This is a genomic window from Candidatus Uhrbacteria bacterium (assembly GCA_016187485.1).
In the GTDB taxonomy this organism is placed as follows: domain Bacteria; phylum Patescibacteriota; class Patescibacteriia; order UBA9934; family UBA10169; genus JACPJO01.
The window spans coordinates 1-96,882 of record JACPJO010000002.1 but is presented as its reverse complement, the minus strand read 5'-3'; the positions used below and the strand labels follow the sequence as shown (position 1 = coordinate 96,882).

80 protein-coding genes, 10 tRNA genes, 2 rRNA genes, 1 other RNA gene and 2 pseudogenes are annotated in these 96,882 nt (G+C 54.5%); 52 read left to right on the top strand and 43 right to left on the bottom strand.

The genetic code is table 11. The features are described from left to right. On the bottom strand, positions 1-7,978 hold a 7,978-nt coding region (locus HYW18_00905), incomplete at its 3' end, for an Ig-like domain-containing protein (protein MBI2484695.1). 259 nt (positions 7,979-8,237) lie between these two features. Between HYW18_00905 and HYW18_00900 the strand changes: the two genes are divergently transcribed. Beyond that, the gene (locus tag HYW18_00900; protein MBI2484694.1) at positions 8,238-8,717 is read left to right on the top strand and encodes an OadG family protein; all 480 of its coding nucleotides are present in this window, start codon (positions 8,238-8,240) and stop codon (positions 8,715-8,717) included. A 29-nt stretch (positions 8,718-8,746) separates the two neighbouring features. Here the strand turns inward: HYW18_00900 and HYW18_00895 are convergent, their stop codons facing one another. After that, the gene (locus HYW18_00895; protein ID MBI2484693.1) at positions 8,747-11,167 is read right to left on the bottom strand and encodes a putative metal-binding motif-containing protein; all 2,421 of its coding nucleotides are present in this window, start codon (positions 11,165-11,167) and stop codon (positions 8,747-8,749) included. Positions 11,168-11,300: 133 nt separating this feature from the next. Here HYW18_00895 and HYW18_00890 point away from each other — a divergent pair. The 3 genes from HYW18_00890 (at position 11,301) to HYW18_00880 (ending at position 13,694) form a co-directional block, all read left to right on the top strand. Continuing rightward, positions 11,301-11,377, top strand: a tRNA-Val gene (locus HYW18_00890). A 374-nt stretch (positions 11,378-11,751) separates the two neighbouring features. Continuing rightward, positions 11,752-12,285, top strand: a complete 534-nt coding sequence (locus HYW18_00885) for a hypothetical protein (GenBank protein MBI2484692.1) — start codon at positions 11,752-11,754, stop codon at positions 12,283-12,285. Positions 12,286-12,467: 182 nt separating this feature from the next. Then, on the top strand, positions 12,468-13,694 hold the full coding sequence (locus tag HYW18_00880) for a CCA tRNA nucleotidyltransferase (protein ID MBI2484691.1): 1,227 nt from the start codon (positions 12,468-12,470) through the stop codon (positions 13,692-13,694). Here the strand turns inward: HYW18_00880 and HYW18_00875 are convergent. The 5 genes from HYW18_00875 to HYW18_00855 form a co-directional block, all read right to left on the bottom strand. Further along, a complete protein-coding gene (locus HYW18_00875) occupies positions 13,654-14,049 on the bottom strand; it encodes a hypothetical protein (protein ID MBI2484690.1) in 396 nt (131 codons plus the stop codon). The genes HYW18_00880 and HYW18_00875 overlap by 41 nt on opposite strands. Continuing rightward, positions 14,046-14,213 carry a hypothetical protein gene (locus tag HYW18_00870; GenBank protein ID MBI2484689.1) on the bottom strand — a complete coding sequence of 56 codons (168 nt, stop codon included), beginning with the start codon at positions 14,211-14,213 and terminating at the stop codon, positions 14,046-14,048. Before HYW18_00870 ends, HYW18_00875 begins: the two co-directional genes overlap by 4 nt. Further along, positions 14,210-14,788 carry a guanylate kinase gene (gmk, locus tag HYW18_00865; GenBank protein MBI2484688.1) on the bottom strand — a complete coding sequence of 193 codons (579 nt, stop codon included), beginning with the start codon at positions 14,786-14,788 and terminating at the stop codon, positions 14,210-14,212. The genes HYW18_00870 and gmk overlap by 4 nt, the downstream gene beginning before the upstream one ends. Beyond that, the gene (locus HYW18_00860; GenBank protein ID MBI2484687.1) at positions 14,770-15,489 is read right to left on the bottom strand and encodes an RluA family pseudouridine synthase; all 720 of its coding nucleotides are present in this window, start codon (positions 15,487-15,489) and stop codon (positions 14,770-14,772) included. Before HYW18_00860 ends, gmk begins: the two co-directional genes overlap by 19 nt. 23 nt (positions 15,490-15,512) lie before the next feature. Then, a tRNA-Ile gene (locus HYW18_00855) sits at positions 15,513-15,587 on the bottom strand. A gap of 36 nt (positions 15,588-15,623) precedes the next feature. Here HYW18_00855 and HYW18_00850 point away from each other — a divergent pair. Both HYW18_00850 and HYW18_00845 read left to right on the top strand, forming a co-directional pair. Then, positions 15,624-16,013 (top strand): hypothetical protein, encoded by a 390-nt coding sequence (locus tag HYW18_00850; protein MBI2484686.1) that lies wholly within the window; start codon positions 15,624-15,626, stop codon positions 16,011-16,013. An 85-nt stretch (positions 16,014-16,098) separates the two neighbouring features. Next, positions 16,099-16,566, top strand: a complete 468-nt coding sequence (locus HYW18_00845) for a 50S ribosomal protein L19 (protein MBI2484685.1) — start codon at positions 16,099-16,101, stop codon at positions 16,564-16,566. Positions 16,567-16,589: 23 nt separating this feature from the next. Here HYW18_00845 and HYW18_00840 read toward each other — a convergent pair whose 3' ends face one another. The 4 genes from HYW18_00840 to HYW18_00825 form a co-directional block, all read right to left on the bottom strand. Then, positions 16,590-18,305: a hypothetical protein gene (locus tag HYW18_00840; GenBank protein MBI2484684.1), complete on the bottom strand. Its 1,716-nt coding sequence runs from the start codon at positions 18,303-18,305 to the stop codon at positions 16,590-16,592. A gap of 74 nt (positions 18,306-18,379) precedes the next feature. Then, positions 18,380-21,244 (bottom strand): excinuclease ABC subunit UvrA, encoded by a 2,865-nt coding sequence (uvrA, locus tag HYW18_00835; GenBank protein MBI2484683.1) that lies wholly within the window; start codon positions 21,242-21,244, stop codon positions 18,380-18,382. An 81-nt stretch (positions 21,245-21,325) separates the two neighbouring features. Next, positions 21,326-22,657 (bottom strand): hypothetical protein, encoded by a 1,332-nt coding sequence (locus HYW18_00830; GenBank protein MBI2484682.1) that lies wholly within the window; start codon positions 22,655-22,657, stop codon positions 21,326-21,328. Further along, positions 22,654-23,391 (bottom strand): DsbA family protein, encoded by a 738-nt coding sequence (locus tag HYW18_00825; GenBank protein MBI2484681.1) that lies wholly within the window; start codon positions 23,389-23,391, stop codon positions 22,654-22,656. The genes HYW18_00830 and HYW18_00825 overlap by 4 nt, the downstream gene beginning before the upstream one ends. A gap of 166 nt (positions 23,392-23,557) precedes the next feature. On the opposite strand from HYW18_00825, the gene secG reads away from it, so the two are divergent. The 9 genes from secG (at position 23,558) to HYW18_00780 (ending at position 33,142) form a co-directional block, all read left to right on the top strand. After that, the gene (gene secG, locus HYW18_00820; GenBank protein MBI2484680.1) at positions 23,558-23,779 is read left to right on the top strand and encodes a preprotein translocase subunit SecG; all 222 of its coding nucleotides are present in this window, start codon (positions 23,558-23,560) and stop codon (positions 23,777-23,779) included. Positions 23,780-23,795: 16 nt separating this feature from the next. Continuing rightward, the gene (locus tag HYW18_00815) at positions 23,796-25,604 is read left to right on the top strand and encodes a peptide ABC transporter substrate-binding protein (protein ID MBI2484679.1); all 1,809 of its coding nucleotides are present in this window, start codon (positions 23,796-23,798) and stop codon (positions 25,602-25,604) included. A gap of 163 nt (positions 25,605-25,767) precedes the next feature. Further along, positions 25,768-25,854, top strand: a tRNA-Leu gene (locus tag HYW18_00810). Between the two features lie 193 nt (positions 25,855-26,047). Then, complete coding sequence (locus tag HYW18_00805) at positions 26,048-27,874, top strand: ribonuclease J (GenBank protein ID MBI2484678.1); 1,827 nt, start codon at positions 26,048-26,050, stop codon at positions 27,872-27,874. A 54-nt stretch (positions 27,875-27,928) separates the two neighbouring features. After that, positions 27,929-28,909 carry a tryptophan--tRNA ligase gene (gene trpS / locus HYW18_00800; GenBank protein ID MBI2484677.1) on the top strand — a complete coding sequence of 327 codons (981 nt, stop codon included), beginning with the start codon at positions 27,929-27,931 and terminating at the stop codon, positions 28,907-28,909. Between the two features lie 49 nt (positions 28,910-28,958). Next, an RNA gene (rnpB, locus tag HYW18_00795) (RNase P RNA component class A) lies at positions 28,959-29,443 on the top strand. Between the two features lie 46 nt (positions 29,444-29,489). Then, positions 29,490-30,920, top strand: a complete 1,431-nt coding sequence (locus HYW18_00790; protein MBI2484676.1) for a sugar transferase — start codon at positions 29,490-29,492, stop codon at positions 30,918-30,920. 6 nt (positions 30,921-30,926) lie between these two features. Further along, positions 30,927-32,030, top strand: coding sequence for a glycosyltransferase (locus tag HYW18_00785; GenBank protein MBI2484675.1), 1,104 nt, complete (start codon positions 30,927-30,929; stop codon positions 32,028-32,030). Beyond that, positions 32,027-33,142 (top strand): glycosyltransferase family 4 protein, encoded by a 1,116-nt coding sequence (locus HYW18_00780; GenBank protein ID MBI2484674.1) that lies wholly within the window; start codon positions 32,027-32,029, stop codon positions 33,140-33,142. Before HYW18_00785 ends, HYW18_00780 begins: the two co-directional genes overlap by 4 nt. Here HYW18_00780 and HYW18_00775 read toward each other — a convergent pair. Continuing rightward, positions 33,112-34,314: an LCP family protein gene (locus HYW18_00775; GenBank protein MBI2484673.1), complete on the bottom strand. Its 1,203-nt coding sequence runs from the start codon at positions 34,312-34,314 to the stop codon at positions 33,112-33,114. The genes HYW18_00780 and HYW18_00775 overlap by 31 nt on opposite strands. Before the next feature lie 48 nt (positions 34,315-34,362). Beyond that, the gene (locus HYW18_00770) at positions 34,363-36,096 is read right to left on the bottom strand and encodes a hypothetical protein (protein MBI2484672.1); all 1,734 of its coding nucleotides are present in this window, start codon (positions 36,094-36,096) and stop codon (positions 34,363-34,365) included. Between the two features lie 159 nt (positions 36,097-36,255). Between HYW18_00770 and HYW18_00765 the strand changes: the two genes are divergently transcribed. From HYW18_00765 to HYW18_00750, 4 genes are read left to right on the top strand one after another with little or no spacing between them, the layout of a single operon-like run. After that, positions 36,256-37,008 (top strand): hypothetical protein, encoded by a 753-nt coding sequence (locus HYW18_00765; GenBank protein ID MBI2484671.1) that lies wholly within the window; start codon positions 36,256-36,258, stop codon positions 37,006-37,008. A 44-nt stretch (positions 37,009-37,052) separates the two neighbouring features. Next, a complete protein-coding gene (locus HYW18_00760) occupies positions 37,053-38,174 on the top strand; it encodes a glycosyltransferase family 4 protein (protein ID MBI2484670.1) in 1,122 nt (373 codons plus the stop codon). Between the two features lie 58 nt (positions 38,175-38,232). After that, complete coding sequence (locus tag HYW18_00755; GenBank protein MBI2484669.1) at positions 38,233-40,638, top strand: DUF4012 domain-containing protein; 2,406 nt, start codon at positions 38,233-38,235, stop codon at positions 40,636-40,638. A 3-nt stretch (positions 40,639-40,641) separates the two neighbouring features. After that, positions 40,642-42,480: a hypothetical protein gene (locus HYW18_00750; protein ID MBI2484668.1), complete on the top strand. Its 1,839-nt coding sequence runs from the start codon at positions 40,642-40,644 to the stop codon at positions 42,478-42,480. A gap of 11 nt (positions 42,481-42,491) precedes the next feature. Here HYW18_00750 and HYW18_00745 read toward each other — a convergent pair whose 3' ends face one another. Then, the gene (locus HYW18_00745) at positions 42,492-42,851 is read right to left on the bottom strand and encodes a hypothetical protein (GenBank protein ID MBI2484667.1); all 360 of its coding nucleotides are present in this window, start codon (positions 42,849-42,851) and stop codon (positions 42,492-42,494) included. Between the two features lie 47 nt (positions 42,852-42,898). Between HYW18_00745 and HYW18_00740 the strand changes: the two genes are divergently transcribed. After that, positions 42,899-42,975, top strand: a tRNA-Arg gene (locus HYW18_00740). A 4-nt stretch (positions 42,976-42,979) separates the two neighbouring features. On the opposite strand, the gene HYW18_00735 is transcribed toward HYW18_00740, so the two are convergent. Genes HYW18_00735 through HYW18_00715 form a run of 5 tightly spaced genes read right to left on the bottom strand, consistent with a single transcriptional unit; the run spans position 42,980 to position 48,846 of the window. Beyond that, positions 42,980-43,894: a peptidoglycan bridge formation glycyltransferase FemA/FemB family protein gene (locus HYW18_00735; GenBank protein MBI2484666.1), complete on the bottom strand. Its 915-nt coding sequence runs from the start codon at positions 43,892-43,894 to the stop codon at positions 42,980-42,982. Between the two features lies 1 nt (position 43,895). Beyond that, a complete protein-coding gene (gene ruvA / locus HYW18_00730) occupies positions 43,896-44,441 on the bottom strand; it encodes a Holliday junction branch migration protein RuvA (protein ID MBI2484665.1) in 546 nt (181 codons plus the stop codon). Then, positions 44,438-45,085, bottom strand: coding sequence for a hypothetical protein (locus HYW18_00725; protein ID MBI2484664.1), 648 nt, complete (start codon positions 45,083-45,085; stop codon positions 44,438-44,440). The genes ruvA and HYW18_00725 overlap by 4 nt, the downstream gene beginning before the upstream one ends. Then, on the bottom strand, positions 45,051-45,929 hold the full coding sequence (locus HYW18_00720) for a hypothetical protein (protein MBI2484663.1): 879 nt from the start codon (positions 45,927-45,929) through the stop codon (positions 45,051-45,053). Before HYW18_00720 ends, HYW18_00725 begins: the two co-directional genes overlap by 35 nt. Before the next feature lie 4 nt (positions 45,930-45,933). Next, positions 45,934-48,846, bottom strand: a complete 2,913-nt coding sequence (locus HYW18_00715) for an isoleucine--tRNA ligase (GenBank protein MBI2484662.1) — start codon at positions 48,844-48,846, stop codon at positions 45,934-45,936. A gap of 41 nt (positions 48,847-48,887) precedes the next feature. Here HYW18_00715 and HYW18_00710 point away from each other — a divergent pair, with 41 nt between their 5' ends. The 10 genes from HYW18_00710 to HYW18_00665 all read left to right on the top strand — a co-directional run bounded on the left by HYW18_00710 (position 48,888) and on the right by HYW18_00665 (position 56,649). After that, complete coding sequence (locus tag HYW18_00710) at positions 48,888-49,328, top strand: RpiB/LacA/LacB family sugar-phosphate isomerase (GenBank protein MBI2484661.1); 441 nt, start codon at positions 48,888-48,890, stop codon at positions 49,326-49,328. Next, positions 49,325-49,993, top strand: a complete 669-nt coding sequence (locus HYW18_00705; GenBank protein ID MBI2484660.1) for a hypothetical protein — start codon at positions 49,325-49,327, stop codon at positions 49,991-49,993. Before HYW18_00710 ends, HYW18_00705 begins: the two co-directional genes overlap by 4 nt. Before the next feature lie 16 nt (positions 49,994-50,009). Continuing rightward, positions 50,010-50,819: a cupredoxin domain-containing protein gene (locus tag HYW18_00700; protein MBI2484659.1), complete on the top strand. Its 810-nt coding sequence runs from the start codon at positions 50,010-50,012 to the stop codon at positions 50,817-50,819. A gap of 97 nt (positions 50,820-50,916) precedes the next feature. After that, entirely contained in the window at positions 50,917-51,780 is an 864-nt protein-coding gene (locus HYW18_00695) for a transketolase (GenBank protein ID MBI2484658.1), read from the top strand. A 3-nt stretch (positions 51,781-51,783) separates the two neighbouring features. Beyond that, entirely contained in the window at positions 51,784-52,770 is a 987-nt protein-coding gene (locus HYW18_00690; GenBank protein MBI2484657.1) for a transketolase family protein, read from the top strand. Further along, positions 52,767-53,738, top strand: coding sequence for a carbohydrate kinase family protein (locus HYW18_00685; GenBank protein ID MBI2484656.1), 972 nt, complete (start codon positions 52,767-52,769; stop codon positions 53,736-53,738). The genes HYW18_00690 and HYW18_00685 overlap by 4 nt, the downstream gene beginning before the upstream one ends. Continuing rightward, complete coding sequence (locus tag HYW18_00680; protein ID MBI2484655.1) at positions 53,735-54,559, top strand: DUF2090 domain-containing protein; 825 nt, start codon at positions 53,735-53,737, stop codon at positions 54,557-54,559. Before HYW18_00685 ends, HYW18_00680 begins: the two co-directional genes overlap by 4 nt. Next, complete coding sequence (locus tag HYW18_00675; GenBank protein ID MBI2484654.1) at positions 54,556-55,542, top strand: carbohydrate kinase family protein; 987 nt, start codon at positions 54,556-54,558, stop codon at positions 55,540-55,542. The genes HYW18_00680 and HYW18_00675 overlap by 4 nt, the downstream gene beginning before the upstream one ends. Then, on the top strand, positions 55,539-56,528 hold the full coding sequence (locus HYW18_00670; GenBank protein MBI2484653.1) for a D-glycerate dehydrogenase: 990 nt from the start codon (positions 55,539-55,541) through the stop codon (positions 56,526-56,528). Before HYW18_00675 ends, HYW18_00670 begins: the two co-directional genes overlap by 4 nt. 45 nt (positions 56,529-56,573) lie before the next feature. Next, a tRNA-Ala gene (locus HYW18_00665) sits at positions 56,574-56,649 on the top strand. Between the two features lie 257 nt (positions 56,650-56,906). On the opposite strand, the gene HYW18_00660 is transcribed toward HYW18_00665, so the two are convergent. Continuing rightward, positions 56,907-57,677, bottom strand: coding sequence for an NTP transferase domain-containing protein (locus tag HYW18_00660; protein ID MBI2484652.1), 771 nt, complete (start codon positions 57,675-57,677; stop codon positions 56,907-56,909). An 85-nt stretch (positions 57,678-57,762) separates the two neighbouring features. Between HYW18_00660 and HYW18_00655 the strand changes: the two genes are divergently transcribed. Next, entirely contained in the window at positions 57,763-58,479 is a 717-nt protein-coding gene (locus HYW18_00655; protein MBI2484651.1) for a cupin domain-containing protein, read from the top strand. Positions 58,480-58,525: 46 nt separating this feature from the next. Here HYW18_00655 and rrf read toward each other — a convergent pair. The 5 genes from rrf to HYW18_00630 form a co-directional block, all read right to left on the bottom strand. Next, positions 58,526-58,632 (bottom strand): 5S ribosomal RNA (rrf, locus tag HYW18_00650). 38 nt (positions 58,633-58,670) lie between these two features. Next, positions 58,671-63,454 (bottom strand): 23S ribosomal RNA (locus HYW18_00645). Between the two features lie 559 nt (positions 63,455-64,013). Next, entirely contained in the window at positions 64,014-64,610 is a 597-nt protein-coding gene (locus HYW18_00640) for an alpha/beta fold hydrolase (GenBank protein ID MBI2484650.1), read from the bottom strand. A gap of 43 nt (positions 64,611-64,653) precedes the next feature. Beyond that, on the bottom strand, positions 64,654-65,016 hold the full coding sequence (locus HYW18_00635; GenBank protein MBI2484649.1) for a hypothetical protein: 363 nt from the start codon (positions 65,014-65,016) through the stop codon (positions 64,654-64,656). Between the two features lie 33 nt (positions 65,017-65,049). Beyond that, positions 65,050-65,134 (bottom strand) — tRNA-Leu (locus HYW18_00630). A 127-nt stretch (positions 65,135-65,261) separates the two neighbouring features. On the opposite strand from HYW18_00630, the gene HYW18_00625 reads away from it, so the two are divergent. Continuing rightward, complete coding sequence (locus HYW18_00625; GenBank protein ID MBI2484648.1) at positions 65,262-67,349, top strand: lamin tail domain-containing protein; 2,088 nt, start codon at positions 65,262-65,264, stop codon at positions 67,347-67,349. Positions 67,350-67,544: 195 nt separating this feature from the next. On the opposite strand, the gene HYW18_00620 is transcribed toward HYW18_00625, so the two are convergent. Further along, positions 67,545-67,619, bottom strand: a tRNA-Gly gene (locus HYW18_00620). Positions 67,620-67,708: 89 nt separating this feature from the next. On the opposite strand from HYW18_00620, the gene HYW18_00615 reads away from it, so the two are divergent. The 4 genes from HYW18_00615 to HYW18_00600 all read left to right on the top strand — a co-directional run bounded on the left by HYW18_00615 (position 67,709) and on the right by HYW18_00600 (position 69,711). Further along, positions 67,709-67,793 (top strand) — tRNA-Leu (locus tag HYW18_00615). Positions 67,794-67,842: 49 nt separating this feature from the next. Further along, positions 67,843-68,883, top strand: coding sequence for a Holliday junction branch migration DNA helicase RuvB (gene ruvB, locus HYW18_00610; GenBank protein MBI2484647.1), 1,041 nt, complete (start codon positions 67,843-67,845; stop codon positions 68,881-68,883). Beyond that, on the top strand, positions 68,880-69,152 hold the full coding sequence (locus HYW18_00605) for a hypothetical protein (protein MBI2484646.1): 273 nt from the start codon (positions 68,880-68,882) through the stop codon (positions 69,150-69,152). Before ruvB ends, HYW18_00605 begins: the two co-directional genes overlap by 4 nt. Before the next feature lies 1 nt (position 69,153). After that, positions 69,154-69,711: a PH domain-containing protein gene (locus HYW18_00600; protein MBI2484645.1), complete on the top strand. Its 558-nt coding sequence runs from the start codon at positions 69,154-69,156 to the stop codon at positions 69,709-69,711. 162 nt (positions 69,712-69,873) lie between these two features. Here HYW18_00600 and HYW18_00595 read toward each other — a convergent pair whose 3' ends face one another. After that, positions 69,874-71,679, bottom strand: coding sequence for a hypothetical protein (locus HYW18_00595; GenBank protein MBI2484644.1), 1,806 nt, complete (start codon positions 71,677-71,679; stop codon positions 69,874-69,876). 62 nt (positions 71,680-71,741) lie between these two features. On the opposite strand from HYW18_00595, the gene HYW18_00590 reads away from it, so the two are divergent. From HYW18_00590 to HYW18_00580, 3 genes are read left to right on the top strand one after another with little or no spacing between them, the layout of a single operon-like run. Further along, positions 71,742-73,160, top strand: a complete 1,419-nt coding sequence (locus HYW18_00590) for a flippase (protein MBI2484643.1) — start codon at positions 71,742-71,744, stop codon at positions 73,158-73,160. A gap of 1 nt (position 73,161) precedes the next feature. Continuing rightward, positions 73,162-74,388 carry an O-antigen ligase family protein gene (locus HYW18_00585; protein ID MBI2484642.1) on the top strand — a complete coding sequence of 409 codons (1,227 nt, stop codon included), beginning with the start codon at positions 73,162-73,164 and terminating at the stop codon, positions 74,386-74,388. Continuing rightward, complete coding sequence (locus HYW18_00580; protein MBI2484641.1) at positions 74,385-74,948, top strand: nucleotidyltransferase family protein; 564 nt, start codon at positions 74,385-74,387, stop codon at positions 74,946-74,948. Before HYW18_00585 ends, HYW18_00580 begins: the two co-directional genes overlap by 4 nt. On the opposite strand, the gene HYW18_00575 is transcribed toward HYW18_00580, so the two are convergent. The 4 genes from HYW18_00575 to HYW18_00560 are packed head-to-tail and all read right to left on the bottom strand — an operon-like array spanning position 74,945 to position 77,765. Then, positions 74,945-75,967 carry a hypothetical protein gene (locus HYW18_00575; GenBank protein MBI2484640.1) on the bottom strand — a complete coding sequence of 341 codons (1,023 nt, stop codon included), beginning with the start codon at positions 75,965-75,967 and terminating at the stop codon, positions 74,945-74,947. The two genes, HYW18_00580 and HYW18_00575, sit on opposite strands and share 4 nt — an antisense overlap. Before the next feature lie 2 nt (positions 75,968-75,969). Then, positions 75,970-76,587, bottom strand: a complete 618-nt coding sequence (locus HYW18_00570; GenBank protein MBI2484639.1) for a hypothetical protein — start codon at positions 76,585-76,587, stop codon at positions 75,970-75,972. Next, a complete protein-coding gene (locus HYW18_00565; GenBank protein MBI2484638.1) occupies positions 76,574-77,023 on the bottom strand; it encodes a hypothetical protein in 450 nt (149 codons plus the stop codon). The genes HYW18_00570 and HYW18_00565 overlap by 14 nt, the downstream gene beginning before the upstream one ends. 13 nt (positions 77,024-77,036) lie before the next feature. Continuing rightward, complete coding sequence (locus HYW18_00560) at positions 77,037-77,765, bottom strand: hypothetical protein (GenBank protein ID MBI2484637.1); 729 nt, start codon at positions 77,763-77,765, stop codon at positions 77,037-77,039. 65 nt (positions 77,766-77,830) lie between these two features. Here HYW18_00560 and HYW18_00555 point away from each other — a divergent pair. After that, positions 77,831-77,920: transfer RNA gene (locus HYW18_00555), tRNA-Ser, on the top strand. A gap of 4 nt (positions 77,921-77,924) precedes the next feature. Here HYW18_00555 and HYW18_00550 read toward each other — a convergent pair. Further along, complete coding sequence (locus HYW18_00550) at positions 77,925-78,977, bottom strand: Fic family protein (GenBank protein MBI2484636.1); 1,053 nt, start codon at positions 78,975-78,977, stop codon at positions 77,925-77,927. A 158-nt stretch (positions 78,978-79,135) separates the two neighbouring features. Between HYW18_00550 and HYW18_00545 the strand changes: the two genes are divergently transcribed. From HYW18_00545 to HYW18_00500, 10 genes are read left to right on the top strand one after another with little or no spacing between them, the layout of a single operon-like run. Then, positions 79,136-80,053, top strand: coding sequence for a hypothetical protein (locus tag HYW18_00545; GenBank protein ID MBI2484635.1), 918 nt, complete (start codon positions 79,136-79,138; stop codon positions 80,051-80,053). Between the two features lie 7 nt (positions 80,054-80,060). Beyond that, complete coding sequence (locus tag HYW18_00540) at positions 80,061-80,822, top strand: ZIP family metal transporter (protein MBI2484634.1); 762 nt, start codon at positions 80,061-80,063, stop codon at positions 80,820-80,822. 2 nt (positions 80,823-80,824) lie between these two features. Beyond that, complete coding sequence (locus HYW18_00535) at positions 80,825-81,925, top strand: YibE/F family protein (GenBank protein ID MBI2484633.1); 1,101 nt, start codon at positions 80,825-80,827, stop codon at positions 81,923-81,925. Between the two features lie 44 nt (positions 81,926-81,969). After that, on the top strand, positions 81,970-82,836 hold the full coding sequence (locus HYW18_00530; GenBank protein MBI2484632.1) for a UTP--glucose-1-phosphate uridylyltransferase: 867 nt from the start codon (positions 81,970-81,972) through the stop codon (positions 82,834-82,836). Next, the gene (locus HYW18_00525) at positions 82,833-84,215 is read left to right on the top strand and encodes an extracellular solute-binding protein (protein MBI2484631.1); all 1,383 of its coding nucleotides are present in this window, start codon (positions 82,833-82,835) and stop codon (positions 84,213-84,215) included. Before HYW18_00530 ends, HYW18_00525 begins: the two co-directional genes overlap by 4 nt. Beyond that, positions 84,212-84,883, top strand: a complete 672-nt coding sequence (locus HYW18_00520) for a hypothetical protein (protein ID MBI2484630.1) — start codon at positions 84,212-84,214, stop codon at positions 84,881-84,883. Before HYW18_00525 ends, HYW18_00520 begins: the two co-directional genes overlap by 4 nt. 10 nt (positions 84,884-84,893) lie before the next feature. Continuing rightward, positions 84,894-85,295 carry a hypothetical protein gene (locus tag HYW18_00515; protein MBI2484629.1) on the top strand — a complete coding sequence of 134 codons (402 nt, stop codon included), beginning with the start codon at positions 84,894-84,896 and terminating at the stop codon, positions 85,293-85,295. A 57-nt stretch (positions 85,296-85,352) separates the two neighbouring features. Then, positions 85,353-85,829: a hypothetical protein gene (locus tag HYW18_00510; protein ID MBI2484628.1), complete on the top strand. Its 477-nt coding sequence runs from the start codon at positions 85,353-85,355 to the stop codon at positions 85,827-85,829. A gap of 18 nt (positions 85,830-85,847) precedes the next feature. Next, positions 85,848-86,165: a hypothetical protein gene (locus tag HYW18_00505; protein ID MBI2484627.1), complete on the top strand. Its 318-nt coding sequence runs from the start codon at positions 85,848-85,850 to the stop codon at positions 86,163-86,165. Positions 86,166-86,171: 6 nt separating this feature from the next. Next, positions 86,172-86,570, top strand: coding sequence for a hypothetical protein (locus tag HYW18_00500; GenBank protein ID MBI2484626.1), 399 nt, complete (start codon positions 86,172-86,174; stop codon positions 86,568-86,570). A gap of 166 nt (positions 86,571-86,736) precedes the next feature. On the opposite strand, the gene HYW18_00495 is transcribed toward HYW18_00500, so the two are convergent. From HYW18_00495 to HYW18_00455, 9 genes are all read right to left on the bottom strand, one after another. Next, positions 86,737-87,501, bottom strand: a complete 765-nt coding sequence (locus HYW18_00495; GenBank protein MBI2484625.1) for a hypothetical protein — start codon at positions 87,499-87,501, stop codon at positions 86,737-86,739. Next, positions 87,489-88,211: a hypothetical protein gene (locus HYW18_00490; protein ID MBI2484624.1), complete on the bottom strand. Its 723-nt coding sequence runs from the start codon at positions 88,209-88,211 to the stop codon at positions 87,489-87,491. The genes HYW18_00495 and HYW18_00490 overlap by 13 nt, the downstream gene beginning before the upstream one ends. A gap of 276 nt (positions 88,212-88,487) precedes the next feature. Continuing rightward, positions 88,488-90,851 (bottom strand): hypothetical protein, encoded by a 2,364-nt coding sequence (locus HYW18_00485; GenBank protein ID MBI2484623.1) that lies wholly within the window; start codon positions 90,849-90,851, stop codon positions 88,488-88,490. Positions 90,852-91,018: 167 nt separating this feature from the next. After that, positions 91,019-92,170, bottom strand: a complete 1,152-nt coding sequence (locus HYW18_00480) for an NAD(P)/FAD-dependent oxidoreductase (GenBank protein ID MBI2484622.1) — start codon at positions 92,168-92,170, stop codon at positions 91,019-91,021. After that, complete coding sequence (locus HYW18_00475) at positions 92,167-92,433, bottom strand: ferredoxin (GenBank protein ID MBI2484621.1); 267 nt, start codon at positions 92,431-92,433, stop codon at positions 92,167-92,169. Before HYW18_00475 ends, HYW18_00480 begins: the two co-directional genes overlap by 4 nt. Then, positions 92,430-93,077 (bottom strand): iron-sulfur cluster assembly scaffold protein, encoded by a 648-nt coding sequence (locus HYW18_00470; GenBank protein ID MBI2484620.1) that lies wholly within the window; start codon positions 93,075-93,077, stop codon positions 92,430-92,432. The genes HYW18_00475 and HYW18_00470 overlap by 4 nt, the downstream gene beginning before the upstream one ends. Further along, on the bottom strand, positions 93,074-94,270 hold the full coding sequence (locus HYW18_00465; protein ID MBI2484619.1) for an aminotransferase class V-fold PLP-dependent enzyme: 1,197 nt from the start codon (positions 94,268-94,270) through the stop codon (positions 93,074-93,076). Before HYW18_00465 ends, HYW18_00470 begins: the two co-directional genes overlap by 4 nt. Positions 94,271-94,307: 37 nt before the next feature. Further along, on the bottom strand, positions 94,308-94,496 hold the full coding sequence (locus HYW18_00460; GenBank protein MBI2484618.1) for a YHS domain-containing protein: 189 nt from the start codon (positions 94,494-94,496) through the stop codon (positions 94,308-94,310). Next, positions 94,493-95,029, bottom strand: coding sequence for a VIT1/CCC1 transporter family protein (locus tag HYW18_00455; protein ID MBI2484617.1), 537 nt, complete (start codon positions 95,027-95,029; stop codon positions 94,493-94,495). Before HYW18_00455 ends, HYW18_00460 begins: the two co-directional genes overlap by 4 nt. 66 nt (positions 95,030-95,095) lie before the next feature. Here HYW18_00455 and HYW18_00450 point away from each other — a divergent pair. Continuing rightward, positions 95,096-95,170, top strand: a tRNA-Cys gene (locus HYW18_00450). A 511-nt stretch (positions 95,171-95,681) separates the two neighbouring features. Here the strand turns inward: HYW18_00450 and HYW18_00445 are convergent. Together HYW18_00445 and HYW18_00440 are read right to left on the bottom strand one after the other, a co-directional pair. Continuing rightward, positions 95,682-95,837: pseudogene (locus HYW18_00445) on the bottom strand (hypothetical protein). Positions 95,838-95,909: 72 nt separating this feature from the next. Beyond that, positions 95,910-96,335 (bottom strand): annotated as a pseudogene (locus HYW18_00440) (recombinase family protein). Here HYW18_00440 and HYW18_00435 point away from each other — a divergent pair. Beyond that, positions 96,312-96,882: hypothetical protein (locus tag HYW18_00435; protein MBI2484616.1), on the top strand; the 571-nt coding region annotated here is incomplete at its 3' end. The pseudogene HYW18_00440 and the gene HYW18_00435 sit on opposite strands and share 24 nt — an antisense overlap.

Sequence of the window (96,882 nt, the reverse complement as noted above, 5' to 3'; positions counted from 1 at the left end):
CCGCAATGATGAAGTTGGAGTCCGAGGTGTCGGTGGCCAGGGTGGCTCCACCGGCGTCACGGCCGACGATCTTCACACGGGCCTGAGAGGTTGCCGTGTTGGGCACGCTCCAGGTGTGGGAGCCGTCGTTGGCGGTGCCAGCCGCAATGAGGCCATAGTTGGCGCCCCCGTCAACCGAGTAGTATAGGTTGATGTTATTGAGAGATCCCGTTGAGCTCCACGTAATCGTATGCGTGCCGCCACCCGTGAGCGTTTGTCCGCCGTTGGGCGAAGTCACCGTCACCGAGTTGCTCACGACCGTGACGGTCGAAGCGCCTCCACCACCTCCCCCGCCACCCGAAGAGGACGGGTTGAGAGTGGTGAACGTATATGGCTCCGTCGCCACCGTTGCTGCCGTGTTATAAGTGTTACCTGCTGGGTCAACCACGCCAGTCGTCACCGTCACTGTTACCGTGGCACCAGAGCTGAAGTTGCCACTTGTCTGTGACACGGTGATCACACCAGCGGAGCTCTCCGTAAGCGTAATGGTCGGTGAGCCAGTTCCTGTAGCCGTGATATTTCCCGATGTGGTAGACGATGCCGCCAAGTCTTCCGAGAAGGTAAGGGTGAAATTCGCAGAGGCAGGGATGAGCTGGCCACTGTTTGCTGGACTGGCGCTCATGAGAATCGGGTCGGCATTGTCTACAGCAGTTACCGTATGGTCCTGGGTTGCAACGGTAAGTGCGTCGGCATCGCGAATACATCCAGCCCCTGAAGCACAGACACGCACGGTTGGAGTACTCCCCGTATCCGCACTGCTTGCTTCCGTGAGAGTAAGGGTTACAACTCCGGCTGATGTCTCACTTGCAGCAGAAACGGTATAGCTCGGAGAAGCCACGGTGAAATCTGCCGTCCCTACACCTGAACCTGTAAGATCTTCAGAGAATGTTACGGTGATTTGGTCAATCATCCCGTCAAGGTCTGTATCTGCCGTCTGGGTGCTCGCGGTAATCATGTTCGGGCCCGCATCATCCACAACAGATTCGGAATCGTCAGGATTGGCTGTCTGATTTGTTCCATCTGTCCATTGAGTCGTAATGCCATTGACGGCAGTAGAACCAGCAGCTGTGTTTATGGTTGACTGACCAACAACACTGGTGAGGGTAACTGTATTGCTGGAGCCTGCCGGATCACTGATCGTTGCAGACGTTACCGTTTGCCCGTCTGGTAACGTAATCGTACCGAGATCGGCCAGTACCGGTGCAGCTCCGTCATCTGTATCTAGGTTCTCTGACCAGCCAATAGCGATAGTGTCAATAAGACCGTTATTGTTGGTTTCACGAATCGTCACCGTATCAATCACCGGCGCGGCATCGTCTTCAACATCGGCTGTCGAGACTGTATGGAGAGCGGCATAGGTATTGCCTGCCGCATCTGCGAAGACAAAGGTGCTGGCCGCAAATCCGATAGTGAACGTTGTGGAGTTTGTATCAACAGCTGTCGATTCTGCGGCTGCCGTCAAATCATCCACATCAAGCGTTACGGTACTTGTGTTGGAGGTAATCTGATCTGTCGTTGAGTCCGTGCCAAAGCTCAACCCCGTAAAGTCCCCAACCGTCTCAACCACATCGCTTGGTTCAAAGTTTGAGGTCCCCGCATCCATGGTTTCTGTCCACGTGATGACAGCCTGATCAATTTGTCCATCGAGATCCTCATCTTGGTACGCCACATTGCTAATGATCGGCGCTGCTTCGTCCGTCATATCGGCAGCAAGAATCGTTACCGACGTCTCTGTGTTTGGTGAAGCAATGTTGTCTACAAGCGAATAGCTTCCTGTTGTTTCTACAAGGAATGTAGCGCTATTCGTATCTTCGGCAGTTGCTTCCGTGGTGGCATCCACATCAATCGATGTTAGACCATCACTTGAGATCAAGTCTGTCGAGCTCGCACCAAATGCCAGAGCCGTAAAGTCCCCTGCGGTATTCACAGCCAAGTTAGAGTTGGAGAAGGTACTTGATACATCCAACGGCTCAGAGAACGAAATTCTTACACGATCAATCTGACCATCCGCATCCGTATCGCGATAGGAAGCATCTACAATTTGCGGTGCCGCACCGTCCGTGCCGGTTACTGTTTCCGTGTTTGCCATCTCCAGGTTTCCTGCGGCTGTCTCATCAATTTGGCCGGTGCCTGCAACAGCATACGTCGGACTAATGGTTGCCGCCGTAGCGTCGTTGAAGTCTACGCCAACTGTAAGCGTAAGGGTTTCTGTATTCGTCGCGGCGTAAGAGCCTGCCGTCACCGTAACCACCCCACTGCTGGAAGCAAGGGTAACAAAGCTATCTGTGCCACCGTCTGTGACATCAACAGGTTCAGAGAATGTGAGAACAAGTCGATCCACGGTTCCGTCGCTGTTGTTGTCCCCTGTCACTGCCGAGATAAACGCCGGTCGCGCGTTGTCCGTTACGGCTTGCGAGTCGGCTCCAGAAGTATTGCCGACAGCAAAGTCTTGGATAAGAGCCGCGCCCGCCGTGTATGTTCCCGTGGCATCTGTGTCTCCGCTTGCCGCCTCGGTAATACCTACGTAGTTCGTGTTGTCATCCGCCGTATCTGATACGGAAGTCGGTGTAGCAAGCGAACCGGAGAGTACCAATCCGCCAGAAATCGAATCTTGAGCTGCGGCGAAATCCGAATCATCCACCGTCTCAGTCCATACCGTTGAGAGCATGTCCACTTTCCCATCTGAATCATCATCCATCGTAGACATGCTGACAATCACCGGTCCAGCTCCGTCTGTTACGGTGAAGGACGAAAGAATGATGTCATTGCCTGCACTATCAATAATCGAATTGGCTGTTCCTGCGTCCGTGTAACTGATAACAGGATCTATCTCTCCACCGGTGAGATTCGGCTCGGCGGCCCAGGGTAGCTGCAAAGTGGCTGTACTGATAGTACAAGAGCCTGACGGGTCAGAAGCGAGAGTTATCGTCCCGGCCGTGTTAAACGACCAGTCAGCAGCTTCAATCGCGGTACAGGTATAGGAGGCCTCTGTTGTAAGTAAGATGTCCAGGCGGTCAATCTGCCCGTCCACGCTCGTAACATCCTCATATGTCCCCGAAAGTGCCACCGGTCCGGCGGCATCGCTAAGCGTGAGGGACGAGATATTTTCGAGCACATTTCCGGATCCATCCACTATGGAATCCGCTGTTCCAGATGCACGGTTGTATGCAACCGTTGGCGGAGTCGTACCACCTGTTTCGTTTGTATCCGCAGAGACGGTAAGTGTGAGCGTGACGGTCGAGATTGCGCCAGCCGTATCATCCGTCATGCCGATATCTCCCGCGGTAATCGTCCAGTCCGCATCCTCATACGTACCCGCCGCGACGGATTCAGAGAAGGTAATCGCCGCACGGTCAACGGATCCATTGTTTCCGTTGTCTGTGAATTGAGCCGAGAGCGCAACCGGCTTAGCGGCGTCCGTTCCCGTCATGGTCTCCCCCGTCAATACTTCGATGGAGTCTCCCTCACCAACAATCTGGTGAACCGTCGCGCCGTTTACCGTATAGGTGGGGTTGATCGTCACGTCCGTACCTTCCGTGGTTGTGAGGCCAGAGACAAGAAGCGTGAGTTGGTTGCCGGATTCCACATAGGCAGAGTTGCCAATCGTGGCTGTCCCCTCGCTGGCCGTAAGACCGATGTCCGAGAAACCGTCACCTGCAACACCGTCTGTTACGTTGATGGCTTCAGAGAATGTCAGCACCAAGCGGTCCACATCCCCGTCGCCGTCGTTGTCGCCCGAGGCAGCACCCGTGAAGGCCGGCGCGGCTGTGTCATCTGCCACTTCTGCTTCCGAGACCGTCAAGTTTGACGGTGCAGCAGAATCATCAAGCGTTCCTGCCGTGTAGGTAATCGTCGGTGTGCCATCCGTCGCGAATGTTGTGTTATCAATGACGAGGTAGTAGAGCGTATCGTTTGCCGTAGCTCCAGAGTCACCGCTTGAAACCGTGCCACCGTTTGAGAGCGTGAAGTTTCCAAGCGTAACCGAGGCATCGCTGATGCTCTCCGAGAAGAGCATCTCAAGAGCATCCAGGCGTCCATTTGCCGCGGCCCCCGTCATGGCTCCATCTGTTCCTGCCGTGTATCCGTCTAGCGTATCAGCATCAAGCATTACTGGTGGAGCACCATCAACGGCTGATCCTGCCGCTTCTTCATCATCCATTTCAACAGGCGTCACGGCATTGTCTCGAATCGTCGAGACGCCATCCTGTTCATAGTTAATGGTTGAAGTGATGGACGTGCTGCTGGCTGTACAGTTCGAGAGCGTGAGGTCCATCGTTGTTGTGTCGTCGCTGGCACTCAAGTCTTGGTTTGAAATTGTGCAGCTGTTCTGAAGGCCCTCAAAAGCGTCAAACCCGTCTCCCGCACCACCATTGTCAACGGTGTCAATGGATTCCGAGAAAACAAGCTCGAGCTGGTCGACCGTTCCGTCGCTATTGGTGTCGTCAGTCGTGGCGGTAAGAATCGCCGGCGGTGCGCCGTCAAGACCTGTTGACACTGTTTCGTTGTCGTCCATCTCAACCGTAGCATTGTCGATAATGCTCGTGTTGGCATCGCCAGAGTTGTAAGAGAGCTCAACCAAGATTGCCGTGTTGCTCGCTGTACAACTTGCAACGGTGAGAACAGAGGATGTCACGTTGCTTGCTGTTTCGTCTTGATTACTGATGGCACAGGAATCCGTGAGACCATCAAAGCCTGGGAAACCGTCCGCAGCAGCATTGGTGTCTACAATGTCTACTTGTTCGGAGTAGGCCACCGTGAGCTGATCAACGGTACCGTCTCCGGAAGTGTCGTCGGTCGTGATAGAGAGGATTGCCGGCGGAGCGCCGTCGATACCCGTAACCGTTTCTCCATTGTCTGCCTCCACCGGTGTGACGGCATTATCCTGGATCTGGCCAGACGCCGAGGCATAGGTCGGATCAACAGTGATAGACGTATCATTTGAGGTACAGCTTGCAACAGTGATTGTCGAACTTGTGGCATTGTTCGCCGCATAGTCCGCATTAGCCGCCACACAGCTGTCCGAGAACGTCACGCCTGGGAAAGCATCGGCACCAGAACCATCCGTGATGTCTACAGCTTCGGAGTAAACGATGGTGATCTGGTCCACGTTGCCGTTTCCATCCGTGTCATCGGAGGTCGACGAGATAAAGGCGGGCGGAGCGTTATCTATACCTGTCACTGTCTCTCCGTTGTCCATCTCCACCGGAGTTGCTGCGTTGTCTTGGATCTGCCCAGAGGCGGCCGCATAGGTGGGATCAACCGTGATAGATGTGTCGTTTGATGTACAGCTGGAAACAGTAATCGTGCTGCTTGTGGCGTTATTTGCCGCATAATCTGCATTGGCCGCAACACAGCTGTCCGAGAACGTGACACCTGGAAACGCATCCCCGGCGGCACCATCTGTGATGTCTACTTGCTCGGAGTACACCAGAATAATCTGGTCCACGTTGCCGTTCCCATTCGTGTCATCAGAGGTCGACGAGAGAATCGCCGGCGGAGCCCCATCAATACCTGTAGCGATCGTCTCATCATCATCCATCTGCACGGAAGCATTGTCGATAATGCTTGTTGTTGCATCGCCTGCATTGTAGGCAAGCTCTACGAGGATGGACGTGTCGCTCGCCGTACAGCTTGCAACAGTGAGAACCGAAGATGTCGTATTACTCGCCGTCTCATCTTGGTTGCTGATGGCACAGGAGTCCGTGAGGCCATCGAAGCCGCCAAAGCCGTCTGTGCCTGTTCCTGTATCCACAATATCAACTTGTTCGGAGTAGGCCACGGTAAGTTGATCCACTGTACCGTCTCCGGAGGTGTCATCTGTGGTGATGGAAAGAATGGCTGGGGGAGCACCATCGGTACCGGTCGCTACCGTTTCGTTATCATCCATCTCAACGGAGGCATTATCAATAATGCTTGTGTTGGCGTCGCCGGAGTTGTACGAAAGTTCTACTAATATGGACGTATCGCTCGCCGTACAGCTTCCTACCGTAAGTACTGAAGACGTAACATTGCTTGCCGTTTCATCTTGGTTGCTGATGGCACAGGAGTCCGTAACGCCGTCAAAACCAGGGAAACCGTCTGCACCAGCGTTGGTGTCCACAATATCCACCTGTTCCGAGTAGGCCACGGTCAGTTGATCCACTGTACCGTCTCCGGAGGTGTCATCGGTCGTGATAGAAAGAATCGCAGGCGGGGCACCGTCAACCTCTGAACCAGATGCTTCCTCATCATCCATCTCGTTTGCAGACGCAGACTCATCAAGAATAGTGTTCGTACCATCCTGTTCGTAATTGATCGTTGTGGTAATAGAGGTATCGCTAGCTGTACAGCCGGAAACGGTAATGGCGATGGAGGATACACTGTTGGAAGCCAAGTCTTGGTTGGCAATCGTACAGCTATTCTCGAGTCCCTCAAGACCATTAAAGCCGTCTCCCGCGTTCCCATCAGCAATATCAACGGTCTCGGAGAAGGCGAGCGTGACGCGATTTACGGTACCATCGCCATCCGTATCGTCCGTGGTTGAACTAAGGATGGCCGGCGGAGCGTTATCACGTTCATTCGTTGTCGTCTCTTCATCCTCCATTTCAATTGGACTTGCAGCATTATCAAAGATCGTCGAAGCGCCATCCTGTTCATAGTTAATCGTTGTGGTGATGGCTGTATCGCCCGCAGTACAGCTAGACACTGTAATATCCATGGACTCTGTATCGTCGCTAGCGCTAAGATCTTGGTTGGCAATCGCACAACTATTTTCCAGACCCTCCAACGCATTAAACCCGTCTACAGCACCACCAGAGTCAACGGTATCAATGGGCTCGGAGAATGTTAGCGTCACCCGATCCACCGTGCCGTTGCCATCCGTATCATCTGTCGCGACACCCACAATGGCAGGCGCAGCCCCATCTGTTGAAGCTACTGCGGCGCCTGTCGCGTGTAAGTTTCCGTTTGATGTAGTAATGCTACTTGATGTCGTTTCACGGACGCGGCCAACAGTGAGATCTGAAAGTGTCGTGTTTGCCGTCACTTGTACAGTCGGGATCGCATCCGTATCGAAGTTTGGGGATGTTTGCTCTGTCACTGTTACACGAATAGTAAGGTCACCCGACGTACTCCCCGTCCCGACTGACTCGCCGGAGTAACCAGCAACGTCAATCGTCAAACCGGAGAAATCATCATTCAACCCGCTCGACTGCGCATCTGTAAACACGACATCCACCGCATCGATAAATCCATCATCATCGGCATCAACAGTCGTTCGGCTTGAGACAGTCGGAGCCGTCGGGTCAAAGATAAGGTTCGTTGTGTCTGCAACCTCTGCACCATTCGTGCTTGCGTCGCTAAACACGAGGTCACCGTTGTCTACTTTGACATCAAAGTCATCCCCGGCATCCGTGTCAGCGTCATCGGCACCAGATCGAATGACAATATAAAAGTCATCGCCGCTGTTTGCCCCCGTGTCATTCGCGGGGAGCGATGCGGTGACGTTTACACGCACTTCACCAGCGCCGTTGTCTTCCAGTGCAGATGAACTCACAATGCTATCTGTGGAATCAAACTGGCCAGATGAGCTTCCGTCGTCAACATAGAGCGCAACACCTGAGGCCTCATTCACACCAGAAGCCAGAGCAGCAAGATCAGTAGCGTAGGTAAACTCGCCACCGCCTGCATCATCAACAGAGACATCTACGTAATCAATAGACTCTCCCGCGCTTCCAACTACATCAATCCCGACCACCGGAACTTGCAGTGAACTTGCCACGATACCGCGGTTCGCTGTCGTAATAAGCGGATCCACCGTGAGGCCAGAGATCGCCGCTCTTGAAAACAGCGTCGTCTGGGTCACAAGGGACACCGTGGCGGCAAGCACGACGGCCGTAACCGTCGTAAGCGCCAGCCATCCTCCCTTCCCGTAAAGTACTGATTTAACGTATTGACTCATAATTCACATGTTCTCGAACTCGCTATACGCGTATATGAGCGACTTCGATTTTAAAATTACTTAACAAAAGGCCGCCGTATCGACTTACGACGTAAAATACACTGAATAGACTGCATTCGTTAGATGCATAGGTACCTATGTTGTATGGAGGGAGTATAGCACGACCCTAAAAAACACGTGAGTTTCGACTGTGGAAATCTGTGGAAAACAGGTTTTTGTTTTGCCACATGTGTCTTCCTGTAATACACTCTTTCTCAATATGACACGACCAACGCCCCAAGTAATTTTCCGCCTCATCCTTATTTGTCTTGCTGTTTTGATCATCATATTCAACTTCACTATCTGGAAGCCCGAACCGAAACCAGCCCAAAAGGCCCCCTTCCCTCCCCCGGCCCCAGAGAACTACCAGTCGTTGTACCACCCAAGTGAGATTATATTGAAGCATTTGTGGCAAGCTGATAAGAAGCAACATTATCTGGAAGGTTCTATCCCTATCGATGGCACGTGCATTGATCGACATGTGACATCAAAAGTAAGTGAAGATAAGAATGAAATCCTCCTTTTCTTCGATACAACGCCAGGGAAATCAGATGAATGTGCCAGATTGCTTCCGACTATGAATTGGCGTGTGTGGGTGGGGGGTAACGAAAACGCAACATTCAAAGCCCAATTCAACTGGAATGATGTTCCCGTGACCATTATTGAGATAGAAAACGAAACAACCGGGGAAGCCGGTTGAGTAGAGAAGAACGATCACGCAGATGCGAGTCAGGGGGCGGGGTACGCTACGACCGCATCGAGCGAGAGACCGGCCGTGTCCGGCAGGCTCCCAAACCAGATGATGAGCGTGCGTTCGCTGTCTGGCACTGGCGTGGCCACGAAGCAGAAGGCGTAGGCCTGCCAACCTGCCTCAATCTCGAGGGAAATGGGGGAAAGAGGATTGATTCCGCCATTCACCGAGTAGTCGCCTGCAGAAGCAATCGCCACGTGGATGGGGAGATTTGCATCGCCCGTTCCCGTAATGTTCGCGCCAAAGGCGAGCATCATCTGACCCGTGGGAAGAGTGAAGTCCACCCCAATAGCTTCGTCTTCGATAGCTCCAGCGACCGGATTCCACACACTAAGCGACCGGCTGCTGTTGAACCCCCACGTGGGGTCCCAGTACGGGGGCTCGGCATCTTCCGTTGGCCCTCCCGTCGTCACCTCAAACCACCCATCCACGTTGGTCTCGAAGGCAAAGTTGGTGATGGCGTTGGATGCCGTCATGTTGGGCACACAGCCAGCGTAGCAGGTATTCGTGTCCTCGAAGTCCACGAGATCGTTGCAGTTGTTGTCGAGGAGGTCCCCGCAGACTTCCGCATGAGTAGGGCTGATGGCCGTGTTCGCGTCGTTACAGTCCCCATCGCAGACCATCTGTCCATCATTATCACCATCAACTTCCTCAACTCCCGCCAGACCGTCGCAGTCGTTGTCCTCCCCGTCGCAGATTTCCGGAGCATCCGGATTGAAGGCGGGGTCGGACGGATCGCAGTCCCCGCCACAGGACGTCCACCCGTCCGCATCCTGATCGAAGCCCTCATCCGTGAACGCATCACAGTCGTCGTTGATGCCGTTGCACGTTTCTGTGGCATTGGGACGTACGAACGGATTGAGGTCGTCGCAGTCCCCGGCACAGGCGGAAAACCCGTCATTATCAAGGTTCGTGTCAGGATCTCCGACATCCACAAGAGTGTCGCAGTCGTTGTCCACGCCGTCGCAGATCTCGGGATTACCCGGGAAGCGGACGGCGCTTGCGTCGTCGCACTCCTCGCAGGCAAGCCAGCCGTCCGCGTCGGTGTCCACTTCGTCGGCAGGGACTCCATCCAGGCAGTCGTTGTCTACACCATCGCAGACTTCGGCGTTGCTAGTGAAGCGATCGGCGTCGGTGTCGGCGCAGTCGCCAGAGCACGTATCCTGACCGTCCAGATCGAGATCATCGAGGTTGAAGTCGGCCGTAGAGTCGTCGCACTCTTCACACGCAAGCCAGCCGTCCGCGTCGGTGTCCACTTCGTCTGCGTTAGCGCTTCCATCGCAGTCGTTGTCTACACTGTCGCAGACTTCGGCATTGCCAGGATAGCGGTCCGCGTTGCCGTCGTCACAGTCACCGGGACTAAATCCGTTGCTGCAAACAGTGGCGTTGCTGCAGTACCCATCTCCATCGGCATCGAGATGCTCCGAAAGGAGAACAAGGCCGTTGCAGTCCTCGTCCACAGCGTTGCCAATGATGTCGGTGCCGCCCGGATGAGCCGCCGGGTTGGTATCGTCGCAATCGAGGTCGCACTCCGTGAAGCCGTCCTGGTCGTTGTCCGTTTCGTTGTCCGACGGCACGCCGTCGCAATCCTCGTCCGCTCCGCCACAGGTTTCCTCATTACCGGGGTACCGGTTGGGGTTGGCGTCGTCGCAGTCAACGCAGGCGCGGGCGCCATCGGCGTCGAAATCTGCTTCAAGAGGATCCACCGTCCCGTTGCAGTCGTTGTCCACACCGTCGCAGACTTCAAGGTTGCCCAGCTTACGCAAGGCACTGCCGTCGTCACAGTCACCGGCACACGTGGTCTGCCCGTCCGTGTCGGCATCGATCGTGTTGAGCCCAGCATTGCCGTCGTCACAGTCCCCCTCGCAGAGGGTGGCGCCATCGCTGTCGCCATCAAGTTCATCAGAAGGCGTCGTCCCGTCGCAGTCGTTGTCCAGACGGTCGCAGAGTTCGGCGGCGCCCGGATATCGCGTCGCGTCGGCGTCGTCGCAATCGCCGCAGGCAAGCGCGTCGTCACCATCGCCGTCCGTCTCGTCCGCTGGGGTCAGCTCGTTGCAATCGTTGTCGAGCCCGTCGCAGACCTCGGGCGCATCGTCGTAGATCGTCACGTCGGCATCGTTGCAGTCACCGGCACACATGGTCTGCCCGTCCGCATCAACATCGAACAGCTCATCGAGCCGGCCGTTGCCGTCGTTGTCGAGCCCGTCGCAAAGCTCCGGCGCGCCGGGATAGATCGTCGGCGCTGCATCGTTCCAGTCGCAGGGCGGGATGGGACGCAGGGCGAACCCTCCCACGAACGACTGGCAGGCATCTGCTCCGTCACCGTCACCGTCTACGGGCTTCTGGCAGGCGGAGAGAACAAGGGCAAGCACGCACACCAAAGATCGAGCAAAAGGCATCGGGATTCTCCTCATCTGTTCGGTCGCAAGGACCGAAGTAGTTGTGAAAGGCCGGTTTTGCGACTTTAGGGGAAATCTTTACAATCGTCAATCGTGCTGGTACGATCGGCGCGTTCGTTTGAAAAATATAAAGGGGCGGCTAGCTCAGTTGGTTAGAGCGTCACATTGACATTGTGAAGGTCACAAGTTCGACTCTTGTGCCGCCCACCATTCGACTCGCTTTGCTCGCTCATGCTTCGATAAACTCAGTATGACCCTGAGCTCGTCGATGGGTCATGTTCTTCGACCGCGAGAAGCAAAGCTCGTCGAATAGATTGAGTAAAGTCTGTACGTTTGTCGAGTGCATGAAGTCGAGAGGTAAAGGATTCTCCGTCCAAGCGGGGTGTTTTTTATTTTTGCTCAAGCAGGATTTTGTGTTTCTGCTCAACACGTAAAGATGTTTTGGTCTCTGCTCAACACGTGAAGATGTTTCGGTCTCTGCTCAACACGTGAAGGAATACCTGATATAGTTTCTTCAATTGTATTCGAACCTCACACAAGGGCCGATCGGCCCTTGTGTGAGGTTCGATCGAATCTACGCAAATATGCTCTCACGGCTCTATCACCTGAAAGATCGGTCGGAGACCGCACGAATACTTTCTGAACTCTCTCACTTGGGAGAAGCTTACTTTTTGTTGATGAGCCGACAAGGGCGGCGCACACTCAACTACTACGGTTACGACGGACTACATATTGCCCATGCCCGGGCAAAAAGAAAGGCTCGACAGCAAGCATTAGACCGGCTTCGCCGATTACGATTTATCAAAACACGGCGTGCCGCTAAAAAATATGAGGTGGCCATTACAGAAAAGGGGTGGCAAGAAATTTTCCGGCTCCGCGTCTTCGATGCCGACCTCCTCCCGGAAGAAAAAATGTGTATGGTGGTATTTGATATTCCAGAGTCGCACCGATCTCTCCGAAAGCTTCTGCGTGGTTTCCTTGAATCTGCCGGATTCATGCCAATACAAAGAAGCGTGTGGATTTCCCCTTTTGACGCCGCAGAACCCATCACAGACCTCTTTCGAAAATCCCGTCACGCACGGTGGATCCGAGTATTTACCGTAGAAGAACACTGTTAGCAAAACTTCATGCAAGGGCCGATCGGCACTTGTGTGAGGTAATCATGAAAATCTACCAATGGGGAATAATAATGATAACCGAACGAGGATACTAGTGATAAACCAATGGAAATAATGATGATAGCCCCAGGAGTGTGCACGTAAATCTTTTCCCATAAATAGGTAAGTGCGTTTCGAAAATTGTGCCCCTACAACATCCCAATAATCACTGTCTGTTCCCTTTCAAGCACCTCACGGCGCTCGTGTGGGTTGATGAGCTTCTCAAACATTACCCCTCTGCGAACGTGTATGTCGTAGGTGGTGCGGTACGTGATGCCTTGCGGGGCGTCCCCCTTCACGACCTCGATCTTGTCGTCACCGGCGTTTTGATGAAGGATCTCGCGGAGTGGCTCCAATCGCACGGCATCGTAAAGTTAGAGGGCTCCCGTTTTGGCGTGTTCGGGTTCATTCCCTACGCCAACCCGCGTAATCCGAAAATAGAAATCGCCCTGCCGCGCACAGAAATCTCCACACAACAAGACGGCGGCTACAAAAATTTTTCCGTGCAAAGCGATCCGTTCCTTCCCATTGAGGAAGATCTGCGTAGACGTGACTTTACCGTCAACGCGATGGCATGGGAATGGCGTACCGAGACATTGATTGACCCGTGCGGCGGGGAACAAGACCTCAAGGCACGCATCATTCGTGCCGTAGGCGACCCCCTCGCACGACTCAAGGAAGATTCCACGCGTATCCTGCGCGCCATCCGCTTTGCTTGCGCGCTTTCTGCAACCATCGAACCCAAAACGTGGCACGCTATCGAGACGCTCGCTCCACGCTTGGCCCACACCGACTCCCACGGCCGTCCCCTTGTCGCGCACCAGATGGTCGGGCAAGAATTGCTCCGGATGTTTGTCGCAGACCCTCCGCGCGCCTACGAACTACTAACCTTCGCTCACGTGAATAAAGTCCTCTGGGACGGCCTTCCTCTGGCAGTACCTAAAACCTCTGTCACGGACCCTACGCTCATCTTTGCCCTCTGCGGAAAGGACACCGATCCTCCCCGCTATGACGCGTGGTTGAAACACTGGCGCCTCGCCGTCAACCGAAAAGCGATTCGTGTCGCTCTTCTTGTCCATCAACACGGCCTGCAGAAATTTTCTTCCGCCGAGATCGAACGCACATTCCTCCCCCATCGCGCCCTCCTCGTCCCCTTTCTTCAAGAAACAAAAAACGCTCGCGCGGCCGAGCGGCTCCTTTCTGTTTTCCGCGCTTCTGCTCTGCCTCCTATCCTCACAGGTGATGATCTCCTGGCACAAGGGTTTTCCCCCGGCCCGGAATTCCGCCGTCTGCTCGATACGGTGCGAAGTGCGGAGCTTGATGGGAGACCTATTCCTTCTCTTCATCAACTCCTGGCAAAAGAATCTTGAGTGACGAAAGTCCCATGGCAAGCCACCCAAGTACGATGACGGCAAGCGCACCAGCCAGAAAACTCATGGTAAGTGAGACAAGACTGCACCCGAAGAATCCCACAAATCCTTCGAGGTTTGATTGAGCGAGGGAAATGCATTCACGCGAGGATTCGTTGGCCCATCGGAGACCGAAATACGCGGCGCCGAATGCCGAGGCTGCAGTAAAAAGCGTAAAGAGGCACGAGAACCGCGCCTTCTTTAAACGTCCAAGCCGAAAGACGGACATGACGGCAAAAAACGCCCCGCCAAGCACCCAATAGAACAAAAACCACAGCACGGCAAGGATGAGAAGATACGAAAGGTCACTTGTCATAGCTGTGACCGGAACACCACGTAGGAGAGAATGACCACGAAAATCCCAACGGCAAGAACAGGAATGGAACCCATCAACACTTCCCGATCATGATGCTTCACGCCATAGACTAAAAAGATCGTGGCAAATATCGTAATGGCGACACCGATGGACATGTAGATCATAACGCACGGTCATTATACATGATTCCAGAGATGGCTTCGACCGCTTCTGCCATCTTGCCCTCCGTGTTTTGGATGCGATGCGAGCAAAACGATGCGTGGGAGCGATCAAACGCCAGAGCGCGCGCACGCCGCTCGATTACCTCTTCGGTATCCGTCTCTCGTCCCTTGAGTCGCCCCAAGATTTCTTCATCTGGCGCATCAAGAAAAAATGACACGGCTCCCCGCCCGCTCTCCATAATCGTCTTCGCTCCTTGCGGATCAAGCACCAACAGCACGTCATGACCTTCTCCTAATGTTCGCTCCACGTCGGCAATCGTTTGCCCGTATAAATGCCCATAGACGTCCGCCCATTCAAGCATCTCGCCCACTGCAACCATACGCTCAAATTCAGATCGTGAAACAAAGTGATAGTCCCTCCCGTCCACTTCTCCCGGGCGAGAGCTGCGCGTCGTGTATGTAATCACTCGGCGCAGACGCTCTTCGCGAGCCAAAAGCTCGCGAGCCACGCTCGTTTTCCCCACTCCAGATGGTCCTGTCAACACAAAGAGGGTGCCTTTCATACTTTGTGGAGAGATTGCAAAATGGCCTCAAGTTCTTTGGGGAGTTCCGCATGGAATGTTTTGCGCAAACCAGAGGGAAGGTCGATGGAGAGTTCTTCTGCATGGAGAAAAAGATGGTCTGTTTCTATGGGGCGAATATGCCGCATATGTCCGCGTCGGTACAGTTTGTCGCCCACAACCGGGTGTCCAAGAGCCAGCATGTGCGAGCGAATTTGATGCGTGCGGCCTGTATGAATCTGGATGCGTAGAAGTGTTGCCGTGGCATACCGTGCCATGACCTCATACTCCGTATGCGCTTCGCGCCCCAGAGAAGCATCTTTGGGAAGAGCTGCCATGCGTCCCGTCTTTTTGGATCGCGACAGGCGGAAATGAATATCTCCTACATCTTTGGAAACCTTCCCATACACCAGCACGTTGTAAAATTTTTCCACCGTTCGTGTTTTAAATTGCTCTTTGAGATGCGTGAAGGCCGCTTGTGTTTTTGCAACGACAAGAATCCCGGAGGCCTCTTTATCAAGTCGGTGCACAATACCCGGACGGAGATCCGGCCGGTCCCCCACCGTACGCAGGGAAGGAAACTTCTCCGCTAGCAGATCCGCAACGTTTGGCATTGTGTCATCCTCGTGTATGCGGTGGACTAAAAGACCGGCCGGCTTGTTCACGACAACAATATCGGCATCTTCATACAGAATCTGGAGATTGATTTTTCTGTTCATGCAGAGTAGATTTCAGGGCATCTTGGTAGGCCCGGCTGGGATCGAACCAGCGACCGTCGAGGTATAAGCTCGATGCTCTACCGCTGAGCTACGGGCCTGCGAATGAGTCGTACTATAGTATATCCAATTTTTTTATGAAACCATCTCTCCTTGAGTGGATTCTGCGTGTCGCCGTGGCGGGAGAATTCCTGGGTCATGGCATGTTCGGCCTTCTGGGTAAAGAGGCATGGAACGGCTGGGTGTCTCAAATCCTCGGTACGAGTATCGAGACGTCAGCACAGATCGTCACCTATGTGGGCGCTCTGGACGTCCTTATTGCCATCCTGGTTCTCTTCTATCCCATCCGTCTGGCCCTCCTCTGGGCAGCCGCCTGGGGATTCTGGACGGCGCTTTTGCGCCCCATCGTGGGCGAGCCGGTGTGGGATTTCGTGGAACGGTGGGCAAATTGGGGCGCGCCTCTCGCCCTTACCCTCTTGCAGGGTTGGCCGAAAAATTGGCGCGGCTGGTTGACAATTCGCGGCTGATTTCTTACACTCCTCGCACTTTATAACCGACGATCACTGATCCGCCGCAGGAACGGAACGTGATCCTCTCGTAAATTTTCTGTCTATGACAGACGAAGGACAAGACCCACAGACGGAGGTTGAGACCCCCGTTCAGGCGCCGACGGAAGCCCAAGAGGAAGAGACACCGGCCGAGCCCGTAGTCGTGGAAGAAGTGAAGCGTGATCGTTTGCACCGCGATCTGCGCCCCGGCATGATTATCCGCGTGCACGAAAAAATCAAAGACGTCACTCCCTCCGGCGAAGAGCGTGTCCGTGTCCAGGTGTTTGAAGGGACCGTCGTCGCACTTGGCGGATCCGGTATCGGTCGCACCATGACAGTGCGTAAAGTCAGCAAAGGGTATGGGGTGGAGAAAATTTACCCCCTTGCGGTTCCTACAATAGAAAAAGTCGAGATACTCAAAACCATGAAGGTCCGGCGCGCAAAACTTTCCTTCCTGCGTCCGCGCCTTAAGGAAGGACGCCCGACTTCTCGTCTCAAGCGCGCCTTGCGTGAACGAAAAAAGAGCCTCTAAGGCCCTTTTTTCTTTTTCCGTTTTTAGATCAGGTCAATATCGAGAGCGTCATCAATGGTGCGGCCCTGTTGGTAGGAAACCATCGCCGCGGTATCAATTTCTTTGACGTCCTTGTTCCACGAGGATCCAAACACGGCATCGGCAACCGTCTCGTTCACGATCCAGTGGGCCTTATTGTCCCGGCCGACCACATACAGACGCGCGTCATCTTTTGCTTTTACTTTTGTGCCCGGCGCAAATTGTGCCGTGCCGCGATCACGCAAGTATGCAAGTCGTGTCGCAGAGATCGTCTTTACCGTGTCCATAGAGTCAAACCACGTACGATAGACATCCTCATTCGTGAAGGTCCAGCGATTCACGCCATCGGTCAGAAACACCGTCGGATTGTTCTCCACTTTCACGGCCTCCATCTTTCCCGTTGTGCTTACGCCTGGATCTGTCGAGAGCGTTGCTTCGTAGATCGCTCCGTCCACGCCGCGCCAATAGACATGGCGCTCATCAGAAAGGGCCGCATCCGTTCCCACGCCCATCGAAATGGACTCGTCGGGGTTCTTTGTAGAGCCAAAACGAACTGTTCCCGCCTCGTCCACACCCACCATCGCCACTTTGAAGCGATCCGTCGGCATGTAATCAAGAAGCGTGCTCACTCCATCTTTGAGACGATAGACCATTCCCATGCCCTCGGGCGTGGCAAAGTACACATCTGTCCCAACGACACGCGGCGCGCGCGGACCAATAGTGCCCACACGGATCGTGCCGAACTGTTCATTGGAAACGGTAAGCTCATTATCATTGTTGATCCACACCATGTTGTCACCAGAAATAGTGACGGCATCGCTTGCCGGACGGTACCACGACATCTGCTCGCCAAGCGCCGTTGTCTGGAATGTATCCACGACCCCGTTCGTCGAAGAAAGGCTGCGCGTGTACATGCGGAAGTATTCGACCGAACCATCTGGACGGAAGTGTCCGCCTACAAGGTCCTCATGCGCCGGCGTCCATGTGCCGATGATACGGTTGGCTTCGCCATTCAAATATTCCGAGGTGATTTTGGTAAGCCAAAGTTGTTTCTCCCCAGAGGCAAACGACATCTTCGTGAGAATACGGTTGTTGGCAAGATCCACGTCGAGAAGTTCCTCGTGCTGAGCGTTGAAGCGCTGTGTAACATTCACCACATCGCCGCGCGCACGATCATAGCGGAACACCCCAGCGTTCTTGAAGGTATTTCCGCCAGAAATGAACGTAGGATTCAGGAAAATCTCTCCGTCCGCCACACGAACTTTCATGGTTTCCACATTGCCGAGGAAAAAGTTCCCGGCGATTTTTACTTTTTGTCCGCTGGCAAGATCCAGTTCAATCACATCCCAACGACCCGTGTCCGAAGGCACCGGCACCGCCCACACAACACGCCCGCCGTTCGCATTAAACTCTGCAAGCGAAAGCGCGCTCTTGGGCACGTTAGGCACGCGGATGGCCGAGCCGTTGCGAAGAATATAGGCATCGCGTTCATCGCAGGCAGCACTCACACAACTGGAAGCAACAGTCTGTACAACCACATTGTCACCCAAGTTGAGGGGACCTTCCACAATGCGCGGGAGATCCAAACGCTCCACGCGGTGTGTTCCACGATCCCATACATCCGTGGCAGTTAAAACCTGCCAAGTGGGGTTATCTGCACGACCAATGCCCGCGGGCAGCAAGATGGCCACAAGAATAACGGCGAGAAATGTCTTTTTCATAAGAGGGGAAAATAGCAAAATTAGGGCTTTTTGTCAATGGCTACTATAGAAGCCTAAAGAAAAAATAGCTATCCTTAGCTATTTTTCCGCTTCTTTGAGAAAAGCTCTTTGAGATATTGTCCCGTCTTGCTCTCCCGCATCTTCGCCACGTCTCTCGGTGTTCCGGTAGCAATAATTTCCCCCCCTTTTGCCCCCCCTTCGGGCCCCATATCGACCACCCAGTCAGAAGAAGCGATCACGTCCAAGTTGTGTTCAATAAGAAGCACGGTGTTCCCCTTCTCCACCAGCATGTGAAGGATGCCCAGCAGACGTTTGATGTCCTCGAAGTGCAGTCCTGTCGTCGGCTCGTCTAAAATATAGAGCGTGCGCCCCGTGGCCCGGCGGGAAAGTTCCGTAGAGAGCTTAACGCGCTGCGCCTCCCCGCCCGATAGGGTCGTAGCCGGTTGTCCCAGCTTCAAGTACCCAAGTCCCACACGGTGCAGCACATCAAGTTTTTCAAAAATGGCCTCTTTGTCGGCAAAGAATCGCCGCGCCTCCTCCACCGTCATGTCCAGAACGTCTGCAATATTTTTCTGCTTGTAGTGAATCTCAAGCGCCTCTTCGTTATATCGGCGCCCGTGACACTCTGTACACTCCACATAGACGTCCGGCATGAATTGCATTTCGATGCGGCGCATGCCGTCTCCTCCGCAGGCCTCGCACCGCCCGCCTCCTTTCACGTTAAAACTGAACTTCCCTGCATCAAAATTGCGGATTTTTGCTTCCGGCACTTCCGTGAACAAGTCACGAATCGCGGTAAACACGGTCGTATACGTTGCGGGATTCGAGCGCGGCGTGCGTCCAATGGGAGATTGATCTACCATAACAACCTTATCAATGTGTTCAACGCCGCGAAGCGCCTTATGCTCTCCCGGTTCTTCCTTTGCTCGATAGAACTTCTGCGAAAGAGCGTTGCCGAGAATATCTAAAATAAGCGTGGACTTTCCGGAACCGGAAACCCCCGTGACGCACGTGAGCGTGCCAAGCGGAATCGAAACGGTAATATTTTGAAGGTTGTGCGCCGTGGCGCCTTCGATGGTAATTTTTTTACGATTTCCTGCTCGATAGCGCTTGGGGAATCCGACGGTCTTTTTTCCCGCAAGATATTGGCCGGTCAGCGATTCTTTCTTGCGTTTAATCTCTGCCGACGTTCCTTTCGCGACAATCTCGCCGCCGTATTCTCCGGCACCGGGACCCACATCAATAATATGATCTGCCGCACGCATCATGGCCGCATCATGCTCCACGACCAGAACAGTGTTCCCTGCATCGCGTAGCGTCTTCATCGTCTCTATGAGCGCATCGTTATCACGAGGGTGGAGCCCGATAGACGGCTCGTCCAAAATATAAATGATCCCGGAAAGCGACGCCGAGAGCTGGGTCGCTAGCCGCATGCGTTGAGACTCTCCGCCCGAAAGGGAAATCGCCGAACGATCGAGCGTAAGATAGCCCAGACCCACTTGGTTCATGTGGCGCAAACGTTCGAGTACATCTTTCTGCACAGTTTCAAAAATCTGCTTTTGGTCTTTCGAAAAAACTTTTGCTGAAGGGGAAGCTCCCGCCAGAGCAGACGGCTTTTCAAAAAACAGCTTGAGGTCCTCTAGAGGGAGTCCAACAAGGTCCCCGATAGAATACCCAAGTACACGCACGGCAAGCATTTCGGGCTTCAAGCGCTTGCCGTCACAGGCGCCACAGATCATCGTGCGCATGTAACTTTCAAGCTCGTGGCGCACATAATCTGATTCGGTGGTCCGATACTTTTCTTCAAGCTGCACTAAAATACCGGGAAAGGTGACCGACGCTCCGTCCAAATTATAGGTTTCCTCTCCGGTCCCTCTCCAGACAAGCTCCATCGTCTTGCGAGGAATTTTCACGACCGGCATGTGCGTAGAAAACCCGTGCCGCTCCCCGACCTGTTCCAATAAACGCACATGGCTCGTTTGATTTCCCGCAATGCGTGTCCAGGGTTTGATCGCCCCTTCGGCAAAGGTAAGACGACGGTTGGGAATAACAAGATCTTCCTCAAGAACTAACTTAATACCAAGCCCCATGCACGAGGCGCATGCACCAGAGGGCGAATTAAAACTGAAAAGACGCGGCTCGGGTTTCGGGAGATTGAGTCCACACGAAGGGCAGGCAAGCGCTTGCGATAAGAGAGTTTCATCCCCCGTTTCGTTATCAACAAGAAGAACAAGGCCATTGCCGTACTCCAGAGCGCGCTTCAGAACATCGCGAACACGCTCCGGCGCAGGGACGTCTTCCGGAGAAAACACGGCGACAACAGCTTCGATGGTGTGCGGCTTCTTTTTGTCTTTACGAATGGCAACAAGTTCATCGAGATCCGTCAAAAACCCGTCATAGCGCGCTTGTGCAAATCCTGCCGCTTGCGCCGCCACAAGCACCTGTTTGTGTTCGCCGGGCATCGAGCGCACGAGTGGAGCCAGCACGAGAACCTCGTGCGTGCCAAGCAAGGACTGCGTACGCACCGCCATGGCCGCAAGAGTCTGCTCTTCCACCGGTACACGGCAGACAGGACAGAACGATTCGCCTGCACGCGCAAAGAGCACGCGCAAATAATCATAGATCTCGGTCACGGTCCCCACCGTGGAACGCGGGTTGTGCGAAGATGACTTCTGGTCAATCGCTACCGTGGGCGAAAGACCCGTGATCTCGTCTACGTCCGGCCGATCCTGCATTTCTAAAAACTGGCGCGCATAGCTGGAGAGCGACTCCATATAGCGGCGCTGGCCCTCCGCGTGGATCGTATCAAACGCAAGAGATGACTTCCCCGACCCCGACAAGCCCGTAAGAACCGTAAGCGTCTTTTTGGGAATATCCACGGAAACATTTTTGAGATTGTGCACACGCGCGCCACGGACGCGCAGATACTCTTGGGCCATGTAACAAGGAAAACAAAAGGCAAACGAAAATCGCCCGCAACGATAACAAACAATTTTCTTTCTGGCAAGAGCCGGTCCCTCTCAGGGATTTGTGACGCACGAAACATCATTCCCTGTCACGCGCACGCCACAGCGTTTTCCTTCCGCCGCAAGGTTGCACGGATCGTCTGTGCACACACCGGCAAGCGGTTCTCCCTCGCGCCCCGTTTTTTCTGAAAGGCCCTCAAGGTCAGCGGCAATAGTAACGGCTGTATGCGTAGACACCACCTGTTCTACCACAGAATTGTACGGGACGAGGTCTCCGTAATCTTCGCAGTCTTCAATGGCGTTGCAGTCGAGCGTCAAACTTCCGCAATACCCGTCCGGAAACTTCTCCTCGGGAGCGGCGGGGACATAGAGGCAAAGTTCTCGGCTTCCCGATCCTCCGGCGAGTTGCGATAAACCGCTGCACAACGAGGGAGAGGCAAGCACTCCCGGTGTTGCCGTCTGGCCAGCCGTAATATCCGCGCATGTCATGCACGAGCCGGTCTCTTCGGTCGTATCGATCGCACAGGTCTCCCCCGCTGCCGTCATGGATGCTTGCGTACACGCGCGGAAAAAACACGATGTCTCCTCTGAAAGCTGCGCGCCGTCGGGTCCTTTCGTTACCGATCCTTTTCTGCCACAAGACAGCCCGCTGAAAAATTGGCTCCCGTTTACCTCCACGTGGTATTTGGCATTCTGGTACGCCTCGCATGACTGGTTCCCGTCTGCGACGATGAGCGGGCGGATTTTCGGCAAAGACGGTAAGCGCAAGGATAACGTTTGCGGATTTACCGTGAGCAATAAGAGATAGCTTGAAAGAAGAATGACAAAACCGATGATGGCGTTTTTCATGCGATCCTTCGCTTCTTTTACGTTCCCGCTCCCGCCCGCCAGCATATATTGTATGCCGCCTGCCATGAGCATGATGACAGCAAAGACAGCTGCAGCGCCTATAAGCCAGCGATACACGGTCGCGGTGTACCCGCCAATCCCATAAACAAACGTCTTGTCCCCAAAATGCACGCTAAGAGGAATCGGTTCGGGATAGGGAAAACAGTAACGGAATCCGGGCATGCATTCGGTTGGCTGTGTATCATCAAAAATTCCCGACGGATTCCCCGTCGCCGCATTGGTTTGTGTGCACTCTTGCGCAGACCAACAGCGTAGGTTCTCCAAAGGAGAAATGTCTTCCTCCGCAACACAACCCAAGTACCTCTGGTTGATGCTCTTGCAGAGGTTCAAACACTCCGTTTCATCCGGACGATACACGCCATACTCAATAGCGCCCGCGGTCGACCCGCACCAACACCGGCAAGTCCCTGCCGGATCCGCCGCCTGCACGGGCAGGGCGAAGGAGAGAAAGAAAAGCAGAGAGATGAGCGCTCTCATACCTTAAGAAAAGTGTCTATGAGCGAACGAAGAATCTCGAGGGGGATGGCTCCTTCCACACGGCGCCCATTGAAAAAGAATGTGGGTGTTCCCACGACGCCCGCCGCCACACCTTCCGCGTAATCTTTTTCCACTTCCTGGCGGTAGCGCCCACTGGCAAGACAACGATCAAATGCTCCGACATCCATCCCTACCGCCTGTGCATACGAACGGAGCGCCGCGCGAGAAAGGTCCTCTTGGTGTTGGTAGAGTGCGTCGTGATAGACCCAGAACTTATCCTGCTCGTTGGCACATTGTCCTGCCTGCGCCGCTAAAAACGCGTCGGGATGAATCTCGGTGATCGGAAAATCGCGATAGATATAGCGGATGTTCTCGCCGTAGGTAAGTGCAAGGGCGCGCATGGATGACGAGGCCTTGCGCGAGTACGGGCAGCCAAAGTCGGCAAACTCCACAATAGTGAGCCGTGCGTCCTTGCCCCCAAGCATGGGGTCATCGTCGTCCTCCACGCTATACACTTCATCTGCGGGAGTGGAACGGATCGCTGCCGCCAGCGCGGGCGAGCGTGTGAGCTCGGCGGACGCGCCGAAAGAACGCTGTTGGTCGTCGCCTTTGCGAATCTGGCTGTAAAAAACGACGACGCGAAGCACAAACAATCCCGCAAGCAAAAGCAAGATGCCCGTCACGACAATCGGGAGCCAGCGCTTGGAATCCTCCATGTGGTACCATGGTATCATATGGAGGATCGCGCGACACGACGCATGGAAGAACACACCAAGCGCCGCGACACGAAACGCACCCCGCGCATGCGCGTGTCTGGCCGCGGCATGAAACGTTTTGCCGGACGTAAAACTGCAACAGCGCGTTGACGTAAAGCTCTGTTTGCATTAGCATGGAGCCACTATGATTTCGACTATCCTGTGGATTTCCCAAGCGATTCTCGCCGTCTTGCTCGTTGCCGCCGTCTTGCTTCAGCCCAAGAGCGCGGGCCTGGGCGCCGCCTTTGGCGGTGAAGATGTCGTGGCGCATGAGCGTCGCGGCGCAGAAAAGCGCTTACACCAAATAACCATTGCTCTTGCTATCCTGTTTTTCGGTGTTGCTCTGGCACAGATTCTCCTCTCATAAAGCGTGCCCCTCACGTGTGAACTTCCCTCCGTTGTTTCCTCGTGACAGAAAGACGCCGGATCTCACGGCGGAGCACGTCTATCGCGTTGCGCGCAAAGGAACGGTGCCTTCCCTTTCCCAGTGGCGACAACTTCCACGCCTCCTCTCGCCAGGCGAGCGGTTTTTGGTGCGGCTCGCAAGTGCGGGTGCCATCTTTTCCTTCTTGTTGCTCATTGGCGTATACATTCTCACCCACCAAGTCTCTCTTCCCGCCGTTGGCGGCGACTATACAGAAGGACTTGTAGGCGAGCCGCAGTTTTTAAATCCCCTCTACGCTTCGGCAAGCGCCGTGGACGCGGACCTCACGCGCTTGTTATTCCGCGGCCTGTTCATTTTCGATTCTGCCTCGGGCCTCATTGGTGACCTCGCAAAAAGTTACACGGTGGAAGAAGACGGTAAGGCCTACGTGGTTAATTTACGCGAGAATACTCTCTGGCACGACGGAGAGGCCCTGAACGCGCAAGATGTTGTCTTCACATTCCAGGCCATAGCAAACCCGGAATACTTGAGCCCCCTCTCTGTTACATTTCGAAGCGTAAAAGTAGAGGCGGTAGACGACCTCACCGTTCGGTTCACCCTCTCCGAACCGTTCGCTCCTTTTTTGAGCACGCTTACCGTAGGAATCTTGCCTGCGCACATTTGGGAGGGAATACTGCCGCGCCGCGCAAGCCTCGTGAATTTGAACACCCAACCGGTCGGGAATGGACCGTATCGGTTTGAGAAATTTACAAAGGATCAGAACGGGTCCATCCGCAGTTATACGCTCCAGCGTTTTCCGGCGTTCTACGGAAATCGTCCGTCCCTTGAACGCATCACCTTTAAATTTTACGACAACCTGAATGCGCTCGTCAGCGCGCTTGAAGGCCGGCAGGTCGAGGGTGCCGCATTTCTTCCGCAAGAAAGCGCGCGGAAACTTGACGGACGCGCTATTCGCCTTCTCCGCCCTACCATCCCCCAGCAGATTAATATCTTCTTCAACCAAACAACACAACCCGCGCTCAAAGAACTCGCTGTTCGACAAGCTCTTGATCTTGCCGTGAACCGCAAGGCAATCGTAGAGAATGTGTACGGAGGATTCGCGAAGGCGCTCAGCGGCCCCATCGTTGCCGACACGTTTCTCCCCGCAAGCACTCCCACAGAGCAAAATCTCGAAGAGGCACGAACAAAGTTGGACACGGCAAAGTGGGCGGTTGATGAAACGACTGGCGTGCGTGCAAAAAATATAGATGAAGACGCAGAAGCCGAGTTGCTGGAAATCGAGCTTGTGTATCCGGACACCGCGGATTTCGCAACACTTGCCGCCCTCCTCAAAGACCTATGGCAAGAGATCGGCGTGCGTGTAACCATACGCGCCGTCCAACCGGCAGAACTTGGGAGCGCCGTCATTAAACCACGCGCCTACCAGATGCTTTTGACGGGTATCCTCTACGGCGTGGATCCCGACCCATTCCCCTTCTGGCATTCCTCGCAAGCCGCTGACCCAGGAGTGAACCTACCCGGCTACGCGAATCGCAAGGTGGACGATGCGCTTGAAACAGCCCGAGCAAGTTCGGATGCCCAAAAACGCACCGAAGCCTACACCATTGTGGAAACATCCATCAAAGAAGACCTGCCGGCCTTGTTTTTGGTACAACCGGACTACCTCTACGCTACTGCGGCAAAGATCAAAGGAAATGACCTCCCGCGCATCACGACTCCGGCCGACCGCTTTAATCGCGTCGAAGGATGGTTCGTGCGAACAAAACGCGTGTTCAGACCAGGTTTATTGACAAAAAACGGCTTTTAACGTACCATAGTCTTGTTGATGCTCTCACGAGCACCCTTTGTGGAGAGAAAAATGCACGAGGAGGACGTACGCCGAAATAAAAAGAGGATACGAAAGCTTTTAAAATAGATGAGATGTCTCGGCGCGCGCCGACAGATCGCTATTTTAAGAGCTTTCGTAATGAGCGGATGTGGCGGAATTGGTATACGCGCGGGCCTCAGAAGCCCGTGCCAGCAATGGCTTGAGAGTTCGAGTCTCTCCATCCGCACCACCGAGCTTAGCTCGGTTGGTCCCCGTCAGAGCAAAGCTCAGCTTTGCTTAAACCAACAAGCGCAAAGCTAAGCGAGGGGAGACCAGCTAAGCTGGTCCGGGCGCTTCAAGATACCTTTTGCTTTCTCTTGTGTCCGTCACAAGCGCAGACAAAAGTCATTCGTGAGTTTCATGAAACTTGAGTCTATTCTTTTATGATGCAACCGCATTCATCTCATCCATCTTCACACAACCGTCGAGGGCGACCGCAGGGACGGCCTTCATTCAAGCCGCGCCGGGGCGGCCGTACGTTCATCGAGGCCCCGCGATCGGCGCCGTCCGTGCCTCAAACCAAGGCACCCACTGACCGTCTGCGCATCGCCGTACTCGGCGGATGCGAGGAGGTCGGCCGTAACTGCACCATGTTCGAGTACGGAAACGACATCGTTCTGGTAGACATGGGCCTTCAATTCCCCGAGGAAGACATGCCGGGCGTGGACTATATCATTCCCAACATGTCCTACCTCAAAGGGAAGGAAAAAAACATCCGTGGCGTCATCATCACGCATGGCCACTACGACCACATCGGCGCTATTCCGCACACAATCCCTGGCGTAGGAAATCCTCCTATCTACGGACTACCCATCACACTTGGCATTATCAAAAAACGCCAGCTTGATTTTAAGACGCCGCCCTTGAAACTTCACCAAATCAAGATCGGAGAGCCCATCCAGCTTGGGGCTATCCGCGTGTCGCTCTTCCACATCAACCACAACATCCCTGACTCTGCCGGCGTGCTCTTGGAAACCCCGGCCGGCAACGTGTGCCACACCGGCGACTGGACATTTGATTTCCACCCCGTGGGGACCGCGCCCGCCGACTTTCAGCGCATTGCCGAAATCGGCAAGGCAGGCGTGCTTTGTCTGATGGGAGACTCCACAAACGCGTCCGTACCGGGACACCAAGTGAGCGAGCGGGAAATCGGCGCTACCCTGGAGCACCTCATTGAAAAGGCGCCGGGGCGGCTCATCATCGGGACGTTTGCCTCGCTTCTCTCGCGTGTGAAACAAATCATCGAGATCGCGGAAAAGCAGGGTAAGAAAGTGGCGCTCGACGGCTACTCCATGAAAACAAACGTGGAGATCGCTAAAGAGTTGGGCTACATCAAAGCATCCATGAAGACCTTCATCCCTATTGAACAGGTAGATGACTACCCCAAAGAAAAAATCGTTGTGGTGTGTACCGGCGCGCAGGGAGAGCGCAATGCCGCCCTTATGCGCATCGCCAACGATGAGCATCGGAGTGTACGCATCATTCCGGGCGATACGGTGGTCTTCTCTTCGTCCGTCATTCCGGGAAATGAGCGCTCGGTTCAGCGTCTCAAAGATGTTCTCTATCGTAAGCGAGCACGTGTTGTGCACTACGCCATGATGGATGTGCACGCTGGCGGTCATGCACACAAAGAAGACATCAAGCTCATGCTCTCTCTCTTCAAACCGAAATACTATATTCCGATTGAGGGGAACCACTTCTTGCTCCGCGAGAACGCCGAAGTGGCGTACTCGCTTGGCTGGCCCGAGGAACGAGTCTTTGTGGTGGACAACGGCCAAGTAGCCGAATTCCAGAAATCACAGAAACCGGGCGAGCTTGGAGAAGGACGGCTCACGGAAGAACGTCTGCCTGCCGACTACGTCTTTGTAGACGGGCTTGGCGTGGGCGACGTTTCGCAGGTGGTGCTCCGCGACCGACAAGTGCTTGCCGAAGACGGCATGGTCATTGTGATCACGCAGATTGCTTCAAAGACCGGCAAGCTTGTAGGATCGCCGGACATCATCAGCCGTGGGTTTATCTTCATGAAGGATCAGAAACGATTTGTGGATGATCTGCGTGATAAAGTGCGCACCATCGTGAACAACCATGCCGCACCGAATGCTGCAGACTTCGAGCATGTGAAGAATACCCTGCGTAATGATTTGGGCACGTTCATCTTCCAGCATACCGAACGCCGGCCCATGATTTTGCCCGTGATCATTGAGGTATAAAAGGGAAACAAAAGCGAGGTTTGAAACCTCGCTTTGTGTTATACTCCTGTTCGTATGCCACGCTCTCTTTCGGCCATCCAGCCCACCGGTATCGTGCATATCGGGAATTATATTGGCGCGATTTCGCAATTCGTGAAGCTTCAGCACGAGACGGAAGCTTTCTATTTTTTGGTGGACTACCATGCCATGACGGTTCCATTTGAGCCGCGTGAACTCCACGACCACTTACTGAATGCCACGGCCATCTATCTGGCTGCAGGTCTCGATCCCAAGAAAGCCACCATCTTCCAGCAGTCCCAAGTGCACGAGCACACAGAGCTGGGATGGATTTTGATGTGCCTCACCAGACTGGGCGAGGCGGAGCGCATGACACAGTTTAAAGATAAGGGGAAGAACACTTCCGCGTCCGTCGGCCTCCTTTCCTACCCTATGCTTATGGCGGCCGACATTCTCCTCTACGATACCGACTATGTGCCCGTGGGCGAGGACCAAAAACAGCACGTGGAGCTTGCGCGCGACCTGGCGGAACGGTTCAACAAAATGTTCGGAGAAACATTCGCCATGCCCACTCCGCTCATCAAAAAAACCGGCGCGCGGATTATGGGGCTTGATGACCCAACCACGAAAATGTCCAAATCCGCAGGGAGTCCAAAAAACTACATCGCCCTCACAGACGATGAAGGCACTGTGCGCAAAAAGATCGCCGCCGCCGTCACAGACTCGGAAGGGACCATCGACTTCGCGCCGGCAAAGCGGCCCGGAGTAAGCAACCTGGTTACCATCATGGCCGAAATTACCGGCATGACGCCAAAAGAGGTTGTGCAGTCGTTTGACGGCAAAGGGTATAAAGAATTCAAAGGGACTCTGGCCGATACGCTCGTGGAATTCCTGCAACCCATTCGCGAAAAATATCTTGCTCTGCGGGCTGACCCCGCGCATCTGGTGGGCGTGCTCCGCGACGGCTCCGCCCGCGCAAAGGAACTGGCAGAAAAAAAGATGGGAGCGGTGCGTGAAGTGCTCGGCATCCGATTGTAATCTTGTGAGGTATGGACAAAGTCTCTAAAGTGTAGTATCTTCTGCCACGCCAGGAAACGCGGTGACTGCTCCTGTTAAAAGCGGGAGAGGAAAGTCCGAACACCCTACCCTTTCGCAAGAGAGGAAGACAAGAAAAGCCGCTAACGGCGGCCAGAGGAAATCTGGAATCGAGGAGCTGTCCGGCAAAGCCGGATCCGGCTTTGCCGGAGAGATTGCTCTTCGGGCTCAGAGAGAACTCTAGGGAAAGTGTCACAGAGACAATACTACCCCACGTCGCTCCTCACGGAGCTATGTAGGGGGAAACGTGAAAAGTTTCGCGATGTCCTTCGGGGCTACGCGATTCGCCCTGCGGTGACGCAGAGGTGTGGTAAACCCTTTTCGGTGCAAGAGCAAATTTGGTCGCTCGCGTGCATGGTTCGCAAGGATCATGCGGAGCTGTTCAGCAATGAGCAGTCAAGATAGATAGTCACCTCTCCTAACGCTCTGCAAAGAGTGATGGGAGAACAGAATTCGGCTTATACGTTTCCCGGCCCCAGGCCTCGCTTCATGCGGGGCCTTGCGGTATCATAAGCACCATCATATGAAACGCCCGGATTTGTTTTTTACGGCTCTCCTCGTGCCCATGGATGCCCTGGCTATTTTTGCCGGCGCGCTCGCGGCTTATCATGTACGCCTTCTCCCCTTCTTTACCGAGTGGCGACCAGTCATTTTCGACCTTACCCTCGAACGCTACAGCCAGCTTGCACTCCCCGCTGTAGTGCTGTGGGTTATTATTTTTGCCTTCGCTGGAGCTTACCGCACCTCTCGCCGACGTCTTGCGGAAGATGTACAAACAACTCTGTTTGCGAGCGCCTCTGCAATGGCCGTCATCTTCGCCCTTCTCTTTTTTACCCTCGAGGCATTTGAATCCCGATTCATTATTTTGGTCGGCTGGGGCTTAGCCGTCACCCTCGTGTGGACGGAGCGCCTGCTGATCCGTGGCATACAAAATTCCCTTCTCTTTTTGGGGATCGGCATGCGGCGCGCCGTTCTCATCGGTAACGGAGAGACGGGCGAAGTGCTTCGTCAGACATTTGAGACACGGCGCCGCTATGGTATCCGTGTTGTAGGAACGTTTGACGCATTTGGAGACGAAACGGAGAAAACGCTGATGCAGTTGGCCCGCCGTAGCGCCATCGACGAGATTATTTTGACGGACCCCAACGCAAGCCGCGAGACGCTGTCCCGCCTGCGGAGTTTTTCCGACGTAGAACATCTCGACCTCCGCTACTCCGCTGACTTGTTCACCGTAGGCTCGCTCCGTGTGGACGCATCCACCATTGCGGGTGTCCCTCTTATGACCGTGAAGAAAACGCCTCTGGATGGATGGGGGGCTATTTACAAACGCGGGTTCGATATCCTGCTGGCTCTCGTGCTCGTCATCCTTTTCTCTCCCACCCTGCTGTTCATCACGATCTGCATTCTTTTTGAAAGTGGGCGGCCCATCCTCTTCAAAAACGAGCGCGTGGGAGAAGGTGGGCGGCGGTTCCTCACCTTCAAATTTCGCTCCATGCGAGCCGAGTACAGCATCGGATCGCAGAAAGGCCTCGGCAATCAAGCGCGTGCCGAGAAGATGGAGGAGGAACTTATCCGCAAACAAAACATGAAGCATGGGCCCGTCTATAAAATCGCCAACGATCCACGCGTCACCCCTTTTGGACAAAAGATCCGCAAATACTCTTTGGATGAACTGCCACAACTGTTCAACATACTCTCCGGCTCCATGAGCCTGGTGGGGCCGCGGCCACACCAGCCACGCGAGGTGGACAAGTACCTTCCGCATCACCGCAAGGTCCACACCATCCGTCCGGGAATGACGGGGCTGGCGCAAATCAGTGGTCGCTCCGATCTTGATTTCGAAGAAGAAATGCGCTTAGATACGTTCTACATGGAGCATTGGTCCCCGTGGCTTGACCTCAAAATTCTCATGAAAACTCCCTTCGTCGTCATCTTTCGCAAGGGAGCCTACTAATTTCACATGCGCCTCGCGCTTGTCCACGATCACCTCAACCAGCTGGGAGGAGCCGAAGAGGTCTTACATGTCTTGCATAAGATGTGGCCCGCGGCCCCTCTTTTTGTGCTGATCTTTGATAGAAAAAAGATGGGCGGGTGGTTCGACCATGCCGACGTGCGCCTGTCCTTTCTATCACATCTGCCCTTTGCCCATCGACTCTTCCAATGGTATCTCCCCCTCATGCCCGCAGCCACGGAACATTACCCGCTCGCAAATTTTGATGTCGTTGTTTCCAGTTCCAGCGCCTTTGCCAAAGGCATCATCACAAAACCGCACACACTACATATCTGTTATTGCCACACACCCACTCGCTATCTATGGAGCGATAGCCGAGAGTATGTATCTGAACTGCGTGTGCCATTTGTCATCAAGTGGTGCTTGCCACCCCTCCTTTCCCTTCTGCGCCTGTGGGACCGAGCGGCGGCGGAGCGCGTAGATATTTTTGTAGCAAATTCACAAACAGTGGCGGGCCGCATTAAAAAATACTACGGGCGCGAGAGCACTGTCATACACCCCCCCGTAGATGTTTCCCGATTTTCTGTTTCAAAGGGTGAGAAGGACTACTTCCTCACTGGCGGACGGCTTGTGGCATACAAACGTTTCGATGTCGTTGTGGACGCATGTACGCGCACAGGATTTCCACTCAAAGTCTTCGGCACCGGCCCTGTAGAGGCAGAGCTCCGACGCCGAGCCGGACCGTCCGTGGAGTTCCTCGGGCGCGTAAGCAACGAGGAGCAGGCACGGCTGTACCAGGGAGCGCGCGCATTCATCCATCCGCAAGAAGAAGACTTCGGTATCACGCCCGTAGAAGCGATGGCCTCTGGCTGTCCCGTCATTGCATTTCGGCGGGGCGGAGCTGTCGAGACGATACGCGAGGGAGTGACGGGGACATTTTTCGACGAGCAAACGTGGGAGCGGCTTGCAAGCACTATCATTGAATTCCACGAAGATGTCTTTGACCCAGAGACGGTTCGTGCGCACGCTCTGCAATACTCTAAAGAAACATTCGAACGCGAGTTTCGCGCGCTTGTGGAAGAGGCACACCAACGGCACGCACGCACACTATGAAAATCGCCGTGGACGGACGACACCTGGCAGAGAAAAACCCGACGGGAGTGTGTCGAGCCACGCTCTCCCTTCTTACAGAGCTTTGTCTTGTAGCAAAAGAGGGTGACGAAATTGAGATCGTGACCACCGGATCCGCGCACACGCGTGCCGCGGCCGCACAAGTCATCAAACAACTCCCCCGCCCCGTCATCCACACGCACCGCCTCATCCCCAACAGACTTCTGCACGCAGGCATCCTTCTTGGTCGTCGCCCTCTTTTTGAGTCCCTTTGCCAATCACCACCTGACGTCATCTGGCTTCCCAATCTGCACTTTTTTTCCACTAAACGCCCCTACGTGTTGAGCGTTCACGACGTGTCGTTTCTGCTTCACGCCCCGTGGTTTTCAAAAAAAGACCGCCTGTGGCACACGCTGGTCGGCCCATGTCGTCTGATGCGGCAGGCCCGTGTCGTCATCGTCCCAAGTAGAACAACAGCACACGACGTAGCGGCCCTGGTTCCAAAGACCGAGGGACATACTCGTGTAGCCCTTCACGGCATAGATGCTCGGTTTACAAGCGAAAAATCTCCAAGAGATTCTGGTATCCGTTCTAAGTATCACCTCCCTATCCTATACGTCCTTCATGTGGGCACATGGGAGGTGCGAAAAAATATTCCGGGGCTTCTCGCCGCGCTTTCTCTGCTCCCCCATGTTCACCTTGTTTCTGTCGGATCAAAGGCCGCGCGGCACATGGTTCCTGAAAGTCTCCGGTCACGTGTGCATATCCTCGGATACGTGCCAGAAGATGACCTGCCGGCTCTCTACCGAAACGCCGCGGCTCTCGTGTTCCCCTCCTTTTACGAAGGCTTTGGCCTACCCATCCTTGAGGCCTTTGCCTATGGTGTCCCAGTTGTCACAAGCGCCGTCTCCGCGACCCGCGAGGTGGCAGGACACGCAGCGCTTCTTGTGGATCCGAAACGCGCAGACCATATCGCGGCGGCCGTACGGGAACTCTTGCGCGACGAGGCGCTTGGGAGTCAGCTTGTCTCTGCCGGGTATGCGCGCGTTTCTTTATTCGCGTGGGAGAAAGCGGCAGCGACTCTTTACGGCGCACTCGCAGACGCCTCTGCATAAGGAGTGGTCGCCGCAAGGAGACGCGTAAGTTCTTCTTTTGCATATTCCACACGATACTCTTTCCCTTCCTCTTCCATTTCCAGCAGATAGTCCGCCAGCACATCAAGACGCTCTTCGTCTCCCACAAGCGGAAGATACGCGCGCAAAAACTCGGCATGAAGTTCGTCGCGGAGAGCTTCGTCGTCTATGCTAAGCCAGAGATGCTCGGCGAGGGCGCGGCGCACAAACGCTGGATCATGTATGTGACTCCGCAAAAAGGAGACGACCTTCTCTTGCACCTCCTCGCTTGTCGCTCCGGTGAATGTGGCCCCGTGCAGAAGTGGGCGGATCGGCTCCATCCACTGGGCAAGTTCTGCCTCTGCGCGCGCCGGATCAAATGGGATATCGGCCACAGGGTACGCGGGTATCATGTACAGACGTACACGGTCCTCGTGTTGCGCCGTGTCCATGCGCCCAACGGTTTCTGCCAACACGCGCGCCTGTGCAAACGTCATGTCCGTTTTTACCGTACGATAGAGAAGATACTGAAGCGGGGTAGCGGCCTTGTCATCCAACAACTTTTCAAAACGAGCAAGGGAGTCCTTAAGAAAAACGGAGTGGTTGTGCGCACGTTGCGGCTCCCCCACCGGAAAACTCTGGCGGTGGCGCAACCACGCGAGCGTGTCCGAGGCAGGAAGCCCAAGCGTGCGGAAAATGTGCAGCGCGCCGGAAAAGTTTACAAGCACGACATAGTCTGCCGTGCGGCCAAGAAGTTTTTCAATTTGTGAAATCCCGTACTCGACGCCGCCGATAGCACAGGCGTTCGACAGATAATAATCCGTGGCGGCATAGGTGCCGGACGGAAGAGGCGAATATGTGCCGCGCGGGACGGCAGTAATATCTATCGTGGCGTTGGTAGAATCAATTTCGATGAATTGGATGACGTCGCAGTGTCCCACCGTCTGGTCTACTCGCGCGTCAAGGCCAAGCAAGAGAACGCGGAGAACCGGGCGGTCTTCAAAAGGGTTTTCCTCCTTCCCCCACGCCTCGCGACGCTGAGAAACAAACGCCTCTGCGCGCTCCATTGCTCGCTTCTCTCTCCCCTTTATCACAGAGGAAGCATGCCCCGCGGAAGCGACAACGAGGACAACAGCGACACAGACCCCACAGGTGCTTTGCATTTTGCGCGTCATATTTTGGGACTACCCCATGCATAAGGAGACGCGCCAATGGGAGAACTGTTACGCGGAAAGAGTGTCTTGGTAACATGCGCGGCAATATATAGTGCGTGAAGGAAATGTTTTATTCTTCGTGACGAGAATATTCCGTGAGCATTTGGCGCAGATGGTGTCCTCAAATACACCTGAATTTGCGCGAAAGCTAAGATCGCGCACACGAGCAATAAAGTGATCACGAGGCGGACCGATCTTCATCGCGCGATAAAACTCCACCTCTGGTTTAAGGAAAGTAAAACGTCGATCGAGAGACTCGTCAAAAAAGAGCTTGCCGGAAAGCGCCTCCACCGAGGGATCGGAAATGCTGTCGGGAATATCACCCACCGGTAAAAGGACAATCGAGGGGTCTCCACTTGCCCCTGCAGATTCAGGCGCATACTCTAATGCACCAAGTTGCCGCCCCGCTACCTCATCTGCCAAAAGAAAGAGCGCAGCGCCGGAATCCAAAAAGCGCGTAGGCGAAAGAGTGGCGGGAAGAAATTCCCCGTATTCGCGTCGCTCAAGCATCCCGCACTTTATCTCATCGAGCAACCGATAATACTCCTCTTCCGTACATGGCGTATTGAAGATGTGAAACTTCTTGCGGTTAAGCCCCACGCATCCAAAACAGTTCTCGCAATCGTAACAATGCATGGAGTATTCCACGCGTTGGCAATTTACGACAAGATAACTGAAGAGACAGTTCGCGCTTCGCGACCCCGTTGAACAACCCCAGCAGTTGTTCGTTCCGTAGAAAAGCCCGACGTCGAATGCATTTTGGAATGTTTCATGAAACATGTACGCGCACCAAAGCTGGTCACGGCACCCATAATTGTTGTTATAGCAAAAATGGCAGTTGGTGACTTCCTGTAAATACTCTCCAGAGCTTTGTTCCGCTTTCTCGTTGAAGTTCTCGGGCCAGATTCCTTGTGTCCGTATCAACTCCAGAAACTCTGTTTTGTACGCCTCAAGCCGCACGCGGGAAGACAGGTCCACTTCGGCTATACGTTTTTCATACTCCTGCCGCGAAAGCTGCTCATTCTTCCAAACATATTTTGCCCGTCGTTTGTTCGTCGCCATAAAACAATGCTCGCAGTCTCGACAATCAAAAAGAAATGCGCTGCTCATACAATCACGCGACTCTTGCACAAACCGACATTGGTAAAGACGCTCGGCGTGTACCACATTGTAGGAGCCGACAATCTTTCCTGACTGATAAACTTCTGCAGAATCTTCCGTGTCGAGCGCATTCATCCCAAAAAAGGAATTCTTCGATCGACAAGCGTTCATGAAATAACTGTTTTGGTCCCCCATGGAGATTGTAGAGATGGAGTTTTCTGGCGGTACCGCATTGCGAAACGCCATAAAGGGGATCTCTCGGGACAGCTCTTGGAGCACACGAAAAACAGAGGTGTCCGAATGAATAGGTCGTCGAAGAGAAGAAAAGTCCTGCTGAAGCCACTCCTCGTCTGGGAGAATCTTCACACCACTCGCCGGATGCGTGGAGCTCACAAGCGTCCTCCCATCTTTCGCGCTTTTATTGTTCCACCACTGGTAGCCCACAAAAAAGGCCGTGAGCATACGCAGACGTGCGAGTGGGCTTACATCCGACGGCGGTACACGAAAATGCCGGCACCATTCAATTTCTTCCTGGGTAAGCTCCCAAGTCTCTCCTGTTTTCTTACACACTCTGGTGCCTGGCACCAATTTTTTTAACAGTTCCTCAATCCTCTCATCAAAGTTTGGTGTTTTGGACTTCATACAAGTGCCGATCGTACCTTAGGTGAGGCAAAAGTGGAAGTATATTTCCGACATATGTAAGTTCCTATATGTAGGAAAATTGCATTTATAAGTACTTCCATGCAATAATGGTCGTCGGAAAGTTCCGACGAAAGTGTGTAAGTCTCGTTTGTTCCACTCATGTCACTCAAAGAAACCCTCGGAGAAATTGGTTTGCCAAAGACAAAAGGGGAAATTTATCTCGCTTTGCTTCGTGTTGGCGCAGGGACAGCAGAGCGCATCGGTCGCGAAGTAGGCCTCCCCCGGACAACCGCCCATGAAGTTCTCCAACAACTGGTTGTCATGGGTCTAGCAAGTTACAGCACAATCGGGCGCCGCCGAACCTATCGCGCAGAAAAGCCCACACGTTTAGAAGCCATGCTTCGAGAGAAACAAGAGAAAGCCGCGCGCGCTCTTCCGGAACTTCTCTCCCTATTCCGTACGACCTCCGACCAACCACGCATACGGCTCTACGAAGGGGCCGCTGGAGTAAAGACCGTCTTTGAGGACACGCTCAACAACACGAGCCGGCAACTCTGCGCTATTCTCTCCGTCGCTGATATCGATCTTCTCGCTGGCCAAGATTGGTTCGCAGACTACACCACTCGACGTATTACTTCTGGGAAACGCCTCCATGTCATCCGTTCTGAGGCAACGGAAGTCGGCGCCAAGTACCCTTCAAGCATTAAGGAGAACCGCGAGGTGCATATTGCGCCAGGGAAAATGACGTTCCACCTCACTATGTACCTCTACGACAACAAGGTCGCCTACATGGGAACCACGGAGGAGCCCTTCGGGATGATTGTTGAGTCCCATCGGCTCTTTGAGCTGCAGAAAAACCTTTTTGACGTGCTCTGGCAGACCACGCGTGTCCTGCCCCCCGTTGACCGATAATCTTATCCCCATGTTATCCACCAAATTCGGTGTAAAATGTCGCTATGAAGATCGGGATTGATGCTCGGTTTTACGGGCCAAATGTGGGGGGTGGGGGGCTTGGACGTTACGTTGCCGAGCTTCTCGATCGTTTGGATGCCCAAAAGGCTCCTCACACCTTCGTGGTCTTTCTCAACGAAGAGGGTTTTCGCCTGTTTAAACCAAAGGGGCGCCACATGCACAAACGGGTGGTGCCCGTGCGTTGGTACACATTTGCTGAACAGATCCGCATGCCCGCCATCATAGACCGGGAGTGTTGCGACCTCGTGCATATTCCTCATTGGAATGTTCCACTCTGTCTCCGGACGCCGTTCGTCGTCACCATCCACGACCTTATCTTGATGGAAGAGCGTCGCTCGGCGCGCGCCGCGAGTCTCTTGCCGCCCGGACTCTTTGAAGTAAAACGAATGGGGTATCGCGCCGTCCTTCACCACGCTCTTTGGAAAAGCCGGCGCGTGATCGCGGTATCCGACTTCACTCGCGCGCGCATCATGGCGCATTTCCCTAAACTCCCGCCGGAAAAGATCTCCGTTATCCACGAAGGAGCACCCGGGGAGGCAACAGGAGGAGCGGGAAACCGCCGCGTAGCCGGCCCGTACTTCCTCTACGTAGGCAATGCCTATCCGCACAAGAATCTGGAGTCTCTCCTGCACGCTTTCTCCTTCTTTGTGAAAGCCCACCCCGAAGTGAAGCTTGTCCTGGCAGGAAAAACCAATGTGTTTTACGAAAGGCTGCGCAAAGAGTTGGAAGAAATTGCCATTCCCTCTTCCTCTGTCGTCTTTACAGGATTCGTCTCCGATGAAGACCTCGCCGACCTTTACCGTTTTGCCACAGCTTGCCTCTTCCCTTCCCGTCACGAGGGGTTCGGTCTCCCGCCACTTGAAGCCATGTCGCACGGCACACCGGTGGCCGCTTCCTCCACGAGCGCCTTCCCGGAGATTCTCGGCGACGCCGCCCTCTTCTTTGACCCAGATGACCTAGAGGCAATGGTGCGCATCATGGAAAAACTCCTGCAAGATCAGGCGCTTCGGCAGGAACTCATTCAAAAGGGTCGCCAACAAAAGAAACATTATTCGTGGGATACGATGGCAGAGCGCACACGGCGCTTGTATGAAGAAAGCCTCTAAAAAAACTCAACCCCGCCGGCGCTTATCCGCACAATCGCGGAAACAACAAGCGGCGTTTGTGTTTGATCAAGCACTTCCTCTATCTTTACGCACAGAAAGTCTTTCCCCCACGACATCTTCACCCGTCTCTCATACTCTCCCCCTTGCACAAACCGCTTCCCCCGCTCCCTCTTTGCACGTCCTCAATCTGCGGCCCACCGAGGAGTTCACCCATCTCCCCACAACAGAGCGCGCATCGGCTCCGGAAGAGATCCTTCCCACTTTTGAAGAATTTGTCGCTTCGCTTTCGGTCTCCATGAAGGAAGAAGAGGAACTCCCGATTCTCTTCCCCGTGAAGGAGGAAGATGTGGCGGCGCAGTTGGCCGAAGATGACGTAAACCTGGGAAAGAAGTCCGCGCGCTCATGGCCTACGTTCTCTCTCCCCGCCCTGCCGCACATCGCCTGGCGGAATCCCGTTCCACAAAGCGCCCAGAGGGCGTGGAGTAGCTCTTCCCCGCTCGCACGCGGGGTAGCAAGCTTTGTTATCCTCTCGTTTGCTTTTGTTCTCCCTCTTCAGGCCACGAGCACCATTTCGTCTGTCTCTACCTCGCGAAAAAATATGCTGACGGAGGGCGCCGAAGCGCTTGCCCTTCTTGAAAGCGCGGCAAAGGAAACCTCACGCGTGGATTTTTCCGCAGCCAAAGAAACATTTACAAAAGCCAGCGTATCGCTTGGGGAAGCGTGGGATACACTCGAGCATTTGGGGAGCGGTGTGCGCGCACTCGCCGTTTTTCTGCCACGAGAGGGTGCGCGACTGCGAAGCGCCGAGGCGGTGCTTGCGATGGGCAAAGCTCTCACGAAAGCCGCTGCCCTTTTAAGCGAGGGGGTAGAAACAAGCTCAACGTCGGTAGATCAAAATCTTTCCACAAAAATTTCTCTCTTGGAACGCTATATCTCCTCGGCCATGCCATTCCTCGAAGATGCCGTGGAGGCAAGCACACGCGTGGAGCACGAGGCTATCCCACAAGACCGGCAAGAGCAATTCTTGGCGCTCCGGGAGTCCTTACCTCGTATTCAAAAAACACTCCGGACTTTCCTGGATACCACGGAGATTTTGCATGAAGTACTTGGCACGCACACTGCCAAACGATACCTGGTCGTTTTCCAAAATCAGACAGAGCTGCGCCCCACGGGCGGGTTTATTGGGTCGTTTGCAGACATGGAAGTCTCCGCTGGAGAAATCACGGCGCTCTCCATCCCCGGCGGCGGATCCTATGCTCTCCAGGGTGTCCTCACCGAGTATGTCGCCGCTCCCCCTCCTCTGCAACTGGTGAACGCGCGTTGGGAATTCCAAGATGCGAACTGGTTCCCTGATTTTCCCGCATCAGCGAAAAAACTTCTCTGGTTCGATGCCAACTCTGGTGGAGCGACAAAGGATGGCGTCCTTGCCATAAACGCCTCTTTCGTTGCCGACCTTTTGGAAATACTCGGGCCCATTTCCATTCCTGCTTATGGAAAGATCTTGTCGGCAGAGAACTTCATTACGGAGACGCAAATGCTCGTAGAAAATGACGCCGCGCGTGCAAGCGGAAATCCCAAACAGTTCTTGGCAGACCTGGCCCCGCTCCTTCTTGCGCGTCTGCAAACATTGGATGGACCAACGTTCCTTGACGCACTCACTCTCTTACAAACAGGGGTAGCGCAGAAGGATGTCCAGATGTATTTCACTGACCCTGCGGAGCAAGAAGCCGCACGCGCGTTTGGCGTGACAGGAGAGTTGCGCCGCACAAACGGCGACTACCTTCTTGTGGCAGAGGCAAACATTGGAGGAGAAAAAACCGATGCCGTGATAGACGAGACAGTAGAGGTAGATTCCACGATCTCTCCTGCAGGGGTTGTGCGCAATACCGTCACCGTTGTGCGCACACACCACGGAATTCCCGGCGCGCGTTTCACCGGAGCCAATAACGTGACGTTCGTGCGCCTGTACGTCCCGCGCGGTGCCACGCTTATTGACACCGATGGCGCAACGCCCCCCAAAGAGAGCGCGTTCGAGATTGCTGATCTCCCCCTTGCCACCGATGCCGATCTCGCCTTCACCGAGGAAACCAGCGCCAGAGACCCGCGCACAGGCACATGGGTAAGTGAGGAGTTCGGAAAGACGGTTTTTGGAGACTGGATCCAAACACGGCCGGGAACAACATCGCAAATCTCCTTCACCTACGAGCTTCCCTGGCGCGTTCCCCTCACTCGTCCCACAGGAGCCTTCACGGCTGTTCTTGATCGTCTGGGGTTTGAGAAACCGACAGCGCATACTCTCACGGTTGATACGCAATCGGGTACGGTCGGACGCACCACACGCGTACGTCTTACTCCCCCTGCCAACCTCCCCACTCTCTGGAGTTCCCACCCGCTTACCGATGGCGTGATCAAGGCAGACATAGAAAACCGGTCCCCTGGGTTTGTCGGCGTCCTTTTTGAGTAGCCTATGAAACTCCCTCCACGCCACCCCATGCACGGGCGACTGCGTTTGCGACGCCGGCAGGAAGCGGTGACCCGCGATCTCGATCGAATTTATCGTGAGGATGGAGAGTTGCCAGATTTTCAGAGGCTGCGCGAACCGACACGTTCGTGGCGAAGTCGTGCCTGGGCGGTTTCGGGCATCGTCTTCCTGCTTGCCGCAGTCACGTGGGGAGGACTCATGTTGTTTGGTGCTCTTTCCCAAGAATCCGCTGGCGAACCGGTGGTTTTTGCCTTGAATAGTGAACCCCCCGTGACGGTTGGTGTTCCCACGCGTTTAGTCCTCACCTACCAAAACACGGGCGATGTGTCGCTCGCCTCGCTCTCCGTCCGCGTGCATCTGCCAAAGACGTTTTTTCTCGATCACGCATCTCCCGAACAAGATGAGACAGGACTGTTCCCGCTGGGATCGCTCTCCCGCGGTTCGGACGGCGCTGTTGAACTCTTCGGGACATTCTTCACATCTGTACCAAGCACCGAGCGCATCCAGATCGTCGCATCCTATCGCCCCGCAAACTTCAATGCCGAATTCGATCTCATTAAAAATTTCAACGTGGAGCTCCAGGAGAGCGCCCTCTCTCTTGCCAGGGAGGACGTGGAGCGTGCATCAGCCGGAGAAACCATCACCCTTTCTTATAATTTACTGAACGCGTCTGACACGGCGACCGAAGATCTGTGTGTACAGCCGCTCCTCCCCGGTAGTTTCGTCGTGCAAAGCAGCGAGCCGCCCCTTAAAGGAGGCATGTGGGATATTGGGCGTTCGGAAGCACACAGCAAAGCGACCTTTCGCGTGCAGGGAAGTTTTGCCAGCAACGCCAAAAGCGAAGAAGAAATTGGGAGCGAGCTTTCAAAGAAGGCAGAGGACGGAACCTACGTAAATCTCTCGCGAGAGCGTTCCTCGATTGCTGTTGATGCCGGCGCCGCCTACGGAAATATTATTGTAAACGGCTCTGCAAAAGACCAGAGTCTACCTGCAGGCACAGCGCTCCGTGTCTCTCTGCCCTGGAAACACACAGGAAGCAAACCCATAAAGAATTTTGCCGTCGCTCTTACGCTGTCGGGGACACGGACAGTTCCCGTCCTGTGGTCGTCAGAGGACACCAACTTGGCTGACGGCGTACGTGAGAGCAATGTTGTGCGTTGGGGGCAGAATGAGCGCGAGGCATTCGACCTTGTGGCGCCCGGCGCCGAGGGAGTGATTGACCTCGTCCTCGCCACCCCCGAAGAACTCAACCCGGCACGATTTTCAGAGGTGCTCCACATAATGGTGTCCCTGTCGGGAATCGTCGAGAGCAAGCCGCTCACCCTACAAGTCGCCCCCCTTACGATCCGCTTCTTCGGTCCTCTCTCCCTTCTTGCCTCTGCGCGCTACTACGATGCGGACGGCGGCCCACTTGGCACAGGCCCTCTTCCACCGACCGTGGGCCAAACAACACGCTATGCCATTGATTGGGCTTTAGAAAAACCAACGGAATCGCTCACAGAGATCGTGGGAAAGACGGTGCTTCCTGCGGGCGTGACGTTCGTGAACGGGGGGGATGCCTCTCTGGGCGCTGTGACGTTCGACACGGCTTCACGCGAGGTTCGGTGGAGTATTCCTTCACTCACGGACAGCGCGCAGACACGATTCTTTGTGGAAGTGACGCCAACAGAGAATCAAGCTGGATCTATTCTTCCGCTTTCCGAACAGGCCACCGTGACAGCAAAAAACACCGACGGCACTACGTTGCGTGCAGAGGCCGCCGGACTGACGACTCGCTTGGATGACGACTCTTTCGCCACCGATGACGGAAAAGTAACCCTCTAGTTGCCTGTGTGTTATTCGGTCACTTTTGGAAACTCAACGCCATAACGTTTTTGCGCATCTTCACGTGCAAGTTTCCACCCTTCCATGAGTCCGTCGAGCGCCCGTTGCGTCTCCTTTAATTGACCAAGAAGTTTAAGGTAGTAGCGCCCGAGTTCGATTTCCATGTGGGCATGGCGCTCTTTGCCTGCGCGATCCCCCCTTGTCCGCGCCTCTTCATAGGCTTCCTTTGCACCATCGAGCGCCGCTTTCACGCGGCCGAGGTCTCCTAATAGTTTGTCGTACGAGTTATTTACCGCCTCTACAGATTCCCCGAGAGGGACCACGACGTCTGCCCGTGCAGCCTCCGGGGAAGGAAAAGATTCGCGCGCCATAGGGTGATTGACTGATTAATTGCTCCTAGCATACCATACGGCCGCATGCGCCCGTAGCTCAGCTGGATAGAGCGCTTCCCTCCGAAGGAAGAGGTCACACGTTCGAATCGTGTCGGGCGCACCAGGGATTATAAAAAACGGCGCAGTGCACGCAAAAAAGTATACGCCTTATAGGACCAAGGGGACCTGTAATAATCAAACGTCCCCGGATACGAAATTTCTTTACCAGAAAAGCCGCGCTTGAAACGTGTGATGCCCGCCCAGGCGGGTTTTGTGTTTGAGACGCCCCAAAAATCGTAGCAGGTTAATCCAGCGTCTTTCGCCTCTTTGATCTCTTGCCAATGCAAAAGATACGGCGCCATTACCTCGCGATGGAGAGAAGAAGAGGCACCGTGAAGATATGTGCGCGTACCATACGCGTCCACCATGAGGTGCGCCGCCAATAGTTGGCCCTCAGAGAAGACCCCGATCAGCTTTGCAGAAAGTGTTTCCAGAAAATGTTGGTAATGTGCCTTTGCGTGAAGGCGGAAATGATCGCGTCGAGCTGTTTCTTCAAAAACTTTCCACGCCACGTCAAACTCCGAAGACACGAGAGCGCGCACAACGGCACCCTTGCGCTGTGCAAGCCGGATGTTGTAGCGCGTCTTTGGGTGCATGGCGGCAAGAAGATCGTCTTCCGATTTTGTAAGATCAAGAACGAGCGTCTCCTTTGGGTTCACATCCACGGTTCGTGTTGCCCACGAGTAGTCTCCATCCTTCGTCGGTTCAAAACGAATAAAGAGAGCCTCCGGAAAAAACTCCCAAAGAGCAAGAAGCGCTTCTTGATACGAAACGCCATCGGCAAGAAGAGGGCCTCGCGGCACAAAAAGATAGGAACCCATCGGCGTATGTTGTTTCTCGACAACGGCAACTCCCACGAGCCGTTCTCCGTCAAGGAACTCAACGCGATTTTCTCTCTCGTAGAAAAACGCACCGCTTGTGGGGGCGTGCGCCAGAACAAAGGTTTCCCACTGACCGGCATCTGAAACAGGACGGACACGCATATTACTGACGCGCAAGCTGTTTGAGCGCTGCGCGTACCTGTTCCTCGGCCGAACCGGAAAGCCCCTCGAGCGCCCGTACCGCATCTGCACGCTTGTACCCAAGTCCAAGTAAAGCATCGAGTGCGTCCACATCTACCACCGGCCCCGCAGGCGCGTCCATAAGCACCCCCTTCAACTCCAAGATGATTTTCTGCGCTGTCTTTGTGCCGACACCATGAATGTGGGTGAGGAACGCAATGTTGCCTTTCATAATATGCGCACGCACCACGCCCACATGGTCAGCAAAAACGATCTTTTGCGCGCTCCTCGGCCCCACTCCACTGATGCCGATCAACTTCCAAAAAAGCTCGAGAGCCTCAAGCGTCAGAAACGCAAAAAGTTCATGCGCATCATCGCGCACGACTTCGTGCGTGTAGAGGGTCATCTCTCCGCCAAACTGCGCCACGGAAACCGCAGGTATTTCCAACCGATACGCTACCGCGCCAACCTCAAACAACACATAATCCCCTCCTCGATGCACAACGGTTCCCCGCAGACGTCCGATCATACGGCGGCCATCATAGCACGAGCCCCATCCACGGCGCGAAGGAGTGTTTCGCGAGCGGGAAGAGGAACATCCGGAAGCTCTGCCCTCTCCCCTTTGGCAAAAGCCTGGATTTCTTTCAGCTGTTGCCCAAGACCCGGGCCTGGTTTTATGGCAAGCAGCCGGCCAAGAGCCACCCCATCAAGCCCGTGAGCGTGAAACGCGTCCTGCCACCGGCGCGCGAGTACCGCCACGCGTCTCTTTTGTGCCGCATCTCGATACTCTGGGTGCGCCTCGTTCTCCGCGTACAGCATGTGTTCAATAACATGTGCCGGAGAGAGTTCCCACACAAGCGCCTCCAAAATCCGCATGGTGGAGAGAACAGGGTGTCTGTGTGTGGCAACGACGTGTTCAATGCGCTCATAGGCCACCGCATCCCGTCGCTGATCGAAGAGCCGCTCTGCGTCATCAAGCAGACACACCAAGTCCACCACCAGCGGATCCATTCCCTTTGTGTCAGGATGGGAGAGCACGTGTTTGCGCGTCGGCTGGCCAAGAGTTGCCGCGGCGCGGACTTTTTCCAATAGCTCCGCATAGGCCGTGCGCACCTCGTCGATTTCGGCCCACTCCGCTTCAAATCCCCGCATCATGGGTTTTTCGCGTGTCATACAAAAATGTTTTCACGTCCGAGAGCGTGCAGGACACTTTCTCGGTATCGTTATCGTACCCCCAATTACGATCTGTCCCAAACGTAAACCCGCCAAAGTGGTGAAAGAGGTCAAGCGCATGATCCGTTTCTTGCACGTACAAACGTTTACCGCCGCGCTCCGAAATGATCATGGGGGTTGGGCGCCAAAATTCCATGGCCGCCAGGCGCGAGACGTTCGAACGGATCTGCGCGATGGGGTCGAGACTTGTCACAATAAGAAAATCTCCAAACGTCTCCCGCTGTTCCCATGCTCCCTTCGCCATCTCTTTGTTGTGCGGTGCGACTTCCGCGGCGCCAACACGCAAAGCAATCTCATCTTTGAAGACAAGAAACTTCTCCATATCTTCGCGCGAAAATCCTGCGTCAAACAGGGCCCATATGTACCCTGCATCCCATAGACCGACCGCGCGTACAAAACGCGGCACATATCCAAAACGGTCCAGTTGCTCATCCGTCACGTCAAATAAACGAAGAAATTGCTCAAGCGAGCTTGGGAGCGGCGTCCCGTCTAGCGCATGCGCACGATCAAGGTCGGTGTAATTGTGGTGATCAATAATAACAAGGTGGCGGCCGAGTCGGCGGATTTCCCCCTCCGTCTTCAATCCCGGCATTTCGACAACAACAACCGTATCGGCAGAAGACTTTTTGATAAACGCGCACACGCCCGGCTCTTTTTCAAGACGGGCACCATGAGGTTGAGACGAACGATAGACCTGCATGCCAAGTCGTTCCCCGATCTCGGCGATCAAGTAGGCCTCTTCATCGTTTGGGGGAACAATAAGAAGTGTCCGTGCGGGATTCATGTGCTTATGATACCTCAAGACCGATCCGAAGTGCCTCCCCAACATCAAAGGTCTCCATTCCTTCGACTTCACGCACCTCGAGAGCATCTGCGTGTGTGGCCTTGAGGATCATTTCTCTGTGCGTGGATAACGCATGCGGAAGAATCTGGGCGTTGGGATCTGGCAAAATAGACAAAACGATCTGCTCGGCTACCGTGAGCCCCTTTTGTTTGCGCATATCATTCACCCGCCGGATCACTTCGCGCGCTATGCCTTCAGAGATGAGCTCGGGCGTGAGAGTGGTGTCGAGCTCGGCTGCCAGTTGCCCGTTGCCGGGTTCCTGTTTCACTTCTTTCACGTTCACTTCGTCCGCAATGATCTCAAGAAGTTCATCTGATAATTCGCCCGCAGACGTTACAGTAAGCTTCGCCAACGGCTGGCGGACGGGGATTTTCGCCGCAGCACGACGCTCAAGCGCAATTGTGACAATGTTTCGGACAAGATGCATCCCCTGGAGTACCTCCACACGAGATACGCCATCACTCGAGACTGTTGGCCAGTCCTCTAAATGCACGCTCTCCTTCTCCCCACCCAAATCTCGATACAGCTTCTCGGCAATGAACGGGGTAAATGGTGCCAGGAGTTTGGAGAGTTCGAGGAGCACATGACGAAGCGTCCCCATCGCCGCCTGTTTGTCGGCTTTGTTGTCACTCTTGAACCGCTCACGCGAGCGACGAACGTACCAGGTCGAGAGATCGTCGATAAACTCCCGGATGAGCCGGCACGAAAGAGGCGTGTCGTAGGCATCGAGAGCAACCGTGAGAACCGCGGCGAGCTCATCAAGCCGCGCCAAAATCCACCGGTCAAGCACATATACAACACTCGGTGTCGTTTTTGACAACACCGAGTGTTGTACCTGGTACTGCTTATAAAACTGCGCGCAGTTCCAAAAGAGATTCAAAACCTTCTTTACCACCTCATCCACTTCGCGATCGGAGAAAAAGAGGTTGTCCGCTTTCATGACGACCGAACTCATGAGGTAAAACCGTAACGCATCCGCGCCGAACTTGTCCAAGATGATGTCGGGGTCGGTGTAGTTCTTTTTGGACTTTGAGAGTTTCTCACCTTTTTCGTTCAGAATCGTACCGGTCGTCACGACATTTTCAAACGGCGCACGGTCAAAGAGGATCGTGCTCATGACATACGACACATAGAACCACGCGCGCGTTTGCGCAATGTATTCCGCTACGAATTGCGCGGGGTAACGTTGTTTGAACAGTTCGTTGTTCTCAAACGGCGCGTGAAGCTCCGCAAACGGCATGGAAGCAGACTCCACCCAACAATCAATCACCTCGGGGATGCGCCTCATCTCCCCGCCGCAGTCGCATGAAAGAACGACCTCGTCGATGAAAGGTTTGTGCAGATCAAGATTCTCAAGTCTCACCCCCGATCCATACACCGCGTCGAAGTTTTTCGCTTTTGTTCGAAGTTCCTCAACCGAACCGATGCACGTCATATGTAACACGTCCTTTTCACATTTCCAAATCGGAATCGGCGTGGCCCAATAACGGTTACGTGAGATGTTCCAGTCCGGCGCGTTCTCGAGTCCATGCAAAAACCGCCCATGCTTCAAGTGTTCAGGATACCAGTGGATGTCCTCGTTCAACTCGAGCATTCGCTGTTTGATTTTTTGGATATTGATAAACCACGCCGGAATCGCGTTGTAAAAAAGTGGGGTAGAGCAACGCCAGCAGTGCGGATAGCTATGTGTGTTCTGCTCTTTTTTGAAGAGCAGCCCGCGCGCAGCAAGATCATCTTTGATCACCTTTTCTGCTTTTTTGAAATACTGCCCACGAATAAGCTCCGGCGCTTCTTCATTAAAATGTCCCTGTGCATCCAATAGCGGCACAACGGGCAAGTCGCGATCGAGTCCAAGTTTGTAGTCGTCTTCACCGTAAACTACGGCCGTGTGTACGATGCCTGTACCCTCGTCGGTTGTCACAAAATCCGCCGTTGTCACGTAGTGAGATTTCCTCCCCGTCGCCGCAAGCGCTGGAACCTCAAAAAGCGGCTCGTATTCAACCCCATCCAAATCGGTGCCTAGCACCGTTTTACTGAGTATTTCGGTACCTGGCACCAAATTGCTGAATGTTTTTGCAAAAATGAGATGTTCCCTGGACTGCACAGCGACAGCATATTCAATATCCTTCCCCACCGCGAGCGCCACATTTCCAGGCAGCGTCCACGGCGTCGTCGTCCATGCCAAAAGATACGTATTCTTCGGCAGGCCGTGTGACGCCGGGTCCTTCACCTTAAACTTCACATACACCGACTCTTCCGTAACATCTTTGTAACTGTTATCCATCGCAACTTCAAAATTCGAAATTGGCGTTTCGCAACGCGGACAATAGAGAAGCACTTTGCGTCCTTCGTACAACAACCCTTTCTCCCAAATCTGTTTTACTCCCCACCACACCGACTCCATATAGGGAGTATCCATGGTCTTGTACGCATGCTCGAAATCCACCCATCGACCGATTCGTCGTACGGTGCGCCCCCATTCGGTTGCATACTTCAACACGCACTCACGGCATGTGCGATTAAATTGCTCCACGCCTTTTTCTTCGATCTGCTTCTTGCCGGAAATCTCCATCTGCCCCTCAACGATATTTTCAATGGGAAGGCCGTGGCAATCCCATCCCCACACGCGACGGACATGATAGCCTTGCATGGTTTTGTAACGCGGAATAACGTCTTTGATCGTCGAGGCGAGAATGTGCCCGTAGTGAGGAAGGCCGGTTGCAAATGGCGGTCCATCGTAAAAGACAAACTCCCCGTGCGGAGCATTCTTTTCAAGCGTCTTTTTGAAGATTTCTTGTTTCTCCCAAAACTTGAGAACTTCTTCTTCCATCTCGGGAAATGGCCGTTTTTGATCCATAGAATGAGGGTATGCTAACACAATGCTATAATGGCGTCATTATGGAACAAACGCGAATCTACCTCGGGGCCGACCATGCGGGTTGGGAGTTAAAAGAGGCCATAAAAGAACACCTTGCGACGGAGCATTATGAGGTCGTGGATCTCGGCAACGCTCACCTTGTTCCCGACGACGATTATCCCGATTTTGCCCGGCCGACCGCCCTGCGCGCCGCCACGGACGCAGGGAGTAAAGGCATCGTGATTTGCGGGAGCGGGCAAGGGTCATGCATGGCTGCCAATAAAGTAGCCGGTGTGCGCGCTGGCATTGGCTACACAAAAGACGCGGCACGGATCATGCGTGAAGACAACGACGCGAATGTCTTGTGTCTCGCCGGCCGCGTTCTCTCCAAAGAGGAGGCCATCGCCATTGTCACAATGTTTTTGCAAACTCCCTTCTCCAACGCCCCGCGACATGCGCGCCGCATCGCCAAAATGGTATGACCGAGATCCTTCCTGCCATTCTTGCCGAATCCAAAGAGCAGTTTGTCACACAGCTCCGTGCCGTGGAGGCCTACGCATCTGTGGTGCACGTAGACGTGTTGGACGGCACACTCTTCCCCCACATGAGTTGGGCCGACGCGCGCGCCGTAGGATCACTCGATACGTCTGTACAGTTTGAACTGCACCTCATGGTGGAAAATCCGCTTGCCGTCGCACGCACATGGAAAGAAGAGGTAACCGGGCTCTCGCGCGTGATCTTCCACGCCGAACTCGATCGCCAGCACGAGCCTATCATCGAAGCGATTCATGGCATGCATCTTGATGCCGGCCTCGCCTTGAATCCAGAAACGCCCGTCGAGGAAGCGCACCACGCCATTCATCTTCTGGACGAACTCCTTCTCATGACCGTCCACCCAGGCGCTTCGGGACAAGGAATCGGCGACCCCGCGCACGGGATTCACGAAGATGATCTCTTGGCGAAAGTCGTGGAAATTCACCGGCGCTATCCCGACATCTTGCTTGGCGCCGACGGGGGGGTAACAGCCCAAAATATCCTCCGCTTCCTTCAGGCCGGAATCACCCGTTTTTGCGCGAGCTCAAGCATTTTTGCAGGGAGAAATCCACATACGGCGCTAGAAGAGATGAGAAAGGCGCTTGGAATGTGATATACTTTTCCTACTTATGACTATCTCTATGAAATCTCTCCTCGTGCGCGTATTCGCGTTCTTTGCGAGTATCTCGTTGCTCCTCCCTGCCGTCCCGGTGCGCGCCGCTTCTACGATTAGCCTAAGCCAACTTCAATCGGGCATGCTCATTCGCGGCACATCTCGTTCTGCCGTCTATTACTACGGGGCAGATGGTTTCCGTTACGTGTTCGTAAATGATAAGACGTACTTTACCTGGTACAACAACTTCAACGACGTGAACTGGCTCACGGATGCCGATCTCGGCACTATTCAGATCGGCGGAAACGTCACGTACCGTCCGGGCAGCCGTATGATCAAGATTGATACGGACCCGAAAGTCTACGCCATCGGCCGGGGAGGTTCCTTACACTGGGTCTCTACCGAAGCCGTTGCGATTGCTTTGTTTGGAAGCACCTGGAATAAGCAGATTGATGACGTGCCGGATGGCTTCTTCTCGAACTACACGCGCAGCAGTGATGTCACAGACTCTTCCCAATACAACACGGCGAGCGTAAAGGCGTCGGTCCCGGACATCAATACGGATAAAGACTTGAAAGCGCCCGTTGTCATGAACATTAGTGCAGGCGGTTACACTCCTATCCTTGCGACTATCCAGGCAGGCCGGACCGTTCGCTTCACCAATTTGGACACGGTCAATCACACCGTGACATCCGACGACCTTTCCTGGGGATCGGGAACCATGAGTGCGGGAATCGTCTTCTCAAGGACATTCAAGACCCCGGGAACGTACACATTCTTTGACAGCTACCATCCGCAATTTACGGGAACGATTATTGTCCAATAGAAGTTGCAGAGTGCCACGTTGCAAAGTTACTGCGTGGGAAGATACGGAGACGGGGCACGCACCCCGTCTTTGTTGTTTCTGCTATACTATCCGTGCTATGCCCTCTCCTTTGCACGACCGCAAAATCAAAGAGTTGGAGGTCCGCGCCAATGACATGCGCCAGGACCTCATCAAGATGCTTCTGCGCGCAAAGTCCGGGCACTCGGCCGGCCCGCTTGGCATGGCGGACATTTTCGCGGCGCTGTATTTTCACGTGTTAAGCCACCGCCCCAAGCAACCTGCATGGAAGGACCGCGACCGACTTATCCTCTCAAACGGCCATATTTGTCCTATCCGCTATGTTGCAATGAGCCACGCAGGATATTTTCCAAAGAAAGAACTCGCCACCCTCCGACAACTCGGCACACGGCTGCAAGGACACCCCGAACGTGAGAGGCTCCCCGGCGCGGAGACAACTTCGGGACCGCTTGGAGAAGGCATCGCGCAAGCAGCCGGCATGGCCTACGCGGCCCGCATGGACGGCGCTTCCTGGCATACATACTGCGTGATGGGAGACGGCGAGCTTGAGGAAGGGATTTGCTGGGAGTCGTTTCTTTTCATTGGAAAATACGCCCTCTCTAACCTCACAGTGATCGTGGACCGCAACAACATTCAGATTGATGGGTTCACAGAGGACGTGTCGCGCCTCGAACCGTTACGGGACAAATTTGAAGCGTTCAATTTTCATGTTATGGAAATAGACGGACATAATGTGGAGGAGTTCGTGGACGCATGTGACGAGGCAAAGTCCGTATACAAAAAGCCGAGTGTGATTATTGCCCACACGATTCCAGGAAAGGGCGTAGATTTTATGGAGGGGAAGCCCGAGTGGCATGGGAAACCGCCGAATGCGGCCGAGGCGCGCCAAGCTCTTGGAGAACTGCGCACGCTTGGAGGGAAAATATCATCCGAGCACGAGTAGCATATGATCCGCCCATCGGCAAAACTTATTTCGGATCTTTTTGGCAAGCCGGAGGAAAGGGCCACCCGTGTTGGATATGGCGAGGGGCTTGTGGAAGCGGGGCAAATGGACGAGCGTGTCGTTGTGCTCTGCTGTGACCTCACGGAGTCCACCAAAAGTGATGCATTCCAGAGAGTGTTTCCCGATCGATTCGTGGAAATGGGAATCTGCGAGCAGGCTATGGCAGGAGTCGCGGCGGGCATGGCTCTGGCAGGCAAAGTACCGTTTATCTCAAGCTACGCTGCCTTTTCCCCCGGACGGAATTGGGAACAAATCCGCACGACGATCGCCCTCGGAAATACGAATGTAAAGATTGCAGGAGCGCACGCAGGGGTCTCGGTAGGACCGGACGGCGCCACGCATCAGGCACTGGAAGACATCGCCACCATGCGTGTTATGCCAAACATGGTTGTGATTGTCCCTTGTGATGCAGAAGAGGCGCGTAAAGCAACCGTAGCGGCGGCCACGCACACGGGACCCGTGTATCTTCGGTTCGCCCGCGCCGCAAGTCCCCTGTTCACCACGAAAAAGACCCCCTTCCATATTGGTCGGGCAGAAGTGTACCGAGAGGGGAACGATATTGCCATCATCGCCGCCGGACCTATTCTCTATGAGGCCTTAAAGGCTGCGCGGGATCTGGCAAAAAGGAATATTGAAGCGCGCGTCATCAACTGCCACACCGTAAAGCCCCTCGATGAAAAAACAATCTTGAAGGCCGCAAAAGAGTGTGGCGCTGTTGTCACCTGTGAAGAAGCACAGATTGCTGGGGGTCTCGGCGGCGCAGTGGCGGAACTCCTGACGGCGACATGTCCCGTGCCTATCGAGCGCATCGGGATGCGCGATTGCTATGGGGAGTCAGGAGAACCGCAAGAACTCTTTGTTCGGTTCGGCCTCACGGCCCGCGATATTGCCCGCGCCGCCTCGCGCGCCGCACAGCGGAAACACCTATGACAGACATTCTCACCATCGGAGACACAAAAATGGACGTGTTTATTGATCTGGGGAAGAAGGCACGCATCGCCTGTGACATTGACCGCCCGCGCTGCATGCTCTCCATGAAATTCGGCGAGAAAATCCCCGTGGATTCGGCAGTAAGCATGGTTGCAGGAAGCGCAGTCAATGTTGCCATCGGTGGGCGACGGCTCGGTCTGAAAACAGCCGCGATGAGCGTAACGGGAGACGACGGAACCGCAATGCTTGCAAAAGAACTCCTCCGCCGTGAACGCGTAGAGACAACGTTCCTCAAAAAGGAGGACGGAACAAAAAGCAGCTTCTCCGCTGTTCTTAACTTTGAAGGTGAAAGCACCATCCTTGCCGTCCACGAACCACACACCTATATTCTTCCGCGGCGCCTCGGGTGTCGCTTTGTTTTCGTAAGCGAGCTTGGAATCTCCTACGAGCCACTTTTCCGCGAACTTGCAAGACGCGCAAAGAAGGGGGAGTTCCGTCTCGGAGTGAATCCGGGAGCTGTCCAGCTTGAAAAACTCCACCCTTCGCTTTATACACTCCTCCGCGCTGCTGATGTTCTTGTCGTAAACGCCGCGGAGGCTCAACGTCTTGCCCTTCACGAGACAGACCATGTGCCCTCTCTTCTCCATAAACTTCAGTCTCTGGGGCCGCGAACGGTTTTGGTAACTGACGGAGCGCGCGGTGCTTATGGTGTCTCAAATGGAGAAATCCTTTTTGCCCCCGCCGCACGAGCGAAGCGCGTGGAGACAACGGGGGCGGGCGACGCCTTCACAAGCGGGTTTTTGGCTGGTTATTTGCGCGGTCTTGGACTTGCAAAGAGTATGACCTATGGCATTTTCAACTCTGCCTCTGTTGTGGAACATGTCGGTCCGCAGGCAGGGCTTTTATCACGGGCCCGCTTGTCCAAACGCATCACCGCTTCTCCTTCCTACACTCCCACATCCGTATGAACCGCATTTTCATTCTCCCGTTCGATCATCGGTCAGGGTTCGACCACGAACTTCTTGGATTCCCCTATCCACCAGAGAATACCGCACAGAAAAAACGCGTGCAGCACATGAAGCGTGTCGTCTATGAGGGGTTTCTTCGCGTCTATAAAGCGTCTCCACACAAAGAATCATTGTTCCTTCTCGTCGATGAGGAGTTCGGCACGCCGATCCTCAAAGATGCAAAGCGGCGGTGCATCCCTTTTGCCCTTACGATCGAAAAAAGCGGGCAAGAAGAATTCGATTTCGCTCACGGACAAACATTTGGCAAACATCTTCTTTCTTGGAAACCGGCCTACGCGAAAGCTCTTGTGCGCTATAATGTTCGCGACGACAACGGGCGGCAGTTGGCGCGCCTCAAGCGACTCTCGACATTTTGCCGAACACATCACATTCCCTTTCTCTTCGAGCTTCTTCTTACAGGCACGGGTTCACGGATTTCTCAAATGCAGCGTGCGCTACGAGAGATCACGAGGGCGGGCGTGCAGGTAGACCTTTGGAAAGTGGAAGGGCTTGGGACACCACAAGAATGGCGCCGCGTGCACGCACTGACCGGTACGGCAGACATCGTCGTCTTGGGGCGAGCAGGAAGTACCGCGGAAGTCCGACAATGGCTCAAAACGGCAGCCAAAAGTGGCGTGGTAAACGGCTTCGCTGTCGGCCGCACTATTTTCTTCCCTCCCCTGAAGCGCTATCGTGATAAAAAGATTTCCCGTGCAGAAGCTGTTACTAAGATCGCGCGGGCGTTCCAGCAATATATTGACTCTTTTTCTGCATGGCTATGATCTACGATGTCGTTACCATTGGCGCGGCCACACGGGATGTATTTCTCGTATCAGACGCCTTTCAAGTATTTAAGAGCAAGCGCTTCTCCACAGGGCTCGGCGAATGCGTGGCGCTCGGTTCGAAGGTGGACGTACAAAAAATTTTTCTTTCAAGCGGCGGCGGGGCGACCAATGCAGCGGTGACGTTCTCCCGACTTGGATTTAAAACAGCGTGCGTGGCGCGCGTGGGGGAAGATACGGTGGGACGAGACGTGACGGATGAGCTTGCCGCCTACGGCATCGAAACGAAACACCTGATCCGCGTTGCGAATGAACCGACAGCATACTCGACCCTCCTTACGACAAACGACGGCGAACGGACAGTCCTTGTATTTCGCGGCGCCTCGAAAACCTTCACGCCAAAAGACATAGATGGAGATATTTTTAAGAAGACACGGTGGGTCTATCTCACCTCTCTTGGGGGAAACATCACGCTTGGCAAGCGTATTATTGACGCGTGCCGGAAGGCAGGGGTCCATGTGGCATGGAATCCTGGAGCACAGGAAATTCGTGAAAGCGCAAAAGACATTCGCGAGCTTCTAAAGCGTGATGTGAGTGTGTTCAATGTGAATCGAGAAGAGGCTGCGGCTCTTACTGGAGCTCCGCGGGAAAACATTCTGAAGCTTTTTGAAGGTCTCTCACCGGAGAATCACCGCGTGCGCATCATCACCGACGGAGAAAACGGCGCCTATCTGTGCAACGGTGGATCGTGCTATCACAGCGGCACGAGCGGAAAACCAAGCATCTCGCGCACAGGCGCAGGCGACGCATTTGGAAGTGGCGTCGTAGCCTGCCTCATGATGGAGCATGGCATCTACACGGCTCTGCAGGTGGGCACCTTGAATGCCGAGAGCGTGATCCAATCGCTTGGTGCCAAACAAGGAATTTTGAAAAAGTTTCCAAGCAATAAATTGCTGGCTACCATCCCTGTCACTACACTATGAAACCTCTCCGTGTTTTTCTCACACGTCCCGTCCCCGACGAAGGTATCCGTCTGTTGAAGAAGGACCCGCGCATTTCGCTTTCCGTCTATCCGCACGATCGTGTCATCTCCAGGATTGAGCTCCTTCGCTCCATCAAAAAAGCCGATATGGTATGGACGATGCTTACCGATCGCGTGGATGATGAGTTCTTCGTTACCGGATCACAGGTGAAGTTCGTCGCAAACTACGCAATCGGGTTTGATAACATTGACCTTGCATCGGCAAAGAAGCATGGCGTGTCCGTGGCAAACGCCCCCGCGGAGGAAATCGCTGAATCCGTTGCGGAGCACACCATCGCGCTTATGTTTGCCCTGGCGCGCCGCATTGTTGAATCCGATATGTTCACGCGTGCTGGAAAGTATCACGGATGGGGACCGAACCTCTTGCTTGGCACAGACCTTATAGGAAAGACCGTAGGGATCATCGGCGCCGGACGTATTGGCGGCATGGTGGCACGGAGGCTACGTGATGGATTCGGTCTCAAGATTCTCTACCACAACCCCACACGCGATCGCCGTTTTGAAAAAGAGCACGGGGCTTTGTATCGCCCCCTCCCGCGCCTACTTAAGGAATCTGATTTTGTCACTCTTCACGTTCCGCTTCTCCCTTCTACACGCCATCTTATCTCCACACCTGAACTTAAAATGATGAAGGGGGCGGCGTTTCTCATCAACACGGCGCGCGGGCCCGTGGTAGACGAGCTGGCACTTACAAAAGCGCTGGCAAAAAAGGAGATCGCGGGGGCAGGGCTTGATGTGTATGAGTGCGAGCCGTTTATTGATTGCAACCCCCACGACCGGCTCGATCTCCGGCGCATGAAGAATGTGGTGCTTACTCCTCACACAGCCAGCGCCTCGCGGGAAGCACGCCAAGCCATGAGCCGTGAAAGTGCAAAAAACATCCTTGCGTTCGTACACGGAAAAAAAATTCCACACTTGGTGCAGTGATTGACAGCGCACGTCGTCATTGATACGATGCCGCCGCTTTCCTCGGGGCCACTAGCTCAGTTGGTAGAGCACCACATTTGCAATGTGGGGGTCAGCGGTTCGAATCCGCTGTGGTCCACCAAAAAAAATTAAGTTATCCACACGTTGGATAATTTTTTTTCCCAAACACGCTACAATGTATACACTCGAGCAAGAATTTATCTTGCGAGAAATCTAAAAAGAAAGGAGGTGACAAAAACATTATGGCAAAAAAGAAAGCACGTAAGGTTGCAAAGCGCAAACCAGCAGCGAAGAAGCGCAAGGCTGCAAAGCGCCGCGCCTAGTCAAGAAAAAATCTCCACGAAATGCTCGCGGAGATTTTTATTTTTTGCCTATGGCTCACGGGAGGCGTCTCTCCAGCTGTTGGGCAACAACTTCTGCCACGTCTCGCTCTTCGAGTTTATTGATCCCAATGCATTCTTCAATAGGAATCTGGTACGTCCGCACGGGCAGTCCCTCCGAAACCGCCATAGCAATCACATCTGTCAAATAATACTCTTCCTGAGCGTTTTTATTTTGCACGTTCTCGATATGATTCCATAGCCATTCGGCGTCAAACACATAGAAGCCCGCATTGATCTCACGTATACGAAGCTCTTCTTCCGTTGCGTCCTTCGCCTCACGGATCGCATGAATCAGCCCGTCCTCATCACGCATAATCCGCCCGAGTTGCTGGAAAATTCTCTGCCACCCCGTATAACTCTCAACCACCCCAACCGCGGCCATGATAGGGCAAGGTTTTTTTATGTGGTACTCCACAATTTTGCGAATGGCGCGCGCACTGATGAACGGGACATCCCCGTACATGACAACGAGCCGTTTGGCGCCTGCAAGCGCGTCCTTTGCTGCGAGAACAGCGTGCGCTGTCCCAAGTTGTTTGGCTTGAAGAGTGCAGTGGCCTCGTGCTCCAACAAACGTACAAATTTCTTCTAATCCCGGTCCATAGACGACAACAGGGGGGCCGTCTACCTCCGCGCTCTCGACAGCCTCTAAGAGCCACGCAAGCATAGGTCTGCCTTGAATGGGTACCAGGACTTTGGGTATTTCGAGCCCCATTCTTTTTCCTTTCCCAGCTGCCAAGATAACAATTTTTGTATCTTCAAATGCCATAAACCGCTCCATAGTAGCCCAGCAAAAGTGATCTGACAAGAATGCCATCCTTGACAAACTCTCCCCACGCCCTACGATGGATAGTATGGATGAACAAACTCTCCCACTTGGAATGATGCCGCAAGAACTCTGGCCAAAGATTGGCGAGCAGGGGCATGGAGTTGTGCGATGGAGAGAGACCGACACGTACGAGCTGCTCCTCCATGCGCACGCGAGGCCGGGGTACATCCCCCTCCACATCCATCAAGCTGACCGCTTTTATCTTGTGGTGAAGGGGACGCTCACGGTCATTAGTCAGAAGTCTTGCGTCACTCTGGAACCTGGAGCAAGTGTCATCATCCGTGCCGGACAGTCGCACGGATTTATGATGCCCGAAGAGGTGGTACGCTACATCACGATCAGTATGGGACCGGGGCACGCGGCACCGAATCTCCTGCCTGCACATATTCAAAAAATCTTCGCGTCCATGGCACATGATCCATCAACGCTCCGCACATTTACGCACACACATCAGTGGAACGATCCTTATTCCGAGATCGAGCACCATACCATTGAATGGGTACGCTCCTCTCTGCTTGCCCCCGTGCCATCTCCCTTTGTCTTTGAGCAACGTGAACTTCAGACATTCCCTATGCGCGGGTGGCAGGTAGGCGAGCACACATGGATTATCAAAGTTCGCCATCGTGCCGTTTCTCTTACCTACGAGGAACCAGAGGGGGTTCCTCGTTTGCGTGTACGAGAGGTTTTTGCCTTCAGTCCCGGCCTCGATCGTAAGGACCCGCGCATCACCATACTTAAATAAAACACCCCGACGGTTTTTCATCGAGGTGTTTGTATCAAGCCCATTGTTCTGGCGACGACCTACTCTCGCCATGTGACTACCATCGGCCCGGACAGGCTTAACGGCCGTGTTCGAGATGGGAACGGGTGTGGCCCTGCCGGAAATGTCACCAGAACAATGCGCTCAATACAAAGTGATCTTTACAGGTAGTGGGTGAAGAGCTGGACCGATTAGTACCGCTCGGCTTCACGTGTTACCACGCTTCTACCTGCGGCCTATCAACCTCCTCGTCTCGGAGGGGTCTCATACGAAGGCTTATCTTGGGATCAGCTTCGCGCTTAGATGCTTTCAGCGCTTATCCGAACCGAACGTTGCTACCCGGCAATGCCCTTGGCAGAACAACCGGTACACAAGAGGTTCGTCCATTCCGGTCCTCTCGTACTAGGAATGGGTTCCCTCAACCTTCAACGCTCATAGTAGATAGGAGACCGACAATATGTTACTTCCACAATTGTGGAGGAACACAATTTCTTGTGTTCTCTGCATGTCGCCATGCAGTTCGGACTATATCTTTTCCGCAAATGGCGGAATTCGACATATAGTCTCTGAGGGTTTTACATCGCTTGTATTTTTTTCCGTCGATACCGACCGCCACCATTCATCTGGTATGCGATCTCGAAAATCTTTTTTACTCCGTTGGTGTTCCGGTGTTCCCCCTTTTCCATCAGCTGTACAACTCTCGCAAACAGTTGAAAGTCTTTTACTTTCTCCGTCTGGAGGTTATGCCGCTGAAAGAAAGGGATGATTTTCTTTAGAAGATCTCCGCGATCCCGTACAACATATACGTACGTCAAATCGGAAGAACTTGTTCTATGGTTTGGTTTTACATACCCACAACGAAAGAAGTCCACAAGCCTATCAAGAACTTGGCGACTGCTTATACGTTGGGAGACGTGGAATTCTGGGATGATTTTCCATCCCGTCTTCATGTGTGCATCTTTATAGAGCGCCACATGAAAGCTTCCTTCCCCATCCACAAAACCACTGATATACCACGGTTGAAGACGATGTAATCTTCCCTGCTGATTGCCTGCACTCAACACATTTTCACGTGCCATATTTAATAAGCATAGCACGTAGTGTGAGATTCTTTGAGCCTCTACTCCTGTTGAGACTCATTCAGGGTTTCCAGCATATAGTCGAATTTATAGACAGCGCGGTTTTGTCCACTGTCTCACGACGTTCTGAACCCAGCTCGCGTACCGCTTTAATTGGCGAACAGCCAAACCCTTGGGAGCTTCTTCACCCCCAGGATGCGATGAGCCGACATCGAGGTGCCAAACCAGGCCGTCGCTGTGGACGCTTGGGCCTGATCAGCCTGTTATCCCCGGAGTAGCTTTTATCCGTTGAGCTTCCGCCGTCCTATGTCGTACGGTCGGATCACTAACTTCCGCTTTCGCGACTGCGCGACGTGTCAGTCTTGCAGTAAAGCTGGCTTGTGGGTTTGCCCTTTCAGCGCGATTTCCATCCGCGCTAAGCCAACCTTTGTAAACGCCTCCGTTACTTTTTGGGAGGCTACCGCCCCAGTCAAACTACCCACCAGATACTGTCCTTCGAACCGGATTCACGGTCCGAAGTTAGACTTCAAATAACGCAAGGGTGGTGTCTCATTGGCGCCGAAGCTCCCACCTACGCTCAACATGCGAAATCTGAAACCAATACCAAGTTGTAGTAAAGCTTCACGGGGTCTTTTCGTCTAACTACGAGTAAGGAGCATCTTCACTCCTCTTGCAATTTCGCCGAGTTGATCGTTGAGACAGTCGTCAAGTCGTTATGCCATTCGTGCAGGTCGGAACTCCAATGTTAGTCATCATGTTGCCATGATGTTCAGACTATACCTTCATCTTCCCACCACCTTTAGGAGATCTTCTTTCGTATAACGCCTCGCCCCAAAATTGTTCATTTGATAGGCGACATCAATGATCTGTCTAATACCAGACGAACATCGATGGTGTTGCGTGTGCATGAGGTAACAAATATCTCGAAACGTTTCAAAGTCTTTCTGCTTCAACGTTCTGAGAGGATACTGCTCGAAGTGCGGAATAATCTTCCAAAGAAGATCTCCCAGACTTCTCACTTCATATTTGTATGTATCATCATGGATGTTGTAACGGATCGTGCCACACCCGAAGTATGTCTTGATGTGCTCTAGCACATTTATACTTCTCTTGTGTTGGCTGATGGTGAAACTTGGCCTCGCTTCAATTCCCATCGTCATCTTTTGACGAACAGAAAAGGAAACGAGAAAGCTCCCTTCACCATCGACGAATCCAGATACATACCATGGATTAATCTCCATAGGTTGGTCTTATCAGGAAGAGCCAGCGTGTTGTCCCGCACCTGCGGAACCTCCCCTTTCGGGTCAGTCGTTACGGGGCCCCACCTTTAGCGGGGCTTCCCACGGGATTTCCTCATTGAGGATTCCCCGTTATGAGCTGGATTGCTTGTATCATGTTACCACGATACTCGGGCAAGTTCTCTCCGACCACAGAGGAACATGGTTCACCCGACAAGGAATTTCGCTTTCCGTTTCCTTTGGACGGAGGACTATATCTTCACCCTGATTGCACCAGGGGCACGGCGTTTAGTCTCTGAGGGGTCCCCGCCACGGAGGACTTCCCTGCTGATCCCAGTTGGCAACTGGTTCCCAGCAAATAGCCATGTTTGGACCAACTCTACATTACTGTAGAGTGAGGCAGCACTTCATTTGTTTACCCACTCACCGTAATCGTCCCAGTCCTTCTCCGTACTTTCGCTAAATTTAGCCAAAATACGGAAAACCTTAGGACGATTATAGTTATCGCCGGCGTTCATCCGCGCTTCAGTCGAAGGCTGCCGCCCTTGCGGGCATGACCCCCTTCCTTAACGTTCGGACACTGGCCAGGCATCAGCCCCTATACTTCACCTTACGGTTTTGCAGGGACCTGTGTTTTTGGTAAACAGTCGCTTGACGTCTTTCGCTGCGGGTCGCTCCCTCCCGGGAGCAACCAGGCCTTATCCCGAAGTTACGGCCGCTTTTTTGCCTAGTTCCTTAACGATCATTCTCTCGTACGCCTTGGCACATTCATGCCCACCCACCTGTGTCGGTTTCCGGTACGGGTTCGTTTACGTTAACCCTAGAGGCTTTTCTTGGTTCCGCTTCCCCTCCTCTCCCTCGGTGTAACCCGAGATTGCGACAACCCCGGAGCTTGCGGCTTGCGGATTTTCCTACAAGCCACTCCAGAGTTCCTGACGTCATAGCCATAGGACGCAGGAAGGTACACGGAACGTCCCCCCATCAGAACGTAAACGAAGTGCTGGAATATTAACCAGCTGTGCATCGACTACCCCTTTCGGGCTCGCCTTAGCTCCCGACTCACCCACAGACGATTTGCGTAGCTGTGGAAACCTTGGGTTTGCGGCGGACGGGGTTCTCACCCGTCTTTTTGCTACTTATGCCAACATTCTCTCTTCGTGCCGCTCCACCACACCTCGCAGTATGGCTTCAGCGCTGACACGAATGCTCTCCTACCACGTCCCGCCAAAGGCGGGACATCCTCAACTTCGGTACACCGTTTAGCCCCGATTCATTTTTGGCGCAAGAAAACTTGATCAGTGAGCTGTTACGCTTTCTTTAAAGGATGGCTGCTTCTAAGCCAACCTCCTGACTGTATAAGTCTTCTCACCACCTTTTACACTTAACGATGATTTTGGGACCTTAGTTTGAGATCTGGGCTGTTTCCCTTTCGACGTATGGAGCTTCGCCCCCATCGTCTGACTGCCGGGATCATCTGCTGGTATTCGGAGTTTGGTTAGGACACCTACCCGAAGGCGGTTGTCCCATTCAGTGCTCTACCCCCAACAGACTGTAACCGACGCTAGCCCTAAAGCTATCTCGGAGAGAACCAGCTATTACCGAGTTCGATTGGAATTTCTCCGCTAACCACAACTCGTCTCCGTGTTTTGCACAGCACGTGAGTTCGGGCCTCCATCCCGCTTTCGCGGGACTTCACCCTGGTCATGGTTAGGTCACCCGGTTTCGGGTCGTGTGCATGCCACCTTCTAGCCATGTTCAAGAATGAGAAACTCATCCTTGAACATTGCTAGAGACGCACGTTAATGCTTGCTTTCACTCTGGCTTCATCCCGGAGGACTTAACCGGCGACATGCAGCACACTCGTTGGCTCATTCTTCAATAGGAACACCGTCATCCCTCTTCACCTTGCGGCTACGGAGGGACTCCGATTCCTTGTAAGCAGATGGTTTCAGAAACTATTTCATTCCCCTTCCGGGGTTCTTTTCAGCTTTCCCTCGCGGTACTTGTTCACTATCGATCCATAGACGTATTTAGTCTTAGCACATAGTCGCGCTAGGTTCCCACAAGATTTCTCGTGTCTCGTGGTACTTAAGAATGCGCACCACACGTCGTGTTGATATTTTGGATACGGGACGTTCGCCCTCTTTGGTTCTGCGTTCCAGCAGATTCTCCTATAACACAACGATCATGTCGCCTTTCAAGGGAAAGACGCGCGCGCATCTTGCAACCCTCCGTGGACAACGGCCCTTGCCTTTCACGCCAAACGGATGAATATCAATGATACCCACTTTGTTCAACGCTTCATCCACGAAGTTTAGACTGTTCCCCGTTCGCTCGCCACTACTAGGGGAATGTTCTCGTTGTTGTATACGAAAGCTCCCAATGGAGAACCTTCGTATACACAACGAGCTATCTTTTTCTTTTCCTCTGGCTACTGAGATGTTTCACTTCACCAGGTAACCTCCCAACACCTATGTATTCAGTGTTGGATGATCTGACTTCTTCAGACCGGGTTTCCCCATTCGGAGATCTCCGGATCAAAGGTTGCTTGCCACCTCCCCGAAGCTTATCGCAGGCTGCTACGTCCTTCATCGGCGTCTATGGTCGAGCCATCCACCATCTGCCCTTATGCTCTTCACCCACTATCTGTATAGATCTGGCATGTAAAAATTCCTCATCTACGGCGTTATGGGGCCCCGTCAGCTCGTCGTCGTACAAAAAGTACGACTCCGACGCTGACTCCCCATGCCTTGTAGTTGAGGCTTTTTCCATGCCATCGCCACACGCATTTCTGCGTGCGACATTGTTTGTATTGGTGTGTAAATTGTGAAGGTTCCGTCTGGCCTTCACGCCAGAGCACTGATTCGATGCCCGGAGCAATGCTCTGTAGTGAAACAAAATTCCCGCGAATCGCGGGAACATCAGACGCACCCTAAGAGGGGGTTTATGGCGTGTGATGTTTCCGCAACGATTGTTCTACGATGTAGTTCATGTTGGGTTCACCACGCGCTTCCCTCCGTCCCTCCATCTCATCTCCACGTTCCGGGGACACAGAAGCCGTGTATAAAGCGGAGGTATCTTATCGTAGGCCCTTCTCCCTGTCAATAGCCTCCTCGCCGCTTTCTATCCTCAACCTTTCCACAACCAGTCTATGCGAAAGTCAAGCTCATTTTATGAAGGAAATCCTTAAAAAACGGGCCTAGAGTCCGGCAAGTTCGTCGGGAAGGCTCTGCCCTGGCGCAAATTCGAGCGCCTGCTTCGCGACATCAGAAATAAGATCGAGGAGCACCGGGTACTCTGTGTCCATGTAGTGTCCGTTACCGTTCGCGTCCACGAGCTGCGCTTTCAATGCCTCTGCCCACTTCTTCGCGTGATCGAACGGCACAAGGTTGTCATCGGGCGAATGGACGACAAAGAATTCCGAGGCCTTCCACGGCACGACGTCAAAGTCCAGATCTGTCATGAAAAGTGTTTGAAGTTCTGGCGTCTTTACCTGCCAGGGCGCCCCCACAAGAATGCACGCGCGCGGCCGACCTTTCAGTTCCACATATTCCAAGTACCGAAGAGCGAGCACCGCACCAAGCGAGTGCCCAAGCAAAATATCTTCGTGGTCCAACATACCGATCTTCTCGTGCAGAATCTCCATGAGCGGAAGGATCTCGAGCGGCTCGCCGGAGTGCAGAGGAAGTTCGGGAACCCGTACGCTAAACCCGCGGGCCTCAAGCTCGCGCTTGAGCCACGGGTGAAAATTCGATGCGGGAGTGGCATTCATGCCATGAACGAGAGTGACGCGCATAATGGCCCGATCCTATCAGGAAGCTCCCGTGGTGACAATCACTCTACGCTGCCTCTTCTTGACTTGGCGGAGTAATAAACTCCACTCTAAATGCCCGCAACGCATCAAGCAGGGACTCTTCAACTTGGGTCCGCACGCTTTTTGTGAGTGTCTTCCCGGCCTCCATCACAAGCGGACGAATTTTTTCAGCCAACTCCGGGTCCCCCATAGGAGCTTCCTGCTCTTCAAGAAGCCTTTGAAGTTCCGGCAGGACTTCTGTGTAGAGACGCGCACGTACCGTGATGCGCTCGCGGTTTTTCACACGCTTATTGAGATCGGAAACAGCGGCTCCGATCCGGTTGGTGAGCTCGAGTTCTGTGGGTAAGGTTACTTTTACCTCAACGGGACGATGTAGTCCTTCATGCATAGAGAGAAGAATTTTAATCACGAAGGTGATTTGTGGTGCCGAGGAGAGGATTCGAACCCCCACGGGTTGCCCCACCAGCTCCTAAGGCTGGCGCGTCTACCAATTTCGCCACCTCGGCTAAAAGTTATGCACAAAAAGCATCCTAACAGTCATTGACTTTTTTCTCAATTTGTGGTGGAATGATCATAACAAATATCTCCCTCGTTGGGGAGATATTTTGTTTGGCGCGCCATAAACTTATTCCTATGTTCTTACGTCACTTTGCACGGTTGGTTGGGTGTGCCCTCTCGGCTGCGGCGACATTTGTCGCCTTTCCTGCACATGCGGAAATCGCACCAGAACGTCCGGTGATCATCCGACAAACCACCAGCGTGGAAATAACAATTCCGGAAGGGACACTCGACCCCACGACACTTATTCGTCTTATTGAACAACTCTATGGCCCCACACGCTACACGCAAACGCCCGATGCCACGATCATCACCCTCCCCGCAGTTGCGGCGTTACCAATGGATCCTTCACCTCCTGCGGACTCCTCCGGATCTGCTGTCGAGATACCCGTCGCGGACCCTCTTCCTCGAAGCGATGACTCTCCCGCCGCACCTGATCCCCTAGGGGCGCCCGCCTCGACAGAGATGCAGACAACCGTTTCCGCAGAAGAGCCGCCGCTCCTCGTCGCTCCGGGGTCGCTGCGCATAAACGAGATTCTTCCCAACCCTATTGAAGGAGAAACCGAGTGGGTGGAGATCTACAATCCTTACAACAATCTTATCCTCACGCGAGGAATGTATCTGACCGACGCCAGTAATAAGCGCGTGGAGTTTCCCGATGTCATGGTCGGCTTTGACCAGTATGCACTCGTCGAGGTGCCCGGCAGCATCCTCAACAATTCTGGCGACCGCGTCGTCCTTCACGCCGCAAACGGCGATGTGATTGATAGCGCTGCGTACAGCGGCACATTCCAAAAAGGCGAGACGGCCGGATGGAGCGTCGATGGGTGGAAGAAAACAAGCGCGGCAAGCCCGCGCCTTCCAAATACATTCCCTCCCCCGCCACCCCCGCGCGAACCAGAGGTCGCCTCAACTCCTGCGCTTGTGATTCCAGAAATTACTGGATCGCCCCCTCCCCCCTCCGAGATTAGCCTTACACAAGCCAGCATCCCCGAGACGCCCCTCGCCGTTACTCTGCGTCTTGGAGAACTCTATCCCCGTCCACACGGCGCCGACGAGGAAGAAGAATACGTCACCATCGTGAATACGGGAGATGCACCAGCAGAGCTTTACGGCTGGTCGCTTGCAGACGCAGGAGGCAAAGTATGGAAAGCGGAGGGTACACACGTAGTTGCCGCACATGCAGAAGTGCAGCTTCCGCGTCCCCTCACCAAGATCACCCTCAACAACGACACGGACACGATCACTCTTGTACACCCAAACGGCATACCCATTGACTCCGTGACCTATAAAGATGCGCCAAAGGGTGGCCGCTACCGCAAAGAGGGTGAGACGTGGCGGTGGCAAGGGCAAATGGCGGCACTCGCTCCGTCCGGAGAGGCTCCAAGCCCCCCTCCTCTTGAGATTCCCCCCGTCTCTCTCACCCCCACTCCCGATACGCCAGAAATAGCCGTCGCATCTTCAGTAAAGGTAAAGAAAAGTTCGACATCGCGCACGGAGATCATCGAAGCGATTGTGTCCGCTCTGCCCGGGGCATTCTCCACGCAACAATTCTATGTGCAAAACCCGGATACACAGGTCTACATGCAGAAAGCAGACTTTCCAGAGCTTGCGCTCGGCGACCGTGTGCGGATGCAAGGAACTTTTGGCGAGGCCTACGGACAGAAACGATTCAAGGTGAGTGCGCGCGAGCACATCACCATTCTCGGACACGAAGAGCCCCCCGTGGCAACAGTGCTTCCGCTTGGTGAGATCGGCGACAAGCATGTGGGCGCGCTTCTTAAAACGGAAGGAGAAGTTGTCGAGGCCGCCTCGGAACGCGTGCGTCTGCAAGAAGGAACACATGAGCTAATCGTCTCGGCGAAACGTCCCACCGGCATAAACTTCACCTCGTTGAGCCCCGGCGAAAAGGTCACCATTACAGGGATTCTCGTCCTCTCAAACGGGACACGCCAGCTCTTGCCACGTACACAAGAGGACATCGTCCTGGAACAACCCGCAGAGGAACCAGCCGCTTCGGGCCTCGTCTTGGCCGTGCGTGAACCGCCACGATGGCTGTGGAGTTTTGCCGTCTTTACCTTCGGCATGCTTCTTCTCCTCGGTTGGTTTCTCCGTTCGCGTAGATTAAAACACCTTACTCTCCAAACATCGTATGGAAACTAAGAAAGACTATTCTGGAGCAAAGTGGTACAAGGAGATCACGATCGCTTTCCAATCGCTGGCCAATACCCTCGAGGTTGAACCGCAAGCCGTGAGTGAACTACAGGCTATCAGCAGGCCATAGTCCGCAAAAAACCCGAAACGCAAAAAGACTCCAGCCATGGAGTCTTTTTGATCGAGGAACATGTGAAAACGAGATGGAGCGGCAGACCGGGATCGAACCGGCGACCTTCTCCTTGGCAAGGAGACGTTCTACCACTGAACTACTGCCGCAAAACGAGACGAATATAACACGCGAGGCCACGACTCGCAAGAGTGGACAGTTCAACTTTTCCACGGTACGCTTTTGTGGCCTTTTACATGCTACGGTGGTGGAATTGGTATACACGAGGGACTTAAACTCCCTTGCCGCAAGGATTGAGGGTTCGAATCCCTCCCGTAGCACCACAGTATTGAAATTGACGTACATCACAGGAGCTGGGAAAATGGCCACACTATGCTCGAGCGGACAGAAGAACAACTCGCCTCTCCAGTCACTCCACAAAATACAAATAACGAGGAGCGGTCGTTTGAAATGCGTTTGCGTCCAGAGACCCTTGAAGAGTTCGTTGGACAAGAAGAGCTGAAGGAAAATCTGCATATCTTCCTTGAAGCGGCGAAGGCACGGCAAGAGCCTCTGGAGCACGTGCTTCTCTACGGCAATCCTGGATTAGGAAAAACGACCCTCGCCCACGTCCTTGCGAGAGAAATGGGCGCCAACATCCGCATTACAAGCGGGCCAGCGCTTGAGCGCGTGGGCGATTTGGCTGCTATCCTTTCCAATCTCGGTCCGGGCGACATCCTTTTCATTGACGAAATCCACCGCCTTAACAAAATGATCGAAGAAGTCCTCTACCCCGCAATGGAAGATTTTGTGCTTGATCTCGTGGTGGGAAAGGGACCGACGGCGCGCACTCTCCGGTTGAACCTTGAGCCGTTCACGCTTATCGGCGCCACCACGCGCCTCTCCTTGCTTTCAAGCCCCATGCGTGATCGTTTCGGCGCCACCTATCACCTCAACTTTTACACTCCGGCAGAGCTTGAGCGCATCGTGCACCAAAGCGCAGCGAAAATGAGCATCCCTATGGAACACGAGGCGGCATCGGTCATTGCATCACGCGCACGCCGCACCCCGCGCGTCGCAAATCGTCTGCTGAAGCGCGCACGCGACTTTGCCGAAGTCCGCGGAAGCGGCACCGTCACGGCAGAGAGCGCGCTTGCAGCGCTCGAGATGCTCGCGATTGATCCACTTGGCCTGGACGCCGCAGACCGGCACATTTTACATACGCTCGTGGAGAAGTTCGGCGGCGGCCCTGTGGGTCTTTCCACTCTCGCTGCCGCCACTCAAGAAGAAACGGACACACTTGAAGACGTACATGAACCATTTTTACTCCAGCTTGGATTCCTGGAACGCTCCGCACGCGGCCGCAAAGCCACCCCTCGAGCGTACGAACATCTCGGTCTTCCCTGTCCCGCAGTTTCCCCCTCCCTCTTATGACATTCCCTCTCTGGTACGTGCTCATTCCCTTTGGAGTCTTCCTGTTTTTCTTTCTCCTTGTCTGTCTGTTCAATACCTATCACTTGATCCGCTATGCCGACGGGGGTGCCCTTCCTTTCCTTGTCTTAAGTGTGTACCTCGCAGGAACGGTTCTTTTGCTCGGCGGCGGATTTCTCATTTTGGAGCCGCTTGATTGGATGCAAGCCACGACCATCTCCCCCGACTCCCTTCCCAATTTCTTCGAACTTCCTCCGGCGACGCTAAAATAATATGGCCCACGCAATAGTCACAAAACTCGAGCCGGGCGAAACGGTCGTTCTGATCCGTCGCGCACATTGGATCGTCCCCTTGAAAATCATTCTCACCGCCCTCGTGCTTTTTGCCGTGCCGCTTGGCGTTTATCAACTCATTGTTTTTGCTGCCCCCGCTCTCCTAGATCACACGGTCGCCCGGCCGATTCTCCTCCTCCTTACGGTGACCTATACTCTTGCCGTGTGGCTGTTTTCTTTCACAGATTTTATTGATTACTTTTTGGATGTCTGGATTCTGACCAGCGGCCGCGTGCTGAACATTGAGCAACACGGCTTGTTCCGCCGCACCGCGTCCGAACTCAACCTCTCTTCTATCCAAGATGTCACCGCCGAAACCAAAGGCATCCTGCAAACATTTTTCAAGTTTGGCGACGTATTCGTACAGACGGCCGCCGAACATGAACGCTTCCACATGAAACAGATCGCGCGTCCAGACGAAATGAAGATGAAAATTATGGAACTCTCGGAAAAAGACCGTATCCACGAGCAGGGGGTTGGCACACCGGCAAAGGCGTGATACAGTCTGGCCCACACAACAACCCTCTATGAACAGCGCCATGCGAGCTCGCATTCGTCATGCGAATAAAAATACCAAGATCGGCAAGAAAATCACCATCCGCCGGAAGTACCGTCACTTGGTCAAAAAGTAAAGAAAAAGGTGCCTGGCACCTTTTTTGTTTTACCACTCGCGACGGAAGTCTATGCCCGTGTAGTAGCTCTTCATGATTTCCTTCCACCCCAACCCCTGACGTGCCTGGCAGGCTGCGCCGGTTGCACTCATGCCCACCCCGTGTCCGCGTAAACTCTTTCCTTCATCGCACGCAACAGGAACAGAAACAAGGTACGGGAGGGCGCCACGCCACACCTCACTCCAACTGCGCGTGCGCCCGTCGGAACTGGCGAAATAGGTCGTAAGCGCCGTCTGACCATCGTGCGTCACCACCACGCCCGCCGTCGCTTGTACTGCCGCCACAAACTGCGGCATGCGCGCCTCACTTCCATAACCCTTGTAGACTTGGTCACGGTACGCATCCACCATGAATCCCTCTGCCGTATATTTTGTTTTGCGCTCCGACTGGTAATAGGCGTAACTTCTCGCGGCCGTCGCAATAGCTTTTTGATATTCGATGGGCGACGCGTTAGACGTTTCGGCAAGGCCACGCAAATACATTTCTATAGGGAGTTCGTTAACGACCCAGATGCGATCTTTTTTTGTGTTATGACGAATCTCTAAAATATTCCGGAACTGGTTATCCGCAAACTCGGTGCCCCGTGTCGCACGGCGATCAAAATTGGTGATTGTCAGAACGGCATTTGGCACATCGGGAATAAAGCGCAGTGGCGTGGGAGAGGACTGGAGTCCGTCTCCGGCATCAAAGAAATACTGCCCATCTTTGTAGAGAGCGACGACTTCCCCTGCGCGCGGCACACTCCCTAACCGCACCCCCGTCTCGTCTCCGACCGAGAGCATTTCGCAATCGCACCGCAAGACAACCTTATTCTGTGTTTCCTCGTCCACCAACAGCACCCCCACACGCAGAGTGGGTTCGACGATTTTATCCATACGATCGAGAATCCCATCCTTAATGGGGGAGGAGATAACCTCGCCAGCGTCTGTCGTAACTTCCACCGGAATGGTTATCTCTCCGCCGATCACTTCCGTGCCGTCTGCGGTGTATCGGAAGGTCACAAGGTGTTCGCCGGCAGTTCGCGGCGTAAGAAAAGCAAACGAGATGACATCGGTCGCCCCGGGCGGCACGGTCCCCTCGTTTTGAACAGCCGCGCGGGAGGCACTCACCCACGCGGGATGCGCAAACGCCATCGAGGCTGCCGGTACATCTATCGCTCGCTTTTGCCACGTCTTCGTTCCTGTATTTTTGATGCCAACGGTGTAGAGAATCGAGCGGCCACCCTTCGTCACCACACGGTCGGCGCTGCGCACGACAATCTCGGCCGTGTACCCTTCCGCACCTACCGTCTCTGCATCAACATCCTGCCCGCTCTCCTCACCTCCAAAATCCAAGAGGGCAGCAGTCGGTTCTGTCACCACAATGGTAAGTGTGACTTTCCCACCGGGAATCCATGTGACTTCTTCAGCGGCAAGTTGAAAACTCTCCGTATATGCTCCGGGCATCCCTGGCGCCGCGAGCTCAAACGTGACGGTCCCCTCTTCGCCAACTGCTATAGATGCTTGGCCGACACGCTTCACCTGTGCGGGAGCCAGCCAGGTGCCAGGGTCGAAAATACTTTTGCGGTAATTGGGCTCCACCGTGTAAAGTGACACGTACCCCGCCCCATCATTCTTCCATACTTTTGTGCCGATATTGCGAAACGCGAACGTCACCTCTTTGCGCTCCCCTGCCTCAAATGTCAGTTGATTTTTACTTGGTACGCCTGTCGCAAGCGCCTCATATCCTTTCCGCGGCGCCGCCGAAACAACAGAGGGGAGAAGAAGGAGAAAAAAAATGAAACCCATCAATCTCATAAGAGCTCCAGTGTAACAAAAATTGACCGATCCCCCAACTTCCACGACAATACGCGGTATCTATGACCGCCATGGCTTCTATTGCGAAAAACTATGCTGTGCAGTTCGGCGGGCGAGTAGTGGGTGTTCTGCTCGGACTCGTTACCCTGGCCCTCATGACACGTGCGCTTGGCGACGCTGGATATGGAGAATTCACCACCGCTACGACCTACTTGCAGATGGTGGCCATTGTCGTGGACGCTGGGCTTACGCTTACATTTCTCCAACTCCTCTCCCAAGATGACGTAGACGAGAGTCGGCTGGCGCGCGCATTTTTTGGTTTGCGTCTTGCCCTTGGTGTTGTCTTGCTTGGCACGGCGGCAGGACTTGCTTTTCTCACTCCTTACCCGCCGGCTATTCAGTGGGCAATCGCGGTAGGCTCGTTAAGCTACCTCGCCCTCTCAGCTTCGGGGATGCTTACAGGGATTTTCCAAAAGCATTTGGAGATGAAGCGCGCGGTGCGTGCAGAGATGATCGGTCGCCTCTGCACCCTGGCCCTTGTGTGGTACGTCGCCGCTGCCGAGTTTGGCGTCGTGGCCATGATGGCGGCCACGACCGTGGGGAACGTGGTTCAGCTCCTCGCAACCCTGCGCGAGGCGCGTCCGTTTGTCTCTCTGCTCCCCACGGTAGACCTCTCCATATGGCGCACAGCTCTTCGTCAGTCGTGGCCGATCGGCGTGTCTATTTTCTTCAATCTTCTGTATCTTAAAAGCGACATCATCATTCTTGGATTTTATTTCCCGCAATCAGAGGTGGGAATCTATGGTGCCGGCTACCGATTTGTGGATGTGTTCACGGCACTTCCCGTCATGTACATGGGGCTTGTGCTGCCGCAGATGGCTTCGGCATGGGCGAATAAACAGAGAGAGATTTTTCAGACCTTCTTTCAGCGAACGTTTGATGTCTTCGCTCTTTTTGTCCTCCCGCTCGTCGTCGGCACGCCGTTTGTGGCAAACGCCCTCATGCGCCTTATTGCTGGGGAAGAGTTTGCACGCTCCGGCCCCATTCTTTCTCTTCTCATGCTGGCTCTTATCCCCATATTCTTTGGGGCATTGAGCGGACATGCGGTGGTCGCCATCCATAAGCAGCGCGCGGTCATCGGGTGGTACGCGCTCACCGCCGTCTTTGCTCTTGCCGGCTACTTCCTTCTTATTCCGCGCTTCGGCCTCCCCGCCGCCGCACTCATGACGGTAGCAAGCGAACTCATGATTAACCTGCTTACCACAATGGTGGTGCTCCGCACTTCACACACGCGCCTCTCACTCCATTTTGCAGGAGTTGCTCTTGGCGCAAGTGCCATTATGGCTCTCGTGCTTTGGGCTCTTCCCTCCCTTTCCCTTTTCCCAACGGTGTTTATCGGCACCACGCTCTATGTAGCCGCCGTTATGGCTTTGGGCGGTGTGCGTCCGGCAATGGTCCGCGAACTTCTTTTTAGCACCTAGTATGATCGCGTTTGGTTTTATTGCCACCGTGCTCTTTGGTGTATTGGCATGGAGAGACTTGAAGACGACCCTTCTCTTTCTTGTCGCCGCCGCGCCTATCTACCTGTGGCGTTTTGATGTTCTTGGCATCCCAACCACCATGCTTGAAGTGTGGGTATGGATATTTTTTGCAGCATGGGTCATTCGCTCACTCAAAGAGAAACCCTGGCGTCTTGCTCGTTGTACACCAAGTGCGTTCCTATCTCTTCGACTCCCCATTACTGTAATTCTTGCGGCAGGTATTCTCTCCCTTTTCATCGCCCCGGATTTTTTTGCGGCATTGGGAATTCTGAAAGCGTACTTCGTGGAGCCACTTATTCTTTTTGTCGCCCTCGTCTCCATCCTGAAACGCGACGACCTTCCGCGTCTTTTGGCTGCACTCGCGGGAAGTGTCCTGGTCCTATCCCTCGGAGGACTCGCGCAAACTTTTACAGGGCTTGGAATTCCCGCCCCGTGGGACATTGAGGGACGCATCACGAGCGTCTTTGCGTATCCCAACGCGCTCGGACTTTTCGTGGCACCCATCATAAGCGCCTTGTTGGTGTTTGGTAGAAAGCCGCGTGCGTTTTTTGTGTGGGCCATCGCTTTTGGCATCAACGCCATTGTGGCGGCAGAGACCGAAGCTGCATTGGTGGCTATTCCGGCCTCACTCGTTCTTGTTGCCTTTCTTTCGCAAAAGAAATCTCTACGCACGGGCGTCCTTGCCATAGGCGTGGCATTCCTCCTTGCCGTGCTTCTGTCTTCCTCCATTAAAGACAAGGTGACTCTGCGTGATTGGTCTGGAGAAGTGCGGCGATCGCAATGGAGTGAAACGTGGATCATGCTCACAGACGAGCCCGTGCAGTTTATTTTCGGTGCCGGTCTGTCGGGCTATCCCAGAGCGATAGAGCCGTACCATAAAGACACGCGATTCGAAATCTTCCAATACCCACACAATATTTTCCTAAACATCTGGGTAGAGCTTGGGCTCCTGGGGCTCCTGGGATTTCTCCTCCTTGCGTACACCCTCGCAAAAATCGTCTGGCGGCACCGGCAGGATCGGTTCGTCCTTGCGGGAACCGCGGCGTTACTTACCATGTTTGTTCACGGTCTTGTCGATGTGCCGTACTTTAAAAACGATCTGGCCATCCTCACATGGAGTTTCGTCGCCGTCATCATTCTCGCGACACACAAACCAGAAACGGTATGAGTGATCTTCCGTCAAAACTCGTAGAGATCATTCGGCACGAACCGCGTCTCATTGGCGCGCTTCAAATTGTGCGTGACCTCCATCTTCCCGACTGGTACATTGCGGCTGGCGCCATTCGCAACACCGTGTGGGACGTCCTCCACGGCTACACGCACCGTACACCACTTAACGATGTGGACGTGGTGTACTTCGAGACACGCGATGATGCTCTTGCGCACGATCTCTCCCTTTGGGAGAAGCTCCAAGAACGAGATGGCACCTACACGTGGAACGTGTTCAACCAGGCGCGCGCGCACGAAAAGTTTCCTCTCTACCCGACCCACGGACCGACCTCGATATTCATGTCTTACTGGAGTGAGACGCCCACTTGTGTCGGCGTCCGGCTGGAGCCAGATGACACGCTCACGATCTCCGCGCCTCACGGCCTGGAAGACCTCTTTCATTTGCGCGTCCGCCCTGTTCCCCCTCCCTTTCAAGACATGGAGCTTTACCGTCGCCGCACAACAGCAAAACGATGGCAGGAAACATGGCCGCACCTGCAGATTGATAAAGATGTTTAACGCGCGAGTTTCTTTTTGAAATAATCCACCCACGGAATGGCGTTTGGATTCACGCCGTTTAACTTCACAAGGGCAAACGAACAGAGACTCCCGAACTGGAGCAGGACAAGCGCCTCGGCAAGAGGTGTCTTGGCAGAGATGGGGACGGTCACGCAGGGAATATGTTGGCGGCGCATGACTTCTTGCGTCACACTCATGCGGCGCGCAATGCTACCTTGATAGAATGTCGAGGCGAAGAAGACCGCCACAAGATCGCGGACGGCGCGGGGATGCGTGAGTCCTTCCATTAAGTGGTGGTTGAGCTCGGGAATGGTGTCTTCGACAGCAAACTGCTTTGCATTCTCGTGTATCTGGTTGCGTGTTGCACGCAAGACGCCACGCAGATGCTCCGCCCCGATAAGAAGAGGGATGCGGCCGTGCAGTTTTTTGGCGAGTGCCGTTGCCCCCTTCTCAAAATTTCCTTTTGCCATCTGACGTTGCAGCTCTCGAACGGCTTCCATAACTTCCCTCGTGGAAACTTTCACGTATCCAAGCCGGGAAAGAATCCCAAGTCCGGCAAAAAAAGTAATCCCCACTCCCATGCGCGGCTGGAGGGATACATTCGTCTGGCGATCATCAAAAATGTAGGCGGGAATATTCTTTTGTCTTGCAAACGCCGCGAGCTCCGCTCCCTTTGCAACAATGACAAGTTTGCATCCACGCTTGTGCGCCTCTTTAGCCATGCGCACGACCTCCTCGGTGCTCCCACTATAGGAAACGGCGACCACGAGCGTCTTTGCATTCGCCCATGCGGGAAGATTCCCGGCCGAAGCTATAACAACAGGGGTGCGAAGACGATCCGCGCCCCACGCAAGGACAATCTCTGCGCCAAATGCCGAGCCGCCGGTCCCGACGAGGGCAACATTTGTGCATGTACGATACGATGCGGGGAAAACGACGCGTCGCGATTCCTGCCATCCCTGAAGACACTGTGTGGGAAGGGCGAGGATGGACGCGCGAGAGCGTTCAAGGTCGGTCATAATTATGTATCAGAATGTGTTGTGTGAATTTGATCCAGAAGGCGCTGCTCATCCGCGCGTGAACCTGTAAACGCCCAGTCTTCCTCATTCGTGAGCCGATCGCAAAACGTGTAGTACTCGTCGCCCGTCTTCCATAATACAACACCGAGTGTCGTCGCGAGTGTTTCAAGAAGCTTTTGTTCTTTTTCCAGGTCGTTTTTGTTTTCAACCATCTTTTCAAACTCCACATACGCAAGCCCGCTCTGCCCTTTGGCGAGCGTCACGTCAATGCCATCAACCACGTAGTGCGTTTGAAAACGCGTCCCTACTTTCACCAGTGAAAAGTCCATCGCCGCAAAAATTTTGGCAAAGCCGACCATTTGGTCAAGACTCACCTTTTCGCACACCTCCGTACGATCGTGCGCATGAAACGCGCCGATCTTTGCCACAACCTCGGCTTCTCCGTTTGTGATGCGGCAGCGCACATCCACTTTTTTCTCCCCCATTTTCCCAAAACACATCACACTCGTGCGCCGCTTCTCCATCGGTGTCGTTCCCGCATCCACCGCCGCCTTATCCAACCGCGCCTTTAATGCATCGTAGTTCGTCGTACACTCTCCTCGGAGTTCAAGTTCGATCATAGGTATGCTCGTTCTTTAACCATTCGCCTAACGCTCCCACGTCCGGAAATATCTTATCAAAGATAGCGTATAGTGTTTCTGTTTTCTGCAGTGTGCCGACGGCGTAGCATTTTTTACCCATCCCGTAAGCGATTCCTGCTTCAATGTGCCCAGAAATTCCTGCGGGGAGCACCAAGACAAAAGTGCGGGATTCCTTTTCTGCCTGTAAGTCTGTGTGAAAAACTTTGCGGACAAATTCATGGTCCTGCGGAAGTGATTCTAGTTTTTGCATGATCGTCTCAATGTCGCCGTCCATCGTAAATTCCACTGTCCCTCCTTCGTAGAAGTTCTCGATAAAACAATAGGCAGATCTCCCATGCCGGCGGATCAAATCGAGCGCTTCTTTGACGGCTTCCCTATTGCGCCACCGTCCCGCCACATAAAAGTCATAGGCCATAGTGTTCCCTGTATTACCGATCTACGTCGTAGGCGACTTGAATATTGCCGCCTTTCGTCTTAATTTTACGAATTGCCATGTGTCCGATCTCGGAAAGGCGCCCAACGTGCGTGCCGCCGCAAGGCACAGCAAAATCGCCGTAGAAAACCACGCGCGTGGGCTTGCCTTCAGGAATGTAGTCGGGCACAAAGTGGCAGACCTCATGAAGTTTATCCTTTTCCATGAACTGTAGGGTGGTTTTTCTATCCTCTGCAATCACCTTGTTGCACACCGCTTCAAGATCGGCTTTCAATTTTTCCTTATCTGCATTTTCTACATCACCGGCATACTCCACATACGGGCCGTCGGGGAAGTGGTACCCCTTTCCAGGAATCCATTTGAGTCCAAGCGATGTGACGCCTAAATCCACCACGTGCCCGGCAGAGTGTAGCCGGCTGTGCAATTGTCGGCGATCCTTTTGCACCGTACAGGCGACTTCTTGCCCTGCGGCGAAAGTCCCGTGTTCAAATTTTCCGATATGCCGCACAATGCCGTCCACAAACCGCACCTCTTCCACAAGAAACGTGGCGCCGTTCGACTGCATGACTCCCTGATCGTAAGGTTGTCCGCCGCCTTGAGGGTAGAAGATGGTCGCTTCAAGCACGATGACGTCCCTCTCGCCGTCCTTTTCCACAGACACAACCTTAGCGGTATTCTCCAAGACATCGCTGTGTTCAAGGTAGAGAAGTTTTGTGGAGTCCATAAGCTACATGCTTATCGTTGACTTCGGAATATCCACACGTTACACTCGTCCCCACGACCAAGCAAGGAGAGGTGGCAGAGTGGTCGAACGCGCATGACTCGAAATCATGTATATCCGCAAGGGTATCGAGGGTTCGAATCCCTCCCTCTCCGCCAAGCTTTACACTTTCCGATATCGCGTCGTGCGGCCCTGTCCGATACGCTCGATCTTTTTCAGCCTTAGCAAGACATCGATCGCCTGCGAGACAGTCGGGCGCGCGACTCCAGTCGCTTTGGCGATATCTCCCGCCGTTGCTTCATCCGCCGTTTCAAGATACCGCCACACGGCGAGCTGTTTAGGGGAGAGGATTTTCTCAATGTTTTCGTGCGACAGTAACTCAATAGCCTGTCGCGCCTGTTCAAGCGAGATAGTCAAAAAGAACTCAAGCCAGGGTTCGATATCTTCGTACTCACTTGCCAACGTCAACTGGCTCTTGCGTAGAGCTACGTAATACTCCGCCTTGCTGTCCTCGACGAGCTTTTCGTGGGAGACGTACGGCACGTAGGCGTATCCCGCTTTCAGCAACAGGAGGTTTGTGAGAATGCGCGAGAGACGGCCGTTCCCGTCCTGGAACGGGTGGATCGCAAGAAAGGTCAGCAGAAAGTTTCCGATGATGAGCAGTGGGTGATATTCGCTTTCATCCAGCGCAGAGATCGTCCATTCGACGAGCTCCTGCATCTGCTTGGGCGTGAGGAAAGCAGGAGTCGTCTTGAATACGACGCCAAGTGACTTGCCTGACTCCTCGAACATCTCAACGTTGTTTTCTGTCTTTTTATACTCGCCTCGGTGGCGCTCGTCCTTATCGACGTATTTAAGGAGTTCTTTGTGCGAGTGCTTGATCATGCTCTCGTTAAACGGAATTTGTTTCCAGACATCGAAAACCGTGGAAAGCAATTCAAAGTATCCCTGCACTTCTTGCTTGTCGCGATCCTTAAATTTTTGTACGGAAATCCCGCGTATGATCTTTTCCACATCTTCGTCTGACAGTGTCGCTCCTTCAATGCGCGTCGAAGCCGCCGATGAAGTCACTAAAACAGAACGCTTCAGTCGACCAAGCGCTTGAGGATTAAGCTTTGCCCCACCGATCCATTGACCCTTAAGATGATCAATCTGATTGATAAGCGACCAAATGCGTTGCGAAACATGCGCAATGCGTTTCTCTCTCTTTTCCATAAATCTCGTAAGTTAACTATATGAGATTGTATATGATTACCACCCACCGAGCAAGTGGTGGCATACCAAGCCTAAATACCCCTGCTAATGTTAGCCAAAATGATGGGCACATCCGTTTTCGGTTTTTTGAGGGATCCTTGTGTTAGAATGTATGTGCTATGTTTTCCCGTGAACTTCTCCTCGACCTGCGCTGGCTTTTCGAGGGCTGGGGCATTTCTCCTAACGACTGGTACGTAACAGGCGAGGCCGCCATGCACGTATGGGGCTACCCCATCACCATGCGCGAGGGCCAGATGGATATTCTCGTATGCCGATCGGCATGGCCGTGGCCGCGCTCTCTCGAGCAAGTCTCCCTTCTCCCCGACACAGACACAGAGGGAGATCGGGCTCTCCAACATTTTGTGGAGAAGCATGGCATGCATTTAGACATTCATCCGCTTCCGCACGTCGGCCTCTCAGCAGAAGATCGCTTGGCACACACCGACTGGTATCCAGACCCCTCGCACGTGCGTGCCCTCTTGCCGTGGGCAGGAGTTTTGCACCGAAAACTTATCGTGGAATTTTACGAGAGTGATCCCACCACAGGGCTCGCGGCGTTCGACCAGAAAAAATTTCTGCGGTGGAACAAATTTGTAGAGGAGGTTGAGGGAATCGCTCAGACAAAGAGCGATACAAAAACGATTGAGACGTGCCAGATGGTGTATCCGGCCATTGCGCGGGCTATTGCATTTTTTGACAAAGGAGCCGAAGAGATCGGTGGGGCGACAGAGGAACTTCGCGGAAGCGGCGCATTTCCCGGCCTTGTAACAGGGGAGGCTGTCCTTTGGAAAAACGATACGGACGTTGAAGGAAAAATCGTGATTCTCGATCAAGCTCTTCCTTCCCATATTACAGCCCTACGCACGGCACGCGGTATCGTCACAAATCAGGGCGGCCTTTTAAGCCATGCCGCCACCATTGCACGCGAGTTTGGCATCCCCACCGTTATCGGCACCCGCCGCGCGACCAGCATTATTTCTGACGGAGATATTGTGGAACTTGATGGCGAGACAGGCATCGTGCGCCTCTGCACTTAATAACACTATGACCCTCTTATACATCCTTACGGCGAGTATCGTCTCCGGTCTCGTGGCGCTCCTTCTTGCCTTCGCCATTCTTAAGGGCCGGTTGTGGTCGCATGACCGCTCGCATCTATTTTTGAGCTTTGCCGCCGGCACACTCCTCGCTCTTTCGTTCCTGGACCTCATCCCCGAAGCCTTCGAGTCGTTGGAAGAACTACGCGGAGGGGATGTCGTAGAGAGTGCTGCTCTTTACGTCCTTTTGGGTTTTCTCCTCTTTTACACCATTGAAAAATTCATCCTCTGGTACCACTGTCACCATGAACACTGCGAAGTTCACACCTCTAAGTCCATGATCCTGATCGGCGACACCCTTCACAATTTTCTCGACGGCATCGCCCTCGCCACCGCGTTCCTTGTCAGTCCCGCCGTGGGAGTTGTCACCACCATTGCTATCTTCTCGCATGAGATTCCGCAGGAGGTCGCTGACTTTAGCATCCTGCTCGCGAGCGGCATGAAAGGGAGTCGCGCGCTTTTGGCAAACGCGCTCTCCTCGCTTGCGAGTATCGCGGGCGCCCTTGCCACCTACACGTTCGCCACACGCCTTGAGATGGCCGTCCCCGTCCTCACAGCGCTTACCGCTGGCGGTTTCATCTACATCGCCGCCGCCGACATCATCCCCGAAATCCATCACGAACGCGGGCGCGCGCGTCTTGTCCGCCAATTCATCGCCTTCCTTGTGGGCGTCGGCCTCCTTGTTTTCCTCACAAGCCAGTTCGCTCACTAGGTATGCGCCAAACTCTCCTTGCGGCTGTTCTTCTCCTTGCGGTATTTTTTCCCGTTATCGCTATGGCAGAGGAAACTCCCACCCCCCCTGATGAATACATGAAAGGACGGGTTGAATCCGTCATGGGACCGCTCGAAACAGATTACCCATTCCCCACGGAGTCCATCCTACAAATACGCGTCACGGTGGAGGGATTGCCCGCCCCCGTGGAAGCCGAATATGCGGAAAACCCCTTGTCCTCATTCGATGATTTACAACCGGGGGATCGCGTGGTGATCGTGAAAACCTCCGCCTTCGCCGGAGAACCACGTTACATTATTCAGGACTTTTATCGTCTTCCTTCCCTTTTCCTCTTGACACTTCTGTTCGTATTTCTCGCTGTGTGCATCGCGCGATGGCGCGCGGTCACGGCACTTGCTGGTCTTTTTTGTTCTCTGCTCATCCTTGTGTATTTCACCGTACCCTCTATCGCAAACGGCGCCAGTCCGTTTTTGGTCGCCACCGTAAGCGCCTTCGTGATCGCCACTGTGTCTATTACCGTCGCGCACGGATTTTCCCGCCAAACACTCGTTGCTCTGGCAAGCACCTTGCTTACCCTCGCCGCTGCGGTAGGTTTCTCTGTCCTCGCCGTTTCTCTTTCGCGTATGCTCGGGTACGGAAGCGAGGATGCCTTCTCGCTCCAGTTCTCCAGTACCACATTCCAAAACCTGCGCGGTCTCTTGTTGGCTGGAATGATTATCGGCACGCTTGGGGTGCTCGACGACGTCACCACGACACAGACCGCGGCTATAAAAGAGTTCGCCGATGGAGGTCGTGAAACGCGCTCATCGCTCATACGAAAAGGAATTGCTGTCGGTAAAGAGCACGTAGCCTCCCTTATCAATACCCTGGCTCTTGCCTATGTCGGAGCATCGCTCCCCCTCATTCTCCTGTTTTCCTTAAACAGCGACATGATGCCAAAATGGGCCATCCTTAATAGCGAAGTTATCTCGGAAGAAATTGTGCGCACGCTCGTGGGCAGCGGCGCTCTTGTCCTTGCTGTTCCGCTCTCCACACTGCTCGCAGCTATCTATTACAGCCGCCGGTCCCGCGCAAGTGTATAACAGGGGAGGCGCAACACGCGCTCTTTTGTTATACTTGGGTCACTATGTCCGCGATTCGCAAACTGATTATCCCCGTGGCTGGATACGGCACACGGTTTCTTCCGGCCACAAAGGCCATGCCAAAGGAAATGCTCCCCATCATTGATAAGCCGACGATCCAGTACGTGGTGGAGGAAGCCGTCGCAAGCGGGATTACCGACATCATCCTGGTGACGGGTGCATCCAAACGCGCCGTCGAAGACCATTTTGACTATAACTACGATCTCCAGAATTGGCTCAAGAAACAAGGCAAAGAAGAACTGCGCGAGCGTATGAAGGAGATCGCCGACATGGCGAACTTCACCTACGTGCGGCAGAAAGGACCATACGGCAATGGCACGCCGGTCCTCAACTGCCGACATCTGATTGGCGACGAGCCATTCGCCGTTGCATGGGGAGATGAGTTTTTTTCAAGTCGCGTGCCGCGGCTCAAGCAACTCATGGACACCTACGAGAGACACCCGGGCATCGTGCTCACGGGGCTCAAGGTCGGGGACGAAGGGAAGCGCCGTTTTGCCATTGTGGATCCGGTAGCCGAGGTGCAGAAGAACGTTTGGGAGATTCGTGGGCTCGTGGAAAAACCCGGACCGGAAAAAGCACGATCGAACATCGCCGCTCTTGGCGGATACATTCTCCCGCCGGACATTTTCGAGGCGTTGCAACACACCAAAGTTGGCAAGAACGGAGAGCTTTGGCTGGTGGACGCCATCATTGCGCTTGCCAAGCACCATCCGATGTACGTCAAAATCGTCGAGGGTGTCTATCGCGATACGGGCACAAAAGAAGAGTGGCTTAAGACGAACATTGCCCTTGCTATGGAATCTAAAGAATTCCGTCACACGCTCAAACCGTTCCTCAAGACCCTCCTATGAAACGCGTCCTTCTCTTCGTTCTCCTTCTGCTCATCCTCCCCGGCCTCGGCTGTCGAGGCGGTTCGAAGGCTGCACGCGAGGCGCTCCTTACTCCCGTAAAACTCACTTGGTGGGGCGTGTTTGAAGATGGAACAAATTACCGGAAAGTCATCGCAGACTACACCACGATCCACCCAAATATCTCTATAAGCTACCGCCGATTTCGGTCGGAAGAGTATGAAGCGGCGCTCGTGCGCGCCTTCGCCGAGGGACGCGGTCCGGATATTTTTTCGGTACACAGCACCTGGCTCCCCAAGTACCAATCGCTGGCACAACCCATGCCACCAAGCGTGAAAGTCGTCTACCTCGAAGAGCAGGGGCGTCTGAAGAAAGAGATTGTCCCTGTTGTTCGCGAGGAGTCCACTCCTTCCATCCGCCAGTTGCGTGACCAGTTTGTTGAGGTGGTGGTGGACGACGTCGTCCGTCCGTATCAGTCCAAGCCCGGCGGATCTGCAGAGAATCGCATTTGGGCCCTGCCGTTTTTCGTGGATACAATGGCCCTCTATTACAACCGTGATTTGTTGAATACCGCCGGTATCGCCGAACCGCCCGAGGACTGGAGAACGTTCCAAGAAGACGTGAAAGCCCTCACACGCATCAATGCGGAAGGAGTTATCCTCCAATCGGGGGCAGGAATCGGCACAGGAGAAAATGTGGAGCGGTCGACGGACTTGCTCGCCGCCATCATGATGCAAAACGGCACAGAGATGCGCAGCCGCAGTACTGGCCAAGCGGCCTTTGCAAATGTGCCGCCCGGAGCATCCAACCAAGATATTCCCGCGCTCGATGCTCTGCGTTTCTACACCGACTTTGCCAACCCACTCAAGGAAGTCTACACGTGGAATGACAAGCGCCCATCGTCATTTGAAGCTTTCGCCAATGGCACGAGCGCGTTCTTCTTTGGCTACAGCTATCACGCCGCGCAAATCCGCGGGCGCAACCCCAAACTCGATGTTGCCGTAACAGAGCTTCCACAAATCGAGGGTGGGCGCGTCGTAAACGTGGCCAACTACTGGGTGGAGACGGTGGCGAAGAGCAGCAAGCAAGCTGACGCGGCATGGAGTTTCCTGGCTTTTGCCACGGGTAAGGATCACGTGACATCGTACCTCGAAAGCGCCAAGCGGCCGACGGCGCTACGTTCCCTGATTGAGACGCAGTTGGAAAGTGAGACGCTTGCCCCGTTCGCAAGCCAAGTGCTCACGGCGCAAAGCTGGTATCGCGGGCGCGATGTAAAGTCCGCCGAGGAAGCGCTTGTGGATCTCCTCGAGGATGCTCTCACGGCCGAAGATCCTTACGCGGAGCTCCGCATCGCGCAGAATAAAGTCAACCAGACACTATGAAGCGCCTCCTTGCCGTCACGATGTTCGTCTTCCTGTTCCCCATCCTCGCGCAGGCGGCCGAGGCCCCGCGTTGCAGCACCTACGGCGCTGACGTGGTTGGCCCCTTCATGAAGGATACCTGCCGCGTGTGCTACGACGAGGGCGTCTGCACGCTCGCAGATGTTATGGTTGTGCTCGGAAACGTCGCGCAATTTATTTTCGGTATCGTGGGATCTCTGGCGCTCCTATTGTTTGTTGTCGGCGGTATCTACTGGCTCACTTCTCGCGGAGAAAAAGAAGGAATACAAAAGGGGCGTCAATACTTCTGGGCAGCAACCGTGGGGCTTGTCATTTCTTTCTCCGCGTATCTTATTTTGAACACCGTTGTAAACGTGCTGACTTCTGGCGCGCCGGGGAGTGCGCCGGGAGGCATCGCTTGTGACGGCACAAACAACGGCGTGGTCTGCGGGGAAAACAGTGAGTGTTACGCGGGCCAGTGCCAAGATCTGTGCGCCATTACTAATTTGCAGGCGCGTGAGACCGATCCGCTCGCAGGCTACTCTTGCGTTGATCCGGCAGCATATGCATCCTTCCCCGGCGCCTGCGTGCCAAACCGGTGCGGCGAGGACACAACTGTTTCTTGCTGTGACGCAAATTACCTTCAGCTCTTTGCCCCCTCGGCCCCCTAATCACACACCTATGAAACGTTTCTTCTTTTTTCTCGCCCTTGCTCCTCTCCTCTTCCCTGTTGGTGTCCGGGCCATCACCACTCCTCCGCCTGCCGCGGAGAGCGTGAACGTCTCGGGCGCCACAGCGGCGGCCGCGGCCGAAGCTTCTCTGCCCGATCCGCTTGGCGTCACCGACGTGCGCGTGCTGGTGGGTCGCCTCATCAAGGCCATTCTCGGCATCAGCGGCATGCTAGCACTCCTCATGTTTGTGTGGGGCGGTCTCGTGTGGATGACCTCGCAAGGAGAGAAGGAGAAGATCGCCAAAGGCCAGAAAACCCTCGCGTGGGCGGTCATTGGGCTTGCCGTGCTCTTTACGGCGTACGCAGGGGTCAACTGGGTCGTGGGCGCTCTTACCGAGACGACCGGTGGATAGTTTTTTGACAAGTCATGTTATAATTTAAGCAACTTTTTCGTTTTTACTCTTTATCTTATGTCCACGTCTCTTTCATTAAAACGCATCATGGGGTACGGGCTTGGGGCGCTTGTGGCCCTCACCCTCATTGCTCCGACAGCCTTTGCCGTAGGAGAGGAAGATACCTTCTCCACAAGTGAGGACTCGCCAATCACGGCTTCCGAACTTCTGGAAGTAGATGACACGGGCCGCACCTTTGGCCAAGTGGCCGGCCTCGGTCAGCAAGACCTCCGCTACACGATTGCCCGCATTGTGCGCGCTATCATTACGTTCCTCGGTGTCGTGGCCGTCGTCATCATTCTCTGGGGTGGATTCAAGTGGATGACCTCCGGCGGCGCCGACGAGAAGGTGAAGGACGCGCGCAAACTTATTGTCATGGGTATCGTGGGACTCGCCATTGTGCTCTCCGCCTACGCCATTGCTAACTTCGTGATCACCTCACTTGTCACGGCAACATCCGGCGGTCCATCAGCGACCACTCCGTCTGGCTTCTAGCCATCTTGCTCGCTCCTTATGCTCCTTGCGATTGACACAGGACTTTCTCAAACGGGAGCAGCAGCAGGCTATGTGACGGCAGAGACAACTGCATCGGTTCCGGTGATCGTCGGGGTAGCCATAAAAGTGGCGCTCGGAGCTATCGGTGTGGCATTCATCCTGTTCCTTATCTACGGGGGAATTCTGTGGATGCTCGCGGCCGGCGACGTGGATAAGGTGAAGAAGGCGCGCTCGCTCATGATCAATTCCACATTGGCTGTCGTCGTGATCGTTGCGTCTTACGCTCTGGCAACATTCATCATTGATTCCCTTCTTACAACTATTACAACTTCTTAATCACGTATGTCTATCAAAAAAATTACACAGGGCGTGGCGGGCGCCATTGGCGGATCCCTTGCGTGGGTAAGCGTGGCGTTTGCGGTGCCAACCGGGCTTTCCGGTTCCAGCACGCAGCTTGATACGATCGGACAGAACGCGGGTTTGAGCGACGCCCAAGCAAGTGACTTGCCCACACTCATTGGAAATATCGTGAACGTCGTTCTCGGTGTCTTGGGAATCGTCTTCGTGATCCTTGTCGTCTACGGCGGCATCCAGTATATGCTGGCACAAGGGGATCCGAAGAAGGTGGAGCATGGCGTGGCTATTATTCGCCAGGCTATCATCGGACTTGTCATCACGGTGGCGGCGTATGCAATCTCGAACTTCGTGATTGACGCACTCATCACGGCAACGACAACGTAGTGGACGGGACGTGACTTCGACAAACAAACAACCCCTCCTTTGGTGAAAGGAGGGGTTGTTTTATCTCACCAAGCGACATGCGTACATGCGCATATCGATTCGTGGGATGTAGAGATGGGAGCGCGGGCAGCGCTTCGACCATCTCTACGAAGAGAGGGTGCCGTCCCTAGCCGGGACAGCTGTGATTGCCGATCGTGTAGGTCTTGTCTGACCCCACGATGCCCTGTGTGAGCGTCTGCAGAGAGGGGGTGGTGGCCAGACGGAACCCGTCGGTTCCCTGGCGAACCTCGACGCACGAGAAGTTGATCTCGCCGTCTTCGGTGGGGATGCTCACGTACTCGGCCGGGGCCAAGTACACCCCGCGCCCGAGCGGGTCCACGATGGACTGGCCGCCCCGGTGAAGGTAGGCGTCCACGTGGCCGAAGCGCACGAGGACCCAGCCTTCGGAAACGTTCGCCACCTTCCAGCAGTCGTCGCAGTTGGACCACTCGAGACCCGGGTTCCCGAACAGGTTCGGGATCTTCACGCGGCCGTTGATGACGCCGGTGTGCCGGTACCAGGTGGGATCCACATGCGGGGCCGAGATGTGGGACGGCGGGACGACAGCCGTCGTGGGCGACTCCGGCTGGAGGGCCGGGGCCGGCTCACGTGCGGCGACCGCTTCGAGCGTCTCGCTCTTGGCCTTCGCCGCGGCCAGCTCCTCACGGAGCTTGGCGTTCTCCTTCTTGGCCGCTTCCGCCTCGTTGTGCGCCCAGGTCTCGGCCTGGCGCATGGCCGCGAGCTCGAGCTCGGCCTCGGTCGTGTCGTCGTCCCCCGTGGAGAGCAGGTCGCTCTCCTCTGCCGCCAGGGGGGCGGGGTTGAAGGTGGTAGCGAACAGGACAGCCGCGATGGCGGCCACGGTGCTGATCGTCTTCATCGTCAGTCCTTCCATCCGCCCGACCGCTTGTCGACGCCCTGCAGGATGATCTGCTTGGCCTCGCTCGCGGACTTGGGCTCGTTGGTGGTGGTGTGTTCTTCGACCTTGTCCTTGCTGTCGTTCTTCTGTCCGACCTGCGCCTTCTTGGCCGTCTCGATGCGGGTCTGCAGGCTCCGGATCTCGGTCTCGATCGCCTGGCGATTGGCCTCGTCACCGGCCGAAATGGCCGCCGCGAGCGCCCGCTGGCTTTCGAACAGTTGCCCCGAGAGCTGAGTCACACTGCCCTGGAGCTCGCCGATCTGGTTGCCCAGAATCAGCAGCTGGCCCTGGGCGTGCGCCCGGTCCCGGGCGTTGCGAACTTCTTGCGAGAGGGCCGTGGCCTCGATACCGACCAACACGCTCTCCTGCATGTCCCACACGGTGGTGGTCATGTAGGTACGGGCGTAGCTGGCGCTCGGGTCGGGCTGACCTGCGTAGTAGATCGGGGCGTTGCCCACGAAGTACCCAGCGGGGCCCGTGAGGTTCACCGCGCCGCGGGAGGCGATGCGGATGCCCTCGGGCGTAGCCGGATCGGCGCAGACGCGCGTGTAGGAGCCGGGGCCGGTGCGGATCACAGAGATCTTCGAATCGGGGCACGGATCCGCCACGGCCTCCTGGGCCATGACGGAGTTGAGGTTGAAGAACATGGCCACGAGGGCCACCAGGATCACGATTCGCTTTTCCATCGTTCGTTTCCTTCCTTCTTGTCCAACACGGAGTGTCGGACGTTTTGTTTGTCGCACTTGTCACTCCAAACCCGCTGACAACACGGGGGGTTGTCACAAAAACAGGTCTGGAATGACAAGCTCTTTCAAAGAACGAACGTGCAAATTTACCAGAAAATCAGACTTTTGTCAAGGAATACTGCTTAAATTAGCCAATTCGAAAGCCAGGCGGTGAGGCCTGGCTGTCCTCCTTCGCCCTTGCGAGCTATGGAGGATGAGAAAGAAGGAACGTGGCTGTCAGTTGCTCGTGGGCAGAAGGCGTGCCTGTACGTACCCGCTCGGCAGAACTTCGACCTCGATCCCCTCGACGCTCGGCCGATCCAGATCCTTGTTCAGGACCCGCACCTGCTTGGTCTTGGAGTTGATGGTGTAGTTCGTGCCGGATGGGCAGCGTGCCTGGCGCACCGCCGGGTCTTCTGGGCAGGGGAAGAGATCGTCGAGCCGCACCATCTGGGTCGCCGGCTCAATCGCTCCCCACCACTCCCCATGGATGGTCTGTCCCTCGAGCGGGTAGGCGTGCTGTGTGTCTGGCGTTGCGTGCAGGAGTCCCGAGAAGATGCTCGTCTGGCTGAAGGCGAGTCCCTTGTACGGCTTGGGTGTCTGGCCGTCCATGGTGTGGATGATCCCATCAGGGCTCACCATCACCTTCAACTCGCCCATCACCTCTTCTCGGTCTCCAATCTCCATGCCGTTCTGGTAGATCTGTCCCTGTCGTAGTTCGAGCGCCCCCTCCTTGAACGTGCCGGCTCGCGGCACGATTCCCATGAAGGTGAGGATCACGATGGGCGTGACGCCCACCAGGAGACCCAGGGCGGGCTTGGCCTCGAAGGCGGAGAGAACCTTCCCCGTCGTCGAGTCCTTGCGGATCGCCGCCGCCTTCAGGAGCTCGCTCGAATTCTTTGTTGCGATCGTGTGCCAGCCGCTCGCCCCCGCCCAGCAGAAGAGGATGAACGTCCCCACGCGCAGTCCGAGCGCGAGGGTGCTCGATTCGATTCCCTTCTCGACCGCCACCGAACCCACGCCGATCCCCACGCCGAAGAGCAGGGCAACCAGCGTGTAGGAGGCGATCTTGAGGAGCGGCCAGTGGTTGTCGTAGTCGCGCAGTTCGTCCCGAGGTGGCAGCTCGATGCTCAACTCGTGCAGCAGTGCCTGCGCGGTGCGCAGGCTCATCCCGAGGATCGCCTCGCCCCCGCGCCACACGAGGTGGAGCAGGAGGAGGAAGAGGATGAGCGGAGCGCAGAATCCGAGCGAGGCGAGGTAGAGCCCGATCCGCATGCCGTAGCCGAGGAAGTACTTGGTCATCTCGTCGCCCTTGAAGGGCATGTAGGTGAGGAACGTGGCTGCGAGGTAGCAGAGCATGCCCGCCGCGAAGATCCACGCGCAGGTCTTGAACTTCCTCGTCCAGCGCCGGACCTCGGGATCCGTGGCCACCTGTCCCAGGCTACGGAGTCCCCGGCGCAGGTAGTCGGGGGCGTTCTTCGCCGCTTCGGCCACCTCGTGCAGGTGGTTGTGGGCCTCCTGCAGAGCGGCGGTGTCGTAGCTCGCGTAGCCGCCGGCCAGCATGATGGCCGTGAAGGCGGCGTGGAGGTCCACCGTGTCGGTTGCAGAGTCGTATGCCGCGATGACGAGGCGGATGAGCCCCGCATCGGCGCAGTTGCGCTCCTGTTCGATCATATCTTCGACGATGCGGTTGCGCCCCTCGAGCCAGCCGATCCGGTCCCATTCCTCCCACAGTGCCCGCGCCCGAGCCTGTTCGGACGTATCGGGCGTGTTGGGGTCTTGGGGGCCGGGACGGTGTCCCTCGGGCTTGTGCAGATCCATCGCCTGCATGGCGGCCTTGTGCAGGGCACCGGTGACGCTGTTGTGGGCCTTCTGATTGTCCCACCGCTCGGTCATGAGCTGGGTGAAGACCGTTCCCTTCGGCGCTGTGGGGGTGGTCACCGCGAGGTGAGCGAAGTGCTTCCCACAGAACGTGTACCCGCCAGCGATCGCTTCGTCGTAGGTCGTCTCGCCCACCTGGTAGGGGACGGGACGCGTGTCCACGTCGATCTGTCGCGGAGCGCCACCCGGGCCGCCCATCTGCACGTGCGTGTGCTTGTCCTTGCTGTCGTAGACCTTCTTCTGGTCGGCCAGGAGCCCATCGCACCCGGCGTGGCACACGAACGTCGTGCTGCCGGCCGTGAGCGTTTCGAGCTTCTCGTCCTCTTCGGGCATGGTCTGGGCCGCGGCGCCGGTGAGGATCTCCCCCCACTTGGCCTTGAGCTCGTCATCGCGGTTCTGGCGAGCTAGATCGCGCAACTCCTCGACGAGCTCGCGCGGGGCGTGCGCCACAGCGCGCGTGAGCACGGTCTTGAAGTGCCGTGCCCGGCCCTGGCCTACGCTCGCAGCGAACTTGTCGGTGATGAAGTGCTCGATGAGCTTCGTGCCGAAGAGCGCGGGGCCCGAGATGGCGGTGAGCACCGCCTTCAGGGTTCCCACGTCCTCGCCCGCGAGCGTCTTGAGAAGCTTCATGGTGGGGGGAGCCCCACGCACGCCGATCCAGTGGGCGCCCTCGGAGATGACGTAGTCGAGCCCTGCCTTCTGAACGAACGGATATGCCATGACGTGACCTCTTGTTCAAGACCCGTGGCTGTTGGGTCCGCTTGTACATTGTACCGGAGCCACCGGTACCGTGTTGTCCATTGGGAAATGCCGAATTCTGCGCCAAAGGCGCAGACCCTCTGCCAGAGGCAGAGAAGACTGTTTTTTAGCAAAAAAACGGGGCTTCGTCAAGCCCCGATGGTGTCCGTGATTTCTTTGCGGTCTCTGTTCCCTCCCACAAGCGTCGCTCCCACGAGCTTTTCTCCATCGTAAAAACGCTGAACGACATACCCGTCCCCCGCTCGCCCCGTAACCTCTACGCGTGTGGCAAGCCCCCGCCGTGTATCGCCAATGAAAATAATGTCTGCGTCATAAATTTTTGTTGCATAGCTCGTGACCAGACGAAACTCGGTGCGTTCCCCCGCCATCGTTTTTCCCACCGCACGCCCCTGCATCAGTGCCGCTGTCCAATTCCCGGAAAGCGTCTGCCGTCCAGTAAAAGGATCTTCATACTCGCAAATATCTCCTGCAGCAAATACCCCCGGAGCGCTTGTCTCTAAAAAACGATTCGTCACAACTCCTGCCGAGGTTTTCACCCCACCCTTTTCAATCCAACGCAGATCACGTGCAAGCCCCACCCCAATCCCCAGCATATTTACCTCACAGGGGGCTCCGGTCGTGTGCGCCACAACTTTTTCTTCCTTCACTTCCATATCTGCAAGCGTCGTCCCAGGCCATACCTCCACATGATGCTCCAATAATTTTGCGTGAATGAGCCGCCCGCTTTCCTGGTCAAGCACCTGTGACCAGAACCACGGCCCACGGTGAAAGCAGGTAACAGACACGTCGACCGCATCAAAGATATTGAGAAACTCGCAGGCAATAAACCCTCCGCCGTACACGGCAGCACGGTCATTTGTCTCACGCTCACCGAGTAACTGACAGAGATGGTCGGCATCATCAAGCGTCTGCAAATAGCACACACCGCGCGCATCTCCGTTGATACATCGCGGCTCGCCACCCGTGGTAAGAAGAAGTTTGTCGTAGGGAATTTCCCGCGCGCTCTCCAGTTCCACGTGATTGTTCCTGGCATCAAACGAAACCACCCGTTCTCCGCGTAGATATTCAATGCGCTGTTGTCTATACCACGCATCCGTTTTCAAAAAGACCCGCTCGCGCGGAATTTTTCCCTTCACATAGTGCGGCAAAAGCACGCGGGAATAGAGTGCATGCTGCTCGTCCCCGATGAGAACGATCTCTCCGTCTGGGTCGCGCTTGCGAATTTCCTCGGCCGCCGTGGTTCCTGCAATGCCTGCCCCCACGATCACATAGCGCATCATACGTCGGGGAATACCTTTGTCCCGTCTTCCTTAAAAATAGAAATCGCAAGCGTGGGGCACGATTGGGCGCCAAGCAAAATATTTTCGTACTCCTCTTCATTCACCTCAAGCGTACGCTCAAACGTGCGTCCACCCGGTTCCGTCCCATGATCAAGCACGACGGCGAGATTTTCGTCATTTAGTTGAAACGTCTCGGGCGCAATCGTGACGCACGACGCTGCCCCAATGCATAAATCTCGGTCCACCACCACACGAATCTTCATACAGTGCCAAAATATTTTTCCTTGTAGAATCGAATGAGTTCCTCTACGGCGGGTAAAACTTCCGGGTTGCCGATACCGACTTTCGTCTTCGCCTGCACCGCCTCAATCGTTGCGGCTCCTTCCAGCACGGCCTCCTCGATGTCTTTATCGGTCACGTGCGCCTGTGGGTCAATCACCCGCGCGGACTCGGCCACGATCTTATCAAATTGCTCCGTTTGGCGGTAGTAGTCGTTGATCGCGTCGCGCAGCGCTTTGTCGCAGAGCACGGAACAGTGAAACTTACGCGGAGGCAGTCCCCCAAGCCGCGCCATGATGTCCTGCGGACGAAGTTTGCGTGCCGCGGTAAGCGTCATGCCATCATCCTCCGTCACCATCACCGAGGCCATAGAGGTTGACGCAATGGCCGAGCCACACCCAAAAGTCTTCCAACGAAACGTCTGGATGCGCTCCGTTGCGGGATCCACCTGCATCCATACTTGGAGCTCGTCGCCGCAGGCGGGAGATCCCACTTTTCCGCGCGCGTTAAAACTTCCCGCCTCTGGCTCCCCATCCAAAAAGTTACGTGGGTGGAAAAAGTGGTCCTTCACGATATCGGAATAAAACCAGCTCGTCTTTTTGTCATGGCTTGTCACGTCTCCGCTCATACGTGTGTGGCAACTTTTGGTTTCCAATATTTATCGTCTACGAAGACCGGCGAGATCGCCCGAAGTTTTTTTACAAGTGGTGGGAGCACTTCCATCACGTAGTCTACATCGTCTTGTGTCGTGCTTCGCCCAAGCGAAAAGCGAATCGAGCCGTGTGCCACTTCGAAGGGCACCCCAAGTGAGAGAATAACATGGCTTGGATCAAGCGACGCGCTCGTGCATGCCGAACCGGTGGAGACAAAAATACCTGCCGCATCGAGATAGAGAACAAGAGCCTCCCCCTCAATGTCCATAAAGGAAATATTGAGGTTGTTTGGGAGACGCAACATGGGGTGTCCGTTCAACCGTGTTTTTGGGATTTCGCGAAGAATCCTCTCTGCAAGTCTATCGCGCAAAGCGCCTTGCCGCTCGTTCTCTTTTCCCACCGTCTCTTGAGCAATCTCAAGCGCGCACGCAAGCCCCACGGCCCCGGCAACATGCTCGGTGCCGCCACGCAATCCCCGCTCTTGCGCACCCCCAAACTGGAGCGGCGTGACCTTGAGCCCACGTTTTATATAGAGCGCTCCGATACCTTTTGGCCCATAGATTTTTGAGCCGTTAATCGTGAGCAAATCCACATGCAACTTTTCCACACCAAGTGGAAGTGCCCCAGCTGCCTGACACGCATCCGTGTGGAGGGCGACCTTGTCGGGAAGTTCTCGACCTATTTCGGCGATAGGTTGGATTGTGCCAATCTCGTTGTTTGCGTACATGATCGAGACGAGTGTCGTCTCTGGTCGCAGGGCGCGGACAACATCTTCCGCATCTACCAATCCCTCGGAACTTACCGCAACCCGTGTGACGTTAAACCCCTCCTTCTTTTCCAGGTGCGCCACCGCCTCGAGCACCGCCTGATGTTCAAACGTTGTTGTGACGACATGTTTCCCTTCACCCGCGTGTGCCCTAGCATACCCCAACACGGCTAAGTTGTCCGACTCTGTGCCACCGGAGGTAAACAAAATCTCATCCGCCCGCGCACCAAGAATCGCGGCGACACGTTCGCGCGCCTCTTCAAGCGCATCTTTCACCACCTTCCCCTTCATGTGAAAGCTCGACGGGTTTCCGTAGGACTCCTTGAGAAATGGCAACATCACCTCGAGCACTCGAGGATCCATCGGGGTCGCCGCCGCATGATCCAAATACACGTCCCTCATAGCGAGGTTGTAGTGAACCAAGTTTTCCGAGCTTTGTCTACTCCTCGGCTTCTTCAGGTTTGTAGAGAAACTTCACCGGATCGTCGTAAAATTCTTTCATGCATTTCGCGCTGCAAAATCGGTAATCGCGGTCGCTGTAGTGCACAGAGAAATCCGTCCCCTCGGGAAGGGCGAAAAGACACACACGGCACGTTGTTGGTTCCTCTTCTGGGCGGTGGATGGTCATAGAGAGAGAAGGTGAAGGGAAGTAAGAAGCCGGGCAACGGCATACCCAAGCGCAATGGCGATACCGCCAACCAGAACCATTTCAAGAACGCTTTTCCAGAGCGAGCGTTTCGTGTATCGCACGCTCCACACACCAAGAAGGAGGAGGGAAAGAAGCGTGAGGCCGATGGAAACGGACGCGAGGGGCTGCCATCTGTCCTCGTCCCCTGCAAAGATATAGGGGAGAATAGGAACGAAGCCCGCAACGATATACGAGATCCCCATTATACCGGCTCCAAGCACCGGGTGGAGGAGGTCGCCCTCGCCCTCGGCATGGACAACGGCGCCGGCCACCTTGCTTGAGAGGTAGCTCCCCGCTGCCATCGAAAAGGCTTCGGCCACTATAAGAACCGTCCCTGCAAAGACAACGAGAGGTGGGTAGGTAAATCCTGCCGCCATGCCGGTGACAGCGCCAACGGTAGAAACCAGGCTGTCCTCCAGACCAAAAACAATTTCGCGGATATAGGAACGTGCAAGAGGGACGTGATGCCGCATACCGAATTTAGTATAACCGCTTTCTTTGCTTTTGTCGTTGTGTTTGATAAGATCGCCGTACATTTCGGCCTGGTAGCCAAGTGGTAAGGCGGGGGTCTGCAAAACCCCTACGCGGCGGTCCGATTCCGCCCCAGGCCTCCAGAATCAAACTTTTTTCAAATTTCCCGACCATTTCGCTGGCGGCACGAAGTGCCGCCCAAGCATTTCCCCCAGACAAATCCTCTCCGCTCGGCGCGCAGAGGCGCGCCTCGCGGTTGGCCAAAACGAGGTTCGACCCAAAGATTTCTTTGGCGGCAACCTTTTTGCCAAAAAGGTTGCCCTCCCGTGCGATTTTAGGCAAGTTCCTTGCCTCTTTTATCCATTCCGACATCGGTTCGATCCAGCCAGTCCTCTTTTGTTCAAGAGTGGTGGTATTTTCTTCCAGCGACTTTTTCGTGGAAAGCAGTTTAGCTTTTTCCTCGCGGTAAATATCGCGGTCTATATCCTGCTCCAAATAGCCGTCTAAAAGTCGCTGGAGTTTGGTTTGAATATCTACAACTCTATCTCTGTTTTCTTGAACAAAAGCGGCAGAAGATTGGGCGGTTTCCATTTTGTCTTTTTCCAGCATTTTCAAAAGGTCTTCCGCCCAATCTTCTCTCAAAGAAAATTTTTGAAGCAGAGAGGAAATTTGTTTGTCCAGTTTTTCTTGGCGAATACAAGGTTCTTTGCACTTCATCAGTTTGTTTTTCCGCGTGCAGTGGTAATAGGTGTAGTAATGCTCGTTGCCATTCTTTTGTCGCTTAACCTTGTATTCGCCAGTTATGCCCATGCCGCAAGTGCCGCATTTGAGCAAACCACAAAACACTTGAGGTTCGTTCTTGGTTTTGTGGTGTGGTCTGCCTCTCTGTTTCAAAATTTCCTGAACTTGGTCAAAAATTTTCTTTGAGATGACCGGCTGGTGTTTGCCCTCGTGAACTTCGCCAGCATACCGGAACAGCCCGACATAGAACGGATTGGAAAGGATAAAAGAAATTCTGTCTCGTTTCAGATTTTTGTTGCCGCGCGAAGTAATACCCTGTTGCGCCAAAAAGTTGGAAATATCTTCCAAGCGAGAATTATTTTCAGCGTAAAGATCAAACGCTTTGCGAATGAGTGAGGCGCGCTTTTTATCCACAACCACGCTTTTATTACGCGAATCGTTGAGATAGCCAATCGGCGCCAAACTTGGATATTCTCCGCGCCTCACTTTTTGGCGCAACCCTCTTTTTGTATTTTCGGCAAGCGAATCAATGTAGTATTTGCTTTGCCCAAAAACAATATTGAGCATGAACTTACCTTGTGGCGTATTCTCGAACCACAGCGTTGGAAATTTCAACGCCGCAAGACGCCCGCAATCCAAAAGGTAAATGATACGCCCGCCGTCCACAGAATTGCGCGCCAACCTATCCGCGTGCCAAGCCAAAATTCCGTCTGCCTCACCGTCCTCAATCTTTTTCAACATTTCCCCAAATATCGGACGGCCCGGAATTTTGGCGCTCTGCTTTTCAATAAAGACATCAACGATATTCAAATTTTCTTGTTTCGCAAAGGCGCGCAATTCTGCAATTTGGTCATCAATCGAACGCACTTGTTTATCTTCCACATCGGTGGACTTGCGGGCATAAAGAAAAAATTTATTGTTGTTCATGCTCATATATTTTTAGTTAATAATTGGGCAAAGCAAATGAAACGAGACAGAATTACAATCGCACGGGAGTCGAACCTCGTTTTGGCCAACCGCGAGGCGCGCCTCTGCGCGCCGAGCGGAGAGGATTTGTCTGGGGGAAATGCTTGGGCGGCACTTCGTGCCGCCAGCGAAATGGTCGGGAAATTTG

What these genes read in the sequence shown, in the direction of transcription:
- HYW18_00900 (MBI2484694.1), top strand. Translation starts at nt 8,238, where the DNA reads ATGACACGACCAACGCCCCAAGTAATTTTCCGCCTCATCCTTATTTGT.
- HYW18_00895 (MBI2484693.1), bottom strand. Translation starts at nt 11,167, where the DNA reads ATGCCTTTTGCTCGATCTTTGGTGTGCGTGCTTGCCCTTGTTCTCTCC.
- HYW18_00885 (MBI2484692.1), top strand. Translation starts at nt 11,752, where the DNA reads ATGCTCTCACGGCTCTATCACCTGAAAGATCGGTCGGAGACCGCACGA.
- HYW18_00875 (MBI2484690.1), bottom strand. Translation starts at nt 14,049, where the DNA reads ATGACAAGTGACCTTTCGTATCTTCTCATCCTTGCCGTGCTGTGGTTT.
- HYW18_00870 (MBI2484689.1), bottom strand. Translation starts at nt 14,213, where the DNA reads ATGATCTACATGTCCATCGGTGTCGCCATTACGATATTTGCCACGATC.
- HYW18_00860 (MBI2484687.1), bottom strand. Translation starts at nt 15,489, where the DNA reads ATGAACAGAAAAATCAATCTCCAGATTCTGTATGAAGATGCCGATATT.
- HYW18_00850 (MBI2484686.1), top strand. Translation starts at nt 15,624, where the DNA reads ATGAAACCATCTCTCCTTGAGTGGATTCTGCGTGTCGCCGTGGCGGGA.
- HYW18_00845 (MBI2484685.1), top strand. Translation starts at nt 16,099, where the DNA reads ATGACAGACGAAGGACAAGACCCACAGACGGAGGTTGAGACCCCCGTT.
- HYW18_00840 (MBI2484684.1), bottom strand. Translation starts at nt 18,305, where the DNA reads ATGAAAAAGACATTTCTCGCCGTTATTCTTGTGGCCATCTTGCTGCCC.
- uvrA (MBI2484683.1), bottom strand. Translation starts at nt 21,244, where the DNA reads ATGGCCCAAGAGTATCTGCGCGTCCGTGGCGCGCGTGTGCACAATCTC.
- HYW18_00830 (MBI2484682.1), bottom strand. Translation starts at nt 22,657, where the DNA reads ATGAGAGCGCTCATCTCTCTGCTTTTCTTTCTCTCCTTCGCCCTGCCC.
- HYW18_00825 (MBI2484681.1), bottom strand. Translation starts at nt 23,391, where the DNA reads ATGATACCATGGTACCACATGGAGGATTCCAAGCGCTGGCTCCCGATT.
- secG (MBI2484680.1), top strand. Translation starts at nt 23,558, where the DNA reads ATGATTTCGACTATCCTGTGGATTTCCCAAGCGATTCTCGCCGTCTTG.
- HYW18_00805 (MBI2484678.1), top strand. Translation starts at nt 26,048, where the DNA reads ATGATGCAACCGCATTCATCTCATCCATCTTCACACAACCGTCGAGGG.
- trpS (MBI2484677.1), top strand. Translation starts at nt 27,929, where the DNA reads ATGCCACGCTCTCTTTCGGCCATCCAGCCCACCGGTATCGTGCATATC.
- HYW18_00790 (MBI2484676.1), top strand. Translation starts at nt 29,490, where the DNA reads ATGAAACGCCCGGATTTGTTTTTTACGGCTCTCCTCGTGCCCATGGAT.
- HYW18_00785 (MBI2484675.1), top strand. Translation starts at nt 30,927, where the DNA reads ATGCGCCTCGCGCTTGTCCACGATCACCTCAACCAGCTGGGAGGAGCC.
- HYW18_00780 (MBI2484674.1), top strand. Translation starts at nt 32,027, where the DNA reads ATGAAAATCGCCGTGGACGGACGACACCTGGCAGAGAAAAACCCGACG.
- HYW18_00775 (MBI2484673.1), bottom strand. Translation starts at nt 34,314, where the DNA reads ATGACGCGCAAAATGCAAAGCACCTGTGGGGTCTGTGTCGCTGTTGTC.
- HYW18_00770 (MBI2484672.1), bottom strand. Translation starts at nt 36,096, where the DNA reads ATGAAGTCCAAAACACCAAACTTTGATGAGAGGATTGAGGAACTGTTA.
- HYW18_00765 (MBI2484671.1), top strand. Translation starts at nt 36,256, where the DNA reads ATGTCACTCAAAGAAACCCTCGGAGAAATTGGTTTGCCAAAGACAAAA.
- HYW18_00760 (MBI2484670.1), top strand. Translation starts at nt 37,053, where the DNA reads ATGAAGATCGGGATTGATGCTCGGTTTTACGGGCCAAATGTGGGGGGT.
- HYW18_00750 (MBI2484668.1), top strand. Translation starts at nt 40,642, where the DNA reads ATGAAACTCCCTCCACGCCACCCCATGCACGGGCGACTGCGTTTGCGA.
- HYW18_00745 (MBI2484667.1), bottom strand. Translation starts at nt 42,851, where the DNA reads ATGGCGCGCGAATCTTTTCCTTCCCCGGAGGCTGCACGGGCAGACGTC.
- HYW18_00735 (MBI2484666.1), bottom strand. Translation starts at nt 43,894, where the DNA reads ATGCGTGTCCGTCCTGTTTCAGATGCCGGTCAGTGGGAAACCTTTGTT.
- ruvA (MBI2484665.1), bottom strand. Translation starts at nt 44,441, where the DNA reads ATGATCGGACGTCTGCGGGGAACCGTTGTGCATCGAGGAGGGGATTAT.
- HYW18_00725 (MBI2484664.1), bottom strand. Translation starts at nt 45,085, where the DNA reads ATGACACGCGAAAAACCCATGATGCGGGGATTTGAAGCGGAGTGGGCC.
- HYW18_00720 (MBI2484663.1), bottom strand. Translation starts at nt 45,929, where the DNA reads ATGAATCCCGCACGGACACTTCTTATTGTTCCCCCAAACGATGAAGAG.
- HYW18_00715 (MBI2484662.1), bottom strand. Translation starts at nt 48,846, where the DNA reads ATGGATCAAAAACGGCCATTTCCCGAGATGGAAGAAGAAGTTCTCAAG.
- HYW18_00710 (MBI2484661.1), top strand. Translation starts at nt 48,888, where the DNA reads ATGGAACAAACGCGAATCTACCTCGGGGCCGACCATGCGGGTTGGGAG.
- HYW18_00705 (MBI2484660.1), top strand. Translation starts at nt 49,325, where the DNA reads ATGACCGAGATCCTTCCTGCCATTCTTGCCGAATCCAAAGAGCAGTTT.
- HYW18_00700 (MBI2484659.1), top strand. Translation starts at nt 50,010, where the DNA reads ATGACTATCTCTATGAAATCTCTCCTCGTGCGCGTATTCGCGTTCTTT.
- HYW18_00695 (MBI2484658.1), top strand. Translation starts at nt 50,917, where the DNA reads ATGCCCTCTCCTTTGCACGACCGCAAAATCAAAGAGTTGGAGGTCCGC.
- HYW18_00690 (MBI2484657.1), top strand. Translation starts at nt 51,784, where the DNA reads ATGATCCGCCCATCGGCAAAACTTATTTCGGATCTTTTTGGCAAGCCG.
- HYW18_00685 (MBI2484656.1), top strand. Translation starts at nt 52,767, where the DNA reads ATGACAGACATTCTCACCATCGGAGACACAAAAATGGACGTGTTTATT.
- HYW18_00680 (MBI2484655.1), top strand. Translation starts at nt 53,735, where the DNA reads ATGAACCGCATTTTCATTCTCCCGTTCGATCATCGGTCAGGGTTCGAC.
- HYW18_00675 (MBI2484654.1), top strand. Translation starts at nt 54,556, where the DNA reads ATGATCTACGATGTCGTTACCATTGGCGCGGCCACACGGGATGTATTT.
- HYW18_00670 (MBI2484653.1), top strand. Translation starts at nt 55,539, where the DNA reads ATGAAACCTCTCCGTGTTTTTCTCACACGTCCCGTCCCCGACGAAGGT.
- HYW18_00660 (MBI2484652.1), bottom strand. Translation starts at nt 57,677, where the DNA reads ATGGCATTTGAAGATACAAAAATTGTTATCTTGGCAGCTGGGAAAGGA.
- HYW18_00655 (MBI2484651.1), top strand. Translation starts at nt 57,763, where the DNA reads ATGGATGAACAAACTCTCCCACTTGGAATGATGCCGCAAGAACTCTGG.
- HYW18_00640 (MBI2484650.1), bottom strand. Translation starts at nt 64,610, where the DNA reads ATGCGCGTCACTCTCGTTCATGGCATGAATGCCACTCCCGCATCGAAT.
- HYW18_00635 (MBI2484649.1), bottom strand. Translation starts at nt 65,016, where the DNA reads ATGCATGAAGGACTACATCGTCCCGTTGAGGTAAAAGTAACCTTACCC.
- HYW18_00625 (MBI2484648.1), top strand. Translation starts at nt 65,262, where the DNA reads ATGTTCTTACGTCACTTTGCACGGTTGGTTGGGTGTGCCCTCTCGGCT.
- ruvB (MBI2484647.1), top strand. Translation starts at nt 67,843, where the DNA reads ATGCTCGAGCGGACAGAAGAACAACTCGCCTCTCCAGTCACTCCACAA.
- HYW18_00605 (MBI2484646.1), top strand. Translation starts at nt 68,880, where the DNA reads ATGACATTCCCTCTCTGGTACGTGCTCATTCCCTTTGGAGTCTTCCTG.
- HYW18_00600 (MBI2484645.1), top strand. Translation starts at nt 69,154, where the DNA reads ATGGCCCACGCAATAGTCACAAAACTCGAGCCGGGCGAAACGGTCGTT.
- HYW18_00595 (MBI2484644.1), bottom strand. Translation starts at nt 71,679, where the DNA reads ATGAGATTGATGGGTTTCATTTTTTTTCTCCTTCTTCTCCCCTCTGTT.
- HYW18_00590 (MBI2484643.1), top strand. Translation starts at nt 71,742, where the DNA reads ATGACCGCCATGGCTTCTATTGCGAAAAACTATGCTGTGCAGTTCGGC.
- HYW18_00585 (MBI2484642.1), top strand. Translation starts at nt 73,162, where the DNA reads ATGATCGCGTTTGGTTTTATTGCCACCGTGCTCTTTGGTGTATTGGCA.
- HYW18_00580 (MBI2484641.1), top strand. Translation starts at nt 74,385, where the DNA reads ATGAGTGATCTTCCGTCAAAACTCGTAGAGATCATTCGGCACGAACCG.
- HYW18_00575 (MBI2484640.1), bottom strand. Translation starts at nt 75,967, where the DNA reads ATGACCGACCTTGAACGCTCTCGCGCGTCCATCCTCGCCCTTCCCACA.
- HYW18_00570 (MBI2484639.1), bottom strand. Translation starts at nt 76,587, where the DNA reads ATGATCGAACTTGAACTCCGAGGAGAGTGTACGACGAACTACGATGCA.
- HYW18_00565 (MBI2484638.1), bottom strand. Translation starts at nt 77,023, where the DNA reads ATGGCCTATGACTTTTATGTGGCGGGACGGTGGCGCAATAGGGAAGCC.
- HYW18_00560 (MBI2484637.1), bottom strand. Translation starts at nt 77,765, where the DNA reads ATGGACTCCACAAAACTTCTCTACCTTGAACACAGCGATGTCTTGGAG.
- HYW18_00550 (MBI2484636.1), bottom strand. Translation starts at nt 78,977, where the DNA reads ATGGAAAAGAGAGAGAAACGCATTGCGCATGTTTCGCAACGCATTTGG.
- HYW18_00545 (MBI2484635.1), top strand. Translation starts at nt 79,136, where the DNA reads ATGTTTTCCCGTGAACTTCTCCTCGACCTGCGCTGGCTTTTCGAGGGC.
- HYW18_00540 (MBI2484634.1), top strand. Translation starts at nt 80,061, where the DNA reads ATGACCCTCTTATACATCCTTACGGCGAGTATCGTCTCCGGTCTCGTG.
- HYW18_00535 (MBI2484633.1), top strand. Translation starts at nt 80,825, where the DNA reads ATGCGCCAAACTCTCCTTGCGGCTGTTCTTCTCCTTGCGGTATTTTTT.
- HYW18_00530 (MBI2484632.1), top strand. Translation starts at nt 81,970, where the DNA reads ATGTCCGCGATTCGCAAACTGATTATCCCCGTGGCTGGATACGGCACA.
- HYW18_00525 (MBI2484631.1), top strand. Translation starts at nt 82,833, where the DNA reads ATGAAACGCGTCCTTCTCTTCGTTCTCCTTCTGCTCATCCTCCCCGGC.
- HYW18_00520 (MBI2484630.1), top strand. Translation starts at nt 84,212, where the DNA reads ATGAAGCGCCTCCTTGCCGTCACGATGTTCGTCTTCCTGTTCCCCATC.
- HYW18_00515 (MBI2484629.1), top strand. Translation starts at nt 84,894, where the DNA reads ATGAAACGTTTCTTCTTTTTTCTCGCCCTTGCTCCTCTCCTCTTCCCT.
- HYW18_00510 (MBI2484628.1), top strand. Translation starts at nt 85,353, where the DNA reads ATGTCCACGTCTCTTTCATTAAAACGCATCATGGGGTACGGGCTTGGG.
- HYW18_00505 (MBI2484627.1), top strand. Translation starts at nt 85,848, where the DNA reads ATGCTCCTTGCGATTGACACAGGACTTTCTCAAACGGGAGCAGCAGCA.
- HYW18_00500 (MBI2484626.1), top strand. Translation starts at nt 86,172, where the DNA reads ATGTCTATCAAAAAAATTACACAGGGCGTGGCGGGCGCCATTGGCGGA.
- HYW18_00495 (MBI2484625.1), bottom strand. Translation starts at nt 87,501, where the DNA reads ATGGAAGGACTGACGATGAAGACGATCAGCACCGTGGCCGCCATCGCG.
- HYW18_00490 (MBI2484624.1), bottom strand. Translation starts at nt 88,211, where the DNA reads ATGGAAAAGCGAATCGTGATCCTGGTGGCCCTCGTGGCCATGTTCTTC.
- HYW18_00485 (MBI2484623.1), bottom strand. Translation starts at nt 90,851, where the DNA reads ATGGCATATCCGTTCGTTCAGAAGGCAGGGCTCGACTACGTCATCTCC.
- HYW18_00480 (MBI2484622.1), bottom strand. Translation starts at nt 92,170, where the DNA reads ATGATGCGCTATGTGATCGTGGGGGCAGGCATTGCAGGAACCACGGCG.
- HYW18_00475 (MBI2484621.1), bottom strand. Translation starts at nt 92,433, where the DNA reads ATGAAGATTCGTGTGGTGGTGGACCGAGATTTATGCATTGGGGCAGCG.
- HYW18_00470 (MBI2484620.1), bottom strand. Translation starts at nt 93,077, where the DNA reads ATGAGCGGAGACGTGACAAGCCATGACAAAAAGACGAGCTGGTTTTAT.
- HYW18_00465 (MBI2484619.1), bottom strand. Translation starts at nt 94,270, where the DNA reads ATGAGGGACGTGTATTTGGATCATGCGGCGGCGACCCCGATGGATCCT.
- HYW18_00460 (MBI2484618.1), bottom strand. Translation starts at nt 94,496, where the DNA reads ATGACCATCCACCGCCCAGAAGAGGAACCAACAACGTGCCGTGTGTGT.
- HYW18_00455 (MBI2484617.1), bottom strand. Translation starts at nt 95,029, where the DNA reads ATGCGGCATCACGTCCCTCTTGCACGTTCCTATATCCGCGAAATTGTT.